111 protein-coding genes, 1 tRNA gene and 1 pseudogene (1 of these 113 running past the window's edge) are annotated in these 115,343 nt (G+C 46.8%); 43 read left to right on the plus strand and 70 right to left on the minus strand.

What is annotated here, in order from left to right:
- Positions 1 to 293 precede the first annotated feature (293 nt).
- Positions 294 to 2,963 carry a prolyl oligopeptidase family serine peptidase gene (locus M2137_RS00005; protein ID WP_280764754.1) on the minus strand — a complete coding sequence of 890 codons (2,670 nt, stop codon included), beginning with the start codon at positions 2,961 to 2,963 and terminating at the stop codon, positions 294 to 296.
- Positions 2,964 to 3,347: 384 nt separating this feature from the next.
- Between M2137_RS00005 and M2137_RS00010 the strand changes: the two genes are divergently transcribed.
- The 4 genes from M2137_RS00010 to dprA all read left to right on the plus strand — a co-directional run bounded on the left by M2137_RS00010 (position 3,348) and on the right by dprA (position 7,378).
- A complete protein-coding gene (locus M2137_RS00010; RefSeq protein ID WP_280764423.1) occupies positions 3,348 to 4,268 on the plus strand; it encodes a hypothetical protein in 921 nt (306 codons plus the stop codon).
- A 273-nt stretch (positions 4,269 to 4,541) separates the two neighbouring features.
- Positions 4,542 to 5,798, plus strand: coding sequence for a peptidase U32 family protein (locus M2137_RS00015; RefSeq protein WP_280764424.1), 1,257 nt, complete (start codon positions 4,542 to 4,544; stop codon positions 5,796 to 5,798).
- The gene (locus M2137_RS00020) at positions 5,795 to 6,202 is read left to right on the plus strand and encodes an acyl-CoA thioesterase (protein WP_280764425.1); all 408 of its coding nucleotides are present in this window, start codon (positions 5,795 to 5,797) and stop codon (positions 6,200 to 6,202) included. Before M2137_RS00015 ends, M2137_RS00020 begins: the two co-directional genes overlap by 4 nt.
- A gap of 63 nt (positions 6,203 to 6,265) precedes the next feature.
- Entirely contained in the window at positions 6,266 to 7,378 is a 1,113-nt protein-coding gene (gene dprA / locus M2137_RS00025) for a DNA-processing protein DprA (RefSeq protein ID WP_280764426.1), read from the plus strand.
- A 289-nt stretch (positions 7,379 to 7,667) separates the two neighbouring features.
- On the opposite strand, the gene M2137_RS00030 is transcribed toward dprA, so the two are convergent.
- Both M2137_RS00030 and M2137_RS00035 read right to left on the minus strand, forming a co-directional pair.
- Positions 7,668 to 8,051: a DUF3037 domain-containing protein gene (locus M2137_RS00030; protein WP_280764427.1), complete on the minus strand. Its 384-nt coding sequence runs from the start codon at positions 8,049 to 8,051 to the stop codon at positions 7,668 to 7,670.
- Positions 8,029 to 8,814, minus strand: coding sequence for a HipA family kinase (locus M2137_RS00035; RefSeq protein ID WP_280764428.1), 786 nt, complete (start codon positions 8,812 to 8,814; stop codon positions 8,029 to 8,031). Before M2137_RS00035 ends, M2137_RS00030 begins: the two co-directional genes overlap by 23 nt.
- 366 nt (positions 8,815 to 9,180) lie before the next feature.
- Between M2137_RS00035 and M2137_RS00040 the strand changes: the two genes are divergently transcribed.
- The 7 genes from M2137_RS00040 to M2137_RS00070 are packed head-to-tail and all read left to right on the plus strand — an operon-like array spanning position 9,181 to position 17,217.
- Positions 9,181 to 10,377, plus strand: coding sequence for a saccharopine dehydrogenase family protein (locus M2137_RS00040; RefSeq protein ID WP_280764429.1), 1,197 nt, complete (start codon positions 9,181 to 9,183; stop codon positions 10,375 to 10,377).
- Positions 10,378 to 10,416: 39 nt separating this feature from the next.
- Complete coding sequence (gene recA, locus M2137_RS00045; RefSeq protein ID WP_280764430.1) at positions 10,417 to 11,442, plus strand: recombinase RecA; 1,026 nt, start codon at positions 10,417 to 10,419, stop codon at positions 11,440 to 11,442.
- Positions 11,443 to 11,464: 22 nt separating this feature from the next.
- Positions 11,465 to 12,424, plus strand: a complete 960-nt coding sequence (locus M2137_RS00050) for a GNAT family N-acetyltransferase (RefSeq protein ID WP_280764431.1) — start codon at positions 11,465 to 11,467, stop codon at positions 12,422 to 12,424.
- Positions 12,421 to 13,722 (plus strand): polysaccharide deacetylase family protein, encoded by a 1,302-nt coding sequence (locus M2137_RS00055; protein ID WP_280764432.1) that lies wholly within the window; start codon positions 12,421 to 12,423, stop codon positions 13,720 to 13,722. The genes M2137_RS00050 and M2137_RS00055 overlap by 4 nt, the downstream gene beginning before the upstream one ends.
- Positions 13,719 to 14,810, plus strand: a complete 1,092-nt coding sequence (gene wecB / locus M2137_RS00060; RefSeq protein WP_280764433.1) for a UDP-N-acetylglucosamine 2-epimerase (non-hydrolyzing) — start codon at positions 13,719 to 13,721, stop codon at positions 14,808 to 14,810. The genes M2137_RS00055 and wecB overlap by 4 nt, the downstream gene beginning before the upstream one ends.
- A complete protein-coding gene (locus tag M2137_RS00065) occupies positions 14,807 to 16,072 on the plus strand; it encodes a glycosyltransferase (RefSeq protein ID WP_280764434.1) in 1,266 nt (421 codons plus the stop codon). The genes wecB and M2137_RS00065 overlap by 4 nt, the downstream gene beginning before the upstream one ends.
- Positions 16,073 to 16,092: 20 nt before the next feature.
- Positions 16,093 to 17,217, plus strand: coding sequence for a glycosyltransferase (locus tag M2137_RS00070; protein WP_280764435.1), 1,125 nt, complete (start codon positions 16,093 to 16,095; stop codon positions 17,215 to 17,217).
- On the opposite strand, the gene M2137_RS00075 is transcribed toward M2137_RS00070, so the two are convergent.
- Positions 17,166 to 17,585 (minus strand): 2-amino-4-hydroxy-6-hydroxymethyldihydropteridine diphosphokinase, encoded by a 420-nt coding sequence (locus tag M2137_RS00075; RefSeq protein WP_280764436.1) that lies wholly within the window; start codon positions 17,583 to 17,585, stop codon positions 17,166 to 17,168. The genes M2137_RS00070 and M2137_RS00075 overlap by 52 nt on opposite strands.
- 452 nt (positions 17,586 to 18,037) lie before the next feature.
- Between M2137_RS00075 and M2137_RS00080 the strand changes: the two genes are divergently transcribed.
- Positions 18,038 to 20,743, plus strand: coding sequence for a histidine kinase (locus M2137_RS00080; protein ID WP_280764437.1), 2,706 nt, complete (start codon positions 18,038 to 18,040; stop codon positions 20,741 to 20,743).
- Between the two features lie 9 nt (positions 20,744 to 20,752).
- Positions 20,753 to 21,508: a LytTR family DNA-binding domain-containing protein gene (locus M2137_RS00085; RefSeq protein WP_280764438.1), complete on the plus strand. Its 756-nt coding sequence runs from the start codon at positions 20,753 to 20,755 to the stop codon at positions 21,506 to 21,508.
- 42 nt (positions 21,509 to 21,550) lie between these two features.
- Here the strand turns inward: M2137_RS00085 and M2137_RS00090 are convergent, their stop codons facing one another.
- Together M2137_RS00090 and M2137_RS00095 are read right to left on the minus strand one after the other, a co-directional pair.
- Positions 21,551 to 22,042 carry a dihydrofolate reductase gene (locus M2137_RS00090; protein WP_280764439.1) on the minus strand — a complete coding sequence of 164 codons (492 nt, stop codon included), beginning with the start codon at positions 22,040 to 22,042 and terminating at the stop codon, positions 21,551 to 21,553.
- Between the two features lie 12 nt (positions 22,043 to 22,054).
- Positions 22,055 to 22,849, minus strand: a complete 795-nt coding sequence (locus M2137_RS00095; RefSeq protein ID WP_280764440.1) for a thymidylate synthase — start codon at positions 22,847 to 22,849, stop codon at positions 22,055 to 22,057.
- A gap of 133 nt (positions 22,850 to 22,982) precedes the next feature.
- Between M2137_RS00095 and M2137_RS00100 the strand changes: the two genes are divergently transcribed.
- Positions 22,983 to 24,110, plus strand: coding sequence for an aldose epimerase family protein (locus M2137_RS00100; protein WP_280764441.1), 1,128 nt, complete (start codon positions 22,983 to 22,985; stop codon positions 24,108 to 24,110).
- On the opposite strand, the gene M2137_RS00105 is transcribed toward M2137_RS00100, so the two are convergent.
- The 10 genes and pseudogenes from M2137_RS00105 to M2137_RS00150 form a co-directional block, all read right to left on the minus strand.
- Positions 24,111 to 24,926 carry an MBL fold metallo-hydrolase gene (locus M2137_RS00105; protein ID WP_280764442.1) on the minus strand — a complete coding sequence of 272 codons (816 nt, stop codon included), beginning with the start codon at positions 24,924 to 24,926 and terminating at the stop codon, positions 24,111 to 24,113.
- A gap of 69 nt (positions 24,927 to 24,995) precedes the next feature.
- A complete protein-coding gene (locus M2137_RS00110; RefSeq protein ID WP_280764443.1) occupies positions 24,996 to 26,138 on the minus strand; it encodes a hypothetical protein in 1,143 nt (380 codons plus the stop codon).
- A 4-nt stretch (positions 26,139 to 26,142) separates the two neighbouring features.
- A complete protein-coding gene (locus tag M2137_RS00115; RefSeq protein WP_280764444.1) occupies positions 26,143 to 26,724 on the minus strand; it encodes a TetR/AcrR family transcriptional regulator in 582 nt (193 codons plus the stop codon).
- Between the two features lie 9 nt (positions 26,725 to 26,733).
- Positions 26,734 to 27,489 (minus strand): outer membrane lipoprotein-sorting protein, encoded by a 756-nt coding sequence (locus tag M2137_RS00120; RefSeq protein ID WP_280764445.1) that lies wholly within the window; start codon positions 27,487 to 27,489, stop codon positions 26,734 to 26,736.
- Between the two features lie 18 nt (positions 27,490 to 27,507).
- Complete coding sequence (locus M2137_RS00125) at positions 27,508 to 27,897, minus strand: GxxExxY protein (RefSeq protein WP_280764446.1); 390 nt, start codon at positions 27,895 to 27,897, stop codon at positions 27,508 to 27,510.
- 120 nt (positions 27,898 to 28,017) lie between these two features.
- The gene (locus M2137_RS00130) at positions 28,018 to 29,292 is read right to left on the minus strand and encodes an FtsX-like permease family protein (RefSeq protein ID WP_280764447.1); all 1,275 of its coding nucleotides are present in this window, start codon (positions 29,290 to 29,292) and stop codon (positions 28,018 to 28,020) included.
- The gene (locus M2137_RS00135; RefSeq protein WP_280764448.1) at positions 29,289 to 30,458 is read right to left on the minus strand and encodes an FtsX-like permease family protein; all 1,170 of its coding nucleotides are present in this window, start codon (positions 30,456 to 30,458) and stop codon (positions 29,289 to 29,291) included. Before M2137_RS00135 ends, M2137_RS00130 begins: the two co-directional genes overlap by 4 nt.
- A 3-nt stretch (positions 30,459 to 30,461) precedes the next feature.
- Complete coding sequence (locus M2137_RS00140) at positions 30,462 to 31,163, minus strand: ABC transporter ATP-binding protein (RefSeq protein WP_280764449.1); 702 nt, start codon at positions 31,161 to 31,163, stop codon at positions 30,462 to 30,464.
- Between the two features lie 82 nt (positions 31,164 to 31,245).
- Positions 31,246 to 31,920 (minus strand): ABC transporter ATP-binding protein, encoded by a 675-nt coding sequence (locus M2137_RS00145; RefSeq protein ID WP_280764450.1) that lies wholly within the window; start codon positions 31,918 to 31,920, stop codon positions 31,246 to 31,248.
- A 263-nt stretch (positions 31,921 to 32,183) separates the two neighbouring features.
- Positions 32,184 to 32,447 (minus strand): annotated as a pseudogene (locus M2137_RS00150) (ORF6N domain-containing protein); the annotation flags it as partial.
- A 503-nt stretch (positions 32,448 to 32,950) separates the two neighbouring features.
- On the opposite strand from M2137_RS00150, the gene ftsZ reads away from it, so the two are divergent.
- The 6 genes from ftsZ (at position 32,951) to M2137_RS00180 (ending at position 36,841) form a co-directional block, all read left to right on the plus strand.
- Entirely contained in the window at positions 32,951 to 34,171 is a 1,221-nt protein-coding gene (gene ftsZ / locus M2137_RS00155) for a cell division protein FtsZ (protein ID WP_280764451.1), read from the plus strand.
- Positions 34,168 to 34,347, plus strand: coding sequence for a hypothetical protein (locus M2137_RS00160; RefSeq protein WP_280764452.1), 180 nt, complete (start codon positions 34,168 to 34,170; stop codon positions 34,345 to 34,347). The genes ftsZ and M2137_RS00160 overlap by 4 nt, the downstream gene beginning before the upstream one ends.
- A gap of 75 nt (positions 34,348 to 34,422) precedes the next feature.
- Positions 34,423 to 34,812 (plus strand): hypothetical protein, encoded by a 390-nt coding sequence (locus tag M2137_RS00165; RefSeq protein ID WP_280764453.1) that lies wholly within the window; start codon positions 34,423 to 34,425, stop codon positions 34,810 to 34,812.
- Positions 34,813 to 34,824: 12 nt separating this feature from the next.
- On the plus strand, positions 34,825 to 35,640 hold the full coding sequence (locus tag M2137_RS00170; RefSeq protein ID WP_280764454.1) for a hypothetical protein: 816 nt from the start codon (positions 34,825 to 34,827) through the stop codon (positions 35,638 to 35,640).
- 34 nt (positions 35,641 to 35,674) lie between these two features.
- Positions 35,675 to 36,361 carry a GH25 family lysozyme gene (locus M2137_RS00175; protein ID WP_280764455.1) on the plus strand — a complete coding sequence of 229 codons (687 nt, stop codon included), beginning with the start codon at positions 35,675 to 35,677 and terminating at the stop codon, positions 36,359 to 36,361.
- Between the two features lie 156 nt (positions 36,362 to 36,517).
- On the plus strand, positions 36,518 to 36,841 hold the full coding sequence (locus M2137_RS00180) for a hypothetical protein (RefSeq protein WP_280764456.1): 324 nt from the start codon (positions 36,518 to 36,520) through the stop codon (positions 36,839 to 36,841).
- Between the two features lie 96 nt (positions 36,842 to 36,937).
- Here the strand turns inward: M2137_RS00180 and M2137_RS00185 are convergent.
- The 3 genes from M2137_RS00185 to alaS all read right to left on the minus strand — a co-directional run bounded on the left by M2137_RS00185 (position 36,938) and on the right by alaS (position 40,741).
- A tRNA-Pro gene (locus M2137_RS00185) sits at positions 36,938 to 37,011 on the minus strand.
- A gap of 36 nt (positions 37,012 to 37,047) precedes the next feature.
- Positions 37,048 to 38,112 carry a 3-dehydroquinate synthase gene (gene aroB / locus M2137_RS00190; RefSeq protein WP_280764457.1) on the minus strand — a complete coding sequence of 355 codons (1,065 nt, stop codon included), beginning with the start codon at positions 38,110 to 38,112 and terminating at the stop codon, positions 37,048 to 37,050.
- 4 nt (positions 38,113 to 38,116) lie between these two features.
- Positions 38,117 to 40,741: an alanine--tRNA ligase gene (gene alaS, locus M2137_RS00195; protein ID WP_280764458.1), complete on the minus strand. Its 2,625-nt coding sequence runs from the start codon at positions 40,739 to 40,741 to the stop codon at positions 38,117 to 38,119.
- A gap of 96 nt (positions 40,742 to 40,837) precedes the next feature.
- Between alaS and M2137_RS00200 the strand changes: the two genes are divergently transcribed.
- On the plus strand, positions 40,838 to 41,821 hold the full coding sequence (locus tag M2137_RS00200; RefSeq protein WP_280764459.1) for a M23 family metallopeptidase: 984 nt from the start codon (positions 40,838 to 40,840) through the stop codon (positions 41,819 to 41,821).
- Positions 41,822 to 41,836: 15 nt separating this feature from the next.
- Positions 41,837 to 42,196 carry a MerR family transcriptional regulator gene (locus tag M2137_RS00205; RefSeq protein ID WP_280764460.1) on the plus strand — a complete coding sequence of 120 codons (360 nt, stop codon included), beginning with the start codon at positions 41,837 to 41,839 and terminating at the stop codon, positions 42,194 to 42,196.
- A gap of 85 nt (positions 42,197 to 42,281) precedes the next feature.
- Here M2137_RS00205 and M2137_RS00210 read toward each other — a convergent pair whose 3' ends face one another.
- From M2137_RS00210 to M2137_RS00220, 3 genes are all read right to left on the minus strand, one after another.
- Positions 42,282 to 43,877, minus strand: a complete 1,596-nt coding sequence (locus tag M2137_RS00210; protein WP_280764461.1) for an Ig-like domain-containing protein — start codon at positions 43,875 to 43,877, stop codon at positions 42,282 to 42,284.
- Between the two features lie 352 nt (positions 43,878 to 44,229).
- The gene (locus M2137_RS00215; RefSeq protein ID WP_280764462.1) at positions 44,230 to 46,674 is read right to left on the minus strand and encodes a sugar-binding domain-containing protein; all 2,445 of its coding nucleotides are present in this window, start codon (positions 46,672 to 46,674) and stop codon (positions 44,230 to 44,232) included.
- A gap of 5 nt (positions 46,675 to 46,679) precedes the next feature.
- Positions 46,680 to 47,801: a glycoside hydrolase family 43 protein gene (locus tag M2137_RS00220; protein ID WP_280764463.1), complete on the minus strand. Its 1,122-nt coding sequence runs from the start codon at positions 47,799 to 47,801 to the stop codon at positions 46,680 to 46,682.
- A gap of 507 nt (positions 47,802 to 48,308) precedes the next feature.
- On the opposite strand from M2137_RS00220, the gene M2137_RS00225 reads away from it, so the two are divergent.
- Together M2137_RS00225 and M2137_RS00230 are read left to right on the plus strand one after the other, a co-directional pair.
- Positions 48,309 to 48,701, plus strand: coding sequence for a DUF3127 domain-containing protein (locus M2137_RS00225; protein ID WP_280764464.1), 393 nt, complete (start codon positions 48,309 to 48,311; stop codon positions 48,699 to 48,701).
- 12 nt (positions 48,702 to 48,713) lie between these two features.
- The gene (locus M2137_RS00230; protein ID WP_280764465.1) at positions 48,714 to 49,676 is read left to right on the plus strand and encodes a calcium/sodium antiporter; all 963 of its coding nucleotides are present in this window, start codon (positions 48,714 to 48,716) and stop codon (positions 49,674 to 49,676) included.
- 109 nt (positions 49,677 to 49,785) lie between these two features.
- Here M2137_RS00230 and M2137_RS00235 read toward each other — a convergent pair whose 3' ends face one another.
- The 6 genes from M2137_RS00235 to M2137_RS00260 form a co-directional block, all read right to left on the minus strand.
- Positions 49,786 to 52,041: a RelA/SpoT family protein gene (locus M2137_RS00235; RefSeq protein ID WP_280764466.1), complete on the minus strand. Its 2,256-nt coding sequence runs from the start codon at positions 52,039 to 52,041 to the stop codon at positions 49,786 to 49,788.
- Positions 52,042 to 52,213: 172 nt separating this feature from the next.
- Entirely contained in the window at positions 52,214 to 53,026 is an 813-nt protein-coding gene (nagB, locus tag M2137_RS00240; protein ID WP_280764467.1) for a glucosamine-6-phosphate deaminase, read from the minus strand.
- Between the two features lie 90 nt (positions 53,027 to 53,116).
- The gene (locus tag M2137_RS00245; protein WP_280764468.1) at positions 53,117 to 54,304 is read right to left on the minus strand and encodes an FprA family A-type flavoprotein; all 1,188 of its coding nucleotides are present in this window, start codon (positions 54,302 to 54,304) and stop codon (positions 53,117 to 53,119) included.
- Positions 54,305 to 54,321: 17 nt separating this feature from the next.
- A complete protein-coding gene (lgt, locus tag M2137_RS00250) occupies positions 54,322 to 55,188 on the minus strand; it encodes a prolipoprotein diacylglyceryl transferase (RefSeq protein ID WP_280764755.1) in 867 nt (288 codons plus the stop codon).
- Positions 55,189 to 55,208: 20 nt separating this feature from the next.
- Entirely contained in the window at positions 55,209 to 56,099 is an 891-nt protein-coding gene (lgt, locus tag M2137_RS00255; RefSeq protein ID WP_280764469.1) for a prolipoprotein diacylglyceryl transferase, read from the minus strand.
- Positions 56,100 to 56,252: 153 nt separating this feature from the next.
- Positions 56,253 to 57,149, minus strand: a complete 897-nt coding sequence (locus tag M2137_RS00260) for a diaminopimelate dehydrogenase (protein ID WP_280764470.1) — start codon at positions 57,147 to 57,149, stop codon at positions 56,253 to 56,255.
- Positions 57,150 to 57,408: 259 nt separating this feature from the next.
- On the opposite strand from M2137_RS00260, the gene M2137_RS00265 reads away from it, so the two are divergent.
- From M2137_RS00265 to M2137_RS00300, 8 genes are all read left to right on the plus strand, one after another.
- Positions 57,409 to 58,299: a CPBP family intramembrane metalloprotease gene (locus M2137_RS00265; protein WP_280764471.1), complete on the plus strand. Its 891-nt coding sequence runs from the start codon at positions 57,409 to 57,411 to the stop codon at positions 58,297 to 58,299.
- Positions 58,300 to 58,366: 67 nt separating this feature from the next.
- The gene (locus tag M2137_RS00270; protein WP_280764472.1) at positions 58,367 to 60,130 is read left to right on the plus strand and encodes an AraC family transcriptional regulator; all 1,764 of its coding nucleotides are present in this window, start codon (positions 58,367 to 58,369) and stop codon (positions 60,128 to 60,130) included.
- A 116-nt stretch (positions 60,131 to 60,246) separates the two neighbouring features.
- On the plus strand, positions 60,247 to 63,360 hold the full coding sequence (locus M2137_RS00275) for a SusC/RagA family TonB-linked outer membrane protein (protein WP_280764473.1): 3,114 nt from the start codon (positions 60,247 to 60,249) through the stop codon (positions 63,358 to 63,360).
- Positions 63,361 to 63,378: 18 nt separating this feature from the next.
- Positions 63,379 to 64,815 carry a RagB/SusD family nutrient uptake outer membrane protein gene (locus M2137_RS00280; RefSeq protein WP_280764474.1) on the plus strand — a complete coding sequence of 479 codons (1,437 nt, stop codon included), beginning with the start codon at positions 63,379 to 63,381 and terminating at the stop codon, positions 64,813 to 64,815.
- Positions 64,816 to 64,837: 22 nt separating this feature from the next.
- Positions 64,838 to 65,542 carry a DUF4843 domain-containing protein gene (locus tag M2137_RS00285; protein WP_280764475.1) on the plus strand — a complete coding sequence of 235 codons (705 nt, stop codon included), beginning with the start codon at positions 64,838 to 64,840 and terminating at the stop codon, positions 65,540 to 65,542.
- Positions 65,543 to 65,575: 33 nt separating this feature from the next.
- Positions 65,576 to 67,162, plus strand: coding sequence for a PKD-like family lipoprotein (locus M2137_RS00290; RefSeq protein WP_280764476.1), 1,587 nt, complete (start codon positions 65,576 to 65,578; stop codon positions 67,160 to 67,162).
- Positions 67,163 to 67,170: 8 nt separating this feature from the next.
- A complete protein-coding gene (locus M2137_RS00295) occupies positions 67,171 to 68,349 on the plus strand; it encodes a TlpA disulfide reductase family protein (RefSeq protein ID WP_280764477.1) in 1,179 nt (392 codons plus the stop codon).
- 34 nt (positions 68,350 to 68,383) lie between these two features.
- Positions 68,384 to 70,339, plus strand: coding sequence for a cytochrome c biogenesis protein CcdA (locus tag M2137_RS00300; RefSeq protein ID WP_280764478.1), 1,956 nt, complete (start codon positions 68,384 to 68,386; stop codon positions 70,337 to 70,339).
- A 204-nt stretch (positions 70,340 to 70,543) separates the two neighbouring features.
- Here M2137_RS00300 and M2137_RS00305 read toward each other — a convergent pair whose 3' ends face one another.
- The 3 genes from M2137_RS00305 to M2137_RS00315 are packed head-to-tail and all read right to left on the minus strand — an operon-like array spanning position 70,544 to position 74,619.
- Complete coding sequence (locus M2137_RS00305) at positions 70,544 to 71,593, minus strand: endonuclease/exonuclease/phosphatase family protein (protein ID WP_280764479.1); 1,050 nt, start codon at positions 71,591 to 71,593, stop codon at positions 70,544 to 70,546.
- Between the two features lie 8 nt (positions 71,594 to 71,601).
- Positions 71,602 to 73,101, minus strand: a complete 1,500-nt coding sequence (locus M2137_RS00310) for a hypothetical protein (protein ID WP_280764480.1) — start codon at positions 73,099 to 73,101, stop codon at positions 71,602 to 71,604.
- A gap of 57 nt (positions 73,102 to 73,158) precedes the next feature.
- Complete coding sequence (locus M2137_RS00315) at positions 73,159 to 74,619, minus strand: aminoacyl-histidine dipeptidase (RefSeq protein ID WP_280764481.1); 1,461 nt, start codon at positions 74,617 to 74,619, stop codon at positions 73,159 to 73,161.
- A 222-nt stretch (positions 74,620 to 74,841) separates the two neighbouring features.
- Here M2137_RS00315 and M2137_RS00320 point away from each other — a divergent pair, with 222 nt between their 5' ends.
- Complete coding sequence (locus M2137_RS00320; RefSeq protein WP_280764756.1) at positions 74,842 to 75,057, plus strand: hypothetical protein; 216 nt, start codon at positions 74,842 to 74,844, stop codon at positions 75,055 to 75,057.
- Positions 75,058 to 75,087: 30 nt separating this feature from the next.
- Positions 75,088 to 75,696, plus strand: a complete 609-nt coding sequence (locus M2137_RS00325; protein WP_280764482.1) for an OmpH family outer membrane protein — start codon at positions 75,088 to 75,090, stop codon at positions 75,694 to 75,696.
- 87 nt (positions 75,697 to 75,783) lie between these two features.
- On the opposite strand, the gene M2137_RS00330 is transcribed toward M2137_RS00325, so the two are convergent.
- Together M2137_RS00330 and M2137_RS00335 are read right to left on the minus strand one after the other, a co-directional pair.
- Positions 75,784 to 76,119 (minus strand): hypothetical protein, encoded by a 336-nt coding sequence (locus tag M2137_RS00330; protein ID WP_280764483.1) that lies wholly within the window; start codon positions 76,117 to 76,119, stop codon positions 75,784 to 75,786.
- A complete protein-coding gene (locus tag M2137_RS00335) occupies positions 76,120 to 76,425 on the minus strand; it encodes a septum formation initiator family protein (RefSeq protein ID WP_280764484.1) in 306 nt (101 codons plus the stop codon).
- 100 nt (positions 76,426 to 76,525) lie between these two features.
- Here M2137_RS00335 and M2137_RS00340 point away from each other — a divergent pair, with 100 nt between their 5' ends.
- A complete protein-coding gene (locus M2137_RS00340) occupies positions 76,526 to 78,268 on the plus strand; it encodes a DNA polymerase III subunit gamma/tau (protein ID WP_280764485.1) in 1,743 nt (580 codons plus the stop codon).
- Here the strand turns inward: M2137_RS00340 and M2137_RS00345 are convergent.
- From M2137_RS00345 to M2137_RS00355, 3 genes are all read right to left on the minus strand, one after another.
- Positions 78,265 to 78,624, minus strand: a complete 360-nt coding sequence (locus tag M2137_RS00345) for a hypothetical protein (protein WP_280764486.1) — start codon at positions 78,622 to 78,624, stop codon at positions 78,265 to 78,267. The two genes, M2137_RS00340 and M2137_RS00345, sit on opposite strands and share 4 nt — an antisense overlap.
- Positions 78,625 to 78,811: 187 nt before the next feature.
- Positions 78,812 to 79,672: a hypothetical protein gene (locus M2137_RS00350; RefSeq protein ID WP_280764487.1), complete on the minus strand. Its 861-nt coding sequence runs from the start codon at positions 79,670 to 79,672 to the stop codon at positions 78,812 to 78,814.
- Between the two features lie 158 nt (positions 79,673 to 79,830).
- On the minus strand, positions 79,831 to 80,841 hold the full coding sequence (locus M2137_RS00355; RefSeq protein ID WP_280764488.1) for an aspartate-semialdehyde dehydrogenase: 1,011 nt from the start codon (positions 80,839 to 80,841) through the stop codon (positions 79,831 to 79,833).
- Positions 80,842 to 80,975: 134 nt separating this feature from the next.
- On the opposite strand from M2137_RS00355, the gene M2137_RS00360 reads away from it, so the two are divergent.
- Positions 80,976 to 83,225: a lamin tail domain-containing protein gene (locus tag M2137_RS00360; protein ID WP_280764489.1), complete on the plus strand. Its 2,250-nt coding sequence runs from the start codon at positions 80,976 to 80,978 to the stop codon at positions 83,223 to 83,225.
- Between the two features lie 93 nt (positions 83,226 to 83,318).
- Here the strand turns inward: M2137_RS00360 and M2137_RS00365 are convergent, their stop codons facing one another.
- Complete coding sequence (locus tag M2137_RS00365; RefSeq protein ID WP_280764490.1) at positions 83,319 to 83,891, minus strand: RNA polymerase sigma-70 factor; 573 nt, start codon at positions 83,889 to 83,891, stop codon at positions 83,319 to 83,321.
- Between the two features lie 360 nt (positions 83,892 to 84,251).
- Between M2137_RS00365 and M2137_RS00370 the strand changes: the two genes are divergently transcribed.
- From M2137_RS00370 to M2137_RS00385, 4 genes are all read left to right on the plus strand, one after another.
- A complete protein-coding gene (locus tag M2137_RS00370) occupies positions 84,252 to 85,244 on the plus strand; it encodes a FecR family protein (RefSeq protein ID WP_280764491.1) in 993 nt (330 codons plus the stop codon).
- A 152-nt stretch (positions 85,245 to 85,396) separates the two neighbouring features.
- A complete protein-coding gene (locus M2137_RS00375; protein ID WP_280764492.1) occupies positions 85,397 to 88,744 on the plus strand; it encodes a SusC/RagA family TonB-linked outer membrane protein in 3,348 nt (1,115 codons plus the stop codon).
- Positions 88,745 to 88,775: 31 nt separating this feature from the next.
- Positions 88,776 to 90,257, plus strand: coding sequence for a SusD/RagB family nutrient-binding outer membrane lipoprotein (locus M2137_RS00380; RefSeq protein WP_280764493.1), 1,482 nt, complete (start codon positions 88,776 to 88,778; stop codon positions 90,255 to 90,257).
- Positions 90,258 to 90,360: 103 nt separating this feature from the next.
- Positions 90,361 to 91,251, plus strand: a complete 891-nt coding sequence (locus tag M2137_RS00385; RefSeq protein WP_280764494.1) for a metallophosphoesterase — start codon at positions 90,361 to 90,363, stop codon at positions 91,249 to 91,251.
- A gap of 175 nt (positions 91,252 to 91,426) precedes the next feature.
- On the opposite strand, the gene rplQ is transcribed toward M2137_RS00385, so the two are convergent.
- From rplQ to rpsL, 33 genes are all read right to left on the minus strand, one after another.
- On the minus strand, positions 91,427 to 91,948 hold the full coding sequence (gene rplQ / locus M2137_RS00390) for a 50S ribosomal protein L17 (protein WP_280764495.1): 522 nt from the start codon (positions 91,946 to 91,948) through the stop codon (positions 91,427 to 91,429).
- Between the two features lie 7 nt (positions 91,949 to 91,955).
- On the minus strand, positions 91,956 to 92,948 hold the full coding sequence (locus M2137_RS00395; RefSeq protein ID WP_280764496.1) for a DNA-directed RNA polymerase subunit alpha: 993 nt from the start codon (positions 92,946 to 92,948) through the stop codon (positions 91,956 to 91,958).
- A 12-nt stretch (positions 92,949 to 92,960) separates the two neighbouring features.
- On the minus strand, positions 92,961 to 93,566 hold the full coding sequence (gene rpsD, locus M2137_RS00400) for a 30S ribosomal protein S4 (protein ID WP_280764497.1): 606 nt from the start codon (positions 93,564 to 93,566) through the stop codon (positions 92,961 to 92,963).
- Positions 93,567 to 93,687: 121 nt separating this feature from the next.
- The gene (gene rpsK / locus M2137_RS00405) at positions 93,688 to 94,077 is read right to left on the minus strand and encodes a 30S ribosomal protein S11 (protein ID WP_280750308.1); all 390 of its coding nucleotides are present in this window, start codon (positions 94,075 to 94,077) and stop codon (positions 93,688 to 93,690) included.
- 11 nt (positions 94,078 to 94,088) lie between these two features.
- Positions 94,089 to 94,469 (minus strand): 30S ribosomal protein S13, encoded by a 381-nt coding sequence (rpsM, locus tag M2137_RS00410; protein ID WP_280764498.1) that lies wholly within the window; start codon positions 94,467 to 94,469, stop codon positions 94,089 to 94,091.
- A gap of 30 nt (positions 94,470 to 94,499) precedes the next feature.
- Positions 94,500 to 94,616, minus strand: coding sequence for a type B 50S ribosomal protein L36 (ykgO, locus tag M2137_RS00415; protein WP_082206710.1), 117 nt, complete (start codon positions 94,614 to 94,616; stop codon positions 94,500 to 94,502).
- A gap of 12 nt (positions 94,617 to 94,628) precedes the next feature.
- Positions 94,629 to 94,847 (minus strand): translation initiation factor IF-1, encoded by a 219-nt coding sequence (infA, locus tag M2137_RS00420; RefSeq protein ID WP_280750306.1) that lies wholly within the window; start codon positions 94,845 to 94,847, stop codon positions 94,629 to 94,631.
- Between the two features lie 8 nt (positions 94,848 to 94,855).
- On the minus strand, positions 94,856 to 95,641 hold the full coding sequence (gene map / locus M2137_RS00425; RefSeq protein WP_280764499.1) for a type I methionyl aminopeptidase: 786 nt from the start codon (positions 95,639 to 95,641) through the stop codon (positions 94,856 to 94,858).
- Between the two features lie 5 nt (positions 95,642 to 95,646).
- Positions 95,647 to 96,987 carry a preprotein translocase subunit SecY gene (secY, locus tag M2137_RS00430; protein WP_280764500.1) on the minus strand — a complete coding sequence of 447 codons (1,341 nt, stop codon included), beginning with the start codon at positions 96,985 to 96,987 and terminating at the stop codon, positions 95,647 to 95,649.
- Positions 96,988 to 96,990: 3 nt separating this feature from the next.
- Positions 96,991 to 97,437, minus strand: a complete 447-nt coding sequence (rplO, locus tag M2137_RS00435; RefSeq protein WP_280764501.1) for a 50S ribosomal protein L15 — start codon at positions 97,435 to 97,437, stop codon at positions 96,991 to 96,993.
- Positions 97,438 to 97,459: 22 nt separating this feature from the next.
- Positions 97,460 to 97,636, minus strand: coding sequence for a 50S ribosomal protein L30 (rpmD, locus tag M2137_RS00440; RefSeq protein WP_280750302.1), 177 nt, complete (start codon positions 97,634 to 97,636; stop codon positions 97,460 to 97,462).
- Positions 97,637 to 97,650: 14 nt separating this feature from the next.
- Positions 97,651 to 98,166, minus strand: a complete 516-nt coding sequence (gene rpsE, locus M2137_RS00445) for a 30S ribosomal protein S5 (protein WP_280764502.1) — start codon at positions 98,164 to 98,166, stop codon at positions 97,651 to 97,653.
- Entirely contained in the window at positions 98,166 to 98,510 is a 345-nt protein-coding gene (rplR, locus tag M2137_RS00450; RefSeq protein ID WP_280764503.1) for a 50S ribosomal protein L18, read from the minus strand. The genes rpsE and rplR overlap by 1 nt, the downstream gene beginning before the upstream one ends.
- Positions 98,511 to 98,531: 21 nt before the next feature.
- Positions 98,532 to 99,083: a 50S ribosomal protein L6 gene (gene rplF / locus M2137_RS00455; RefSeq protein WP_280764504.1), complete on the minus strand. Its 552-nt coding sequence runs from the start codon at positions 99,081 to 99,083 to the stop codon at positions 98,532 to 98,534.
- A 15-nt stretch (positions 99,084 to 99,098) separates the two neighbouring features.
- Positions 99,099 to 99,494, minus strand: coding sequence for a 30S ribosomal protein S8 (gene rpsH / locus M2137_RS00460; RefSeq protein WP_280764505.1), 396 nt, complete (start codon positions 99,492 to 99,494; stop codon positions 99,099 to 99,101).
- Positions 99,495 to 99,583: 89 nt separating this feature from the next.
- Positions 99,584 to 99,853 carry a 30S ribosomal protein S14 gene (rpsN, locus tag M2137_RS00465; protein ID WP_280764506.1) on the minus strand — a complete coding sequence of 90 codons (270 nt, stop codon included), beginning with the start codon at positions 99,851 to 99,853 and terminating at the stop codon, positions 99,584 to 99,586.
- A gap of 6 nt (positions 99,854 to 99,859) precedes the next feature.
- Positions 99,860 to 100,417, minus strand: coding sequence for a 50S ribosomal protein L5 (gene rplE / locus M2137_RS00470; protein ID WP_280750296.1), 558 nt, complete (start codon positions 100,415 to 100,417; stop codon positions 99,860 to 99,862).
- Complete coding sequence (rplX, locus tag M2137_RS00475; protein ID WP_280750295.1) at positions 100,417 to 100,737, minus strand: 50S ribosomal protein L24; 321 nt, start codon at positions 100,735 to 100,737, stop codon at positions 100,417 to 100,419. The genes rplE and rplX overlap by 1 nt, the downstream gene beginning before the upstream one ends.
- An 18-nt stretch (positions 100,738 to 100,755) precedes the next feature.
- On the minus strand, positions 100,756 to 101,121 hold the full coding sequence (gene rplN, locus M2137_RS00480) for a 50S ribosomal protein L14 (protein ID WP_280764507.1): 366 nt from the start codon (positions 101,119 to 101,121) through the stop codon (positions 100,756 to 100,758).
- 2 nt (positions 101,122 to 101,123) lie between these two features.
- The gene (gene rpsQ / locus M2137_RS00485) at positions 101,124 to 101,381 is read right to left on the minus strand and encodes a 30S ribosomal protein S17 (protein WP_280750293.1); all 258 of its coding nucleotides are present in this window, start codon (positions 101,379 to 101,381) and stop codon (positions 101,124 to 101,126) included.
- 5 nt (positions 101,382 to 101,386) lie between these two features.
- Complete coding sequence (rpmC, locus tag M2137_RS00490) at positions 101,387 to 101,587, minus strand: 50S ribosomal protein L29 (RefSeq protein WP_280750292.1); 201 nt, start codon at positions 101,585 to 101,587, stop codon at positions 101,387 to 101,389.
- A gap of 5 nt (positions 101,588 to 101,592) precedes the next feature.
- A complete protein-coding gene (rplP, locus tag M2137_RS00495; protein ID WP_280764508.1) occupies positions 101,593 to 102,027 on the minus strand; it encodes a 50S ribosomal protein L16 in 435 nt (144 codons plus the stop codon).
- 19 nt (positions 102,028 to 102,046) lie between these two features.
- Positions 102,047 to 102,787, minus strand: coding sequence for a 30S ribosomal protein S3 (rpsC, locus tag M2137_RS00500; protein WP_280750290.1), 741 nt, complete (start codon positions 102,785 to 102,787; stop codon positions 102,047 to 102,049).
- A 6-nt stretch (positions 102,788 to 102,793) separates the two neighbouring features.
- Positions 102,794 to 103,204: a 50S ribosomal protein L22 gene (rplV, locus tag M2137_RS00505; protein WP_280750289.1), complete on the minus strand. Its 411-nt coding sequence runs from the start codon at positions 103,202 to 103,204 to the stop codon at positions 102,794 to 102,796.
- Positions 103,205 to 103,243: 39 nt separating this feature from the next.
- Positions 103,244 to 103,513, minus strand: a complete 270-nt coding sequence (rpsS, locus tag M2137_RS00510) for a 30S ribosomal protein S19 (protein ID WP_280764509.1) — start codon at positions 103,511 to 103,513, stop codon at positions 103,244 to 103,246.
- A gap of 20 nt (positions 103,514 to 103,533) precedes the next feature.
- Entirely contained in the window at positions 103,534 to 104,358 is an 825-nt protein-coding gene (gene rplB / locus M2137_RS00515) for a 50S ribosomal protein L2 (protein WP_280764510.1), read from the minus strand.
- Between the two features lie 8 nt (positions 104,359 to 104,366).
- Positions 104,367 to 104,660, minus strand: a complete 294-nt coding sequence (gene rplW / locus M2137_RS00520) for a 50S ribosomal protein L23 (RefSeq protein ID WP_280750286.1) — start codon at positions 104,658 to 104,660, stop codon at positions 104,367 to 104,369.
- Positions 104,661 to 104,673: 13 nt separating this feature from the next.
- Positions 104,674 to 105,303: a 50S ribosomal protein L4 gene (rplD, locus tag M2137_RS00525; RefSeq protein WP_280764511.1), complete on the minus strand. Its 630-nt coding sequence runs from the start codon at positions 105,301 to 105,303 to the stop codon at positions 104,674 to 104,676.
- Positions 105,303 to 105,920, minus strand: a complete 618-nt coding sequence (gene rplC, locus M2137_RS00530) for a 50S ribosomal protein L3 (protein WP_280764512.1) — start codon at positions 105,918 to 105,920, stop codon at positions 105,303 to 105,305. Before rplC ends, rplD begins: the two co-directional genes overlap by 1 nt.
- Positions 105,921 to 105,941: 21 nt before the next feature.
- Positions 105,942 to 106,247 (minus strand): 30S ribosomal protein S10, encoded by a 306-nt coding sequence (gene rpsJ / locus M2137_RS00535; protein WP_005634728.1) that lies wholly within the window; start codon positions 106,245 to 106,247, stop codon positions 105,942 to 105,944.
- A gap of 74 nt (positions 106,248 to 106,321) precedes the next feature.
- Positions 106,322 to 108,451 (minus strand): elongation factor G, encoded by a 2,130-nt coding sequence (gene fusA / locus M2137_RS00540; protein ID WP_280764513.1) that lies wholly within the window; start codon positions 108,449 to 108,451, stop codon positions 106,322 to 106,324.
- A 32-nt stretch (positions 108,452 to 108,483) separates the two neighbouring features.
- Positions 108,484 to 108,960: a 30S ribosomal protein S7 gene (gene rpsG, locus M2137_RS00545; protein WP_280750282.1), complete on the minus strand. Its 477-nt coding sequence runs from the start codon at positions 108,958 to 108,960 to the stop codon at positions 108,484 to 108,486.
- 143 nt (positions 108,961 to 109,103) lie between these two features.
- Positions 109,104 to 109,487 carry a 30S ribosomal protein S12 gene (gene rpsL, locus M2137_RS00550; RefSeq protein WP_280764514.1) on the minus strand — a complete coding sequence of 128 codons (384 nt, stop codon included), beginning with the start codon at positions 109,485 to 109,487 and terminating at the stop codon, positions 109,104 to 109,106.
- 488 nt (positions 109,488 to 109,975) lie between these two features.
- On the opposite strand from rpsL, the gene M2137_RS00555 reads away from it, so the two are divergent.
- The 3 genes from M2137_RS00555 to M2137_RS00565 form a co-directional block, all read left to right on the plus strand.
- Entirely contained in the window at positions 109,976 to 111,280 is a 1,305-nt protein-coding gene (locus tag M2137_RS00555; protein WP_280764515.1) for a BNR repeat-containing protein, read from the plus strand.
- A gap of 156 nt (positions 111,281 to 111,436) precedes the next feature.
- The gene (locus M2137_RS00560) at positions 111,437 to 112,978 is read left to right on the plus strand and encodes an alpha-L-arabinofuranosidase C-terminal domain-containing protein (RefSeq protein ID WP_280764516.1); all 1,542 of its coding nucleotides are present in this window, start codon (positions 111,437 to 111,439) and stop codon (positions 112,976 to 112,978) included.
- 26 nt (positions 112,979 to 113,004) lie between these two features.
- On the plus strand, positions 113,005 to 115,343 hold the 5' portion of the coding sequence (locus M2137_RS00565; protein ID WP_280764517.1) for an alpha-L-arabinofuranosidase C-terminal domain-containing protein. 268 nt of this gene lie beyond the right edge of the window; the window shows 2,339 of its 2,607 coding nt (coding positions 1-2,339); its start codon is at positions 113,005 to 113,007; its stop codon lies beyond the right edge, outside the window.

A 115,343-nucleotide genomic window follows, 5' to 3' on the forward strand; every position in this document is an offset into this window, starting at 1 on the left:
TTTTTGTTTAAATACCATATTTAAAAAATACCTCAAATAATCGTCTGGTCGTGGCCAATCGACTTTACTGGCTACGCGATTGCATTTCCCAACGGATGGAATCGCCCCCCCCCCCCCCCCCCCCTCGACGATAGAATTTCCCGCAGAACGCAGTCCTATCCTACCGCATTATGTCCTGACACAACGTAGCATGACCCGCCCCTTCCAACGCCGGAATACAGACGGTGTTTCTAATAAGGTTTTGAGAAATGAAATGGATGTTAGAGGAATCCGGCTAATACACACGAAATGGATTAATACCCCAACTCAAAATCCTGATCGACTGCAGGCAATCCCTCTTCCATCCATTTCGGCATAGGTTCGCCTTTCAGGTAGTGGTTGAAGAACTGAAGCATACGTTTCTGGAAGTCGATGCGGTTGGCCATCTTCATCGGCCAATGAATCTCGCCGGGATAATTGAGGAACCAAGCCGGTTTTTGCAGGCGTTTCAGCGCGACAAAATACTCGATTCCCTGATACCAGGGCACATGCCCGTCGTTGTCGTTGTGCATGATCAGGATAGGCGTTTCCACCTTATCCATGGTGAAGAGCGGCGAGTTTTCCATAAACTCACGCGGTGCGCTCCAGGGCGTTCCACCGATGCGGCTTTGGGTGTGTTCGTACTGGAACGACCGGGCCAGTCCCGATCCCCAACGAATACCGCCGTAGGCGCTGAACATATTGACCACGGGAGCTCCTGATTCGATAGCGGCAAAGAGGCGGGTGCGTGTAGCCAGGTAGGCAACCTGGTAAGCGCCCCAGCTATGTCCCTGCGCCCCTATGGCTTTCTCGTCCACAAAACCCTGTTCAATCAAGGCCATCACGCCGGGTATCACACAATTGTAGCAGCTTTCACCCGGATATCCGTCTTCGTAGACCACGTCGGGATTAAACACGAGGTAGTCCTGACTGTTGTACATATGGTAATCGATTGTCGACCGATGCGGCTCCGGCATATGGTAGCTGTAAAGGTTTTCGGAATTGCGCTCATAGAAATTAACAATCATCGGATATTTCTTAGTCGGATCAAAACCCGCCGGTTTGCATAATACCCCTTCGAGGCGTTTGCCATCCAGCGATGTCCACGATACCAATTCGGCTGTTCCCCATTTGAAATCTTTCTGCCGTTCACCTTCGCGAGTCAATTGGTGGCTTTTCTTGAAGCTAAGATCCGACAGATAGACCTCGGGGTATGTTTCGAATGTCTCCCGGGTATAAAGAACCGCCTTCTCCTCTTTCGCTTTTACCGGTGCTGTCAGGCGATAATTACCTGCCAACAGTGCCTTAGGCGCAGAAGGAGTAGCCAGTTTCTTTTCGTAATAGCCCGATCCTTTCGTCCGTTCGTTAAATCCGGTCAGCCACTGTGTCTCTTTCAGATTGATATCCCGTTTCTCCCGGTCGAAACGTATCAGGCGGTAATTGATCCGTTCCGCACGTCCGTTTACGGTAAGATTTACCGGTGTTTCAACCCCCCGCGGGTCAAATTTCCAAATATCATATCGGTCATAGATCAAGATATTGGCATCTTTCTCAGCCCATCCGGCTGCTCCATAGGCCGAAGGGTAGTCGGGCGTATCGTTTTGCTCGTCCCAGGCGGTGAAGGTTTGCGGGGTCGTCAACCGGTATTGCTTGTCGGTCGCGAATTCATAGGTGTACCATGAGCTATCCCTTCTCGCATACCAATAGGCGAATTGTCCGTTGGGTGAAAGGGTCGGATTGGCGTAATCGGCCTCCAGCATGCGGTGGCGTTCGCCGGTTGTCAGCGATACACTGTAGATATCCTTTCGCGTCTCATATTCCCACATGGAAGAGACAGAATAGGGGCGGCTGTTGGCCACAATAGCATATTCGCCTTTCCAAGGCAGGGAAACATCCGGTGTTTCCTCGGTTCCTATCTGCAGGAATTGTCCCCGCTGGATATGATAAACCGCCGTATAGGTCTTTTTCAGATCGCGTTCCCGGTTGTATTGCTGTACGGTGTATTGCACCGGTTCGTCCCACGACCACACCTGCACCTTCGGACGGTATTCGTCCAATTGGGTGGTGTCTTTCTGCCGGGGCTCCGGCATGGTGCCTAACACAATATAGTTATCGTCGTTGATGAAACGAACAGAGCCCTCTTCGCTGATGATCCACCCGTCGGGCAGAGCCGGGTCTGCCCGGTCGATCATCTTCCGTGCGGGACTGTTTCTGCCTGCCAGCCACAATTCCATGGCATGCGGGATGGAATCGTTGTCTTCTCTGTAGAGGAATGCCAGGTTACTTCCCGTTTCATCCCAGGTGATCTCTTCGAAGAAGCCATCGCCCTCTTTCACTAAAACGTTTTTTTCGTTTTCCATATCAAAAGAGTAGAGACCGGCTTTCGTTTCCAATGTATCTCCTTCGGTAATATAATAAAGCAGAGGCGCCTTTTCGGCAAAATCGAAATCGGTAACAGCCGGGAAGCGATGTTCCTTCTCTCCATTCAATGAACGAACAATCAACGTGGAATCTTTGCGCGCCCGCTGATAGGCCATCCAGTCCGCTTTGGCAGCTATACTATATAAACGTACGGAGTCGATTCGCTCTTCTCCGCCCGACAAACGGCGGATCACTAAGCGATTCATCGGCATATCATCTTTTTTTGTCTTTTTCAGTTTGAGGGAATCGGTCTCCTGTTTCGAGGGTGTTTCTTCAACCAGCCAATAGGTAGAACTGAATGAAAAATCGCTATCCCCTGCCGGCGTATAAGATCCCACCAACTCTTGTTTCTGGTTGGCATACAAATAAACAGTTGCGTCGCCTTCCCAAGGAGCAACTGTCACAGCCGACCATCGCCCATCGTCGGAAATCACTTTGTCAGTGATTCGTTGCCAGGCAGTCAGGTCTTCCACCGTCAAGCTCCGTTGAGCCTGTCCAGTGATAGATAATAAAAATAATAACATCAGAGAAATAAAGAAACGATCGTTTGGCATCATGGTATTTTAGTATTGAATTTCTGCCTGCAATAATACGAAAAAAAATCATAGAAACAGGTAGCCCTTTCATATGGAATGACTCATTTCAGCCTGTTGGAGGAAGATAAAAAAGAAGTTTTCGAATTTTTTTTATCCAAAACAAGCAGATTTCTCGCAAAAAAAGATAGAAACTTCACATAGGCATACGTGTCATTCCTATCGTTATGGAGGGTAAAATTATCAAAGGATGCAAATAGGTAGAAACACCGCTGAAAGTTGAAGTTTTCACCTATCTCCCCCTAACGGAACCCGCCATATCTTTGCATCAGAAAGTTTAGACAAAAAGAAATTACCGTTTTAAAAATTACCGTCATGAGATTCTTAAATGTATTATTAGCCGTTTCATTTTTATCAGTAGCATTCGTATCATGTTCAATGGAAGATGATATGCTTAATGTTGTTCCCGCATCTGAAACAGCTGTTGTTTCTGCAGACGATACTCAATTATATGTTTCTTTCAATGTAGCTGATTCAGACGTTGCAACCCGCACATCTGTTTCAAGCGCATCTGTTGTTGTTTTTGAAGGCAACAATGTATACTTCGCACAGGATAACGTAACCAGCTTCGAAGATGTGAAAGTTTTACTGAAGACTAACCGCGCATACGAAGTATATGTAGTAGCTAACACGTCTACTTCTTTCGAAGGTCTGGCAACAAGAGAAGCGGTTATGAACCAGCCTTTACACGCTAACGACCTGGCTAACCTGGTGAAAAGCGGTTCCAGCAACTTTACATTTGCTAAAGGACAAGGTTTCGAAACAATCGCTGAAGCTTCTAAAAACGTAGAAACAGTTAACATCCACCTGTATCAACTGACAGCTCAGGTTCAACTGAAACAATTCAATGTAAATGTAAAAGAAAACACTTATGGAACAGTAGTTTTGACAGGCGTTAAATTGATCAACAAGAACACTGCAAGAACTTTAAATGCAACTGGCGCTTCTTTCACTAACGAATCAGTTAACTCTTTAGAAGCAGCTTCTTTCGTAACTTACCCGAACAACGACAAAAACAACCTGACTGCTATGGAACTGACTTTCACAGTAGACGGAAAAGAAGATTCAAGAACATACACTATCAACCATAAAGATGGCAAATTCGTTGAAGCTGGTAACATCTACCAACTGCACGTAACTGTAAATGTTGTAGGTAGCAGCGTTGATTGCTCAGTAAAATGTCACGTATTGGATTGGCAGTACAACGAGTTCGAAACTGCAGTAGTTGAACTTTAATCAAGAAACAAAAGATATACAAAAATTGAGGATATTGAGGGATATCTGAAAAAGAGAGTAAAAAACAATCAGCTTTTAAATGGGCAAAAGTATAATAAACAGCGGTAAATAAGGGATAAAACAACCAGGCGAAAGCCAGTATACAAAGAACGAGGCACTACTATTTTTTCGACCCTGATTTCTACAAAGAAGTCAGGGTCACTTTTTTTTACGCAGATGGCGCATGTAGAAATTAACCCGTATATTTGTAGTCGCTAACAAATAGTTATAACATTGAACGCAACAGATTTTGAAATCATGTCGCCGGTCGGCTCGTATGAGTCATTGATGGCGGCCATACAAGGGGGAGCCGATTCTATCTATTTTGGGATAGAGGGCTTGAATATGCGCTCCCGTTCTTCTCATAATTTCACGATAGACGACCTGCATCAGATAGCGGCTATTTGCCGGGAGCATGGGATTAAAAGCTATCTGACGGTAAACACCATCATTTATGAAGATGATATGTCGCTGATGCGGCAAATCATCGACGCGGCCAAAGAGGCGAATATCTCGGCTATCATCGCGGCAGATGTGGCAGCCATGGATTATGCCAACCAGATCGGACAAGAGGTGCATCTTTCTACTCAGCTGAATATTACGAATGTGGAAGCATTGAAGTTCTACGCTCGCTTTGCAGATGTGGTGGTGCTGGCGCGTGAGTTGAACCTGGAACAGGTGAAACAGATCTACGACCAGATCCACGAGCAGCAGATCAAAGGCCCTCGTGGCGAGTTGATCCGTATCGAAATGTTCGCACATGGTGCTTTATGCATGGCCGTATCGGGCAAATGCTACCTGAGCCTGCACGAGATGAATATGTCGGCCAACCGCGGCGCCTGCACACAGATCTGCCGCCGGGGCTACACCGTGAAAGATAAAGATTCGGATATCGAACTGGATATAGAAAATCAATACATCATGTCGCCCAAAGACTTGAAGACCATCCATTTCATGAACAAAATGATGGACGCAGGCGTACGGGTGTTTAAAATCGAGGGACGTGCCCGTGGCCCGGAATATGTGCGCATCGTAACGGAGTGTTACAAACAGGCGGTATTGGCCTATTGCGAAGGTAGTTTCACCGAAGAGAAGATCGCCGGCTGGGACGAACGCCTTCGTTCGGTGTTCAACCGTGACTTTTGGGATGGCTACTACCTGGGGCAACGCCTGGGAGAATGGAGCAGCGTGTATGGATCAGGCGCTACGAAAAAGAAGGTTTACGTAGCCAAAGGCATTAAATATTTCAGTGGACTGGGCGTGGCCGAGTTCGAAATGGAGTCGGGATCGCTGCAGGTGGGCGATGAAATACTGATCACCGGCCCCACAACCGGCGCTCTGATGCAAACCGTAGAAGAGATTCACGTCGATATGCAGCCTGTTGCCGAAACGGTGAAAGGCGAGCGCTTCTCCATCAAGACAACAGAAAAGGTCAGGCCATCGGATCGATTGTATAAGATGGAGCCTGTAAACAGAAAAGAACTAAAATGAAAAAAGAATTTATCTTCTCATTGCCTTTCAAGGTGCGGGATTATGAATGCGACCTGCAGGGAGTGGTCAATAACTCCAATTACCAGCACTATATGGAACACACCCGGCATGAATTCCTGGAATCGCTGGGCGAAAACTTCGGTGTTATGCACGAGAAAGGGGTCGATGCCTTTGTGGCTCGTGTCGATATTCAGTTTAAAAACTCGTTGCGCAGCGGCGATCGTTTCCTCTCCTGCCTAAACATCTCGAAGGAGGGGCCTAAACTGGTGTTCGATCAATATATTTATCGCGAACCCGACGGGCTACTGGCAGCCAAAGGACGGGTAGAGACCGTCGTTGTCGACCAGGGGAGACTCACCCGGGGAGAGTATTTCGACGAACTATTGAAAAAGGCTTCCAAATAATAAAAGCCGGATAAAGGCCTGATCGGTCGCGTTTTTTTGTATCTTTATTTCAAAATCTTAGCTATGGAACATCATCTGATTTATCAAATCGGCCTGACCATGATCAATGGCATTGGCGATGTGCTTGCCCGTCATCTGTTGGAGGCAATGGGAAGTGCAGAGGCTGTGTTTACCGAAAAACAACGCCTATTGGAGAAAGTACCCGGCATAGGTGCGCGTCATATTGCCGAGATACGCCGCCCCGAAGTACTCCGGTTGGCCGAAAAAGAGGCTGAATTCGTAGCCAAAAACAAGATAAAGACCTTTTTTATGAGCGATGCCGACTATCCGGTTCGCCTGCGTGAGTGTCCGGATGCTCCGGTGCTCTTCTATTACAAAGGGCAGGCGGAATTGAATGTGCCCCGGGTAATCAGTATGGTCGGCACCCGCAAAGCAACCCATTACGGCAGGGAACTGACAGAGAAACTAATCCACGACCTGGCGGAGATCTTTCCCGATATGTTGATTGTCAGCGGGCTTGCCTATGGAATAGACATACAGGCACATCGCTCGGCGTTGAACAATAAACTGCCTACCGTGGCCGTCCTGGCACATGGACTGGATATGATCTATCCCTCGGCACACCGCAACATCGCCGTAGAGATGCTCGAAAACGGCGGATTGCTGACCGATTTCCCCAGCTGCACCCAGCCCGAACGTCAAAACTTCGTGAAACGTAACCGTATCGTTGCCGGATTATCCGACGCCACGGTTGTGGTTGAATCGGCAGAAAAGGGCGGTTCATTGATCACAGCCGATATCGCTTTTTCCTACGGACGCGATGTATTTTCTTTCCCCGGGCGGGTAAACGATGCCCATTCCAAAGGCTGCAACAACCTGATCCGACAGAACAAAGCGGGTCTGATCACCTCCGCGCAGGAACTGATTGCCGGCTTGTGTTGGGAAAACCCGACCGAACCACCTGTCATCCCTCAGCAACCCATGATCTCTTTTCCCGAAAACAGCGATTATGAAAAGATTGTCTCCGCCATTAGCGGCAAGAATGAAATACATATCAACACATTAGCTCTGGCAACCGATATGCCGGTCTACAAATTATCCTCTCTCTTGTTTGAACTGGAGATGGAAGGCGTAGTCAAAATCCTTCCCGGCGGTATGTATCGACTGGCGCAATAAAAAAAAGTAGCCCCTCCACCCCGGAGAAACTACCCTATCCTATATAAAAAATTAAAGGCTGTCTCACGACAACCCCTAACCAATTTTGTTAACCTTAAATCTAATACTATTATGAAAAAACCACGATACAAAGATACAGCCTTTTCTTTATCTGTCAAGCCTTTTATCAATAATAGATGTTAAGCGACAGGGGAGTTGTAGCCAAAAAATGTTTATGAATACAAAAGGATATTCAATTGATCTAAAAAACAACTAAAATTAACAGAATTCCAAGGCTTTTCCGAGCGCCTCAAAGGACAAATTCTTCAAAGAGTCTTTCCAATGTTTTTTGGGGATCGAATGTAAATCCGGTTCTTGCACGTGATGTTTGGAGAGAGGTGCTGCGAATAGCCGTAAGCCACCGGAAACGATCCGGAAGTTCCAGGGTGGCAATCAATCCTCCCTCCTCTTCTCCGGAACATATCTTATCAAAAGCATTCAGACTCTCTCGGAGTGAATCGATGTCGAGTTCGGAAGAAAAACATTGCAACTTCTCTTCATTCAACTGATAGATCGTTTTAATAAAGCGAGCCCGTTTTGAAAAAAGGATCACACCGATATTCATAAACTCCTCGCGTTCCACCCGTGGAAGAAAGCGAATGATGGCATATTCATATAAGTATTTCTCGGGCATGTTCAATCTCTTTTACAAACAGATCGGCATGTTGCAACCTGTTCATTAAAAACTGGAAATAGGTCATACGGATCTGCTCCGGCGAGTCAGCAATTCCCTCCCAATGGAGCCAATCCTCAGGGATGAGGTCGATAAGGGAACGGATTTTGTCTTCTGTCAACATCTGCCTACAATACAGATCGGTTTCCCCCATATCTTTATATACATAAGGCAAGAGTACATGATCCTTGATCAGCGGGAACGGACTCAGGGAACTCTTTTCCCAATTGCTCCATGTATAATGAAAATAAAGACAGGAGCCGTGATCGATCAGCCATAACTCCTTATGCCAGATAAGCATATTGGTATTTTTTATCGTCCGGTCGATATTGGTCAGAAAAGCATCCATCCATACCAGGCGGGAAGCGGTCTCTGCATCCACTTCATGCGCTACCGGATCGAACCCCAGCGCTCCCGAAAGGAAATGAAGCCCAATATTCAATCCCCGGCTGCCTCTTAATAGATCCTGAATCTCCTCATCGCCATGTACACGTCCAAAAGCTTCATCCAATTCCAGAAAAACAATTTCCGGCACACGAAAACCTAACAAACGGGCTATTTCGCCTCCGATCAGTTCCGCAATAATTGCTCTTGACCCATGTCCCGATCCCCGGAATTTCACGACATATTTGAATCCATCGTCGGCTTCTGCCAATGCCGGGAGCGAACCTCCTTCACGAAGAGGCATTATGTAGCGTGTCACATCCGCCGTACGTATATTCATAATGATTCGTCATTTTGTTTCCGACAAATGTAACATATTTAGATGAATCCGCCACCCTTCGAAATTATCATTTTGATAGCAAAAAGGCCATTTTGCCTTACAATATGATACGTTAAAAAATGTTTCTCCCGGGAGTTTGTCTCCAAAGTCCCGGGATTTCGAAAAAAAACTCCTGCGTTTTTGACAAAATGATATTTCGTCCGAACCGGAAAATAACGTTCAGACAATTTATCATTTTCCGCATTTGCTGTTCTGATAATTCAAAGAATACTGTTATATTTGTTCCTTGGTTTCAAGACTAAAGGGCAGGCTTTGTATGCCGGGTCCTTACTAAACAATAACAACAAGATTAATTCTATTGAGTACATGGGAAAAGTATTAGTGATCGGTGCGGGAGGTGTAAGCACGGTTGCCGTGAAAAAGATGGCGATGAACGCGGATGTGTTTACCGATATCATGATTGCTACACGCACGAAGAGTAAAGCCGATAAGATTGCCGCGGACATTAAAAATATGCAAGTGAAAACAGCGCAGGTAGATGCCGACAATGTGGAGGAACTGGTCGCGCTTTTCAAATCATACGAACCGGATCTGGTCGTGAATCTGGCTTTGCCTTATCAGGACCTGTCTATCATGGATGCCTGTCTGGCCTATGGCGTGAGCTACTTAGACACGGCCAACTACGAACCGCTGGATGAGGCGAAATACGAATACAGCTGGCAATGGGCCTACAAAGAACGCTTCGAGCAGGCGGGACTGACAGCCATACTGGGTTGCGGTTTCGACCCGGGCGTGACCAGCATATTTACGGCACATGCCGCCAAACATCACTTCGACGAAATCCAGTATCTTGATATCGTCGATTGCAACGCGGGTAATCACCACAAAGCCTTTGCGACCAATTTCAATCCGGAGATCAACATCCGGGAGATCACCCAGAAAGGAAAGTATTGGGAGAATGGAGAATGGCATGAAACAGAACCGCTGTCGGTTCACCAGCCATTGGATTACCCCAACGTTGGTCCACGCGAATCCTACCTGATGTATCACGAAGAGCTGGAAAGTCTGGTAAAAAACTTCCCGACCATCAAACGGGCACGTTTCTGGATGACCTTCGGACAGGAATACCTCACCCACCTGCGTGTGATACAGAATATCGGCATGGACAGCATCAAGCCGATCCTCTACAACGGCGTAGAGATCGTGCCTATCCAGTTCCTCAAAGCGGTATTACCCGACCCGGGATCGCTGGGAGAGAACTACGAAGGAGAGACGTCGATCGGTTGCCGCATCCGTGGTATCTCGAAAGATAAGAAGGCGTTGACCTATTATATCTACAACAATGCCAGCCATAAAGCCGCTTATGAAGAGACTGGCGCGCAGGCGGTAAGTTATACGACCGGTGTGCCGGCGATGATCGGAGCAAAACTGTTCCTGCAAGGACTCTGGAAGAAGCCGGGTGTATGGAATACCGAAGAGTTCGATCCGGATCCGTTTATGGTGGAATTAAACGAACAGGGACTGCCCTGGCATGAACTGTTCAATGTAGATCTGGAACTATAAATCTTAACGAAGTAATCATTTTCAAACAAAGACAACAGAATGGCGAAAGAAGACATGAAAGCCGGGGCGGAAGCGACCGGAAATGCGGACAAACTGAAAGCGCTCCGCGCAGCGATGGATAAGATAGAAAAGACCTACGGGAAAGGTTCTATCATGAAAATGGGCGACAATGTCGTAGAACAGGTCGAGGTGATACCCAGCGGTAGCCTCGGGTTAGACCTGGCATTGGGCGTTGGCGGCTATCCACGTGGGCGTGTCATTGAGATATACGGACCGGAATCATCGGGTAAAACCACCCTGGCCATCCATGCGATCGCCGAGGCACAGCGTGCCGGAGGTATTGCCGCCTTTATCGATGCGGAGCATGCCTTCGATCGTTTCTATGCAGCGAAACTGGGTGTCGACATCGACAACCTTTGGATCTCACAACCCGACAATGGAGAGCAGGCATTGGAGATTGCGGAACAACTGATCCGTTCTTCCGCTGTCGACATTGTCGTGATCGACTCCGTAGCCGCTCTGACACCGAAAGCGGAGTTGGAAGGCGAAATGGGCGAGAACAAAGTGGGACTCCAGGCTCGTTTGATGTCGCAGGCGCTGCGTAAACTGACCGCGGCTATCAGCAAAACAAATACCACCTGTATCTTCATCAACCAGTTGCGCGAAAAGATTGGTGTGATGTTTGGTAATCCGGAAACGACAACCGGGGGGAACGCGTTGAAGTTCTATGCCTCTGTGCGTTTGGATATCCGCCGTTCGACTGCCATCAAAGATGGAGAAGAGGTGAAAGGGTATCTCACACGCGTGAAGGTAGTCAAGAACAAAGTGGCTCCCCCATTCCGCAAAGCGGAGTTCGATATCATGTTCGGCGAAGGCATCTCACGCGCCGGCGAGATTGTCGATATGGCGACCGACCTGGGTATCGTAAAGAAAAGCGGATCCTGGTATAGCTATAACGACAGCAAACTGGGACAGGGTCGCGACGCGGTGAAGCAACTGATCAACGACAATCCCGAACTGGCCGACGAACTGGCCGAACAGATCACAGCTTCTTTGAAGAAATAATTAAACCGGTATAATAGAGTGCATGCCTATGTTCAATAAAGAGGCCTACCGCCAGCTCTGCCTGACAGAGAAAACCATTCCGCTTTTCTCGCGGGATTGGTGGCTGGATGCGGCTTGCAGCGAAGGCATGTGGGATATTATCTGGATAGAACAGGGAGGACAGGTACGGGCTACCTGTCCTCTTTTCATTCCGCACAAGGGCATCGTATCCATGCCTCCTTTTACGCAGACCATGGGTCCCTGGTTGGCACCGACGTCGGAAGATACCAAATACACCTCACGCCTCAGCCAACGGCAGGAGTTATGTAAACAAATCATTGCCGAAATCGGCAACTATCCGCATTTTTTGCAGAATTTCTCGTATGAGATTACCGACTGGTTGCCCTTCTACTGGCAGGGGTTCAGTCAGACCACACGGTACACCTATATCCTGCCGGATCTGAAAGACAAAGAGAGGCTATGGGAAAACATGAGCCTGCAGACGCGACGTCATATCACCAAAGCGCGCGATAAACAGGCGATCCGGGTCGTAAGAGGGGTAGATGCGGCAGCATTACTGGCGGTATATACCAAAACATTCCAACGCCAGGGAAAACGATCGGCACCGCACCGGGACATATTGCACCGACTGATCGATACCTGTCGCGAGCGCAACCAGGGAGATATATGGGCAGGCTACGACGAAAAAGGGAACCTTCACGCGGCGGTCTTTATTGCCTGGCAGGAGAGTTCGGCCTATTATATCGCCGGAGGAGGCGATCCGGCTTACCGCGATTCGGGAGCACACAGCTTAGTGATGTGGGAAGCCATTCAGGCAATGAGCGAAAAGAGCGAGAAATTCGATTTTGAAGGCTCCATGTTGCCCGGAGTCGAGCGTTTTTTCCGCGAGTTTGGCGCCCAACAAATACCCTACTTCACAATATCCAAAGGAAAACTTAGTTTACTACATAGAGCCTGGTTGAAACTAAAAAGCTTTGTATGAACACACAAACGTTGGACTATATCAAGACCTTCCTGTTAGGCGATGATGTTTCTCCCAATCTGATCCAAACCATTGGGTACACCGACGATAGGAATGAATTCTACCGCTATAACGTAGTGATCGTGCCTTCCGGTTTCTTTTCGGAAGGGGTATATGGCACACCCGAGTCGATTCCCTCCCTGCCTTTGCAGGAGATCGACCATATTCCGTTGCTTTTCGGCACACCCAAGACGCGAGTTATTGGCGATACGCTGGTTGTTTATGCCGATATTATTGCCTCCACCTACTTCCTGATCACCCGATACGAAGAGATGGTGCGCCGAAATGTGCGCGATGAGCATGGACGTTTCCCCGGAAAAGAGTCGCTTCCCTACCGCGCCGGCTTTATTCTGTATCCGATTGTGGATGAATACCGCCGTTTGTTGCGCCACTGGCTGCGTCAATCCGGATTGGAACTACCAGACATCCGGAAAGGAATCCGTAAGGTCTGGCTGACACACGATGTGGATGCCCCCACGCTTTACCGCTCCTGGAAGGGATTGGTACGCTCGATTCGCGACAAAAGGGGCTTGATACGATCGTTCAAAGGGAAGTTCGGTGCCTTGGAAAAGGATCCCTATTATACCTTTCCACGGCTTTTCGAGCTGGATAAAGAACTGATCCGGCTACGCAAAAGGGAACGGTGCGAAGCGGTCTACTTCATACGTTCAGGCGGAAAAGCGCCGCAAGACAAGCCACATTACAAGCTCAATCAGAAAGATATCGCGCGACTTATCGACTCCATCGAACGGGAAGAGGCCACCATCGGCTTGCATGCCAGCTACCTGGCCTCCGAACAGCCGGATAGTATCGCGAAGGAAAAGGCTGCGTTGGAACAATATACGGTGAAAGAGATCAAATGGAACCGCCATCATTTCCTGGCGGCCCGCGAACCGGAATCACTTGATAGCTTAGAAGCCGCCGGCATAACCGACGATTTCACGATGGGCTATGCCGATATGGTCGGGTTTCGTCTGGGCACCTGTCGCCCGGTCAGGTGGATCAATCCGGTGAACCGACGCCTCTCCTCCCTCCTACTCCATCCGCTTATCATGATGGATAACACAATGGAAGCGAAGAAATATATGGGACTCAGTCTGGATGAAGCCCAAATGACCGGGGGAGCACTGATCGATCATGTGGAAGATCACGGTGGGGAATTGGTACTTCTCTGGCATAATACCTCCCTCTATGAAGACGGGAAGAGCTATCTTCCCGCCCTTTATCCTTATTTACTGGAACAAATAGCGAATCGATGAAAGTCATAACAATAGTGGGTGCGCGCCCTCAGTTTGTCAAAGCCGCCATGGTCAGTCGGGCTATCCTGGCGCATAATCGACACAATCCCGATCATCCCATCCAAGAGATGTTATTGCATACCGGACAGCATTGGGATCCGGAGATGAGCGATATCTTCTTTCGTGAGATGCAGATCCCGCAGCCTGCCTGGCAATTAGAGGAACATTACGCTCATCATGGCGAGATGACCGGGCATATATTGATCGCTATTGAAAAGATTTTACTGGAGAACCGGCCCGATTATGTGCTGGTCTATGGCGATACCAACTCGACACTGGCTGGAGCCCTGGCCGCCTCCAAATTGCATATCCCGGTGGTTCATGTAGAAGCCGGCCTGCGTAGCTTCAACAAAGCCATGCCGGAAGAGATCAACCGCATCCTGACCGACCATGTCTCGTCGCTACTTTGTTGCCCCACCTTGGCCGCCATCCGTCATTTAGAAAACGAAGGCATCCGGGAAGGGGTACACCATGTGGGCGATGTGATGTACGACGCAGCCCTTCTGTTTGGCCAGTTGGCCGACGAATCATCTGATATCCTTACCCGGGAACGCCTCACCAATAAATCTTTCTATCTGTCTACCGTACATCGGGCAGAGAATACCGACGATCCGGCGCGGCTGCGGCAGATTATCGAGGCCCTGACAACGATCGGCACCCCCGCCTCACCGGTGGTGTTGCCGCTCCATCCCCGTACCCGGCAGGCATTGAACAAGCAGGATCTCCTATCCCTATTGGAAAAACATCCGGGTATCCGCCTTGTGGCGCCCCTCTCGTTTCTGGATATGGTGATGCTGGAAAAGCAGGCCACCCTCATCCTGACCGACTCGGGAGGCGTGCAGAAAGAGGCCTATTTCCACCATACCCCATGTGTGACCCTGCGTGAAGAGACGGAATGGACTGAGACGGTCGATGCCGGATGGAACCAAGTGGCAGGCTACCGCGCGGAGGATATTCTGCGTTGCGTAGCGAACCTGCCTCAGCAACGGGAAGAGATATTGGATTATGGCAGCGGAAAAGCCGCGGAGATGATTATTCGACTTTTATGAAAAGGGTATTGATTATATGCGATCTCTTCCCACCGGCTTTTGGACCTCGGATGGGTTACCTCTGCAAATATGTGCGTAGCGAGGGCTGGGAACCCGTTATACTGACAGAAGCGGTCGACGATGAGCAGGCTTTCTCATTCCTTTCCGGAGAGACCGAAACGCATCGCGTCTCCTATTATACCGCGTCGACTCCGGGTGGACGCCGTCGTCAGTGGCTTTTCACCTTCCTGGGCGATCTGTTGTTTGCCTATAAAGACAGGAAGATCCTGCGCGAGGCGAATAAACTATTGGGAAACGGAGACTTCGATATCATCCTTTGCAGCAGTTTCCGCACCTTCCCATTGACAGCCGCGCGAAAGGCTGCCCGCCGATACCGCCTTCCATTGGTAGTCGATCTGCGCGATATCATCGAACAATACACCGGCGAAGAGTATATCACCCACCGCCCGCCCGTCCTGTTTGGATTGGGTAAGCTATTGGTGAAGCTCCATACCCGCATAGGCATGCGCCGTCGCAACCGGGCGTTGAGGCAGGCATCCGTTGCCACGACCGTCTCTCCCTGGCATGTGGAGCAGTTGAAACAGTATAATCCGCATACCGAACTGATCTATAACGGCTATGATCCGGAACTATTCTATCCGGTCCATACGCCGACCTCTCATTTTGTGATCACCTACACCGGTCGCCTATTGAGCACAGCCATGCGCGATCCCGCCCTGTTTTTCGAAGCCTTCTCGATCCTGATCCGCGAGAAAACCATGCAGGCCTCCGACTGCCGGGTCGACTGGTATGTGGATGAAGCCTCCCGAAAAGTGATTGCCGCAGAGGCAGAGAGGTATCATCTCCTCCCCTATATGCATTTCAAAGGCTATGTTCCGGCGACCGATATACCGAAGGTCTTGAATGAAAGCTCCATCCTTTTGCTCCTGACCAACCGCTCTGCCGCGGATGGCCCGAAAGGGGTAATGACCACCAAGTTCTTTGAATCCTTAGCGGTTGAGAAGCCTATCTTATGCGTCCGAAGCGATGAAAGCTACCTGGCCGAAGCCATCCGCGCCACCCGTGCCGGACTGGCTGCCACAAATGTCGACGAGGTGTGCGCCTTTCTGAAACAAGAGTACGAGGCATGGAAGCAGCAGGGCTATACCGCTTCGTCGGTCGACAGAGAGGCGCTCCAACAATATGCCCGTCCTTACCAGGCACATCAGTTTGCGAACATTTTCAACGACTTAACTGTTATGGAAAGAAAGAATAACCCCTGATAGTATCAATTTCCCACAGTATGAAAAAACATTTGCATATTATTGCGTTCAACATTCCCTATCCGGCCAACTACGGAGGAGTCATCGATGTGTTTTATAAACTGAAAGCCCTGCATGCCGCCGGGGTCGGTATTATTCTCCACTGCTTTGAGTATGGCAGGGAGCATGCCGATGTGTTGGAAACGTATTGCGAAAAGGTCTATTATTATAAACGGAAGACCGGCTGGTTGTCGAACCTTAGTCTGTTGCCCTATAATGTGTATAGCCGGCGTGACCCGCTGTTGCTCGAAAGATTGCTGGAAGATGAGTATCCGATCCTTTTCGAAGGACTTCACACCTGTTATTACTTAAAGGAACCACGCCTGCGCGACCGGATAAAGATTTATCGTGAAAGCAATATAGAACATGATTATTATCGCATGCTAGCCAAGTCGACCCGCAAAGGATTGGAAAAACTTTTCTTGTGGATAGAGAGCTTTCGCTTTCGTCGTTATGAAAAGGTATTACGTTATGCCGACCTGATGCTTGTAGTTTCAACGGCCGACACACTACAGCTGCGTGAGCGCTTTCCAAAAGCACGGGTAGTGCATATGCCCAGCTTCCATCCGAACGAACAGCTGACCGTGCGCCCGGGGAAATCGGATTTTATCCTTTATCATGGAAATCTATCGGTTTCCGAAAACGAACTGGCGGCGCTTTTCCTGATCGATCGTGTGTTCAGCCGGATGCAAAGACGTTGTATTATTGCCGGTATGAACCCCTCTCCGCGCCTGATCCTGGCCGCTTCCCGCTACTCCAATGTGGAGATCAAAGCGAACCCTACGGTCGATGAAATGGATGATTTGGTGGGAAATGCCCAAGTGCAATTACTGATAACCTTCCAGGATACGGGATTGAAACTGAAGCTGCTTAATAGTCTCTTCCAAGGCCGATTTGTGGTGGTCAATAAACTGATGCTTTCCGGTAGCGGACTCGACAACCTCTGTGTCGTGGCCAACAAGCCGGAGGAGATGGTCAGCGCCTGCGAACGCCTGATGAATATCGCAATGACGGAAGAGGTGATCGAAAACCGCCGCAAAGTACTTTTCCCCGCCTATTCAAACAAATTCCTGGCAGAGAGATTGGTGCAACTGATTTTTGCCTGAAGTGAGGGCAAACACAATCTGACATATTCCTGTTGCATATCTTTCGGGCGTAATACCTCCTCGTTCCAGATCAACAGATCGAGGTCGATTGGTACACGCCCCGACCCCTTATCATCGAGCCGCCGCCCCAACCCTCTTTCAATCTCTTTCAGTCTTTCCTGAAGGGTTTCCCGGTCGAGCCGGGTAAAACCTGCTGCCACCTGGTTGATATAAGGCGGTGCCTCTCGAATCTTTCCAACAGCCTCCGTCTCTATAGGGTCGGAAAAATAAACTTCTTCAAACAATTCCTCCAACCGGCCGGCAGCCAGTAGCCTATTCCGTTCCCTGTCAGCATTGGTGCCTATGGAAATAAACGCGCTGTTCAACATTTCACTATTTTTCGTTTTAAAGATGCAAGGTAACGATAATCCGGAACGCAAAGCACGTATTGGCTGATTTTTAAAACAAATGCAAAATAGCAAACCGTAAACAAATGTTAATTTGCCCGTTTTCGTCAGAATCCCCAATTTACGATTTGTAATTTCGGAAGGACTTTACGCGCAAAAAAGCGGGACTTCGGAGACAAACTCCCGGGAGAAACACTTTTTAACGTATGGATTTGTAAGTAAAACGGCTGTTTTGCTTACAATCGATATTTTAACATTTTCAAAAAAGAGACCTCTCCCCTTGCGGGGTTGACCCAAAGAGAGATCGTCTTTGTAGGCCGTTGTTTTCCAAATACTCATTCCCTTTTGTCAAATACTCATTGAACCGGCAGAAAATATCCTTTGTCATTAGTTTTGTGATGTGATTCTAAACAAAACAATTTAAATTTACGGCAATGGGAAAGAAAATCATTTTATTCAGTTTGTTTTTACTCTTCGGCCTGGTTGGGTATGCAGAAGAGTATAAAAACATTGATTCGTTGGAACCCGGCGACTGGCTATTGATCGAGTCGGTCGAGTATTATCCCTACGTGGCGCCAGGCGTAGAAGAGGAGGTGCCCTGGCGGAATGAGAATGTGCGACGAACGGTCTTGAAGGCCATCGTGACCGAAGTCGATACCAAACAGATCTCTTTTGACTTCCAGGTGGACTACCTATATGATGTGAAGAATATCGAAGGAGGAGAGGCTTTTTGGTATTACGATAGCCGTTATAAGTCTGATTTCCCGACAGGAGAAAGAGATATTTGGATGACGTTGAAAGAGGGCGAATGGGCTTTTCCCGACAGGGAAGAGATCGTTGCTTCTGCCTCATACGATCGCGCGAGCGGTATCATGACCGCCCTGGAATGTCCATACGATAATCTATATTATATCTATGCCGCCAACCGGGTTGATTATGGCTTGAAAAACGAACAAACAAATGCCCTTCCAAAGCACTTACAACTTAATAGGGGAATCATTGATCTTCAGCCTGTCATCGAATATGAAATGGAGCGCTTATTTGCGCAGAAAGAAAAGCCGATCACCACGGCTATCCGGCGAGCCATTAAGCCAACTGAGGCTCGAAAAGAGCGCATGCAAAAGGTCGGAGACATTCCTGCCAACGAAGCCGGCCTGACAGAAACGCGCGAGACAAGGGTTGTCGACGCCTCTTTTTCTTTGCCTCCCAATGTATCGATTCATTTGGAAACCCCGGAAATGACTACGATATTCTACGAAGCATTTTATCTCTCTCATCCCACCTTATATTTCCATATTGATAGAGAACATATCAATCAATACATACATATGTATCTCTCTCCGGGTGATTCAGTCCGGGTGAAGCGGTTTGAGAATGGCGAAGTAGAGTATAAAGGAAACAGAAGTAGGGAAGAGTATGAGTTGATTTGGGAAATTCAACGGGTGGATCAATATGTTTTTTCAAGTAGAAGTCCCGAGGATTATCTGCAACACCAAAAAAAGAGATTTGATCAATTGATAGAAAAATGCGATACCATCCTGGACAGTTATTGGAAAAGAGTACTTGAGTTGAGTAGAGATTATATGTTGGCAAGCTCTAATCTCACTTTTAAATTGTATGGTGAAAATACAGGACAGATGATTGGGGATTCAGCTTCTATTCGGTCGATAGCCCCTTTGTATGATTATCAGTATAATCCGTCCGGTTATGAAAACTTTCTAATAACCTATGTCGACTATAAAAGAAGAGACATGGCTACGGAAACGATCAGCAACAGGAATCATCCTTCAAATCATAGTTTTGAGCAGAAATATTATTTTGCCGATCAACTATTGGCCGGTTATCCGAAGTATCGTGTGTCTCACCGCTATCTCTTGCAGAAGATGTATGCCGATAATCTGTCGGAAAGCCAGGCAGAGTATGAACATTTTATGCAAACCTGCCCCGACATCGCATTGCGGAATCTGATTCGGAAAATCTATGAGCAATTGTTGCCGCTGGAAAAAGGCAATAAAATTCAGGATACGGATATCACGCTTGCCAAAAAGGCGGTATCCACCTGGGGAAACGACCGGGAATATGTGGTAATGGAGATATCTCCTTATATCCCTTCCGGTAATAATAGTTACTCTGATATTGATCGCCTGAACAAATTACTGCAAACCAAGGGGATAACAGATAAGATCCAATGTTATTTTTATGCTTTGGAACCCCGGGATGCTAATCAGGAAAAATTCGATCAGTATTTGTACATACCGGATACTACCCTTGTTGCTTCCCTTGCTTCGTTCGATCCTTATATAGGTGTTTTTCTTGTTATGCGAAAAGATGGTACTATCCTTTATCGTTGTACGAATCGGTTTTGGAGCCCGGACAAAGTGGCAAATCTGATCGCTCAAGACCTCAACCGCGCATCCTCTCCCTTCTGGTTAGGTTTTTGGAGAGGCTTTGGTTTTACATTTCTTTTTGCAGTATTGGCGGTGGGCATTATTCGTTACCGGCTGAATCTCAAACGTAAGAAAGAAGAGCAGCAACGAAAGATCAAGGAATTGGAACTGAAAGCGATCCGGTCGCAGATGAATCCGCATTTCGTATTTAACGCGCTCGGTTCGATTCAGAACCTGATCAACCGGGGCGATAATGCGAAGGCGAATGAATACTTAGTGCAATTCTCACGCATGGTGCGCATGGTATTGAATCACTCGGAAAAGAAAATGGTGGCGCTTTCGGAAGAAATCGAACAGCTTTATCTATATTTGAATCTGGAACAGTTGCGATTCCCGTTTGTATATGCGGTGACCGTCGACGAAACGATCGAAACCGATCTGGTAGAAATACCGGGTATGTTGATACAACCTTTTGTGGAGAATGCCGTGAAACACGGCATTGCTCCACGAGGAGAGGGGAATATCCTAATCGATATCAGGCAGCGGGGCAAGGTGTTGCAAATTGATATAACCGACGACGGGCCGGGTCTAAATGGCCAGCCGTCGGAAGGTTTCGGTGTGAAAGCGGTGCAGGAAGAGTTTCAGATTCTGAAAGAATTGTATGAAACAGAGCCGACCATCACCATTTGCGACCGAAAAGAAACAGAACAGGTGTCGGGATGCCGGGTGACATTGGCCATTCCTATTAATTGAAAAACAAAGATGGAGGAAAAGATATACGCACTACTGGTAGACGATGAGGCGGGGAATCGGGAGAACCTGCGCCGTATGCTGGAGGTTCATTGTCCGCAGGTTGTCCTGTTGGGTGAGTGTGCCACAGTGGCAGAGGCGCGGCAGGCGGTAGAGCAAAAGCGTCCTGATCTGTTGTTTCTGGATATATGCCTGACCGATGGCACGGGGTTTCACCTATTAGAAAGCCTGGAGGCCATCTCTTTGGAGGTGATCTTTATCACTGCTTTCGACCAGTATGCCATTCAGGCTATCCGCTTTAGCGCCCTCGATTATCTATTGAAACCCATCGACACAAAAGAGCTTACACAGGCAGTAGAGAAAGCCGCCCGGACTATTCGGCTGAAAGAAGAGAACCGGCGTATGAGTAACCTGCTCCGTAATAGCCACCAACCGGATAAAAATAAAAAAATCGCCTTGTCGGTAGCGGATAAGATCGAGTTTGTGGCGATCAATCAAATTGTCCGTTGCGAATCGGAAAGCAACTACACCACCTTTTATTTGCGTGATGCCACGAAATTGATCGTATCCAAGACCCTGAAAGAATTTGATGAACTATTGACCCCTTATCAGTTCCTGCGTGTCCATCAGTCGCACCTGATCAACCTGGATGCCATCCAAAGCTTTATCAAAGGCGATGGGGGATACATCAAGATGAACGATGGATCGTCGGTTCCCATCTCCCGTCAGCGCCGTAACCTGGTGATAGAAAAACTGAATAATCTATAAAGAAGTGTTTTGTATCGCAAGCCGAACGAGGCAAGCCATCATTTATTTCCGCTGATAAGTAGCGAAGGTATAGGGATAGATATGCTTTTCATCGACCGGATGGCTCTCGCGGAAGATCTCTTCCCATTCGGAGAAGTCGATCCCCGGAAAGAAGGTATCGGCATCCTCGAAGGCGTGATGTACCCAGGTGATATACAATTTGTCGGCCTGAGGCAACAGGGCATTGTAGATCTGCCCGCCTCCTATCACAAACAGTTCTTCGTCTTCGCCGGCGTTAAGTACCTCGTCGATCGACCGAGCCATCGTGCAATCAGCATAAGTCAAGCCTTCCTGTGAGGAGATTACCACATTCACCCGGTTGGGCAAAGCGCCTTTGGGTAGCGATTCGAAGGTTTTACGTCCCATAATCACGGTATGTCCGGAGGTGAGATTCCGGAAATATTTCATATCATTGGGGAGACGCCAAAGCAAATCTCCCTCTTTCCCTATGGCATAATTGTCGGCAACGGCGGCGACCAGCGAAATAGTACTCATGGTCAGAATGGATTAAACGGCTACCTCCCCTTTGATATGCGGATGGGGATCGTAGCCTGTCAGGTTGAAATCTTCGTATGCAAAATCGAATATACTTTTCACGTCCGGATTGATCTCCATACGCGGCAACGGACGGAAGTCGCGGGATAATTGCAATTCTACCTGTTCGATATGGTTACTGTACACATGAGCATCGCCCAATGTATGCACAAAATCGCCCGCTTTAAGCCCGGTTACCTGCGCCATCATCTGAAGCAATAACGCATAAGAGGCGATATTAAACGGAACGCCCAGGAAAATATCGGCGCTGCGCTGATAAAGCTGCAGGCTCAAACGCCCGTTGGCTACATAAAACTGAAAGAACGCATGGCAGGGAGGCAGGTTCATATTCTCCAGATCGGCCACATTCCAGGAGCTGACAATGATACGACGTGAGTCGGGATTGTTTTTGATCGTATTCACCACTTCGGAGATCTGGTCGATATGCCCTCCTTTGTAGTCGGGCCAGGAGCGCCATTGATAGCCGTAGATATGTCCCAAGTCACCCTGTTCATCGGCCCATTCATTCCATATGCGCACGCCGTGTTCCTGCAGGTAGCGGGCGTTGGTGTCGCCTTTCAGAAACCAGAGAAGCTCGTAAATGATCGACTTGAGATGAAGCTTTTTGGTGGTCAACAGCGGAAAGCCCTCTTCCATATTGAAGCGCATCTGATGGCCGAAAACACTGATCGTGCCGGTGCCCGTGCGATCGGTCTTTGTAGTCCCTTCGGAGAGCACGCGTTTGAGTAGTTCGTGATATTGTTTCATGCGATTGGAATCTATTTTCGTGTCACAAATGTACAAAACCCATTCGGATAAAGCAACCATCGGTCAAACGAACGGAATTTTACTTATATTTGCTTCCAAATTATGAACTTATTAATTATTAACGTAAAGTCAAATGAAAAAGATTTGGATGTCATTGTTAGCCGTGTGTGTATTGGCGTCATGCGGTGAAAAAGAAGAAAAAGCCACCTTATCGGGGCTTTTGAAATCGGATTTTGTATCTACCGTAGAGGGGAAAGAGACCCAGCTCTATGTGTTAACAAACAAGAATGGTGCGGAAGCATGTATCACCAACTTCGGCGGTTGCTTAGTGTCATTGATGGTTCCTGATCGTGACGGAACTATGACAGATGTGGTACTCGGACGGAGCAGTGTGCAGGATTATGTAAACACAAACGGTAATTTCGGAGCGACTATCGGTCGTTACGGCAACCGTATCAAGAACGCTTCGTTTGTTCTCGACGAGCAGACGTATGAACTGCCTAAGAGCGACAAAACCAATACGCTTCACGGCGGTCCGAAAGGATATCACCGGGTGGTATGGGATGCCAAACAGGTAGACAACCAGACATTGGAACTGACCTATCTTTCGGTTGACGGCGAGATGGGCTTCCCGGGCAATCTGCAGGTGAAGGTGGTGTACACATTGACCGATGATAACGCTATCGATCTGGCTTACACGGCAACGACCGACAAACCGACCGTTGTGAACCTGACCAACCACTCTTACTTCAATCTTTCCGGCAAGCTGGACACCAAGATTTTAGACCAATCATTGATGATCAACGCAGATCGTTATACTCCCGTTGACGGCATCCTGATCCCGACCGGCGAATTGGCACCGGTGGAAGGCACTCCGATGGACTTCCGCGTGATGCAACCGATCGGCGACCGTATCGGACAGGATTTCGAACAATTGATCTTAGGTAATGGCTACGACCACAACTGGGTATTGAACACCGGTGGCGACATCAAACAGGTGGCTTGTAAAGCCTATTCTGCTGCAAGCGGTATTACGTTGGAAGTGTATACAAACGAACCGGGCGTACAATTCTATGCCGGTAACTTCATGACAGGTAAAGAAAAAGGAAAACATGGCGTGACCTATCCGCACCGTGGTGCCTTCTGCCTGGAAACACAACACTATCCCGACAGCCCCAACCAGCCGGAGTTCCCATCAACCGTGCTTCGCCCGGGTGAAACCTACACCAGCCATTGTATCTATAAGTTTGGCGTGGAATAATTAACCATTACATTTGGTATAAAACTTCCCGGCCTTTTTCACCTGGCTCATAGGTGTATAGGCATCGTGGCAAAAGATAATAGTCTGCCTTTCTCGGACGGCCTCGTCCAGAAGGCGGACTTTTTCGTAATACGAAGTCAGTGGATGGGTGTCGTAAGCCGATATCCATTTGGGTGAAAGGCTGGCGGCAATCGGGATCACATCGCCGGCAAACACCAATACCTCCTCACCAGTCTGTATATAAGGAACAATCTGTCCCGGCGTATGTCCGTCGTATAGTTTCAAAAGAACTGAGGGGCATACCTCCGTTTCTTCGTCAATCAATCGAAGCAAGCCGGCATCGGCTACCGGTTGTATGTTCTCCGTGAAATAAGAATCTTCCTCTAAGGGATTAGGGTGAAGGCAATTGTTCCACTGTTTCCGGCTCACCCAGTGGGTGGCGTTGGGAAAGGTCGGTTGCAAGGATTCCTCCACCCGCCGGGTTGTGTATCCGCAATGGTCGAAATGCAGGTGGGTCAGTATGACATCGGTAATAGCCTCGGGGCGAACACCTCGTTTCAGCAGTTCCTCTTCCAAATCTACACAATCGAAAAAACAGTAATGGCGCAAAGCGTCGGGCTGCTTTGTGCCCGCCCCATTGTCGACCAATAGAATATGCCCGTCGTCGGTCTCAACCAATAGGCTCCGGGTCGCCAATACGCATATATTACTCTTACTCGACGGATAGCGCCTCCGCCAGGCGGTTTTGGGAATAGCTCCAAACATAGCTCCGCCATCGGCATAAAAATATCCGGTATCAATGATCGTATATTTCATAAGGTTTTTTGTTGCCAAACTTAGGTAAAATATGCGAAAATTCTCATGCGGGTAAGAACAAAGATACTTTCAATGATTCCAAACCACCATCAACTGCATCCCCTTGCCCATAAAGCGATTATCGGCAGAGGTCATACCGGGAATGCTGAAACGCGCTGGGTTCCAATAGGCCATCAGGTAGAAGGTGAGCGAATTATACTGGCGTTGCCAGTTCAGGAAGTTATAGGCTTCGTGGTTTGCCCAATCAACATAGACCATGCCTTGCAGGTTATCAAAAATACCGATCGGATACGAGAGTGACAAACCGGAGAAAGTAGCGGTATTATCGAATGAGAAAGCCTGGCGGCTGCCATCGAAAACAACCTGTTCAAGGGTAGCAGTCAGGCCGTTCCCCCAGGGAAAGGTGTAATCGGTTCCGAGGGTGATCAATGTCTGATTGGTCATTATGCCTGCGTCTTTTGCCAGATGCGTCCAGGAGGCTTCGAGCCAAAGGCCTACAGTCAGGTTGAGTTTCGTGTCGAACCCGATGCGATGTTCCGCCACCGAGCGGTCGGAAAGAAGAGAACTATACGCGGAGCTGGCTCCAAAGTCGACCGGCCGGAAATGATACGATACAGCCATCTCGCCTTGTGATACCGGCCATTGGAAACGCCCCCCGGCCTCGGGCTGTTTCCTGTTCGTTGGAACAGACTCCCATCCCTTGATATCTTTATTGCCCATCAAGACCCAGAACCAAAGGTTGGCATTATTCAAAAAATAATAACGCAACAGACCCGCCCACATCCCGTCGGTCAGTTGCAGCGGATCGCGCGGATCCATCTTATCGAACCACATCAACGGGCGAAACATCATGGCAGAGCCGAAATTGATCTTCTGCAAACCGGCACGGATCTCTAATTGGGAAGTGGAATAGCGTGCCCAGGCACGATAGGGTTTGATATCGCCCGTCATTCGATCTTCATCGAAGCGCAACGACATATCACCAAACAGATTGGCTGAGATTTCCACATCGAACAGCCGGTTTTCATCCAGGCGATACTGCCCGTTAAACTGGGGCAGATAACGTCCCCCTAACCACACATCCGAAGCATAATCGGGGGCATACAGTCCCCAACCGGAGAGTTGCCCGCTGTAACGAAACGAACTCTTCTGTGCCGACAGGATAGATATCGACAGCATCCATCCAAGGAGAAATAAATACCCGCGTTTCATGACTCTATTCATAATTGGAAACACCATACACAAAGAAGCGTGAAATATCCTCTATCATCGCACGCATACTGGGGTAAGCATTCAACAAACGTTCATCGGAGATCATCATTTTCAACGCATCGAAAATAACAACCAACAATATAGGATTGATATCCGGGCGCATTTCGCCCCGTTCCTGGGCAGCTGTAAGTTCTTCCACACCCCGCTGGATGGCATCGGCATAAAACGCCTGCATGAATGTCCGCATCTCTTCGTTGTCCGACTGATAGATATCGCGCACAAAGTCGGCGCTGATCTCCTTGGTTTTATCTAATTTCATATAGACCGTTCGCTCCATCTTCTGGTTGAAAGGGATATCCATCGCCATAATCTCGCGGAAATCCCGCAGGTTTTCGTCCGCGTAGAACCAGAGCATATTTTTGATCAGCTCCATTTTGTTCTCAAAATATTTGTAGAAGGTCATTTTGGAACTCCCGGCCTCCTTGCAGATATCCTCCACCGTTACGCGCCGGATGCCATACTTCTGCATCATCCGCCACCCGGCGCGGATAAGATCCTCCCGTTTATGTATTCGTTTTCCAGCCATAATCGTTCTTTACTGTTTTAATCCCGCCTTGCTGAAAATATAGGCAGGGATCGGTTTATTAAATTCTATTTTGGTAATAATATAATCGGTGCCATCCCCCTCTTTCAAGACATCTTTATAGTTCATCTGCATGGGGAACCAACGTCCGTCGATCTGCCGCACATCGCTCAGGAGGATTCGTTTGAGCATCTGCCCGCTCTTGGCATACAGCTCCTGCCGGAGAGGCACCAGGCGCTCCCGGTCGATCCATATCTTCTGGGCGTCGTAGGCCACATCGTCGACCTTCGCCTTCAATGACAACACCCAGCAGGGTCGTCCGTCGACCTCTTCCTCGCCGGATAGTTCCGCGTTGTATGTCTCGGTCAGCTTGCGGTCGTCCATCACATCCTCATACGAGAGGTCGGAGCCCATCACCGATTGGCGCAACATGTGCCCGGATATCAGGATCGTACGATCGGTCGAAGGCGAATAAAGCCAAAGCTCCTTCTCGAGTTTCAACATCTTTGTGCCCTTATCCCGCGCCGGCGACAGGTATTCGGAGAACGACTTCGCTGTCCCTTCCGTATAACTTTTGGAAGTCATCGTACGGTTATTACGCTTCCCATGCACCACCATCGTCGACTCCACTATACGCGAATCCGCCGATAGGTTCTTATCTACAGCATCCAGGAGCTGGGTGGGGGACTGGGAGAATGCCTGAACTGTGATTACGCTGAATACAAGACAGACTATGATTTGATTTGTTTTGATTTTTATGATACGCATGATTTATTCTATTTTATGTTACTTCAAATACTTATTAACGACTCTTTTAAACTGAAGAGAGTTTGAACCAAAGTTAATTAGCAGTCCTATCTTCATATTGTATGCCTCCAGGTAGTTGATAGCTTGTGCAAGATGGGCATCTGTAAGCTCACTGATCGCTTTCAGTTCAACCATTACATTTTCTTCCACAAAAAAGTCAACCCTTCTAGTTCCTATATCATTCCCTTTATATTTCAACGGCATCTCTTTTTCTCTTTCATATTGAATCTCTCTTATATGAAACTCTATAGCTAATGCCCGTTGATAAACAGCTTCTTGAAATCCATTTCCAAGAATTCGATGCACTTCCATTGCTGCCCCAATAATATTTCCTGTCAATTCCGACAATTGATACTTCTCATTAATCATTTCATTTTAGTTTTAAAGGTTTATGGATTTATTTATATATAAGTATGTTTTTCAATCACTTTAATCTCTTAATCCAAGTAATCAAATCATAGTCTATCTTGTATTCAGCGTAATCACAGTTCACGACAGCTCCCTAAACAACTCCGCCGTCTTGCGCCGATAGACGGCCATGCCGGCCAGGGCAGTGCCGATCAATATGGAGATAACACCGGGGATAAAGCCGACCCAGAACATACGGGGCGTGATCTCAGCACGGATAACGGGATCGATCAGCATGGAAATATTATCCATCATCGACCCGTAATCGAGGCCATATTTGCGAAGATAGAGAGCTAACAGCAAGCCCAAGATCGTCCCCATCACGGAGCCGGCAGCACCAATCATCAGCGACTCCAATAGCATCGTGCGGTAGATATGCCCCTGCGGCTCGCCCATTGCCAGGCGGATGCCAAATTCATTGTAACGACGGATACCTCCCAGTATGCCTGTGTTCCATAATACAATGGAAAGGGCAAAAACAAGCATGACAACCATAATAAACGTGATGGATTTCATATAGGCAAGCATATCGCCCATGCCACTCTGATCGGCGAGTTGCAGCATATAGGGGGCATACTCGTCTTCCTCCCATGCCGGGAAGCGGGTATTGAAATCACGCTTGATGGCTTCCGCCTCTTCCTGCTTATAGAGATCATCGGGGAGAAAGCCAAATATTTCCGTCGTGGCATTCTCCATATCTAAGAACTGACGCGCATAAGAAATATCGACAATAATAGCTCCCCGGTCGAGGGCGGCATTGCCGAAACGGACAATACCGACCACCGTCAGGTTGGTAAACGACATGGAGCCATACATCGTACTTCCGAAAAAGGTAAGCGTATCGCCCGGAGACACCTCGAAACGCTCGGCGAAATCAACACTGACAAGCGCCTCTTTCCCGCTGCCGATAAGCCGTCCGGTGACAAGAGAATTCGCCAGATGAAGACGCTCGGACTCCACCTGGTTTGTCAACAGATCATACGCTGTTCCCGCCACAGGGCCTTGCGCCAGGGTTTCCCCATCGGCATCGGGTATATCCAGTAACCCGCCAAAATAGATACGCGGGCTCCAGGACACCTGCGGATAATGAGTCCTGAGCTGATCGAATAGAGCATCTGCCTCCAAGATGGCCAGATCGTTATTCTTTTCCATATCGTTTTCTTCGAATGCCTTCGTGACCACTTTCAGATGTCCGGCATCAAAGCGGGCGGTCATATCGATCATATTCGAGAGCATCCCTCCCATAAAGCCATCCAGAAAGACCACTACAAACACCCCGATCGTCACCACAATAAAGGGCATAATCGAACGGCCGCGGTCGCGCACGACCCCTTTCCATAAAAAACCGGTAATCATAGTATTTTCCCTTTAAGTGATAAGACAATGTTCTGCTTCGTAATCTTCCGGGCCGGCCAGTAGCTGATCAATGCCGACGAAAATACAATCACCAGGATGGTCCATAAGATGGCTGTGAATGTATAGATCGGATAGATCACATTCCCGATGGCAATGCCTGTCTCCTCTATCAGGTCCGGCATAGGCATACCCACTTTTGCCTGCCATAAAAGGACAGGAGTGCCCCAGATCGCTCCGACCACAATAGCCAGGAGGCTATAGGCCGTGCCTTCGAGCGTGAAAAGGGTTGCCACCCGCTTTTGCGTCATGCCCAGGGCCACATAGGTGCCGATCTCTTTCTGCCGACGGAAGATCGACAGGGTCTGCGTGTCGAACACTGCCAACAGAGCCACCGACAATAGAATAATAAACAGTATCACCATCTCTATCCGGTTGGCTGCCAGCATCTCATCCAGGTCGGCTGTCAGATAGGCCAGGCTTTTAAACACCCAGCCCGAGTCGACAGGCACCTCTGTTCCCACCGAAAGGATAAGATAAGTCGCTTCCCCGTCCATGCCGGTCATTTGCTGTAAATCTTCTATATCAAGCCAGAGTTGCCCGGTATCGACGGCCGGCACTTTCGAATCGAACACCCCCGCTATACGGATCTGCCGGGCATCAAACGCACCCCAGCGGTCGCGCCAGCGCACCATCACATAATCGCCCTCCTGCAATCCGGCCGAGCGAGCCATGCGTTTGCCCACCAAAGCGCTGATCTCTTCCCTGTCGGCCAATCCCTGCGTGGGGAGCTTCACAGCGGTCTGCCCGGCGGGTATTCCTTTTAACTGAATATTCATCACACGCCCTCCACCGGGATAAACCGTGCCCTGCACGACAAGTACCGGCATCAGGTCGCCTTTCGCCATGCCTTCACGATACCCATTCGGAATGGGAGCATGCGCATCCGGCAGGGTAAACACATCATACCGGTCGTATTCCGGCATCCAAAATTGTCCGTCGCCGGTCTCCCAGGCAATCGTCTCCTGTCGGGACTCCTGTACCCAGCCATCGGTGATGCCGTTAAACCAGACAATTATCACAAAGGTAAAGGAGAGGACTGCCACATTGAGCCACGTTCGCATGCCGCCACCCAGGATATTCTTAAAAGCTGTTTTCAGTAGTAACATGGCTCACCCCTCCCCGATCGTTTCGTCTCTTACGATAGCGCCGTCCTGCAAATGGATGATGCGTCTGAGGTATTGCATCACCTTTTCATCGTGCGTGGCAAAAATAAAGGTGGTTTTCAGCTGTTCATTCAGCTTCACCATGGTCTGAAGGATATGGTGCGAGTTGGCAGCGTCCAGATTGGCCGACGGTTCATCGGCCAATACGATCGCCGGCTTCTTCACCATAGCGCGGGCAATGGCCACGCGCTGGCTTTCACCTCCTGATAGTTGCGAAGGTTTTGATTTCTCCTTATCGGTAAGACCGACCCATTCCAATGCCTCCATCACCATCGTCCGGCGTTTGGCCGTAGGTATGCCCTGTAACAATAAGGCAAACTCTACATTCTCGAACACCGTATACACGGGCAAAAGATTATAACTCTGGAAGATGAATCCGATATGATTATTCCGCAACTCCGCCGCCTCACGGGCGGTCAGCGTAGAAACGGATTTGCCCAACACATGAGCTTCCCCCTGTGTTGGGCAATCCAACGAACCGATAATATTCAATAAAGTTGTCTTACCCGAGCCGCTCGGGCCTACTAAACCGGTAAACTCGCCGACGTCGATCGTCAGATTCACCCTGTTTAATGCGGTAAACTCGCCGTTCCCGACAGGAAACGTCTTTACCAGATCCGTTAAAGAGATAATAGATTGAGGTGCCATGGTGGTGATTATTTCAAAGATTACAATGACCAATAATCACCAAATATACGAATTAAGTCGAAATATCCAAATATCGTAAACGTTAAATGACTGCTTCGGCTACGACTTGTCCGTCAAACAGGTTGATTACCCGTCCGGCATACCCCGCATCATGCTGGCTATGGGTCACCATCACAATGGTCGTTCCCTCCTTATTCAACTCGGAAAGCAGATTCATCACCTCTTGTCCGTTCTTGCTGTCTAAGTTACCTGTCGGCTCATCGGCAAGAATCAACTTGGGGTTCGCCACAACGGCGCGTGCAATGGCCACACGTTGTTGCTGACCGCCCGAGAGTTGTTGCGGAAAATGTTTTTCACGGTGCGAAATAGCCATCCGTTCCATCGCCGCCTTCACCTTTATTTTTCGCTCTGAAGCCGGTATACCCATGTAAAGTAGTGGCAACTCAATATTCTCATACACATTGAGCTCGTCTATCAGATTGAAACTCTGAAACACAAAGCCTATCACTCCTTTGCGCAGTTTGGTTCGCTGAGATTCGGCAAAGCCGGAAACCTCCGTCCCGTTCAGGAAATATTGCCCGGAGGTCGGGTTGTCCAATAATCCCAGAATATTCAACAAAGTGGATTTGCCACAACCCGAAGGTCCCATAATGGCCACAAATTCACCTTCTTTCACGTGAATACTCACCTTATTCAGCGCCCATGTTTCCACCTCTTCTGTGCGGAAAATCTTTTCTAAATCGACTGTCTTAATCATTTTCTCCTGTTTTTAAATCTATAAACACATAATACTTACTTCTGATAATCAGATAACAAAATATGTGCCGATAATATAAACAACTGAATATCAACAACAAACATTTAAAGCAAGTTTAAAACATTGTGCGAATATACACATAAAACGTTCGGAAGCGCACGCAAACGAGAAGCCTTATCCTTTCGGCTTCACAAATCCGATCGGATTTCGGGGCTTCGTAGAGAGCGACTTCTTGGCCTGCAATTCTGCCAATGTTTCATTAATTCGGTAAAAGCAAATACACTGCTACCCCCAATATTATACTCTTTAGGTATCACATTTCTTGATACCCCTGTCTGTATCAGCAAGTTTGCTTCATCCGAAGATAGCCTGAACAGGAAATCATCAGGAAATCTATCGATATTACGCCTAACCGCCTGCTTGAGGATTCTTGTCTCCGTTCCATACATCTCTGCCAAATCAAAATCGAGCATCACCCGCTGACCTCTAATTTCATATATCCGATTTTGTATTACTGCTGTTTCCATACGTTAAGTTCTGATTATACACAAATATAGATAATATCTTTATACATATCTTGGTTGTGTCCCGCTTTTGCATCATCCAGTAGGCTGGGTTCACCCCAGAGGGTCAAAAAAGAAATGCTAACTAATGTTAATTCGTTGTTTTTTCACCATCTCGTCAATTATCATTTTGTCAAAAACGCAGGAGTATTTTTCCGAAATGGCAGGAGTATTTTTACAAACTCCCGGGAGAAACATTTTTTAACGTATCATATTGTAAAGCAAAATGGCGCTTTTGCTTACATTTTGCTTTTTAACATTTTCTCTTTATTTTGCCAGGGGGTAGGTGAAATAAACTACCTTTTTCTATATATACATTTGAAGAATCAGGCTTTTTCAAGTAGCTTTGCCAATAGTATCAAAAAATCACGCATTGTTTCATAAATTTATCACCCAAAAGCCGGCAGAAAAAAGGGGATAACAAAGAGAAATACATGTATAACAAAAAGAAATAAAACGGAACAACTATGCTAATGGAAGATATGATGGAATTCAACCTCCCCAAAAACCGCATGAGTAATATCATTAAAGTGGTTGGTGTGGGAGGCGGCGGGGGAAACGCTGTGGAAAATATGTATAAACAAGGGATCTACGATGTCTCGTTTGCCATCTGCAATACCGACAGCCAGTCGCTATCCAAATCTTCCGTACCGGAACGCATTCAACTCGGCGATTCCGGATTAGGTGTCGGCAACAAACCGGACAAAGGGCGTGAGGCAGCTGAAGAGAGCATCGAAGAGATCAAGACACTGTTTACCGATGGCACCAAGATGGTTTTCATAACCGCAGGGATGGGCGGAGGCACGGGAACGGGGTCTGCTCCTGTTGTGGCTGGTGTCGCCAAAAATATGGGCATACTGACCATCGGCATTGTGACCATTCCATTTCTTTTCGAGAAAAAAGCTAAAATCAGACAAGCCATAAAGGGGGTGAGCGAAATGCGCAAACAGGTGGATGCGCTACTCGTCATCAACAACGAGCGCCTATTGGATCTTTACGGAGGAGGAGATATGCCCGCCAAAGTAGCCTTCAAAAAAGCGGATGATATACTGACTGTTGCCGCCAAAAGCATTGCAGAGATTATTACCATACACGGTGATATCAACCGTGACTTCCGCGACATAGAGACTGTTATGCGCAACGGGGGCGGTGCCATTATGACGGTAGGCAAAGCTAATGGAAAGCACCGGTTACGGCACGCTATCATGGACAGCCTCCAGTCACCACTATTGAACGGCAAAGACATCGAAAAAGCCAAACGCATCCTTTTTGTGATCTATTCGAACGAAAACCATCCGGTTACGGTGAATGAGCTAACCGAATTGGATCATTTCATGGATGAACTCGACCCGAATATCGAAGTGATATGGGGATTGTATGACGATAATGAGCTGGATGACGAAATTAAATTTACACTTATCGCCACCGGATTTGAAACAGAAGAGGAATCGGTTTCCGTCAAAGTAAGTGAAGAAGATCAGTGCGACGCACTTATTGCCAAGTATTATCCTCCCAAAGAGACACTTAACCCAACTTCAAAGATAGAGCAGCAGCCTATCCAAGAGATAGAACCAAAGCAAGGTGACACGCCCCTCTTCACAAACGAAAATATCCCCCAGGAGAAAAAACCCCTTATCGAACGTTTAAGTGATATATTGAACAAACTGATGGATGATAATAATCTATGAAAACAAAAGTTCTATTATGCACATTGGCAATTCTAAGCCTCGGACTTATCTTCCTCTCTTTTAAAGGCAAAAAAGAGAATACCGGATATCAGGGGATTGATGTGTCAAGATATCAAAAGGAGATCGATTGGAAAGAGGTAGCAAAAGATAAAAACATTCCTATGGTCCTTTGCTAGTTGCATTAGTGCTTTGGTACTTATTTTAATTATATTTGTGTGATGGAAAACTCGTTTTAAATAAAGATATTAACGATGACTACAAACACAAGAACTACGGAGAAAAGTATAGAACATTTGCAGCCTAATGAAATATTTGTTTTTGGAAGCAATCTTGAAGGCATGCATGCTGGTGGCGCCGCTTATTTAGCAAAGGAACGTTGGGGAGCTGTTTGGGGACAAGGAATAGGTCTGCAAGGTCAAACATACGCTATCCCTACTATGCAGGGAGGTGTTGAGACAATAAAGCCCTATGTTGATGATTTCATTCAATTTGCAAAAGACAATCCGGATAAAGTATTCCTTGTAACTGAAATAGGCTGTGGAATAGCAGGCTTTCAACCGGAAGATATAGCCCCACTATTTAAGGAGGCCATAAAGGTATCTAATATTTATTTGCCGGAACGGTTTTGGGGGATTCTATAAAAAAACAAACACATGACTACCCTATTAACAATCCTCGGAATAATAGCTATTATAGCTTTTATCCAGTACGAAAAAGAAGTATCCTTTAAACAGCAGGGCATAAGAGTTATAAAGATTTTTATAGTTCAATATTTAGTTGTTTTGCTGTTGATAGGTTGTGTTTTAGGAGTAATTCTTTTGCTGGGTGACCAGGAGGGTTCTCGCCTCGCCACGCAAATTGCTCGCATTAAATCTGGTGCTGAATTAGATTACCTATGGTTGGCACCATTTCATATGGTGAAGTCGTTTGTTACAGCTCTCTGTTTCTTTCACACATCGATTATGCTTGCCGGTTTTTTAGGTTTGTTTGCTATGATTTACCTCATTCGAAGATTATATCGGAAATGGCATCCTTTAAAGTCAAATCAAAAGGCATTGTTATATTTGATATCCCCTTTGACTTTGACATTCTTGCCATTCGGAGTTTTTTCAGGTATATGTTTTAAAGAATCCTATTCTATAACTCATCAATACACAAACAGAAAGGATATAGCCTCTATGATTGGAATAGATTTCCCAAAATATATAGAAACGGATAGAGCTTTGGAAGGAAATAGTATTAGTTTTAACGGTGACTATTCTGTATCTGTCAGAATGAAGTTCACAAAAGACAATGATCTGGATAAATTCTATCGGGAGTTTGAGAGCATTAAGATCGATAGCCCTTTCTATAACCACTCATCCTCTGATAATAAATGCAGTTTTAGCAGAATGGATGACTATACTTTTGTTGATTTAACAATCAACAAATCAGATAGTATAATATCTTTGCGTTATGGGCGCATTTAGGGATCCACAAGATAAAAACAAAACAACCAAGGATATGAGAGTTCTACTATACATATTTGTGGTTCTAAGCTTCGGAGCCATCTTCCTCTCTTTTACCGGTGAGAAAATGGATGCTGGGTATCATGGCATTGATGTTTCAAGACATCAAAGGAATATAGATTGGGAACAGGTGTCAAAAGATAAAAACATTCAATTTGTCTATATCAAAGCGACAGAAGGGAAAACATACATAGATCCTAAATATAAATACAATATCAAAGAAGCACGTAAAAACAAGTTTAAAGTGGGTGCTTATCATTATTTCCGAACCACCAGTTCGGCACATGGGCAATTTGAGAACTTCAAGAAAACAGCCCGGAAAGCGGATCAGGACTTAATCCCCATAGTAGACGTAGAAGAGAGGAAGAACTGGACACGTTCGCAGTTTCAGGACAGCTTGAAAGTCTTTATTCGTTTGGTGAAAGAGCATTACGGAAAAGCTCCTATGATCTATTCTGTCAACTCGTTTTACAACGCCAATTGCGCACCGGAATTCAACAACTACCATGCGATGATAGGAAGATACAATGATGATCCCACGAAACATCCTACGGTTAAAGGCAAAGGAACCTATACCATCTGGCAATTCTCCGAAAAAGGGAAAATCAAAGGAATAAAAGAACCGGTTGACCTGAACCGGTTTAATCCGAAGTACACGATAGATGATTTATTGTTGAAATGAAGTAAAATAAACTATTTCATAAAATTCAAAACAGCTTCTAAACAATTATATTATATTTGTGGGATACAGGGCACCTCTTTATTTGATTTAAAGCACACGTTAGCTCTTTATTTGGCTCATACATTTTTTTGAACTAAATTATAAATAGTTATTATTATGGAAGAATACAATGTAAATCAGCCGGCACAGCCAGCACAACCAATCACACAACAGACTCAGTATGCCCCTTACCAACAAGCGGCTCCCACTCAAGCTAATTCTGTCATTAGCATAGGAGAATGGATACTCACAATTTTTCTTCTTGCTATCCCGCTTATTAATCTGATCATGCTTTTTGTATGGGGATTTGGCGGAGGAGCACATCCGACTAAAGCCAACTTTGCAAAAGCGGCTCTTTTATGGATGGTGATTGGATTCGTATTAAGCTTGATGTTCCTATCTTCTATACTAACCTTTTTCTCCACATTCAACAGATTCTAAAAAGAAAAGTAAGAACATAAAATCCGTCACGAATCCGTCACACACAAATAAAAAAGAGGTTTACTATAAAAAGTAAACCTCTCTGTTTTCAATCCGTCGGGATGACAGGATTTGAACCTGCGACCACACGCCCCCCAGACGCGTACTCTACCGGGCTGAGCTACATCCCGTTTTTATTTTCGGGGACAAATGTAGGGATTTTTCGTTTATATGCCAAAACTTTCCCTGTAAAAATCGAGCGATTCGAGGATAGTGTCTTTGGAGACTTCCTGATTAATTCGCACGTCACCGATATCGGCCAGTAACGTAAAGTTGATGATGCCGCCTTCGTTCTTTTTGTCGTGTGTCATGAATTCATAAAGAGTCTCATAATCAATACAATCATAAAAGAAAGGAGGATAATAGGTTTTGATATAGTTGACCACCTGCCGTAGTGTATTGATAGGGAAACCGCTGCGTTTATACGAGAGATAAAGTTCACAGACTATTCCAGCAGCCACTGCATGGCCATGCAATAAAGGTTGGTTTCTTCTGAAAGAAAGACTCTCAAAGGCGTGACCAACCGTATGCCCCAGGTTAAGGGCTTTGCGGATACTTTTTTCTTTGGGATCCTGTGCGACAATCTCCTCTTTCACCGCCACCGACGCTGCCGTCATGCAGTTGAAAAGGGGATAATCCATAGGGGCATCCAGGTCGTATTGCATAATCGCATGATAGATATCCGCAGAACTTATCAAACCGTGCTTGATCATCTCTGCATAACCCGAAAGGAGGTTGTCGCGATCCAATGTGCGCAGGAAATGATTGTCGATAAATACGCATAAAGGCGGATAGAAAGAGCCGATCTCATTCTTCAATCCGTTGAAATTAATGCCTGTCTTACCACCTACCGCTGCATCGACAGAAGCCATCAGTGTGGTCGGAATATTGATAGTTCGGATACCCCGTTTGAAGGTAGCACCGGCAAAGCCACCCATATCGGTCACCATGCCACCGCCCAGGTTGATCAGGATAGAGTCGCGCGAAGCACCGTTTTCAGAGAGAAACCGCCAGATGGAGGCCAACTGCTCCAGTTCTTTATGTGTATCACCGGCATCGACCGTAAAAAACAAAGCCTCCTTTACTGCCGGAATATCCAGCAATAAAGGAAGGCAATGCGTTTTCGTATTCGTATCGGTCAATACGAAAAGTCTGTTGTATGTCAGAGAGGATAAAAAAGCAGTCAGTTCAGCTTGCAGATCCTCTGTAATAACCACTCGTTGCTCGGACATACATTTAGTATTTCAGTCCGGCATCTACCAGAATCTTATCAACCGCATCGGCCAAGCCTTCAGGCTTTTTACCTCCGGCAGTCGCAAAGTGAGGTTGACCACCTCCGCCACCCTGAATCAAGCCGGCTGCTCCTTTGACTAAAGTAGCCGCATTGAATCCTTTTTCAATCAGGCTATCGCTCAGCATCACCATCAGCGAACACTTCGATTCTTCATGCGTTCCAGCCACTAAGATAAAGGGCACATTGATCTCTCCACGAATCTGGAAAGCAATGTTCTTCAATACCTCCGCAGGAGCGTTTCCAATGAAGCGAACCAGCTTCACACCGTCATGATCGATCGCTCTCCGCATCAATTCCTCTTTCATCATGATGGCTTTTTCCTGCATAAAGTCTTCCATCTGCTTGCGCAATCCGGAGTTCTCTTCGATCGCCTTGCGTATCGCCGGAAGGATATTGGGGATATTATTAAACATCGCCCGCACCTCACGCACCATATCTTGTTGCGCATAATATTGATTATCGGCCGCTTCCGCCGTAATAGCCTCAATGCGTCGAATACCCGCCGCGATAGAGCTTTCACTCACGATTCGCATACATCCGATCATACCGGTCGAAGGAATATGCGTTCCACCGCAAAGCTCCACCGAGTTTCCGAAACGTACTACGCGCACCTCATCGCCATATTTCTCACCAAACAAAGCCATTGCCCCCAGCTCCATCGCCTCTTTAATGGGCACACAGCGGTTTTCGTCCAACGGAATATTCTCACGGATCTTCTTATTGACGCGTTTCTCCACCTCCCTGATCTCCTCGTCGGTCACTTTCTGAAAGTGTGAAAAGTCGAAACGCAATGATTCGGGAGAAACATACGAGCCTTTCTGTTCCACATGCGATCCGAGCACGTCACGCAACGCTTCGTGCAAGAGGTGAGTAGCCGTATGGTTACATTCCGACTGAATGCGTCTCTCTTTATTGACGACAGCCCGGAAGGTAGTCGTTACATCTTTAGGCAATTGAGACACCAAATGAACGGAGAGATTATTCTCGCTCTTAGTATCCAATATCGCAATCTTCTCCTCATCAGCAATCAGCCAACCCGAGTCGCCTACCTGTCCCCCCTTTTCGGCATAGAACGGGGTTTGATCAAGTACGATCTGATAGAGCTCTTTATTCTTTTGCTTTATCTTCCGGTAACGTTGTATTTCCGCTTCCGCCTCAAAAAGATCATAACCGACGAAACGGCTTTCGCCTTCTTTCAACACCACCCAGTCGCCGGTTTCGATAGCCGCCGCGTTACGGGCACGTTCTTTCTGCTTTTGCATTTCGGCGTCAAACTCGACAGTAGCCACAGTCATCCCTTCCTCGCGGGCAATCAATTCTGTTAAATCAAGAGGGAAACCAAAGGTGTCATATAGTTCAAACGCGACAGTTCCGGAGATGACAGAAGAGTTTTCTGATTGTGCTTTCTTTATAGCATTCTTCAGAAGTCGTATCCCTATCTCCAAGGTACGCAGGAAAGATTCCTCCTCCTCCTTTATCACCTTTTCGATCAGCGTTTTCTGGGCGATCAATTCCGGATAAGCATCGCCCATCGTATCGATCAGCGAAGGAATCAACGTATACATAAAAGCCTCTTTGCAGCCGAGGAATGTATACCCATAGCGCACAGCGCGGCGCAGAATACGACGGATCACATACCCCGCTTTCGCATTCGACGGCAACTGTCCGTCGGTTATCGAGAAAGCAATCGTACGGATATGGTCAGCAATCACACGCATGGCGATATCCTGTTGCTTGTCATCACCGTATTTCAACCCTGTCTTGGCAGCGATTGCCTGGATAATCGGTTGGAAGACATCTGTATCATAGTTGGATATCTTACCCTGGATAGCCATACACAAGCGTTCAAATCCCATACCGGTATCGATCACCTTAGCGGGCAGGCCTTCCAGCGAACCGTCACTCAGGCGATTGTATTGCATAAACACCAGGTTCCAGATCTCGATCACCTGCGGATGGTCTTTGTTGACCAACTCGGCACCGGAGATAGCTTTCCGTTCCTCTTCCGGGCGCAGGTCGATATGCACCTCCGAACAGGGACCACAAGGACCGGTATCACCCATTTCCCAGAAATTATCTTTTTTGTTCCCATTCAGGATGTGATCCAACGGCAGGTATTCTTCCCAATAACCGGCCGCTTCGTCGTCGCGCTCCAAGCCATCGGCCGGGCTTCCTTCAAAAACAGTCGCATACAGCCGTTGCGGATCCAACTTCAACACATCCACCAGGTACTCCCAGGCCCAACCGATCGCCTCTTTCTTGAAGTAATCGCCAAACGACCAGTTACCCAGCATCTCGAACATCGTATGGTGATAGGTGTCATGCCCTACCTCCTCGAGGTCATTATGCTTCCCGCTGACGCGCAGACATTTCTGAGAGTCAGCGATTCGGGGATATTTGATGGGTACGTTCCCAAGAATAATATCTTTGAACTGATTCATCCCTGCATTGGTAAACATCAATGTAGGGTCTCCCTTGATTACCATAGGGGCAGAAGGGACTATGCGATGCCCTTTTGACGCAAAAAAGGCTTTAAATGATTCGCGGGTTTCTTTAGCTGATAACATAACTCTTTCTTGTAGTTCTCGTTAATATTCCCAAAAAGGATTTGCAAAAGTACTTCATTTTATTAATTTTGCAGTTCTCTATCAACAAAATATTCCATGAAGCTATTCAAAAACCGTAAAGTTTACTATCATTTTAACCCTAACACGTTGAGTTATGAGCGGGTTTACCCGACTCGTAAAGACCGTTTATTCACTATTCTCAGGCATTTAAGTTCAGGTGTTGTTTTTGGCGCCATCGCTCTTTATCTCGTATTAAACTTCATCGATTCACCCGTCGAATCGGAATTACGCAAAGAAAATAAACTGTTGCAAACCCAATTCGAGGTGCTCTCCTTACGTTTGGACGGCGCCATGGGTGTGTTAGAGGATCTGCAACAACGCGACGAAAAGTTATACCGGGCCATTTTCCAGGCCGAACCCATTCCCGAATCGGTACGCAAATCCGGTTTTGGGGGCACCGACCGCTATCAGCACCTGATGGCGCTGTCGAACCCGGAACTGGTTGTTGCCACGACACGTCGTATGGATATGTTGCGCAAACAATTGTATGTGCAATCCAACTCCTTAGAAGAAATAATTGACTTAGGGAAAACGCAGGAAGAACGCAGCAAATGTATTCCGGCCATCCAGCCGATCTCCAACAAAGACCTGGCGCGTACGGCTTCGGGTTACGGTATGCGTATCGACCCGATCTACCGCGTTCCGCGCTTTCATGCGGGTATGGACTTCTCAGCTAAGATCGGAACAGAGATCTATTCGACCGGCGACGGGGTGATCACATACGCCGGTTGGAAGCAAGGCTATGGCAACTGTATTGTGATCAATCATGGATACGGCTATGAAACGCTCTACGGACACATGAATAAATTCGGTGTGCGGGTAGGACAAAAGGTGGTACGCGGACAAATCATCGGTGAAGTGGGCAACACAGGTAAATCCACCGGCCCCCACCTGCATTATGAAGTGATCGTCCGGGGGAAACATGATAATCCCGCCAAGTATTACTTTATGGACCTGACGCCCGAAGAATACGACCGCATGATCCAGATTGCTGACAACCACGGTCAGGTGATGGATTAACACAAAGCTACCGGTATGGCCCTGAAGAAAGAAAAGACGCAGAAATTATACTACTCCATTGGCGAAGTAGCTCAGATGTTTGGCGTCAATGAGTCTACCTTGCGCTTCTGGGAGAAGGAGTTTGATTCGATCCGTCCGCGAAAGAACGCGAAGGGCACCCGTTTCTACAAACAGGAAGATATCGATGCCGTACGCCTTATATTCCATCTGGTGAAAGAGCGAGGCATGACCCTTGCCGGTGCCCGCCAGAAACTAAAAGACAACAAAGAAACGACTATCCGCCAGGAAGAGATCGTCAACCGCCTAAAGCAAATCAAAGAAGAACTGCTCGCCATGAAAGAGGCCTTCTCCTCCATCGGGCCTAAAGAAGAATAATCGCTTAGCGAAAAGAGAGAGGGTGTATCAAAAAGTTTTGAGCTTTTCGATACACCCTTTTTTATATTCCTTCGGATGGATGTTTTTACTTAAAGGTAACGGTTGCGTTTCCACTAACCGTAATATTTCCATCAGCTGCCGAGGTGAGGCGTTTGCCACCTACGGAAACATTTGTAAAAACGATATTTTTGATTGGCTCGATCGTTGCATTGATCCGGCCGCCTTCTGGATTGAGGATATCAACCGTGACATTTTCAAATGTCCAGTTAGATATTCTGTGACTGCCCGAATTGATATTGACAAACATTTGTTTCGCGTAGCTACTTACCCTCGGAGCATCCGCTATTCGGATATTTCTGAATGTCATGTTTTCCAATGCCGTTGTTCTGTCGGATGCGTTCACCAGAAAGAGTTCAACACCACTTTCTTTGCCGATCATTTCTACATTTTCCATAACAAGTCCTTTGACATCTCCATAAGCTCCTCCCCAGTAAAGGCGTCCCCAAGGGCCTCCCCAGCACACGATATTTTTTATCTTCGCGCCATTGAGGTTATGAGACATGAAAATATCATCGTTATTGAAAATAAAACAGTCTTCCACTGTAATGTTCTTCCCGTTTACCCAGATTCCATCTGTATTTCCATTCCAGCAAACGATGTTCAAATTGCGGAACTCATTGTTTTCGTTGATACCATGGTCATTGTTCAGTGCGATGGTGTAACCACAGCTATTCGTGATCGTAATGCCTTCGATTTTCGCACTCTTCGTTCCCGCGCTGTAGATAGACGCTACTGTTCTCAAGTATAGGTAGTCCGTAGTGGTATGCGGCCATTCGCCCATTGACAGGACGCCACGTCCCTGTATTTTTACATTCCCCGCTCCCCTATTGATAAGGAAAGAGCCTTCCACAACAGCACCTCCCGCGATATAGACAGATTCGTTGGAGTTAAGTTGTTTCTGCTTTCCGATGTTGTGAATACCCGATCCGTAATAATAGGTAGCTTCGGCATTGGGCTCTTCCGGTTTGTCGGTAAAGAGGAAAAGCGGATGCAGCCGATCGTTTACCTCAACGGATATCTTCTGTTGTGTCTTCATGCGGAACGTGATCTGATCCCCATCAACAGTTGGCTCGATGTGGTAGTTTAATGGATGGATTTTTACGCTATTAACCGGAATCTGACTGGTGATTCGTACTTCAACTTCCGTATCTTCGAAGGAGAAATGGCTAAACGAAGCATGTGTCTGTTTGCGAGGCTCCCCTTTGAAGTAAGTGTCTACCCAATAGTTATCGGTCATATACACAAAGCTTTCGATGAATTTCGAGCTATTGGCCCGACGGACTTCCAATTTGAATTTATCCGATTGGGAAAGGTGTTCGACACCTTTCAGATCACCCGGACTGTCATAGACAACCAAGTTGCCGTTTGCCGGATCTCCAACCGTGACCTCACAAGTAGCTGTTTTGCCGCCATCAAGCGCAGTAGTCGTAATGGTTGCCGAACCCATAGCGATGGCTTTCACCTCGCCCGACTCATCCACCGTCGCAACGGCTTCGTCGCTTGATGTCCAGGATACGCTATTGTTAGTGGCATCTTCGGGTGTTATTGTCGCTTTGAGTATGTGCGATTCCCCTATCAGCATCGACAGAGTTGTATAATCCAGGCTTACACCTGAGACCAAAACTGTTTTTTCATCATCACATGAAGCAGTAGAAGCGATTGTGCAACAAGCGGCTACCGCCAAAGTGCATAATTTTCCAAAAATTGATTTCAACTTTAACATAAGAGTTAGATTTAAAAATCACTACTATGAAAAGACAATTGCAAAAGTAGATTCTGCCTAAGGTTATGATCGCACAAATATAAGCATTCGTCTGTTTTACATTGTTGAGTTTGTTTTTGCATTACAAATGCTATATAGTTAAATTGAAATATCCAAACAATTATTCCAAAATGAATTGTGATGAAAAAGAAAAGGCTGCCTCAACATGTATTGAGGCAGCCTTTTTATGCCATAATAAAAAAAATATTTACTAACGAACAACCACTTCCGCCGGTTTCAGCCAGGGAGAGGTGAAGCGCACTTTGATTGTTCCAGCTTCGCCGGTAGGTTGGATGTAAGCCAATAGGCGTCCCTGGTAAACACGGTGCGCGTGATCGGTATAATCGGTCATATCGCTGTTATTACCTGCTTCCAGTCCCAGCAACTTCGCCGGACCTTCAATGCGGCAGGTCACCTCATTGTCGGATAACACCACGGGAATACCCTTCTCATCGACCACCTGCAGGATCACCTGTGCCACGCCATTCTCACATTCGCTCTTCAATACGGTCTCTACGGTGAGGGCGTATGGTTGTTCAGACGATTGAATAGCATAACGGGAAACCTCCTGATCGCCCGCATCCAGTCCGATTACTTCTAATTTTCCTTTTTCATACGGAAGATCCCAATAGATAATGCCTGTATTATCATCATACTCTTTCGGCGTACCGATTTTCTTTCCATTCAATATGAGCTGTGCCTTGGCCGCATTGGTATAACAAACAACACGAACCGACTGTCCATCTTCATAATTCCAGACAGACGGAGCATCCATGGAAGGTGGTCTCTCCCGCCGTTGATTGGCTGGGGCACCGGGACGAATAGGCATCGGCATATTCAGGGAGGTGCCCAGGTAAGCCATCGGTTTATCCGACCAGAGCGACTGACGGAAATAACCTCTGGGTTTGATAAATCCGGCAAAGTTCACCATACCGGTATTCAACCCGCGGGAAGGCCAACGACCGGCTTCGCCCAGGTAGTCGAGCCCTGTCCAAAGGAATTGCCCAAAGATGTATTCATTGTCTCTCACGGCCTTCCAGGCGGCAAAGCCCTGTCCGTTCTCACTACCATAGATAACCCGCTTCGGATAGGTTTTATGATCTTCCGCATATTTGCTTTCCGTATAGTTGTATCCGGCAATATCTAAGGCACCGGGATATTCCGTCTGGTTCGACATGGCTACACCGGCCAGTCCGGCTGTCGTAACACGGGAGGGATCAAACTTTTTCACAACGGCCACTAAGCGTTTGGCAATAGCTCCCAGGCGCATCGCATCCGGCGCATCGGGATTGTATCCGCCATACGAGGCCTGCGTGAAGCCGGCCCGGTCGCCGCCCAGTACAGGATGTGAATAAGGATCGTTGGGATAATCCACCTCATTGCCGATACTCCAGGCAAAAACAGAGACATGATTGCGATCGCGGCGCACCATATCCTCCAGGTCTTTCTCGCCCCATTCTTCAAAGAAGTCATAGGCGCCCTGGAATCCCGGCGTGCCCACGTTCCAGCCTTCGAGCCATTTACGCTTAGGAAACTCCCACTCATCGTAGGCTTCATTCAATACGAGCAGCCCTAACTCATCGCATAGATCATAGAGTTCAGGAGCTTGTGGATTATGACTGGTGCGTATGGCGTTACATCCGATCTCTTTCAGGATAAGTAGACGACGCTTCCACACATCGAGCGGAACGGCCGCGCCCAAGACACCGGCATCATGATGAATGCAAACACCCTTCATCTTCATCCACTCGCCATTCAGGGCAAAGCCTTTGTCGGGATCAAACGTAAAAGTACGGAAACCGGTACGGGTAGAGGTTTCGTCAATCACTTTTCCGTCGGCCAATACAGTAGTCTTCAAGGTATAAAGTACCGGATTATCCAAATCCCACAAAGCGGGACGGTTTACCTTGATGGCGGTCGTTATTTTCGACTGACCGGCTGTCGCATGTAGTTTCTTTATGTTCTTTCCCACACTCTTTCCTGCGGGAGAGAGGAGTTCGTTTATAACTGTCAGGTTGGCGTTCGCCGATGTGCCGTTACTGATCTCCACCTCGATATGAAGCGTTCCTTGATTTTTCTTTACCTCCGGATAAGCGAATACGCCCCATTGTGAGATATGTACCGGATTGGCATAGACCAGCCACACATGGCGGTAGATGCCCGAACCGGTATACCAGCGTGAATCGGCCGACTGGCTATGATCCACCCGTACGTCGATCACATTCTCTTTTCCATATTCAACATAAGGAGTCGCATCATACATAAAGGAGATATACCCATTCGGACGTTTCCCCAATGAATGGCCATTCAGAAACACCTCGCTGCGGTTATAGACCCCTTCAAAATAGAGATACACCTTCTCTCCCTGTTTGTCCTGAGGGATCGTAAGCGATTTGTGGTACCAGCCAATGCCGCCGGGCAGATAGCCTGTACAGCTCGACAAGGTAGGGCTCAATTGCCCTTTGACACTCCAGTCATGCGGAAGATCAACTTTTTGCCAGCGTTGGCGGTCGGCTTTCGTAAAATCGTCCAAGTCTCCTAATTGAAACAGCCAGCCTTCGTTGATCAACTCCGGTTGCCCGAAAGAAACCTGAGCGAATGACGGCTGGGTAAAGATGCTCAACAAAGCGATGGTTAACAGTTTGAATACACGCATACTATTTATTTATTAAGTGAGTCGAAAATAGTCAGATCCCATTCGTCGTACCATTTTAGAAACGGCAATCCGTTCTCGAACTGAATCGGCAGCCAGATATAGGTCGCTTCCGAAGGGCGGCGCGGCGTCCATCGGTCGCCCATAAAGATAAAGGCATCCTTCTTGCCGGCCACCGGCAGTATGTAGGTGCTTTGCGAATGGAAAGTCAATTCGGCATCGTCTCCCCGACAGGGATTGTCATGTTGCGTCCAGGGACCCCAGATCGAAGGAGCGGAAAACATACGGGCGGCATTGGGCGCCCAGCCGGTACAACCGGAGGTGATCATAAAATAGGTATTGTCTTTCTTGAAGATCGCCGGCGCTTCATTGTGCCCGCAAGGGAAGATACGGATATATTTACCCGTATGCCAGAGGTAATCGTCCGACAATTCGGCAATATTCAGCGTGAGGTTGTCTTCGGCAGCATAGATATGATAGGCCTTCCCGTCATCGTCGACATACAACGTCATATCCCGCGACATCTGCCCGCCCTGAAAATGATCGCGTACAAAAAGACCCTGACCGACCGCCTCCAGCCATTCGGGCGTCCAGCCTTTCAATTCTTTGGCCGTAATGGTTCGTGTTTTATCCTCTTCCGGCATATTCTCCGGCCAGTAGCCGGCATTCGGACGGCAGGAATAGAGATAACGATAAGGACCGGTCGGGCTGTCGCTCACGGCAACAGCTGCACGTGCCGCCCAGTAACCCTTCCCTTTCAGTTCCAGGTGGAACCACATCACATACTTTCCGGTCTTTTCATTGTAGATCACCTTGGGACGTTCCAATACGCACCCTCTCTCAATATCATGAAAAGAGCTATCGGGCATCACACTGAGGGCAACCCCTTCGTTTTTCCAATTCACCAGATCGCGGGAAGAATAGCAGGTAACACCCACCAACGCGGCACTTGTATTTTCCGCCTTATGTTCTCCAAACCAATAATAGGTTCCATCCTGATACAGAATACCCCCACCATGGGCATTCACATGAACCCCCGTGTTGTCTTTCCAAAAGGTGCCGGGAACAATTTTTTGCGCTTGCACCGGCAGGCACAAGGCGAGTAAAAGTACATAATAACTACATTTCATAATCGTAATAATTCGTTTAATAAAAAGGAAGTAATTTTTCTGCAAATATATGATTATTAATCCATACACTGAAAAGGGAGTGCTTTTATACACCTGATAACTTTTTTCGCCCCCCAACCTTCTAAAATGTTAAAATATTGATTGTAAGCAAAACGGTCGTTTTACTTACAAATCCATACGTTAAAAAGTGTTTCTCCCGGGAGTTTGTCAAAAAAGTCCCGCCTTTTTGCGCGCAAACTCCTGCCGAAATTACAAATCGTAAATCGGGGCTTTTCCCGAAAATGAACATTTTAACATTTGCTTACACTTTCATAAAATGACTGAATTGTTTCATAATAGGGAGATTTCCTTTTTGTAAGAATTGATGATTTCCCAATTTATCATTTTGTCAAAGTGATATCACAAATAGAAAAAAAAGAGCAAAAACAAAGAATCCTCCTCTTCGTATTAGCAAGTTTTCAGGGAAAAGCTTACCTTCGTAGCACTAAAAAAACAGAGTATATACAAATGGAAATTACCGGAAAGATAATCGCTGTACTCCCGGAGGTCGGAGGTATCAGCAAAACAGGCAACGAGTGGAAAAAACAAGAATACGTACTGGAAACGCAGGAGCAGTATCCTAAGAAGGTATGTTTTCAGATCTTTGGTGCCGATCGCATCGCGCAGGCCAATATCCAGGCAGGCGAAACTGTCATTGTCTCTTTCGATATCGATAGCCGCGAGTATCAGGGACGTTGGTTTACAAACATCAATGCATGGAAGGTAGACCGTCCGGTTGCCGGCGCGTCGGCCGACCCACAAATGGTGACTCCTCCCGACTTCGTACCCGGCGGAGCGCCTGTCGCACCTTCTCCTGCAGCTTCTCCGATGGATAATCCGGTCGACGATCTGCCCTTTTAAATCGTTTTCCATATGAATATTCTATACCTGATTGGAGGATTGGTTCTTATATTGATAGGAGCCAATGCGCTGACCGATGGCGCCTCTTCGATTGCCAAGCGGTTTCATATATCTAATCTGGTGATTGGGCTTACGATCGTAGCCTTCGGCACATCGGCTCCCGAGCTGACCGTGAGTGTCGTCTCCGCCCTGAAAGGCAGCGGCGACCTGGCAGTGGGGAATGTTATCGGTAGTAATATATTCAATTCGCTGATGATCATAGGCTGTACGGCAGCCATTATCCCCATCAGTATTACCAAAAGCACCCTCACACGCGAGATACCTCTCTGCCTGTTGGCGTCCGTAGCCCTTTTCCTTTGCGCGAGCGATATATGGATAAACAAAGAGGCAGCCAATATGATCGACCGCACTGAAGGTATGTTATTGCTTTGTTTCTTCCTGATTTTCCTGGGATACACCTTTGCTATTGCCCGCAAAAAGCCGGAAGGGGAAGAGCGGGTAGAAGAAGCAACGATCAAAGATATGCCCGTTTGGCGATCCGCCCTCTATGTGATTGGCGGCTTAGTCGGGCTTGTTTACGGCGGTCAGTTCTTTGTCGACGGAGCATCGGGCATCGCACGCGGACTGGGCGTAAGCGAATCGATCATCGGTCTTACCTTAGTAGCGGGCGGAACCTCCCTGCCGGAACTGGCTACTTCGGTCGTAGCCGCCTTGAAAAAGAATCCTGAAATGGCCATTGGTAATGTGGTCGGATCCAACCTGTTCAATATCTTTTTTGTCCTGGGGTGCAGCGCTTCCATTACACCGCTATCCATTCAGGGGATCGATAACGTAGACTTTTCCGTACTGATCGGCTCAGCCCTTTTGATGTATCTCTTCGGGTTATTCATCAAAAAAAGAACCATTACCCGCCTCGAAGGCGTGGTGATGATCCTTTGTTATGTGGCCTACACGAGCTATCTTATAATGAAATGATGAATCGAAGATCGGCCTTAGCCAATTATGAATGATGAATTATGAATTGTAGCTCATAATTCATCATTCATAATTGGCTAAGGCCGATCTTCGATTCATCATTTCTTTCTCACTCCGCTACTCTTCCTACGGATTTCACATTCTTATGTTTGGAGAGAGAGACGCACATGCGTTGAATATCTTCCACATCATGTACCTTCATTTTGATGCGTCCCTCGAACATACCGTCTTTGGCTTCGATCAGGATGCGCTGGATGTTCACGCTATATTCCGCAATGGTTTTGGAGATATCCGTCAGGACACCAACGGCATCAATTCCCTTGATTTCCAATGTGGCATCGAAGGATGCCGTCTCGTGGCTGCTCCATTGCGTATTGAGAATACGCTCACCGAAGCTGCTCTTCAGACGCATGGCTATCGGGCACGAGCGTTTATGCACAATCACATTGCCGTCGTCGTTGATAAAGCCCAAGGCATCGTCGCCCGGAATAGGTTTGCAGCAGTCGGCAATCACGTAGTTGCGCACAAACCCCTCCTCCCGCAGAATGTAAGGTTTAGACTTATCATACCGCGGCTTATCGGCAACCGGTTCCGGTTCTTCCTTCGCCTGCTCTTTCTTTGCATTCTTATTTCCGCCTCCAAAGGCCTGCTTCACATACTTGAACAGGAGGTTGTCGCTCTTCTCTTTCAATAGCTTCCGGATATTTTCCGGCAGCACCACATCCTCTTTCTCTACCGCATAGAAAAACTCCTCCTTACGCGGAAAACCAAAATACATGGACAGTTTATCCATATTCGAGGTGTTCGCCTCCATCTCTGCGTGTTTAAAAGCCGCCAATACCTTGCGCTCTCCCTGCCGGGCCGCCTCTTTACGTACTTTCTTCAATACGGCATCGATCCGCGCCCGTGCCCTGGCTGTCGTCACAAAATTCAGCCATTCCGGCTGCGGCTCCTGCGAACGGGAAGTCAATATCTCTACCTGATCCCCGCTTTTGAGCGGATGGCTAAGCGGCACTAAGCGATGATTCACCTTGGCACCTATGCAGTTGTTTCCGATATCGGTATGCAGGGCATAGGCGAAATCGAGGGCGGTTGCCCCCTGGGGTAGGGTTTTCATGTCGCCCTTCGGCGTGAAGACAAATATTTCGGAAGAATAGAGATTCAGTTTGATCGTGTCGAGAAAATCCAGGGCATCCGGATTCGGGCTTTCCAGGATCTCGGTAATCGTCTGCAGCCATTTGTCCAATTCCGTGTCTTCCTCCACCGTGCTTTCTTTGTATTTCCAATGGGCGGCAAATCCTTTTTCGGCAATCTCATCCATACGGCGGCTGCGGATCTGTATCTCCACCCACTCACCATCGGGTCCCATCACGGTTAGGTGGAGTGCCTGGTAACCATTGGCTTTCGAGCGGCTCACCCAGTCGCGGATCCGATCCGGCCGGATGCGGTAGATATCCGTAATGGCCGAGTAGATATCCCAGCATTGGTTCTTCTCATCGATGCCGGGAAGCGGATCGAAAATAATGCGGACAGCGTAGATGTCGTAGATATCATCGAAGCTCACCCCTTTGTTTTGCATCTTATTCCAGATGGAATAGACCGATTTCACCCGGGCTTTCATATCATAATCCAAGCCCATCGCCTTCAGACGGGTATCGACCGGGGCACGAAAATGGTTGAACAGCGTATTACGCGCCTCTTCGGTTGCTTTCAGCTTGTCGCTGATAAATTGATATTCCTGCGGGTGTTCGTATTTGAAGCTGAGGTCTTCCAGTTCGGTTTTGATAGAAAAAAGCCCCAGGCGGTGCGCCAGAGGGGCATAGAGGTAAAGGGTTTCGCCGGCGATCTTGAATTGTTTGTCGGGACGCATCGCACCCAGGGTACGCATATTGTGCAAGCGGTCGGCGATCTTAATCAGGATCACCCGGATATCATCGCTCATGGTCAATAGCAGTTTGCGGAAATTCTCCGCCTGCGCCGAGGCCTGCTCCCCGAAAATTCCTCCGGATATTTTCGTTAATCCATCGACAATCTGTGCGATCTTCGGGCCAAACATATTGGTGATATCGTCAACCGTATACTCGGTATCCTCCACCACATCGTGCAACAGGGCAGAACAAATCGAGGTAGAGCCCAGCCCCATCTCACCGCAGACAATGCGAGCCACCGCCAGCGGGTGCATAATATAGGGCTCACCCGAACGCCGCTTGGCTCCCTGGTGCGCCTGGTTGGCAAAATTAAAAGCCTTGGTGATACGTTCTATCTTCCGCCGATGGTTCGATTGCAGATATTCTTCCAGCAGCTTATCAAACTCAGACTGTACCATCTGCTCATCGGTCATTTTCGCATCTTTTATATCGCTCATAAACAGTTCTCTTGGATTATAACATGCATGATTGCAAATATAGATAAATATTTACGAACGCTTGATACGACCGAACACCTTATTGCTTCCGTTTACGAGGCATGGAGGATAGAATATAAAAAAGGCTGACTATTTCGATATAGTCAGCCCCCTGTTCTGGTATTCCGGTACCTTACACCAACAAGGTGTCGGGATTGAGGTTGTTCTTTTCGATGTCCTTGAAGTAGTTGTAGGTACCGACTTTTATTTCGGCACAGGCTATTTCATCGGCTACGATGATTCCTTTCGGGTGGAGTTGCAGGGCGGTGATGGTCCACATCTGATTGACAGCACCTTCTACGGCTTGCTGCAACGCGCGCGCTTTGTTGTGTCCGTTTACCATGATAAGCACCTCTTTGGCATCCAATACGGTGCCGACTCCAACAGTCAGGGCTGTCTTCGGTACTTTATTCACATCGTTATCGAAGAAACGTGAGTTGGCAATGATTGTATCGGTCGTCAGTGTCTTCACGCGTGTGCGTGAGCTTAGGGAGGATCCCGGTTCGTTGAAAGCGATATGCCCGTCGGGACCAATACCGCCTAAGAACAAGTCTATTCCACCTACTGCTTTCATTTTGGCTTCGTAGGCCGTGCATTCTGCTTCCAGGTCGGCCGCGTTTCCATTCAGGATATGCACATTCTCAGCCGGAATATCGATGTGGCTGAAGAAGTTGTTCCACATAAAAGAATGATAACTCTGCGCATGCTCCTTCGGTAGTCCGATATACTCATCCATATTGAAGGTGATCACATGTTGAAAGGAAACCACTCCCTGTTTGTTCAGTTCAATCAGGTGTTTGTATGCACCCAACGGAGAAGATCCGGTAGGCAAGCCCAGTACGAAAGGTTTTTCTGCGGTCGGATTGGCTTTCTTGATCTTTGAAGCCACATAATTGGCTGCCCAGCGTGACAGCTCGTCGTAATTCGGTTCGATAATTAGTCTCATAGTACTTTTTTAATTATGAATTATGAATTACGAATTATGAATTGACTGGGAAAGCAACCAACTCATAATTCATCATTCATAATTCATCATTCATATTTTTTTCATTCTCATCGCCATTTCTTTCCCTAAGGCCACGCATTTGGCCTGGTCGTCGGGTGACATGCCTTGTTTTTGTTCAACCGGTTCGCCTACGACCTCCCATTTCATCTGCTCGGCAAAGGCGGTCAGACGTTTGACGGCGGCGCCGGCCCAGGAGAACGATCCGAAGTAGCCAAACAGGCGGTTCTTCACTTCGCGCACCTGTATTTTGCTTAATACGGCTTCTACCTCCGGAAAGAGCTGGTTGGAGTAGGTGGGGCTGCCGATCATCACTCCTTTGTATTTGAATACATCTCTTAGTATATAGGAGGCATGGCTTTTGCTTACATCGTGAATCACAATATTCTTCACGCCGCTTTCCGCCAGGGAATGGGCTACTGTTTCCGCCATTTGCTCGGTGTGACCATACATACTGCCGAAGATGATCACTACACCCTCCTCACCTTCATAACGGCTTAATTGATCGTAGATCGCAATGGCTTTGTCTTTGTGTTCGCGCCATACCGGACCATGCAAGGAGCAGATGGTCTGAACGTCAAGACCGGATAGTTTTTGTAATGCTTTCTGTACCGGACTGCCGTATTTCCCCACGATATTGGCATAATAACGTTTCATCTCCTCCCAGTAGTGGTCGGTGTTCATATCCGCGTCGATCACGGCTCCGTCGAGCGTACCGAAGGTGCCGAAGGCATCTGCCGAGAATAATACCTTATCGGTCTGATCGTATGTCATCATCACCTCCGGCCAATGCACCATCGGAGCCATATAGAACGACAAAGTATGCCGTCCCAACGCTAAGGTATCGCCCTCTTTTACTTCGTGTAATCCGTCCGTGATGCCGTGATACCCCGCCAGCATACCGAAGGTTTTACTGTTGCCCACGATCTGTACATCCGGGTATTGGCGGCGCAATAGGCGGATACTCCCCGCATGGTCGGGTTCCATGTGGTTCAATACCAGGTAGTCGAGTGGGCGTCCGTTAAGCGCTTCCTCTATTTTGTGGAAGAAAAGATCGGCATAACACACATCGACCGTATCCATCAACACCGTTTTCTCGTCGACAATCAGATACGAATTATAGGAAACCCCATACGGCAAAGGCCATAAGTTTTCAAATCTGTGTTTTTGCCGGTCGTTTACACCGAGGTAGAAGATGTCTTCCGTTATTTTCTTTAGCATAACAAATTTTTAGTTTTTTAAGTTTTAACGTTATCCTTTTTCTTGTTTTCTGCTCGCCATACGAAATAGATCCCCGCCAGTACAAAGGGGATGCTCAGCAATTGTCCCATATTGAAAAACATACCCTCTTCGAAAGCCTCCTGATTGTTCTTGAGAAATTCGATCAGGATACGCGCTCCAAAGATACAAATAAGAAAGATCCCGAAGATAAAACCCTCCTTCTTCCAGGCCTCTTTCCGGAAGTATAACCACATACAGAGCGCAAAGGTTGCCAGGTAGCAAAGCGCTTCATACAGTTGTGTCGGATGGCTTGGCAGGGTGAATATCGGCTCCGCGCCCTGTTGCCAGTAAGGAATATTCCGAATAAAGCGAAAGCCCCAGGGCAGATCGGTCGGATGGCCGTAGATCTCATGGTTCATCAGGTTGCCTAAACGAATCAAAGCGGCAACCAGTCCGGTCGGAACGACTAATTTATCGAAGGCCCAGAGCATACTTCTATGACTCACCTTGCGCGAATAGAAATAGATGGCAAGAATAATACCCAATGTCCCTCCATGGCTGGCTAATCCCTTAAAGCCAACCAGCTTCCAGACCCCGTCTGTTATTTCGAAAGGCAATATGATTTCTAACGGATGAGCCAGGAAATAAGCCGGCTCGTAAAAAAGGCAATGGCCTAAGCGCGCACCAACTAAGGTGGCAATCATCGTATAAATCAACAGGGAGTCAATCCAGGGACGTGGAAGATCTTCCTTTTTCCACATACGGTCGACAATCATATAACCTGCTGCAAAGCCGATCAGGAAGGCCAGTGTATACCAGCGTAAACTGTACGATCCGATAGTGAGTGCGACGGGATCTGCTGTCCAGGTTATAGCGTTGATCAGTAGAGGTTTCATAAAGAATGTTACTTTTTAGTTTTCACTTCTGTCTCTTTCCCTTTTTTTAAGGCGCGCCACACAAAGAAGATACCCATCAGGACAAACGGAATACTCAACCATTGTCCCATGTTTAGTGTCATATTTTCTTCGAAGGCCTCCTGGTTGTTTTTCAGGAATTCGATAAAGAAGCGGGAAACAAATATGCAGATCATAAATAAGCCGAAGATCAACCCTTCCTTGTGCCAGGCCTTTTTCCGGAAATAGAGCCACATACAAAGGGCGAACGTCAACAGGTAACAGAGCGCCTCGTATAGTTGCGTCGGATGGCTGGGCGCGGTGAAGATCGGCTCTGCCCCCTGCATCCAGGCCGGCAGGTTGTCGATAAACCGGAATCCCCAGGGCAGATCGGTCGGATGGCCGTAGATCTCATGGTTCATCAGGTTACCTAAACGGATCATAGCAGCGACCAGGCCGGTCGGAACGACTAATTTATCGAAGGCCCAGAGCATGCTTTTGTGCGACACCCTCCGGGAATAGAAATAGATTGCGATGATAATACCCAACACCCCGCCATGGCTGGCCAGTCCGCCCTCCCATACCTTTAGGATCTCGATCGGGTTGGCTAAGTAATAGCCCGGCGCATAAAACAAACAATGACCCAGGCGTGAGCCGACAATCGTCCCCACCACCGTATAGATAAGCAAGGAATCGATCCAGGGTTGAGGTAGTTTCTCATTTTTCCACATCCGGGCCACAATCATATACCCTACGGCAAAACCGATGGCGAAAGCCAACCCATACCAGCGAATACCACGCGAGCCAATCGAGAATATTTCAGGACTGGCCGTCCAAGTGATAAAGGACGTTGTCCAATTGATAATGGATAAAGGAGAATTGATAAGGAAAGACTCTATCATACTCTGTTTATTTTATGGTAAATTATACTATATCGTTTTACTTATTAACCTTGTTGAACTCCCTTACGGGGTTATGACTCATCATCGCTTTATGCTCTGCTATGTAACGCTGCTTATCCATCATCAATTGTCAATTATCAATTTAAAAAATGGCTATACCAATTTTTTTATCAGCTCTTCTCTGTCACCGTAAAGCATATCGATCACAGGCAGTTCGATCATCGTATAGGCACCCGGCTGTTGGCGCATGCTGGCGCGCGCTACGGCGATCAGTATCTGAGCGGTCAATGCCGGATTGTTGATCTTCATATCGAATTCGATCAACTGATTTTGTGTCTTGCCCGAAACGCCTTTGCGTGTCAGGTTTACGCCATGTCCCATATCCAACAGATTGTCGACGCAAGGCACCTCGATCACATGGGTCTCATCATGTACGAAATAATCATCCGCTTTGATGGCTGCCGCTACGGCGTCGAAGGCATATCCTTCTTTTACTTCGATATACACCATGCGACGGTGGATGCCTGTTCCGGTCGGGATGGTCATACTCAGCGCCGCCTTTACGCCTTCGATGGCTTTGGTGGCTACCGTATGCCCCATGCTCATGCCCGGGCCGAAGTTGGTATAGGTCACTCCTTTGGGCACCATGGCTTCCAACAGGGCGCGCACCACTGAGTCGCTTCCCGGATCCCATCCGGCGGAGACGACGGCTACGGTGTTGTTTGCTTTCGCTACAGCGTCTAATGAACGGCGCAGGTCAACAATGCCACCATGTATATCATAACTGTCTACAGTATTAATGCCTTTGGCAAGTATCTCTTTCGCAAATGCTTCGACGCTGCGGGTCGGGGTCGCCAATACGGCCACGTCAACCTCTTTCAGATTATCAATATTGTCGGTTACGGTATATTTCTCTAACTCGGCCGGAATATCTGCCGGATTACGACGGATCACACCTGCTACTTCAAAATCGGGAGCCGCTTCAATCGCCTCCAATACATACTTTCCGATGTTGCCATACCCTACGATGGCTGCTCTTACTTTCTTCATCTTAATGATTTTAGTTTGTCTATCAATCGCAAAGGTACAAAAAAAATGGCTCTCCCTTTTTCTTTCTTTTTCGTTTTGACATTTTGATAGCAAAAACGCCATTTTGCTTTACAATATGATACGTTAAAAAATGTTTCTCCCGGGAGTTTTTTTAAATACTCCTACTATTTCGAAAAAAAACTCCTGCGTTTTTGACAAAATGTCAAATCGCTTCCCCTATCTTTGGGGCATTAGGAATGTAAAATAGCTAACTGTATCTATGCCGGTAAAACTACTCAAAGAGGATTCGCTGGGTCAGGCGCATCCGTTTACGCAATTGCTTGTTTTTCTATTTATCACGGTGGTATGTGCATTTGTTTTCTCCCTTTTGGGAACTATTCCGCTCCATATCATAGAAGGATGGGATGCCGACATGACGGATTCGCCCGATATACTTCGTTGGGCGCAACTCATCTCTTCCATCGGACTTTTCTTAGTGCCGGCGTTGCTGTATGCCTGGTTGTCGGGCGACGATGTCAGGGATTTTCTTTTCATCCGGAAATGGCCGAAGATACAGGTCTTTTTCTGGGCCTTAGTTGGCTTGCTCCTGTTGGCTCCGACCATCGGAGTGGCCGAACATTTCAACCGGCAGATGCATCTCCCGGACATACTGGCGCCGGTAGAAGAATGGATGCGCGCGCAGGAGGACGAGGCGCAGCAGCTGACATTGTTGTTACTGGAAGAGAAAGGGCTGGTTTCACTTTTGTTTAATCTCTTAGTCATTGCCGTGGGCGCCGGCATAACGGAAGAATTCTATTTCCGAGGGGCTCTTCAGCGGATCGTTGCGCGATGGGCAAAGAATCCGCATGCGGTGGTTTGGATCACAGCCATCGTTTTCAGCGCGTTTCATCTGCAATTCTACGGCTTTCTGCCGCGTCTGATATTAGGAGCCTATTTCGGTTATCTGTTACTTTGGACAGGAAGCCTCTGGGTACCCGTCTTCGTGCATTTCGCCAACAATGCCATCTCAGTGATCGGCCTATCCAACCAGTCGATCAGCGAAAATCCCTATTTCGCCGCTGATTTACCCACTTTAGCCCTCTTTTTCTACATCCCCGCCGCCCTTCTCGGGCTCTTTCTTTTGTGGAAAATAAGTAAAAAACAATTTTAATTCCTTAACTTTGTCTAAGGGGAATTCCCGCCATTGTTCGATTATTCACTTGAAAGGCGCTGTTTTTATGCGATACTACTACCTGTTTTTTGCACTGTTCTTATGGTGTGCCTTCCCGGCGCATGCGCAGCAAGAGATGCAGGAAATCGCGCAGCAAAAAGCGCTTCTCGAACAAGACCCGGAGAATGTAGAGGTATTAAAAAAGATCTGTTTCCTCTACCTCCACAAGGCCGACTATGACCAGGCTATCTATTATGGGGAGAAGCTGTTTGACATCGGTTATGAACGGCAAGATTATGATAATGCCATTCTCTACGCGCATATCTGTTTGGGGCAGGCCAACCTGATGAAGGGCGATCGTAATGCCTTCAACCACCTGGGACAGGCGCAATCCATTGGAATATCCGCCAAGAATGATTCGGCGCTTTGCTCCATCTACAACGGGCTGGGATTGTATGCCTCCAATATCGATAAGGATTATTATTCCGCTATACATTATTTCTTCCAAGGCATAGAGGCAGCCAAGCGATGTGGATACGAGCGGCTTCATTCGCTCCTGTTGGTGAACCTCTCGGGCATCTATTACCTGAAGAGGGATCCCGCCGGATTGAAATATTCGTTGGAAGCCTACGAACTGGGACATGCGAAGAACGATGTCTATACCATCTATTGCAGCAGCATCGATGCCGCCTATTTGTATTTCCTGATGGAAAACTATGAAAAGGCGCTGCAATACATCAAAGAGGCGGAGTTTATCATGCTGCGCAACGAGTTCTACAACCAGGCAAAGGTCTACGCGCTCTACGGGCAGATACTTACCGCGCAAGGTGATCCTGCTCAGGCGCTTGAATACTTTGAAATGGGTCTGGTCGAAAAAGAGAAAAACCAGATCTCTTCGGTGGTGATCAATCTCAATGGCTATGCACAGGCGTTGAGGTTATTGAACAGAACCTCCGAAGCGATCGATCTGCTTAAGGAAGCGATCGATTTGTCGCGTACCAACCATATGCCCATCTACCGCGACGAGTTATTAAAAGAGTTGTCAGCCTGTTATGAATCCATGGGTATGTATGCCGAAGCATTGGACTACCAGCGCCAGTATCATGTGGAGAGTGATAGCCTGTTCAGTGCCGACAAGGAGCGAATCATCAGCGATCTGCGTGTCAAATATGATATGGAGCGTCATGAAAACCTCGTCCAACAGCAGAAAATGGAATTGCTTCAGCAGGCTAAGCAGGAGCAGTTATTGATCTTTATCCTGATTGTTATTCTGACGGTGGCGCTCTTTTTCTATTACCTCTACCTGCGTAAGAATCGTTTCTATCGCGCCATCGTGGAGCAAAACAAAGAGGCTATCCGGCGGGAGCGCAACCTGGAATCGCAGATACAGGAATTGGAGCAACAGGCCATCGCCGGAGAGAGTGAAAAGAACGGTGAAATGGAGAAATATGCACAATCGTCGCTGACCGAAGAGAAAAAGAACTCCCTCTTTCTGCGCTTAGAGAAACTGATGCAATCCGAGCAGATCTACCGCGACAACTTACTCACCAAAGAAAAGGTGGCCGAGCGATTAGACACCAACCGCACCTATCTGTCGCAGGCTATTAACGAACAAACCAACCAGACCTTTACACAATATATAAACAGGTACCGTATTAATGAGGCGGTGCGCCTGTTGAGTGATCCGGCCAACGACACGCCACTCAAAGCCATCTCGGCCGATCTGGGATTCAACTCCATGACCACCTTCTACAAACTCTTCCAGAACACCGTGGGCATGACCCCGGCGCAATACAAGAACAAGATTCAGGAGATCAGTCGCTGCGACTGATAACTACTATTTTTTTCATATAAGGCAATTGCCGTTTTTGGAAGCCCTTCCCATGCGGCTTTTCGTTATTTATTCCTTTTATTTGGACTCGTTAAATCAATACAAATTTTGAAAATATGATTAGAAATGCTATTTACTATTCAGGCCACAAGGTACGATGCCGTTGGTTTTTGATTGTCTTAGCACTGTTCACCCTGGGTAACCTCGTAACCTATGCGCAGAACACAAGAACAATCAGTGGTATTGTGACCGACGAAAGCGGCGAACCGCTGCCTGGTGCGCATGTGATGCAGAAAAAAGTCAACGCGTCGGAGAGTTTGTTTGCCGTATCGACAGATGCGAACGGGCATTTTCATTTAGTGTTGCCCACTACAGCCAAAGAGATCGAAGTCTCTTTCTTAGGGTTTACTACCCAGGTGGTGACATTGACAGCCAAGAACGAGTATCAAATCCGCCTGTCGGACGCTTCCGAAGTGTTGGATGAGGTGGTCGTAACGGGTGCTTTTACGCGTAAAGCAAACACCTATACGGGGGCTGTTTCTACGGTCAAAAGCGAAGAACTATTGAAGATCGGGAACCAGAACCTGCTTTCCAGCCTGGCGAACCTGGATCCTTCTTTCGTGCAGATCGACAACCTGAGTGCCGGGTCTAACCCCAATGCCATGCCTGACTTCCAGATGCGTGGGCAAACAGGACTGAATGACCTCAAAGGGGAGTATGTTTCCAACCCGAACCAACCGCTATTCATTTTGGATGGCTTTGAAACCAACCTGACAAAGATCATGGACCTCGACATGAATATGGTCGAAAGCATCACCTTGCTCAAGGATGCGACCGCGAAAGCTATCTACGGTTCGAAGGCAGCCAACGGGGTAATCGTGGTGGAAACCAAACGTCCGGAAGCGGGACGCATGAAGGTGACCTACAACGGAAGCCTGAACCTGGAACTGCCCGACCTGAGCAGTTACGACCTCTGTAATGCGGCGGAGAAACTGGAGTTGGAACGCATGGCGGGATTGTATTACAGTGACAACGCGGTGACGCAGATCGCCTATCAGAAAGAATATGAAACCAAACTGCGGGAGGTATTGGCCGGTGTCAATACCGACTGGAAAGCACAACCGGTGCGTACCGGCGTAGGCCAGAAGCATGCACTCTACCTCGAAGGGGGCGACCAGTATATGCTCTATGGTGTTGACCTTTCCTATAACAACATACAGGGGGTAATGAAAGGATCAGACCGTTCGACCTTCGCGGGAGGCGTGACCCTTTCCTACCGGGTGAAGAACTTCCAGTTCCGCAATAAATTATCGATCACCTACAACGAAGCCAACGACTCGCCCTGGGGCAGCTTCTATACCTATACGACGATGAATCCCTACAGCCGTCTGTACGACGAAAAAGGACAGTTGATGCAGAGCTACAGCTATGTGCCCGGCGGAACAAAGACGGCCAATCCGATGTGGAATTCCACGATCAATACCGCCAACCTCTCGAAATACACCGATATCACCAATAATTTCTACGCAGAATGGAACGTCTTGACCAATCTGAAGCTGACGGGACGCCTGGGACTGACGAAGAAAACCACTTCGCAGGACAACTTCAGACCGGCCTCGCATACCGACTTCATCAACTACAGCGCGGAAGATATGTACAAAAAAGGGCGCTATTATAAAGAGAATGGCGACCACTTCAATATGAATGGCGACCTGGGCGTAAGCTATTCCATACAGATGGACAAACATCTTTTGTTCTTCAACGGACAGGTGAACTTCTCCAATTACACCTACAACGCCTCGGCCATGCAGGCGGAAGGTTTCCCAAATGAGAACATGGACCATATCATCTTCGGCGTGCAATACGATACGAAGACGACCAAACCGACCGGATACGAAGGTATTTCGCGTAGCGTGGGTGGTATTGCTTCGGTGAACTACTCCTACGACGACCGCTATCTCTTCGACGGAAACTACCGCCTGACGGGTTCTTCCGAGTTTGGTGCCAACAACCGTTGGGGTTCTTTCTGGTCGTTAGGTGCCGGGTGGAACATCCACAAAGAAAAATTCCTGGAGGACAGCGAATGGCTTAGCCAGTTGAAACTGCGCCTCTCCACCGGATATACCGGTTCGCAGGGCTTCAGTACCTACGAGGCATTGGCTACGGTGAAATACTATGGCAACTACTCCTACAACGGAATGATCGGTTCCTACCTGGTAGGCTTGGCAAATCCTGATCTGCAATGGCAGAAGAAATACGATAACAGTGTGGGTGTCGACTTCGGCTTCCTGAAAGGACGACTCACCGGACGCTTCGACTACTACACGGCAACGACCAAAAGTATGTTGACAGACATCACCGTTCCCCAATCGACCGGATTCAGTACCTATCGCGAGAACATGGGCGAAACGGAAAACAAAGGTTTTGAAGGCTACCTGAATGCCCGCCTTTGGGAAGATAAAAAGACACGCAGCTATGTTAATGTGTTCTCTTCCATCTCACGCAACCGGAACAAAATCACCAAGATATCGAACAGCTTGCGTAAATTCAACGAAGACCAGGACGCCAATAAAGGCAAAGAAGAAAACGATGACAACAAGAGCAATATCACCGCTCCCTCCGTGCGTTATGAAGAGGGTGAGTCGTTGAGTGCTATCTGGGCCGTACGTTCACTGGGAATCGACCCGCAGAACGGGAAAGAGATCTACCTGAAAAAGGACGGAACCGTCACCTACGAATGGGACGCGGACGACCAGGTAGTTTGCGGCGACGCGCAACCGGAGTTCAATGGCAACTTCGGATTCAATGCCGAAATAAACGGATTCGGTTTCGGAGCCACCTTCAATTACCGCTTAGGCGGACAGATTTATAACTCTACCTTGGTGAACAAAGTAGAGAATGCCAGTCCTTACTACAATGTCGACCGCCGGGTATTCACCGACCGCTGGCAGAAAGAGGGCGACGTGGCGCTTTATAAAGCGATCACCGATAAATCGTACACCCGTCCGACCTCCCGCTTTGTGGAAGACTATAACACATTGAACCTCTCCTCTGTCAATGTCTATTATGACTTCCGGAACTGCGCTTTTGTGAAGAATTCTTTCCTGGAACGCCTGAAGGTGACGGCTTATCTGAACGATTTGTTTATCATCTCTTCTGTGAAAACAGAGCGTGGTACTACCTATCCGTTTGCCCGTAGCTTCTCGTTTGCGGTGCAGGCTACATTCTAACCATTAATACGAAACAATATGAAACGAAATATATTATTTATAGGAATCTCGCTCTTTATCGGCGGTCAGCTATTGACCTCTTGCGACGACTGGTTGGATGTGCGTCCTAAGTCGGAGATCCCGACCGACCTGCACTTCGAGCGCGAAAACGGTTTCAAAGACCAGCTCACCGGTGTCTATACCGCCATGAGCCAAACCACCATGTACGGACGTGATATGTCGTTCGGATTGGTATCTGTTTTGTCACAGGATTACGACCTGAAACCCAACAGTATGTATCGCTATGCCGGCGAATACAACTACGAAGAGACAAGCACCAAGGGCTATATCGATATGATGTGGACACGCACGTATAACCAGATTGCCAACCTGAATGTGCTGCTTCAGTACATCGACGAAGTGGATCCGAATATATTCAGCGACGACAACCACGACCTCTACAAAGGGGAAGCCTTGGGATTGCGCGCCTTCCTGCACCTCGATATGCTGCGTCTCTATTCGCCTTCGCCAGCCAGCAACGGCCAGGCCAGCGGAGTGCCATACGTCGATAGCTACGGAAAAGGTATTACCGGGCAGAAAACCGTCACGGAAACCCTCGATCTGATCATTGCCGATCTGTTGAAAGCGGCCGATTTGTTACAGGTAGACCCTTTTCTGTTGGATGAAGACTACAAGGTACGTTATGCCCGCCGGGTCTATTTCAACTATTATGCCGTGATCGGCACGCTGGCACGCGCCTATCTCTACAAAGGCGACCTGGCCAAAGCATTGGAATATGCCAATATCATCATTGAAGAGGGCGAAGAGGATAATAGCAATTTCGGTTGGACACACTATTCTTCGATTGAAGTATCCCAAGAGGAACAATGCAACCGTATATTCAGAGACGAAACGCTTTTCTATCTCAACATCAAAGATCTGGATAACATTGTGAAATATTATTTCACCTCATCGTCGGGCAACAACACGCTGACCCCTTCCGACGACAAAGCCGATCAGATCTTTGAGAAGTCAAGTAAAGGCTATGGTAACGACTACCGCATGCTGAAAGGTTTCTCTTACGATGGCGACGGCAAATACTTTTGGAAATACCACCAGTATGTAGGCGGCGCGTATAACGATGTGATGCCTGTGATCCGTAAGTCGGAATCCTACTACATCGCTGCGGAAGCCTTGAAAGAAAGCAACCCTGCGCGTGCTATCGAGTTATTGAATATCGTGCGTAGCTACCGCAATCTGAAGGACTTTGCCCTCGAAAGCAATCTGACACCCCAGCAGATCCAGGAGGAAATTGGCAAGGAATACCGGAAAGAATTCCTGGGCGAAGCACAGATGTTCTATTATTACAAACGATTGAATGCCCCGCGTATCGAAGGAGCTGCGGTCAATACCAGCGACAATGTATATGTATTGCCGATGCCGGACAATGAGATCGAATTCGGAAATCGCAAATAACCATTTAAAAGAATGTAAGACAATGAAAATAACGAAAATAATCTTCTTATCGTCCCTGTTCGCCTTGTTGTGGACATCCTGCCAGAACGATGGCTTTTATTATCAGGACGAAGCGCGTGTGCGCCTGGAAGGCCCGAAGGAATGGGCGCTCGAAACCGATTCGTTGGCCTTCTCCTTTGCCGCTTATCCCTCCGAGATAACCCGGCAAGAGATGAATATGAGCCTGTTTGTCATGGGATACAACTCGCCCGTTGAGCGGAAAGTAAAACTGCGTGTTGTCTCTGAAAAGAGCACCGCCAAGAGCTCTCAATACGAGATGCCCGCCGAGGTGACCATTCCGGCCAATGCGTATAGCGCTAATTTCACAATTACCCTGTTACGTACCCAGGAGTTGTTGCAGGAAACGGTTCGCCTCTATGTCGAGATAGAACCCTCGGGTGACTTCACCTCCGGCGTGATTGAGCAGGATCATTTCCTGTTGAAATGGAACGATGTGTTGAGCAAACCGCAAAACTGGGATACCGAATTGAAAGAGTTCTTCGGCGCATATAGCCAGACCAAACATCGTTTTATCATCGATACCCTGGCGATTGGCGAATTCAAAGGCATGAGCTGGGCGGAACTAAACAACTATAAGATCCGCATGAAGAACGCGTTGACCGCTTACAACCAGGCCAATCCGGGCAATCCGCTGACCGACGAGAACGGACAGTTGGTGACCTTCTAAATCATCTATTATATCATTCTAAACAGATCAATCATGAAGAGAATAATAAAAAACATACTTATCGCCCTTCTTCTGACGGCAGGACTCTATAGCTGCTATCAGGACGACGGCAATTATATCTACCTCAGCGAGAGCGAGGTGGGTGTGATAGAGATCGATACCGTGGGCGTAGAAAACCGCACCGCCTTTACCTACAACTACTATCCGGGTGACACCATCCGCATGAGTCCGCGTGTCAACTATCCCTATCCGGAGAATCTGACCTATGCCTGGATCGCGCATCCCTATCCTTACAAAGAGATACAAGTGGGCAACAGCATGGTTTTCCCCGCGCCCGATACCCTTTGTCGCACGTTGGATATTGACTGGAAGGTGAATCTGGCGCCGGGCATGTGGGCCTCCTACTTAGTGGTGGAAGACACCGTGCGTGGCCTCCGAAGCACCATGAAGATGCAGGAAATGTATTTCCAAATATTAAAAGCGGGAGCCAAAAACGGTGCTTATATACTTTCGGAATATAACGGGCAGACCGATATCGACTTTTACACCAGCGCTCTTTGCCTGATCTACGGGGGCGATGCCTTTATTCCCCATTACTATAGCAGCTTGAGCGGAGAGACGCTTTCCGGCAAGCCCTCCTTTATCAGCTTCGGGAAAGACTACTACTACGCCTTCACCGAAGAGAATGGTTATCGCCTCAACTTCTCCGGCCTGGAATTGATGGAGACATTCGACAATATGTTCTACTCCCTGCCGACCTATGCGCCGCAGACCATGAAGTATATGAACGAATGTGAGTTCCTGATCAACGATGGCAAACTGCATGTGCTCTATACCGGCAAGGCCAACGACCGCAAATTCTCCGCACCCATCGGGGGCAACTACCGGGCAGCTACTTACCTAAGCGACGAGACACGTGTGAGCTGGGGTGCCGTCACCGGCGCCATCAATGCCGACCAGGTGATATTCGACACTAAGAGCCAGGGCTTCCGTCCCTACTTCCCAACAGCGACAGAGGTCAGCGAGTTTAAAACCACCTCGGCCGATGCCATTATCGACGCCAAACGCCTGCCGGCAGAACCGCTGTTTATCAGTGCCGGAGAAGCCGGAAAGACCTACGCGCTTATCGAAAAGGAAGGGAAGATATACCTTTACATCCTTAAGTTCAGCAACGTGATCGACAATGGCGACCTGAGTGGAAACGGTGCCGGATCGATCATCGACCTGAGCGACTGCCAGGATATCCGGAACGCGAAGTATTTCACTGCTAACTACCACGGCTCCGCCTTCTATTACGCGACCGAAAAGGGTGTCTATTCCTTCTCGCCCAGCTCCGGACAGACCACGGCTACCACCATTTACGAATGCGAAGGAACGGATGAAGTGACCTGCCTGCATGTCTTTTTCGGACAGGGTGGCGGCGGCTTCCCGTCGGCAGGTAATGTGTTGTGGATCGGTGTGTGGAACGAAAACAGCCAGAAGGGTACCCTTGTGGAGTTTGAAGTAGATCCCTATAGCGGCGCGCCCCGTTGGCAGTGGGGAGGTATGTTTGCTCCCGACCATGTCAACCCGTGGATCACCACCGGATTTGGAAAGATAAAATCAATTACAGCTAAATAAACAAAAACATGAATCTAAAAACAATTCTAAGTACAACTCTTTGCAGTCTATTTCTCTTAATAGGCTGCAGCCCGAAGACGGCGACCTCGTACACCATCAGCGGCGAGATTGAAGGACTGCCCGCGGAGGCTGTGATACAATTCACTCCCATAAGTCATGATCTCGAAACGCCTATAGCCGAAGCAGTAGCGGTCAACGGTAAATTCACCCTCAAGGGACAGATGGAAGAGCCTCTGGCAGTAAGACTGAGTGTAAAAGATACCTACGGCTCCCAAATGATGATGTTGGAGAATGCCTCCATAAATATCAACGGGAAGCTAACAGAGAGCAAAGCCTATGATGGCACTGCACAGTATGATTTCTCTGGGTTGAATGTGACAGGATCTCCTCTCACCAAGAAGTATATGGAGCTATACAGCATACGCGGCAAAATGGATGATATTTACAATGCGCATCACGAAACCTATGCGGAGGTGCACGCCAAGCTATCAGCCCTACGTCAGGAGAAAAACGAGGCTGCGTTGGAAGAATTTACAAAAACCGAGGAATACAAGGCGATGGCCGAATCGGAATCAAACTTCTTCCAGACCGTCAGCTCCTCTTATGAGCAGCTTGTGATGGACAATAAAGATACGTTCTGGGGTCCTTTGATGATGATCACCCTCACCTCGTATCTGGGTGAAGAACAAAAGTCTTGGTATGAAGCTTTCTCCGAGGAGGCAAAGCAGTCGTACTACGGACAAAAGGTAAAAGAAGAACTCTATCCCGCCGGACAGGTAGGGTCTGAAGTCGAGGCGTTCACGATTGAGGATGCCACCGGTAAAAAGGTTAGCTTAGACGAACTCTGTCAGGGTAAGAAGTATATCCTCCTGGACTTTTGGGCCTCCTGGTGTAACCCCTGCCGCAAAGAGATTCCGAACCTGAAGAAGTTGTATGCGCAATATGCCGACAAAGGTTTCGAGATTATCAGCATCTCGATCGACAAAAAAGCAGAAGACTGGGAAAAAGCGCTCGAAGAGGAACAGCTGCCATGGCCTAATTTCTTAGACAAAGGCGAGATCGCCGCGCTCTATAAGATAAAATTCGTGCCTACCATGTATCTGATCGATGCCGAAAAGGTCATGGTCGGCGAGAACCTTCGGGGCGAAGAGCTGGCTAACAAACTGGAGAGCCTGTTTCAACCCTAAAATTCCTTCCCTCTCTTAACAACGCGAATTCACTATGAACACAAAACTAATACAACTCTTTTTATTTATTCTCTGGGGGAGTGTCTCCGCTTTTGCTCAAATACAGGATCCTGTTGTTTTCAGCACCAAGTGGAACACCCTCGCCCCCGGGGAGGCGGAAATTGTTTTCACCGGAGAGATCGAACCGGGCTGGCATGTCTATTCAACTGCCCTACCCGACGACGGCCCCACCTCGGCTACGTTTCATATCGAGCAGATCGTAGGTGCCGAACTGGTGGGAGAACTGACTCCCGTCGGCGACGAGCAGGAAATGTATGATAAGATTTTCGAAATGCAACTGCGCTACTTCGAACAAAAAGCCACCTTTGTACAAAAAGTGCGCCTGACCGAAGCGGACTATTACCTGCGAGGCTATATGGAGTATGGCGCCTGCGACGATGAGCGCTGCCTGCCGCCTACCAGCGTTGAGTTTTCCTTTGGCAAAGAGCCCGGCACCGTTTCGGTAGCGATCGCTCCCGAAGGAGGGCGGACACCGGCTCTTGGCAATGCCGACTACTGGAAACCGGTGATCACCGAACTGAACAGTTTCGGCGATCAGACGGCGGAAGCCTCCGATCGTTCCTGGCTCTATATCTTTTTGACCGGACTGGTCGGTGGCCTGTTGGCCTTGTTCACCCCCTGCGTATGGCCGATCATTCCTATGACGGTCAGCTTCTTCCTCAAACGCACGAAGGATAAGAAAAAAGGGATACGCGACGCCTGGACCTATGGCGCCTCTATCGTCGTGATCTACCTGACGTTGGGCATCGCTATCACCCTGATCTTCGGGGCAAGCGCGCTCAATGCGCTCTCGACCAACGCGGTGTTTAATATCCTTTTCTGCCTGATGCTGGTGGTGTTTGCCGCCTCCTTTTTTGGCGCCTTTGAAATCACGCTTCCCGCGAAGTGGACAACGGCTGTCGATAGCAAAGCGGAACAGACCACCGGATTGCTTAGCATCTTCCTGATGGCTTTCACGCTCGCATTAGTCTCCTTCTCCTGCACCGGGCCAATTATTGGTTTTCTCTTAGTAGAGGTCTCTTCCACCGGAAGCATCATCGCACCCGCCATCGGCATGTTGGGATTCGCCATTGCCCTGGCGCTTCCTTTCACCCTGTTTGCCCTCTTCCCCTCCTGGCTCAAATCGATGCCCAAATCGGGCGGATGGATGAATGTGGTGAAGGTCACCTTGGGCTTTCTGGAATTGGCATTCGCCTTGAAGTTCCTGTCGGTAGCCGACCTGGCCTACGGCTGGCGCATCCTCGACCGGGAGGTGTTCTTGGCGCTCTGGATCGTGCTCTTCTTCTTGTTGGGTGCCTATCTGTTGGGGAAGATCAAATTTCCGCACGACGACGACAACACAAAGGTGAGCGTTCCGCGCTTTTTCCTCGCCCTGGCCTCCCTGGCTTTTGCCGTCTATATGATACCGGGTTTGTGGGGAGCACCATTGAAGGCAGTCAGCGCTTTCTCGCCACCGATGAAGACGCAGGATTTCAATCTCTACACCCGCGAGGTGCATGCGCAGTTCGACGACTTTGACGCCGGCATGATGTATGCGCGCAAGCAGGGCAAACCTGTTATGCTCGACTTCACCGGCTATGGCTGTGTGAACTGCCGGAAAATGGAACTGGCGGTGTGGACCGACACCCAGGTAAGCGGATTGATCAACGAAGACTATGTATTGATCACCCTCTTTGTCGACGACAAAACGCCCCTCACGGCACCCCTCACGGTGGAGGAATACGGGAAGCAGCGAACATTGCGTACGATCGGCGATAAATGGAGCTATCTGCAGCGTGCGAAGTTCGGCGCCAATGCCCAACCCTTCTATGTGTTGATCGACAACGATGGCATGCCATTAAACAGCCCCTATGCCTACGATGAAGAGGTATCGCGCTATGTGGAATTCCTGCAAACCGGTTTGAAAAATTACACGAGTTTGAAGGAGTGAAGGAGATGCCTCTTTTTTCAAAATGTTAAAATCGCGTTTGTAAGCAAAACGCCCATTTTGCTTACAATTCCATACGTTAAAAAGTGTTTCTCCCGGGAGTTTGTCTCCAAACTCCCGCTTTTTTGCGCGCAAAGTCCCTCCGAAATTACAAATCGTAAATTCGATGTTTTTGTAAAAACGGACAATTTAATATTTGTTAACTTTTTATTCGGAGATGAATTTCAGATCCAGAAGCAGCGGAAGGTGATCGCTGAAGCCGGCTTCGTATTGGTAGCCATAGAAGCTTCGGAGGGGGCGAACTCCCCGGTGGGTCTGGTCTTCTGTAAAAAGGAAAGAGGGGGCGAAAAGACAGATACTGCCGGGAATAACAGATATTTTATTGCCTGGAGAGAGTAGGTTGCTGCTGACGATGATATGATCCAGCTGGTTCCATTCGCCTTGATACTTGTGGCTTCCGGGATAGCTTAGCCGTTTGGGATCGGCGAAAAGATTATAAAGCGAGAGCGACTCTTCGGAAGGGGAAGAGGTTTTGTCCGGATCGTATGGCATCGCCCGTAACCCTTCGCGCATGCTTTTGTCGGCTGGCGTATCGTTGAAATCACCCATCAGGATGATATGGGCGGAGGATCGCACGCGATATAAGGAGTCGCAAAGGAGTCGCATCTGACGGGTGGCATCCATGCGGTAGCCTTCTGTCTCCTTTCCGCCTCCGGAGCGCGAAGGGAGATGGCAGGCGATGATATCGAGGGTGTCACCGGTGATGACTCTTCCCCAGAGATGCAGAATGTCGCGTGTCGGCTTCTCCCGTCCTTCCCGGTAGGCCACGGGGATGGAACGGTGGCCGATGTGGGCGAATTTGTCGCGTTGATAGAGGAGGGCAACGTTGATTCCGCGAGGGTCGGAGCCGGAGGTTATGACATATTGATAGGCCTGATTGCGCAAGGGGGTACGGGAGAGAAGATGGGTGATGACCGTATCGTTCTCTACTTCGCCTAATCCGATAATTGCCGGTGTGCTCCACTGCCCGGCGGCATGAATCACCCGGGCGATCTGTTGCAGTTTATGATTGTAGCGTTTCGGCGTCCAGCGGCGGTCGCCATCGGGCAGAAACTCATTGTCGTTGGTCAAGGGATCGTCCGTGCTGTCGAACAGGTTTTCCACATTATACCACATGATCCGGAAATCATCGGGTACCTGCGAATAGGCAAGGAATGGTAAAAGTCCTACAAAAATAAGAAGGACAATTCTTTTCATGTGGGGGCTTATTCTGTTTCTTCTTCCTCCAGATGGATATATTCATAGGCTCCAATAGTCGGAGCGAAGGCACCTTCCGTCCGGCTTACGCCATACCGGTCGATGGGGTAACGGGCGGCTACTTCCGGGTCGGCATTTCCGACAGCCGGCACATCGTTCTTTGCGATGCGGAAGTCATACCCGTATTCATTCTCTTTGCCACCGATCTTGAAAAACAATTTGTAGGAAGAGCCGGTTGAGGCGGGGATGGTCAATACATTGGTATAGTTGGGATTCTCTTCCACCGCGGTCTTGATCAGGCAATGGTTGAAATGATACGCGAATGTTTCGTTTTCGTTTATGTCGAAAAAGATTTCGCCTCCCATTTCCGTAAATGTCTTTCCGGCATTGCGATTGCCGTCGATCAGACAGTTGTCGAAGCGGACAGCCAGCGGGGCGGTTTGCTCTTTCGAGAGGTTATTCGACAGGTATAGGGTGAAGGTGGTATCGCGCCGCCCGGCTACCGACATATAGTTAGCCAGGGTGCAATGGATAAAGTCAGCCTTTCCGCCCCGGATGGTCACGAGCGTGTCGCGGGCATTGCTGAGTTCGGTGTTGATCACTTCGATATCGCAGTTGAGCGCTTTCAACAGATTGCCCCCCATGTTGGAGATGCGGGAGTTGGTGATGCTGATTTTCCGTTCATCAGGCGTGGCGGGCAGGCAATCAAGGCCGCTGTTGCCGTTGCGTATGTAGACATAATCGAAGCTGTTGCCGAAGCTCTCCGGCATAAACCGGATGCCACCCCATTGCGCAGGCGAATGGTCGTAGGGCAGGCTGGGGATGATATAGTCGGTTCGATCGCCGCGGATGGTGATCGGAAGCTCCTCGGATCCTTCCGCCAACAGGGTGCCGTGTACGGTGATATTGGCTTTGTCGTGCATATAGAGGGTAGCTCCCTCTTCGATGCGAAGCGTTGCGCCGGGCGCAACGACCAGATCGCCGTAGATCAGGAAGGGGCGGGTGGCGGTGAAGGTGGTATCGGTTGTGATCTCGCCGCCGTTTTTGTAGAGGTAGACATCCTGCCCGTAGGCATGGAGGAGTACGAACTCGTTGTTGCCATTATAACTGAAAAGGACGGAGTCTTGCATGACAAACGGTTGATCCTGGTCGTGCGGACGGATGGTTACCTCCACGAATACATACAGGCTGTCGCCGGCCGGGATATCTATATGTTCGAATTCACTGCCCTTACGGCCATCCACATTGATGCGGAAGCCGCTTCTTTCGGCTCCGGCGAGGCGGATTTGTTCGATGTTAAGCGCTTCTTTGTTGCGGTTATAGATCATGAATTGCCGGGTGGTCGATCCCGTTTCGGTAAAAACGGTATCGAAGGCAAGCGTGTCTACGGAAAAACGGAGCTTCAGGTTGGGGTTGGTAGAATAGTTCTCGTCGAACTCTTCGCAGGCTGGCAGAGCCACCATCAGGAGGAACAATGCCAAAAGACTATAAATCGGAAGTTTCTGCATACTAAAAGAAGCCCCTTTTTGAGGAGGGGCTTCTTTAATAACGTATATGGCAATGATTTATTTTGCGGGAATGCTCTTTAATGTTTCGAGCAGGTGTTGCCACCAGAGTTCAACCGTCGGTATCAGGATTTTCTCAGCCGGAGAATGCACATCCTGCAAGGTCGGGCCGAAAGAGATCATATCGAGGTAAGGATATTTCTCTAAGAAAAGACCGCACTCCAGACCGGCATGGATAGCCATGATCTTGGCCTTTTTGCCGAATAGGCGTTCGTAAGAGGCCTCGGCCACTTTCAGGATTTGTGAGTTCGGGTTAGGTGTCCATCCCGGATAGCCGTCGCCCTGGGTCACATCGGCTCCAGCCATTTCAAAACAAGCCTTCACGGTGTTGGCGATAGCCAGCTTGCTGGAGTTGATCGAGCTGCGTTGGCTGGTGCCTATTACGATGGTGTTTCCCTCTTTCATCTTCACAGAGGCCAGGTTGGTGGATGTTTCAACCAGTCCTTCAATATCATGGCTCATAGCAATAACGCCATGCGGACATGCATGCATGGAGAGAACTACCTTCAGGGTGGTTTCGGCATCGATCACGGTAGCCGGCTGGTCGGCAGACTCCATGGTCAGTTTCACGTTGGGATCGGCATGTTTCAATTCGTTTTCTACATCGGCCGCAAAGGTATTCAACAACACACGCGCCTTCTCTTTGTCGGAAGGCAGGAGTCCGATAACTGCGTTTGCTTCGCGGGCGATGGCATTGCGCAGGTTACCGCCGTCGATCGTTGCCAACGCGAAAGGCATATCTTCGTCCATCAACAGGTAGAGGTAGCGAACCAATAGTTTGTTGGCATTGCCCAGTCCTTTGTGGATATCGCCGCCGGAGTGTCCACCGTTCAATCCGCTAACAGTTATTTTGAAATACTGCATCTCCTCGGGAGCCGCCACCGGTTCGTAGGTGAAGGAGGCTTGTGTGTCTTTGCCACCGGCGCAACCGATAAAGAGTTCGCCTTCGTCTTCGCTGTCTAAGTTCAACAAGATCTCGCCATCCATAAAGCCTTTTTCCAGGGCTTTGGCTCCGGTCAGGCCGGTCTCTTCATCTACTGTAAACAGGCATTCGATCGGGCCATGCTCGATGTCGTCGGAAGCCAGGATAGCCAGTTCGGCCGCCATACCGATGCCGTTGTCGGCACCAAGGGTAGTTCCGTTGGCACGCAGCCAGTCACCGTCGACAACCGTCTCGATCGGGTCGTTATCGAAATCGAAGTCCTTGTCACTGTTCTTTTCACAAACCATATCCATATGCGATTGAAGGATCACGGTCGGCAGCTTTTCGTAGCCGGGCGTGGCCGGTTTGAACATCAGGATATTGCCGGCATCATCTTTTTTAATCAGAATATTATACTGTTCAGCAAATCCTTCCAGGTATTGGATGATTTTCTCTTCTTTCTTTGAAGGACGTGGTACTTGTGTTACTTCGTGGAAAAATTTCCACACGATTTCGGGCTTTAAGTCTGTAATTTTCATGTTATAATTGTGTTAATCTGCACAAAAGCGTGCATACTATTGTTAATAATGTTCGCCTATAAGGTCATGACAACCAAAAAAACTACAATAAATTGTCAAAAAGATACTTTCCAATCAGTTAAACTCTTATATTTGCGTCCACAAATAGAGTGGGAGCCGAGTGCAGAGTCAAACAAAATGAAACTATGCTATGCGCATCTTACCTATGCAAATATACGGAAAATGCTTACAACCTTATTGTTTACGGTTTTAATAATTGTTATTTGTGTGGCACTATTAGCTGTCAAAGTGATAGTAAAAAAGGGGGGCGAGTTCCCCAATACACACATTGAAGGTAACAAAGCGTTAGGGGAAAAGGGAATTTACTGCGCCAAGACGCAGCATCGTCAGGCGATGAATCCGCGCAACCTCGAAGAACGTATGAAAGGAATGAAATAATAAATGAATAAGTAATATAAATTAAACTCTATGAAGAACGTTAACTATATTATTAACGGTGTGTTGGCGGTAGCCGTAGTTATCTTGTTTATCCTGCATTTTTCAGGGAAGAATGGTGTGGCAGAATCTGGTGTTCAGTCGGATGCTTCCGAAGGATCCCCTATCAGTGACATGCCGATAGCCTATGTCAATGTAGATTCTTTGTTGCTTAACTATGATTACGCAAAAGATCTGACCGAATTGCAGATGAAAAGTCATGAGAATGCGCGGCTGAATCTTAACACCAAAGGACGCGAATTGGAGAAAGAGGCTGCTGAGTTCCAGCGCAAATTAAACAACAATGCGTTCCTTACCCAAGAGCGCGCTGAGCAAGAATACCAGCGTATTCAAAAGAAGAATCAGGATTTGCAGGAGCAAGAGCAACGTGCTGCCATGGAATTGGAAAGCGAACGTATTCGTATGAGCGAAACCTTGCGCGACACATTGGTGGCTCAACTGAAGATATTCAACCAGGACAAAGGCTACAAAGTGATTCTGAGCAACACAGGAGGCGACAACATTCTCCTGGCGGATGACGTATACGACATTACTTCCGAACTTATTAAGCAGATGAATAAGAATTATTCTCCGGGAAAATAAGAAGAGTCGTAAGACAACAGCATATAGAAAAGGCAATCATCAGAGAAGATGATTGCCTTTTTTGTGCTTCTATATAGTTCCTTTTGTTTATTCCTCTTTCTTTTCTTCTTTCCAAACAAAAGCCACATATCCCTGTAATATAGCGGCGATCAGTAGAAGTATTACCCACTCTTTGCGCTGGGAGAACATAAGTCCCGATGCTACGATCATGAGTAATCCGGCAATCATATTGAAGTTATGCAGACGTTTGTGGCGAAAATCCATGCCTTTGGGCGACACCGTCAGGTAAGATACCGTCAGGCCGGCAGCGCCGAATGCGAACAGGTAGGGGGCAAATGCCCACTGGGTGAAGTGTAATACCGCTCCGGCTAAAAGCAACAGAGCCGCCAGCATATAGATTATGTTGCGGATAGATGATTTCATTTATTTTTCTTTGATGATAAACAGGTCTTCGTTTGCCTTTTTCATGAAGTATTCTTCGCGGGCGAAACGCTCCAGACCCTCTCTGTCGGTCTGCAGCGCATTGAGCTTTTCCCGGTTTTCCTTTATCTCTTCCTGGTATCCCTTTATCTCTTTTTCCAGGCTACGGATCTTTTCATCGTACTGATAGCGCATATAAAGACTACTATCCCCGGCCGTAAGGGTCAGCGCCAGGAAAACGATCGTGATCAACCAATAGGCATTGATCCACGAGAAATACTTCTTATAAAACTCTTTGATGCGGCTCATCTGTTTTTTGTTACAAAGATAATGCGTGTAGCCGATTTAGCATCACTCCCTTAAATAAATTTATTTTCACTATCTTTGCCTATTCTATAAATAGCGCTATATGGACAACTATATTGTTTCGGCAAGAAAATACCGCCCTTCTACCTTCCAGAGCGTAGTCGGACAGAAAACACTTACAGTCACTCTTAAGAATGCCATCCAGAATAACAAACTGGCTCATGCCTATCTTTTCTGTGGCCCGCGTGGAGTAGGGAAGACCTCCTGTGCCCGTATCTTTGCCAAAACGATCAATTGCCTCAGCCCCACGTCCGACGGTGAATCCTGTAATACCTGCGAATCCTGCCAGGCGTTCAACGAACAGCGCTCTTATAATATTCATGAGCTCGACGCGGCATCCAATAACTCGGTCGACGATATCCGTTCATTGATTGAGCAGGTGCGTATCCCGCCGGCGATCGGACGCTATAAAGTGTTTATTATCGACGAGGTGCATATGTTGAGTTCCGCCGCTTTCAATGCTTTCTTAAAGACATTGGAAGAACCGCCTCACCATGCGTTGTTTATATTGGCTACGACCGAAAAGCATAAGGTGTTGCCAACTATCCTTTCCCGCTGTCAGGTATATGATTTCTCCCGTATCACGATTGCTGATATTGTGGAGCATCTGCAGTATGTAACCACCAGCGAAGGGGCAACAGCTGAGCCGGAAGCCCTGAATGTGATTGCCCAGAAAGCCGATGGCGGACTGCGTGATGCGCTCTCGATCTTCGACCAGGTATTGAGCTTTACCAATGGCAATATTACTTACCAAGCGGTGATCGACAACCTGAACGTGCTTGATTATGAGTATTATTTCCGCCTGACCGACTACATTCTGACAGCCAATGTGCGTGGCGCCATCCTTTTATTGAATGAGATTTTAGGGAAAGGCTTCGAAGGACAAAACATCATCAGCGGGATGGCCAACCATTTCCGCGACCTGTTGGTGTGTAAAGATGAGGCAACCCTGGTGTTGTTTGAGGTAGGCGCCTCTATCCGTCAGCGCTATATCGAGATGGCTCGTCGATGCCCGGACTCACTCCTTTTCAAGGCGATCGAACTATCCAACCAATGCGACCTAAACTATCGGACAAGCCGCAACAAACGGCTTTTGTTGGAACTCACGCTTATTCAACTTTGTCAGTTGACTACTCCTGCCGGATCAGACACGGAGGATAAAAAAAAAACACTGATCCAACCCATTGAGGTAGAAGCAGCGCCAGCTGCCCAGTCAACACCCGAACCGACTCGTCAGCCCGAAACAAAAACCGTCACCACGCAGGTACCGGTAGATACCGCTCCGGTCATTTCCGCTCCACCGACCACAGGCACTCCTGCCGCAGCCGGGAAATCATCGCGTCCGGTTAGCACCTCATTCAAGAACCTGACCGGAGAGAAACCAGAGGAGAAGCAACAACAGGCGGAAGCTGTTGTTGAGGAAATAAATCCATTCAACGAAGAGGATCTATTGAAATATTGGTTGGATTATGCCGAGCAGCTGCAGGAGAAGGTCTACCTGAAGAATGCGATGATCAATTGCAAGCCTGTATTGGGGGAAAACGATCAGTTTGAAGTAAAAGTACATAACCAGGGACAGCAGGACGAATTATTGAATGCCGCCGTCCCCATCCTTTCCTACCTACGGCAGATGCTTCGGAATACGCATATCCAGATGCGTGTTGCTATCAGCGAAACAAACGAAAAAAAGCTGGCATACACCTCAACGGAGAAATACCAGCATTTATTAGAAGTAAACCCGCTTTTAGGCAAGCTAAAAGACGAGTTTAATCTGACGATTGATTAGTTGCGGCGTGGCCCGCGAGGTTCTTTAGCCAGGATTTCCTGGTACTTCTTGAATTCCTCTGCAGTAAGAAGCTTTTTAATAGCTGCGTCGCGATCTTCGTTCAACTTTGTCATCTTAGCCATCATCGCTTCGCGATCCATATTGCCACCATCACGCATAGCTTCCATTTCTGTCCGCATCTTTGTCATGGACTCATTCTGGATTGCTTTGAACTTCTCTGCCTTCTCACCTTCCAGTTTCAACTCTTTCACGTAGTTTTCAACTCTTTCTTTCATGCGCGCCTGCATGTCTTGTTGTGCTACCATGCCTACGGTACCCATGACCATCAGCAAACAAACTAATAAAATCTTTTTCATGTGTTTCTTTTTTTAATTAGACAATATAATTTTTCCCACATTGAAATACATGGACAAACCTATCTTCATTTGGTTTAATATGAAGATAAAGAATTAACAATTCGAACTTCAGAAAACTTGACTATTTCGGTAACATTCCCCCTTCCCTGCGGAAAGTGTAAGAGGGAGGCATTATCTTAAAAGCGCTTTAGAAGCAGCGGATATAGCCCACCGAGAGTGTGTCGTAGAGTTTATCCCGGAATCCTTTATCGTAACGAAGCGATAGAATGTTTTTCTTGTATTCAAAGCGCAAGTTGTTGCGCCATTGCATCGGACTGTCACCATTCTCTTTATAACCGTCGAAACCAACCAGTTCGGTCGACAGGGTCACCGGACGATATTTGGCTGTCAACCCGCCCCCATAAGCGATCGCATCGTTCTGACGATGCACCAGGTCATTGGTCATCCAGCAATAAAAACCAAAAAGTGCCTGTATGCGCAACGAAAATCCCCCGGGTGTCGCTTTGACGAGGTCTTTCCCCAGGTTTACATCAAACCAATAGGCGGCTGCATCCGTATAACGTGCGTCGCAAAGGCGTCCCCCGCTGGCGGATTTCAGGTTAATTGTTACCATGGCATCCAGCCATTTCTCACTGGTCAATACCTGGAAAAAGGAGCTGATAATCACATCACCGTGACAGGTGATCGGACTTTTGGTGCCTACGGCAAAACGCTCGTCGCGCGTTTCCGGCGTCATTTCATATTCCTCAAAAAAGCGCAAGCTCACCTCCACACCGGCACGCCCTTTCACAAAAGGCAATAGAGCGCGGGCATAGCCATTTGTTGTCTTATCGCCTGAATAATAATGGTATTCGCCTCGTACCTCCACCTCATAACGCGTAGGGACTTTCCCCGAGCGCATCTCCGGCAGCGGAAAAGCATTGGGACCAAAATAGCGGGGAGAATAGATCAGCAATTCTGTTTTGTCACGCCAGCTACCTTCTCCTTTTGCAGCAAAAACAGTTAGGGCAAACAAACCGATAATGAATAGATATTTCTTGAAATGCACGCTCGTCTTTTTTTTCTTGTAAAGGGCAAAGATAATTATTTCCGCCCGAATCCACCCTCATAGCGCCTTTCAATTGACAGGAATCAATGGATTAGAAAAACAAACCGCCCCATTTCTGCAAGCAGGAATGGGGCGGTCGATAAAAGATCGTTGATTTCTTACTTGATATTACCTACCTTGATCAGGTATTCGGCAATCTGAACGGCATTGAGGGCAGCCCCTTTCTTGATCTGGTCGCTAACGGTCCAGAAGGTTAATCCGTTCGGGTTCGCCAGGTCTTTGCGGATACGGCCTACATAAACAGGGTCTTTTCCTGTGATATCCAACGGCATCGGATAGTCTTTGTTGGCCGGATCGTCCTGAAGGATGATGCCTTCGAAGTTAGCAAACGCATTCTTTGCCTCTTCTACGCTGATCGGACGTTCGGTTTCCAGCCAGGTAGCTTCGCTATGGGCACGCATCACCGGAACACGTACACAGGTCGCACTCACTTCGATATCGGAATGCATGATCTTACGTGTTTCGTTATACATCTTCATCTCTTCCTTCGTATATCCGTTGTCGGTAAACACATCAACCTGTGGAATCAGGTTGTAAGCCAACTGATAGGCAAACTTCTCGATGGTCGGCTCTTCGCCTTTCAACAGTTGTTCGTATTGTTTCACCAATTCGGCCATCGCCGTTGCTCCGGCACCACTGGCAGCCTGATAGGTCGATACATGTACACGACGGATATGCGACAGCTGTTCGATTGCTTTCAGGGCAACCACCATCTGAATCGTCGTACAGTTCGGGTTGGCAATAATACCACGGGGACGATCGAGGGCATCTTCCGGATTTACTTCGGGCACCACCAAAGGCACATTATTATCCATACGGAATGCACTCGAGTTATCGATCATCACCGCACCGTGCTTCGTAATCGTTTCGGCGAATTCAACAGAGGTGCCTCCGCCAGCCGATGTAAAAGCAATATCCACTCCCTTGAAGTCGTCGTTATGTTTCAGTTCCTTGACGGTGTACTGTTTATCACCAAAGGTATAAACACATCCGGCACTGCGAGATGAGCCAAAAAGCACCAGCTCATCCATCGGGAAGTTTCTTTCGTCGAGCACACGCAGGAATTCCTGCCCTACGGCTCCACTTACTCCAACAATTGCTACTTTCATTTTGAGCACGATTAATTTGATTAATAAATATAAAATGATATCTTTGTCTTACCCAGATATCTTTGTTTCTTCCTCTGACATAGAGTCTTAATTGGGGTGCAAAGATAATCAATTTAACTTAAACCGCTACGACTATGAAACATTTTTATCTTTTTTGGGCGCTTTTGCTTCCATTTTGTTTATCCGCACAGTTAACCGAATCATTCGACGGGGAGAAGATCGATTCCCGGAATCCCTGGCAGGGTGATACCAGCCATTTCAGAATCACCCCGGAGAAAGAATTGCGGTTACATACCAACGCGACAAAAAGCGAAAAAATGCTTTATATCCGCTCGGTCTCCCTCCTTGGCAACACTTGGGAGGGGAAAGTAAGAAACGGAAGTGTCGGAAGCTATAATAACTGCTTTCATTTCTATTTATGGTGTGAGAATGCAAATCCGGCACAAAGCGGTTACGCCCTCCTATTGCGAATGGGAAATAGCAAAAACATAGACTTACGTTGGAAAAGAGGGAATATTAGTGAGAATACACTGATAACGGGACGGACTCTTTTCGAAAAAGCAAACCAGGATGTTTACTTCCGAGTAACGACCGATCAGGATAGCCTCTGCACTCTTTACAGCAAAACCGAAGGCGACACAGACTATGTAGAAGAAGGAAAGGTGACCCTGGACTCAGGAAATGCCTCCGGATACTATATGATCGTAGTTAAGTATTCAGGTGACCATGCCAAAAATAAATACATCGACGATCTCTTTATTGAATCGTACACCCCTTACAAAGAAGAACCTCCCACGCCAACCGATCCTCCCCGGCTGACATGGCTGGAACAAGATGGAGACACCGCCGTTATACTGACGTTCGACCAGCCGGTCTATGCCAATGAAGGCATTTTTGTGATGAGCGAATTAGGCAGAACCGATATCATCTACCAAACCGACGACGGGCTACTGGTGCGTCCGGTATGGCCGCAAGGCTTTACGGATCAAAAAACCTACACCCTCTCCTACTCCAACCTGTATGATGCAAACCGATCCAGCGCATTCCGGGGTGAATGTAGTTTCACAGCCGTATGTAAATCGTTTGCCAAAGGCAGTCTCTTGTTTAATGAAATTATGGCCGATCCCAACCTGCTGACGGCATTGCCGCAGACGGAATATGTAGAACTGCTGAATCTCTCCGGCGAAGCCATCGAAATGGAGGGATGGACTTTTGTTTACGACAGCCGGGAGGTGACACTGAAGCAGTCAACCCTCCTCCCCGATCATTACCTGATCTTATACCGCGAAGGGCAAACGATCGCAACAGGGGACAAAGGAAAAGGAATGCCTTTGCTGAACTTTCCCGCGCAACTGGCAAACGAGGGCAAACGACTTCAATTAAAAGATCCGTGGGGTAAATTGATCGATGAGGTCACCTACGGAAAAGCGATACCCGGAAAATCTTGGGAAAGAGGCACTGACGGCTGGTATATCTCCACAGATCCGAAAGGAGGAACACCCGGAAGCAGCAACTCCGACCCCTATTACATACCGGAAGAGCCCGAGCCGGAGCAGCCGCCGGTAGCACCTTTTACCCTTGTGTTCAATGAATTATTACCCAATCCATATACCAATGAAGAGGAGTATATCGAATTATACAACCGCTCCGGTGAAGAGATCGCGCTGACAGGACTGGCCATTGCCACCCGAAAAAGCGACGGAAGCCTGAATACATCCTATCATCTGACACCCCTCCCTCCGATACAAGCGGGAGCGTATCTCTTACTTAGCAAATCGGCCGCCAGTGTCGCCCGGCGATACACGATCCTCTATCCGGAACATATCCATGAGGTGAAACTGCCTATTCTCAACAACGAAGGATCGAACCTTGTGCTTTTCCGGACGGCCGACGGCGTGGTGATCGACGAAGTCTCCTATTCGCCCCAATGGCACGACAGCTCGATAAAAGAAAATAAAGGAGTTGCCCTTGAGCGGATCGATCCAGACAAGCCGACCCAAGACGAAACGAATTGGACATCAGCCGCGGCCACGGCCGGCCACGGCACACCCGGCTACCGCAACTCCCAATACCTTCAGCCGAAAGACGATGATCCGTCGGGCATAGAGAAACCCTTGTATTCAAAAGAAACCGAATCGTACTCCATCCAATACGACTTGGAACAGGCGGGGTATAAATGTCGAGGCTCTATCTATGACCTATCCGGCAGGATCGTATCAGAGATAAATAACAACGAGCTATTGGGCAGCTCCGGCAGCCTGACCTGGAACGGCAAAGGAAAGAACGGTGAAAAGCTACCACCGGGACCCTACATCCTTTACATCGAACTCTACCATGACAACGGCGACACAAAACGATTCAAAGAGGTCTTCTTAGTCTATTAAAATGAAAGGATCAAACGGCAGATCCTCTACCATGAAAATCAGACAATTATAATGGCTGCAAATATCGTCTTTTATCAATCTTAAGAAGATAAATCAAAACAAAAGAGAAAGAAAACCGGATTGCCTTAGGTACTCGTATAAACCTCTCAAAGCTCTGCGAATATGATCTTCGACGGTTTTAATACTTATATTCAGTGTCTGAGCTATTTCTCTGTTTTTCAGATTTTCCTCCCGGCTCAACCGGAATACTTTCCGGCACTGGTCAGGCAACGTTTCCACATAGGAATTTATGGCACCCGATATTTCTTTCAACAATAAGGAATCCTGTTGATTATAAGAGACTATTTCCTTATGTAATAGCAGGTCTACCGAGCATTTATCCACTTCCACCTTATGAGGAAGGGATGTCAAATAAGTAATAGATCGATTATACACGGCTTTATAAAGATAAGGTTTGATTGATTCGCTAAAGTCCAACACATCTTTTTTCATCCATAAAGAAAGAAATACATCCTGAACCACATCCTCAGCAGCCTGCTTGTCATTCACTTTTTTAAAAGCATAAGCCAAAAGTAAATCATAGGAATCATGAAACAATTCTTCAAAGAAGAGCAGTTTGCTTTCATTCGCATTCTTTGTATTTGTAGACCTCCCTTTGGATTTCATTGCCTTATTTTCTCTCTCTACATACGTGTTGCTTTTACAAATATACATATAATTATCTCTTAGTCCGTTTATCTTCCAACACCTTCCCCCTTTTGTCAGTTCGCACTATTTGTTTTCAACCTCCAAAATGTTAAAATATCGATTGTAAGCAAAACGACTGTTTTGCTTACAAATCCATACGTTAAAAAGTGTTTCTCCCGGGAGTTTATGAAAAAAGTCCCGCCTTTTTGCACGCAAAGTCCCGCAAAAATTACAAATCGTAAATGGGGGGTTTTATCGAAAAGATGCAAATTAACTTTTTTTACCATATTAAAATACAGGGTAAGTGCCTATTTTCCGGTGATAGGATAAAACAACAACATGGATAGCATTATTATTAAATATTTGAGCGGCGAGGCTTCCGAAGAAGAAAAACAGACATTATATGCTTGGATAAAGGAAAAAGAAGAAAACAATCACTATTTTTCCAACGTCCGCGATCTTTGGATAACATCCAATACCCTTTTGTCGAGCAAGAAAGAGGGCGATAGCAAATTTCCGGCATTTAGGGAGAAAGTATTAAAAATGGATCATTCCCGGAGACAGAAAAACACCCGCCTGGCCATGATACGATGGTCGGCGGCAGCCGTCATTTTATTGATCTGCTCCCTCAGCACCTATTTCTGGGGAAAGAAAGAGGTCAATGAACCCAACCACATCATGGAGCAAGCAGTCACCATGAATCAAACGGTTATCGGCAATACCAAGAAGGCGATCAATCTGCCCGACGGATCGGTGGTTTGGTTGAATGCCAATAGTAGACTCAGCTTTCCGGAAACTTTTTCTTCTGAAGAGAGGCGGGTGAAATTAGAAGGGGAGGGGTATTTTGAAGTGACACATAACCAAGAAGCTCCTTTCTTTGTCGAAACAGACCATATGGTTATTAAAGTATTAGGAACCACATTCGATGTACACAGTTATACCAACCGTTCAATTTCTGAAACAGTTCTTCTGTCAGGGAAAGTGGAGGTACACCTATCCACAGGCAAACCGATAACACTCTTTCCCAACCAAAAAATATCCTACCATAAAGAAACGGAAGACTACACACTCGAAGAGGTCGATGCGTCGGAATATGCTATCTGGACAAATGAAAAACTGATCATGGCCAGTGAAGAATTAGGAACAATCTTCCGTAAACTGGAAAGATGGTATGATATCCGGATACTATATGATGAAACCATACCTGTTCATGCCAAGTATTCTCTTACAATAAGAGATGAATCCAAGGAAGAGATGTTGCGTTCGCTGTCTATTATTGCTCCTATCAGTTACCAGATAAACAAAGATACGATTACCATGACAAGAAAATAGATAAGTCGTCTAACTTAAAAAATCTAATGCCTATGAAATAAGAGAATCCGTTTCTAAAAAGAAATTAGGCAAGTGGGTCGAGCACCTGCCTAATAAAAGCTTAATTCAGTCCTCGTATGAGGACAGTATGTTAAATTAAACAATACAAATGTATGAAAAAAATAATAAGAAAGATGAAGTTGGTCGTTTTCTTTGCCGCCTTTTTCATATGCCAGGTTTCTGCTATTGAAAGTAAAGCCCAGCATACAACGGTAGATCTTCATATGGAAAATGCCACCTTATTAAGTGTGATTCAAAGTATAGAGAGCCAAACAGATTATGTATTCTTTTACAGCAATGAAGAAATCGATCTGAATAAAACGGTAAATATCCATATTCAAAAAGGAAAAATCAATGAGATCCTGGATAATATCCTCTCTCCTTATGCCTATACAATCGAAGAAAAAAGGATTCACATCATTCCACATATCCTTCAAAACAAACGACAAATCACTGGTACTGTGACTGACCAGAAGGGACAGCCTATCATTGGAGCTACCGTTATGGAAAAGGGGACAACGTATGGAGTCGTTACAGATATAAACGGTATCTATACCATTCAGGTCGACAATAACGCGACTCTCCTTTTCAGATATATAGGAATGCGGCAGGAAGAGGTCGCTGTTCGAGGGAGATCTTCCATTGACATCGTTTTGAAAGAATTAGTTTCCGAACTAAGTGAAGTAACGGTCACCGCACTGGGGATCAAGAAAGAAAGACGCTCTCTGGGATATGCCACACAAGAACTTACCGGAAGTGCCGTACAGGTGTCGCATGAAAACAATCTTGTGAATGCTTTATCCGGAAAACTGGCCGGTGTCCAGATCACAAACACATCCGGTGGCGTTGCTTCTTCCGCACGTATCGTCATACGCGGAGCCAAGTCACTATCGGGAAACAACCAGCCGCTTTTCGTTGTCGACGGCGTGCCGGTGCATAACTCCAACTCCTCCACATTCCTGTATGGCGGTGTAGACTACGGTAATGAAATCAGCGATATTGACCCGAACAACATCGAATCGGTCAATGTATTGAAAGGGGCTAACGCAGCAGCGCTTTATGGTTCGCGTGCAGCAAACGGAGTAATCCTGATCACGACCAAGTCTGCAGAAAAAGCCGATAAGGGTGTCGGTGTTACTTTCACGAGTAATATCGGGCTGAACAATGTAAAATACATCCCCAAGCTGCAAAATAAGTATGGCCGAGGTCTGAATGGTGAATATAACTATGTGGACGGTGTAGGCGGTGGATTAAATGATAGCAATAGCGAAAGCTGGGGGCCTCCTTTAGACGGACGCTTGGTAGACCAATGGTTCGGAAAACAACAGCCTTGGGTGGCCAGGCCTAATAATGTGAAAGACTTCTTCCAGATGGGCACAGTATTTACGAACGATATCTCCATCACACAGAAATCAGATAAAGTCAATACGCGTATAAGCTTCGGCGATTACCGGGAAAAAGGCACCCTGCCCAATACGGATCAGGTAAAAAATACCATCAATATCAACAACTCTATCAATATCGTAAAAGGACTTGATTTCGATATGAGCGCCAGCTATATCAACCTGACCAATGACAACCTGTCGCAGGGAGGATATACCGGTGGTAATTTTATGAATACAGTGATTTGGGGAGGTCGTGAGATGGATTGGAGCAGACAAAAAGATTATATCAATAAAGACGGCAGTCAGAAAAATATGTATAGCCCTTTTGACGATAATCCTTATTTTCTTTATAACAAAAATACAAACTCACGCAAAAGACAGCGTTTGTTTGGTAACATAAGCCTGAAATGGCAGATCACCGATTGGTTGAATGTAATGGGACGTGTCGGACTGGATACTTATGCTGAGCACCGGAAAAGTGTGACTGATGCTTTCACTGCATCTGTTGAACAAGCCGGACATGGCGGTAAGTTCTCTATGTCTGAACAGAATTATCAGGAGCTGAACTTCGATTTTATTGCATCCTTCAATAAAAGCTTCCTGGAGAAATGGGATCTCTCAGCCGATGTGGGCGCCAATCTGCGGAAGAACAACGCACGCTATGTCTCGCTTGGTGCCAATGAATTAGTTATTGACAATTTGTTTAACATCAGCAACGTAAAAGGAAATCCGACACGGAGCAACAGCACTACGGAATATGAAAACCAGGGAGTATTCGGACAGGTAAATATCGGATATGGTAAATTTATCTATCTCAACGCAACAGCGCGCAACGACTGGTCGTCTACATTGCCAAAAGAAAACTGGTCATACTTTTATCCTTCGGCCGGTTTGAGCTTGCTGCTGAATGATTTATTTAAAATAGAATCTAAGATACTCTCCTATTCTAAAATCAGATACAACTGGGCGCAGGTAGGTAATGCTACATCACCTTATGCGCTGACCGGCATATACAGCTCTGCTGATGCATGGGAGAAATATCCGGTTTACAGCGCGCCTACCGAATTGCCTCCAATCAATCTGAAGCCCGAAATTACGACATCAAGTGAAGTAGGCTTGGATTTGGTATTTTTTATGAACCGATTAACGCTGGATGCAACTTGGTATTCCGGTTCTTCTAAGAATCAGATCCTATCGATCACCACTTCTGCAGCCTCCGGAAATCTGCGGCAAAAGGTAAATGCCGGCGAGATAAAGAACTCCGGCATCGAGGTCAAACTGGGAGGGACTCCTGTTCTAACAAAAGACTTCCGTTGGGATCTGACACTCAACTGGTCGAAGAATAAGAGCGAGATCGTAGATCTCTATCCGGGTATCGACAGCTATACCATAGGAGGCATCTGGGGATGTAACGTCCTGGCCAAACCGGGAGGTACTTACGGAGACATCTACCACCGCCCTTTTGCAAGAGACGAAGCGGGAAATGTTATTATAGGAGCGAACGGCGTTCCGCAAGCAGCCGTAAATGTGGATAAATTAGGGACGATCAACCCCGACTGGTTGGCTGGATTAATGAGCTCATTTACGTACAAAAATCTTACATTGAACGTGTTGTTCGATATGCGTAAAGGGTCGGATATATTCTTATTGAGCTACCGCTACGGCTGTATGACCGGCGTCATGGACGAAACTGCCCGGGGAGATATCCGGGAGACAGGTTTTGTTTTTCCGGGAGTAAAAGAAAATGGTTCGGTGAATGATATTGTTGTGAGTCCGCAGGTCTACTACAAAACGGTAAGCTCCTTCGAACCGTATATCTTCGACGCCAGCTTCCTGAAGCTACGTGAATTAAGTCTGTCATATAGTATTCCGCAAAAATATTTAGCGTGGACAAAAGCTGTAAAAAGAGCCAACGTATCCTTTGTCGGACGTAATCTGTGGTTATTGCATTCTAATCTGCCGAAAGGTTATGATCCCGAAGTTTCATTAGGGGGGACTGATGCCGGCCAAGGTGTTGAATATGGCTATATACCGACCAATGCAAGCTATAACTTCTCGCTTCAACTGGTCTTTTAATCATACGTTATAAACAAAAAAAGATACGGACATGAAAAATATAAAAACCTATTTACTCTTTAGTTTGATCGTACTCCTGTCTGGAGGTTGTACAAGTGCCTTTGAGGAAATGAATGTGAATCCGAATGGGCCTGACGATGTTTCGGCATCGACGCTTCTTCCCAGAACGATTATTGAAACGGCAAAGATACAGGATCTGCGGCCGGCCGGTTTTTTCGTTCAATTCTTTGCTCAGAATAATTATATTGTGGAAGACAGATACCGGTTCCCCGATAATGATATGTTGTCATTATGGGAAGGCTGTTATATCCGCGTACTTAAAAATGCAAAGATCATTCACGAAAAATCGGTTTACTTAGAAAATCGGAATATGGAAGCCGTAGCGGAGATTATATCCGTTAATGCCTACCATACGCTCACCGATGTCTACGGCGACATTCCCTACTCGGAAGCTTTGCTTTCCAACCAGGGCATTACTAATCCGAAATATGATAAGCAATCGGATATCTACCCGGATCTTCTCCGACGGCTGGAAAGCGCTAATGATCTGTTGAGTAGCGGGAACGGAAAGATAGACGGAGACATCCTGTTCGATGGTGATGTGCAGAAATGGAAAATATACGCCAACTCCTTATCGCTGCGCATTGCCATGCGCATGTCGAATGTAGAGCCGCAAAAAGCGCGGGAAATAATCGAACGTATCCTTCAAAATACCAGTAAATACCCCGTCATCTCTTCCAATAGTGAGGATGTTCGCCTGAAATGGCTGGGAGTAGCACCCTACCGGGAACCCTGGGCACAGGAGTATATTAGTGGGATCGACGGAAGCAATCACGCGGTATCCCAGGCAATGATGACCTATCTGTTGTCTTATGAAGATCCGCGCCTGACCACTTATGCCAGGCCAACAAAGGCCGACGGGTCTTATGTGGGAGCCATAAACGGCCCGGTAGTTGGAGAAGAACAAAACCGTGACCAGGTATCACGTATCGGCAATTTCTATACCGACGATGAAGCCGGCTATACCAAACTGATCACCTATTCGGAGATCTGTTTCATAAAAGCTGAAGCAGCGGAACGAGGATGGAATAGCGGTAGTACGGCTCAGGAAGCCTATCGGGAAGGGATACGCTCATCCCTCCAGTACAATAAGATCGAAACAGAAGCAGCAAACAGGTTTCTTACCTCTGAAAAAGTAGCGTATAAAGAAAACAACTCCGCTGCCAATCTCTATAATATAGCGTTGCAAAAGTGGGTATCTCTTTATCTTCAGGGATTTCAAGGATGGGCGGAATGTCGGCGCACGGATGTTCCTCTGTTAGCACCGTCACCAGGAACCCTCTTCCCGGGCAAACATAACCGCATCCCTTTCCGAGCGGTATGGCCTAATACGGAAGATATGTACAACAACACGAACTTCAACAAAGCAAAGGAAGAAGCTGCTATCAGCGAGGAATCCGATCGCCTGTGGGGTAAACAACTCTGGTGGGATACCCGGCAGGGAGTATACTAACTTAATGATGAATGATGAATTGAAGATCGGTCGTAGCGAGATGACATGCGTAATCAGTGCTTCATAATTCATCATTCATAATTCATAATTTCAAAAAACGCTTATGTCAAGAATATCAAATTGCCTGATCTGTATAGCCTTTCTATTGACGGGATTGTTTACATCCTGCTCCGACAGCGTCACATTTATCGTTGTTTCCGATCCTCACTTCAAAGGCGACGATACGACACGTATGGTTAATCATATGATGGTCGAAGATATGAACAGCCTGAAAGGAACAATAGCTCCTTGGAATAATAAGGCCTTGAAACCGGCTTTCGTCTGGATGCTTGGCGATATGACCGATAATGGAGAACAGGAACAATGGGATGATTATGAAAACACATACGGTCTGAACGGAGAAAAACTGCTGCAGTACCCCGTTATGGAATGTTTTGGTAACCATGACGGAAATGTGGACGGCCTTGTCCGGGCAGCATTAAAAGAGAGAAACAAAAACAGAAAAACAAAGATAACTACCGATAGCCTGGGGCTGCATTACTCATGGGATCAGGGCAATATTCATTTTGTGAATCTGAACTTATATCCTGGTGACGACTGGGATCCTGCGTGTGCATGGTGTCACTATTTCAAAGAGTCATTTCGCGAGCCTCAACACAGTCTGGCTTTCCTAAAAAAAGACTTAAAAGAAAAAGTCGGCCGGTCGGGACGCCCCGTTGTTTTAGGCTTTCATATCGGATTCGACGACTTCAGCCAGCTATGGTGGACCGATGCCGACCGCGAAAAACTGTATGAAGTCATCAAAGAGTATAATATCATAGCTATTTTCCAGGGACATAATCACGCAGCTGCTCCCTACACTTGGAAAGGAATAGATATATGGGCAGTCGGAAGTCCCCGTCATGATGATAAAACAGGTGAGTATATGGTCGTGGAGATTGATGCAAAAGGAAACTACTGCATTCACGAAAGGCATTATGGGGAATGGGAATAAGGCAAATATACTCTAAACATGAATACTCAAAGATTCTTCCTATAGATGGCATTCAGATTCAGGTGGGCATGAATACGTTCAGGAATGGGCTTTGAGCATCAAATTAATAAACATGTACGGCAACAAAAAAGGGATCCCAATCGGAATCCCTTTTTTTATTATTTGCCAAACGTACTTACTCTGCTGCTTTTTCTTCTGTTGCTTCAACAGGGGCTTCTACCGGAGCTTCAGCTACCGGAGCCGCTTCTACCTGAGCTTCCGCTGCAGGGGCAGTAGCTTTCTTGCTACGAGAACGTCTTGTTTTTGCTTTCTTGGCTGAGGTATCTTTCAACATGTTTTCGTTGTAGTCTACCAATTCAATGAAGCACATGGCTGCGTTATCACCCAAACGATGTCCTGTTTTGATGATACGGGTATAACCGCCCGGACGATCGCCGATCTTTTGTGCTACTTCCTGGAAGAGTTCAGTTACAGCATGTTTATTTTGCAGCATACTGAATACAATGCGTCTTGAGTGCGTTGTATCTTCCTTAGACTTGGTGATGATAGGTTCTACAAACTTACGTAAAGCTTTTGCTTTAGCGGTTGTCGTGAAGATTCGTTTATGCTGAATCAAAGAACAGGCCATATTGGAAAGCATCGCTTGACGGTGAGTACTTGTACGACCTAAATGGTTGAATTTTTTATTATGTCTCATCGTTTACTTACTCTTTATCTAATTTATATTTCGTGATATCCATACCGAATGACAGGTTCAGGCTTTCCAGCAATTCATCCAATTCGGTGAGTGATTTCTTACCGAAGTTACGGAATTTCAACAAGTCATTCTTGTTGAACTTAACCAGTTCACCCAGCGTTTCAACATCGGCTGCTTTCAAACAGTTCAAAGCACGTACGGAGAGATCCATATCTGCCAATTTGCTCTTCAGCAACTGGCGCATGTGCAGTACTTCTTCATCGAATTCTTCATTGCCGTCGGTATCAACTGTTTCGATCGCGATCTTTTCATCTGAGAACAGCATGAAGTGATGGATCAGGATCTTGGCAGCTTCTTTCAATGCCTCTTTCGGGTGAATAGAACCATCTGTTTCTATCTCAATGATCAGTTTCTCATAGTCGGTCTTCTGTTCAACACGGAAGTTTTCTACAAGATATTTTACATTACGGATCGGTGTATAGATAGAGTCGATAGCTATTACCCGGGGATCAGAGATCATTTCCCGGTTTTCATCAGCAGGGACATAACCACGTCCTTTGTTGATGGTTAATTCGATTTGAAAGCTTACTTTCGGATCTAAACGGCAAATCACCAATTCCGGATTCAATACTTGGAAACCGGTCAGTTGTTTGCCTATTTCTCCGGCCTTGAACACTTCGGAACCCGAAACCGTAATACTTACTTTTTCATTCTCAATGTCGTCCACAATGTGTTTAAAGCGTACTTGCTTCAAATTGAGGATAATGTTAGTTACATCTTCAATCACGCCGGGGATGGCACCAAATTCATGCTCCACGCCTTCGATCTTGATGGATGTAATAGCAAAACCTTCCAGTGAGGACAAGAGAATACGGCGCAACGCATTACCAATGGTAATACCATAACCGGGTTCTAACGGACGGAATTCAAATTTTCCGTAAAACTCGTCCGCTTCCAACATTAATACTTTATCGGGTTTTTGAAATGCTAATATCGCCATGGAAATCAATTATTATTTAGAATACAATTCTACGATCAACTGCTCTTTTATATTTTCAGGAATGTCGGCTCTCTCGGGCACGTGCAGTAATTTCCCGCTCATAGAAGCCTGATCCCATTCGATCCATGGATATTTGCTGTGGTTGAAGCCGGCAAGGGCATCAGCAATAACTTCCAGGGATTTTGACTTTTCTCTTACACCAATCACTTGTCCTGGTTTCAGGGCATAAGATGGGATGTTTACCACCTTACCATCAACCGTAATATGACGGTGAGAAACCAACTGACGAGCAGCAGCACGTGTAGGAGCAATACCTAAACGATACACTACGTTGTCTAAGCGACCTTCCAGCAATTGCAGAAGTACTTCACCGGTAATACCTTTTGAGCGAGAAGCTTTTTCAAACAAATTGCGGAATTGTTTTTCCAATACACCGTAGGTATATTTTGCTTTTTGCTTTTCTTTCAATTGGATACCGTATTCCGATGTCTTTCTTTTACGGGAATTACCGTGTTGTCCGGGAGGATAGTTCTTCTTGGAAAGAACTTTGTCCGGTCCGAAGATCGGTTCACCAAACTTACGGGCAATTCTTGTTTTTGGTCCAGTATATCTTGCCATTTTTTAATTGTTTTAATGTTTCGGTAGAATCCCAAACCGTGCAGCCGCGATTACAGAGAGGATAAGGTCAATATGCAATCTATTCACAACTCTGGATTCCTTTTCGTGAAACTATTGTTAATTATACTCTTCTCTTTTTAGGAGGACGACATCCATTATGTGGCAGTGGAGTAACGTCGACAATTTCTGTCACTTCAATTCCAGCCCCATGAATAGTACGGATGGCAGACTCACGTCCGTTACCGGGTCCTTTCACGTATACTTTCACTTTTCTCAAGCCCAGATCATACGCTACTTTAGCACAATCCTGAGCGGCCATCTGAGCGGCATAAGGCGTGTTCTTCTTAGAACTACGGAATCCCATTTTACCGGCAGAAGACCAGCTGATTACCTGTCCTTCGCTATTGGCAAGCGTTACAATAATGTTATTGAAAGAAGAATGAATATGTGCCTGACCCATTGCGTCAACCTTCACATTTCTCTTCTTTGCTGCGACTGTTTTTTTTGCCATATTACCTCTTATTATTTAGTAGCTTTTTTCTTATTTGCAACTGTTTTCTTCTTACCCTTACGTGTACGGGCATTATTCTTTGTACTTTGACCTCTTAAAGGCAGTCCAATACGATGACGAACTCCGCGGTAGCAACCGATATCCATCAAGCGTTTGATGTTCAATTGTACTTCCGAGCGAAGATCCCCTTCTACTTTATACTCTGCGCCAATTACTTCACGTACTTTGGCAGCCTGATCGTCTGTCCAGTCTTTCACTTTGATATCGCGATCAACACCAGCTTTTTCCAAGATAGAAGTTGCTGAACTACGGCCAATACCATAGATGTATGTCAAAGCAATTTCTCCTCTTTTATTTTGTGGTAAGTCTACACCAACAATTCTTATAGCCATATACTTTAATTAATTTGCAAAATTAATAAATTATCCCTGACGTTGTTTAAACTTCGGGTTTTTCTTGTTAATCACGTATAAGCGGCCTTTTCTTCTGACAATCTTACAATCATCAGTCCGCTTCTTTAAAGATGCTCTTACTTTCATATCTTGTTATTTTTATTTGTATCTAAAAGCAATTCTACCTTTCGATAGATCATAAGGAGACATTTCCACTCTTACTTTGTCACCAGGAAGGATCTTAATGTAGTGCATACGCATCTTTCCTGAAATGTGAGCCGTAATTTCATGTCCATTCTCCAATTCAACACGAAACATAGCATTCGACAATGCTTCAATGATTACTCCGTCTTGTTCAATAGCTGCTTGTTTAGCCATACAAAAAATTAAATTGCGTTAGTTCCTAATACTGCTTCTAAAAATTCAAATGAAGATAATATTTGCGGACCTTCCGGCCGGATAGCAATACAATGTTCGAAATGAGCAGAATATTGTCTATCGCGTGTGCGGATAGTCCATCCGTCTTTTTCCATCACCACGTTCTTGCGTCCCTGGTTGATCATCGGTTCAATGCAGATACACATGCCATTTCTCAAAAGTGTCCCATAGCCGCGACGGCCATAATTGGGCACTTCTGGTTCTTCATGCATATTCTTTCCTATTCCGTGTCCAACAAGTTCTCTGACAACAGAGTACCCTTTTGCTTCGCAATAAGACTGAACGGCATTGCCTATATCACCAATACGGTTTCCTTCAACCGCCTGTTCGATCCCTTTGTAAAGCGACTCTTTGGTTGTTTTCAACAACTGCTTCACTTCCGTGGATACTTCACCAACACAAAAGGTATAGGCCGAATCGCCGGTAAACCCGTTCAATGTAGTCCCTATATCTACCGAGACAATATCTCCTTCATGCAAAATCACTTTTTCTGAAGGCATCCCGTGTACTACCTGATCATTGACCGAAGTACATATAGAGAAAGGATATCCATTGTAACCTAAAAAGGCCGGAACTGCTCCGTGATCACGAATAAACTCATCCGCTATTTTATCTAATTGAAGCGTAGAGACACCGGGGGCAATGTGTTTGGCTAATTCGCCATGTGTTTTGCCAACCAGTTGATTTGCCTCACGCATCAACTCGATTTCTTCATCTGTCTTTAAATAGATCATTTCAATCAATAAGCAGCAGCAGAACCTGCACGGCCTTTAATTCTACCTGACTTCAACAACCCGTCATAATGACGCATCAACAAATGGCTCTCCACCTGTTGTAATGTATCCAATACAACCCCTACAAGGATCAACAGAGAAGTTCCTCCAAAGAACTGAGAGAACTCCAAGCTTACCCCGATCAAACGCGCAAAGGCTGGCATAATAGCCACCAACGCCAGGAAGAATGCTCCCGGCAGGGTGATACGATCCATAATAGCATCCAGATAGTCTTTGGTTGCTTTACCAGGTTTAACGCCCGGAATGAAACCGTTATTACGCTTCAGGTCATCCGCCATCTGAGTCGGATTAATCGTAATCGCTGTATAGAAGTAGGTGAACAAGATAATCAGTAAGGCAAATACAAAATTGTACCAGAAGCCTGTATTATCCATAAAGACAGACCAGAAACGGCTGACTTCACCTGTTTTGGAAAATCCTATAATAGAAATAGGAATAAACATAATAGCCTGTGCAAAGATGATAGGCATTACGTTTGCTGCATTCACCTTCAAGGGGATGTATTGACGTGCTCCACCATATTGTTTATTACCGACGATTCTTTTCGCATACTGAACAGGCACTTTACGTGTTCCCTGTACCAGCATGATAGCTCCGGCAATAACCAACAATAAGAACAGCATTTCAAACAGGAACATCACCAAACCACCTGTGCTCTCGCTCTGACGGGAAATAAATTCCTGAAACAGAGAGTGAGGCAGACGGGCAATGATACCCACAAGAATGATAAATGAAATCCCATTACCGATCCCTTTATCCGTGATTCTTTCACCTAACCACAGTACAAACATACTACCGGCCGCCAGAATAATCGTAGCATAAATGCTGAAGAATATACCGGTAGGCAGGGCTGCACCTACTTGACGCAGCTGTACGCTCAGGTTGACCAAATAGGTCGGTCCTTGTAACAAAAGGATGGCAATAGTAAGGAGACGTGTATATTGGTTTATCTTTCTCCGGCCGCTTTCTCCTTCACGCTGCATCTTCTGCATGGCAGGAACTGCGATAGCCAACAACTGCATCACAATGGAAGCAGAGATGTAAGGCATAATCCCTAATGCAAAAATGGACGCGTTGGCAAACGCACCTCCGGAAAACATATCCAACAAGGCTAACAAACCACCCCTTGTCTGATCTTGCAGAGCAGTCAACGATTGCGGATCAACACCTGGTATAACCACGTATGTTCCGAATCGATAGATCCCTACAAGCAAAAGAGTGGTGAGGATCCGATTTCTCAGATCCTCTATCTTCCAAATATTTTTTATTGTTTCAACTGCTCTCATGACTTAGAGTTTAACTGCTGTTCCACCTACGGCCTGGATAGCAGCTTCTGCGCTTTTAGAGAAAGCATGTGCTTCAACTTCAAGTTTAGCAGTAAGGCTGCCTTTGCCAAGAATTTTAACTAACTGAGACGTAGAAATAAAACCTGCTTCAATCAAATCGTTTAATCCGATTTTCGTCAGTTGCTTCGCATCAGCCATTTCCTGCAAAGTAGAAAGATTGATTGCTTTATATTCTACATGGTTAATATTCTTGAAACCAAACTTCGGCAAACGTCTTTGAATAGGCATCTGTCCACCTTCAAAACCAATTTTTTTGGAATATCCGGAGCGTGACTTTTGTCCTTTATGACCTCTTGTTGAAGTTCCGCCTAAGCCAGAACCCGGACCGCGTCCGATTCTTTTTCTGGTTTTAACAGATCCTTCCGCCGGTTTTAAATTTGATAAATTCATCTCTATCTTGTTTTATCAATTATTACTCTACTACAGAAACTAAATGTTTCACTTTGTTTACCATTCCCAGAATAGCAGGAGACGCTTCATGTTCTACAACCTGATTCATCTTTTTCAAACCCAGTGCATCTAAAGTTCTTTTCTGATCTTTAGGGCAATTGATTCGACTTTTAGTCTGTTTCACTTTTATAGTTGCCATAATTTTTCTCCTTCTTAACCTTTAAACACTTTTTCTACGGAAACACCTCTGTTCTGTGCAACCATCAACGGACTTCTCATCTCTCCCAGGGCAGTAATCGTTGCTTTCACTAAGTTGTGCGGATTGGATGAACCTTTTGATTTAGCCAAAACATCATGAACGCCAACACTCTCAAGCACCGCGCGCATAGCACCACCAGCTTTCACTCCGGTACCCGCAGTAGCCGGTTTCAAAAATACGGAGGCACCGCCAAATTTAGCTACCTGCTCATGAGGAATAGTTCCTTTATGGATAGGCACCTTAATCAGGTTTTTCTTGGCAGCTTCCACACCTTTAGCGATGGCTGTTGTTACTTCACCGGCTTTGCCTAAGCCCCAGCCAATGATGCCATCTTCATTTCCTACTACGACAATAGCAGCGAAACTGAATGTACGTCCCCCTTTTGTTACCTTAGTAACACGGTTGATAGCCACCAATCTGTCCTTCAACTCTATGTCGTTGGTTGATTTAACTCTATTTACCATCTTCATTAAAATTTAAGGCCACCTTTACGTGCTGCGTCTGCTAATTCTTTAATTCTCCCATGATACAAGTAGCCGTTACGGTCGAATACCACTGCCTGTATGCCAGCTTCCTGTGCATTCTTGGCTACTAATTCGCCCACTTTAGCTGCTACCTCTTTTTTAGAACCTTTTTCTTCCATTTTCAAAGAAGAAGCAGCGGCCAGGGTCTTACCTGTTGTATCATCAATCACCTGTGCATAGATTTGCTTGTTGCTTCTAAACACAGTCAGGCGTGGACGTTCCGTTGTACCGGATATTTTTCCACGTATGCCTTTTTTTATCTTAAGTCTTCTTAATTCTTTCGTTGTCATGATAATTCCAGTTTACGTAAATTACTTACCAGCTGATTTACCAGACTTTCTGCGAATCACTTCACCCACAAACTTGATACCTTTTCCTTTGTAAGGTTCCGGTTTACGGAATGAACGGATCTTAGCGCAAACTTGTCCGATTAGTTGTTTGTCAGCCGATTCAAGGATAATAAGCGGAGCTTTGTTTCTTTCCATCTTGGTTTCCACCTTGATTTCCGGAGGCAACATCATGTAGATATTATGTGTAAAGCCTAAAGAGAAATCCAATAGTTGTCCCTGGTTTGAAACACGGTAACCTACCCCGATCAACTCTAACTCTTTCTTATATCCTTCGCTCACACCAATAATCATGTTGTTGATCAACGAACGATACAATCCGTGCAACGCACGATGCTCGCGTTCATCATCCGGACGGGATACTGTAATCACACCGTCTTCCAGCGACACAGTGATATCCGGATTAACATCCTGAGAAAGTTCGCCTTTCGGACCTTTCACGGTTACTTTATTATCCTTAATTGTTACGGTTACGCCTGCCGGCACCTGTATGGGTAATTTTCCTATTCTTGACATTCTTCTTCCTCCTCATTAATAAACGTAACACAATACTTCACCGCCAATCTTCAATTCGCGGGCTTCTTTGTCGGTCATCACACCTTTGGAAGTAGAAACAACAGCAATACCCAAGCCGTTCAATACGCGCGGCATGTCTTTATAACCTGTATACTTACGCAAACCGGGCTTAGAAACTCGTTCCAGTTTCTTAATAGCACTTACTTTGTTTACCAAGTCATACTTCAAGGCAATCTTGATTGTGCCTTGAGGACCGTCCTCTACAAACTTGAAATTCAAGATGTAGCCCTTGTCGAAGAGGATCTTGGTGATCTCTTTCTTTACATTTGACGCAGGGATCTCCACCACTCGGTGGTTCGCTTTGATTGCGTTACGCAACCGCGTCAAATAATCTGCAATAGGATCTGTCATGTTTATTTAAAATTAAATTGATCCCGTCTCCCGGGACAATATTTAACAAATGATTGATTTCTTCATCAACCGTTACTTTATACGTTGGATTACCAGCTTGCCTTCTTTACACCCGGGATCAAACCGTTAGAAGCCATTTCACGGAATTGTATACGTGAAATACCAAACTGGCGGATATAACCTTTCGGACGACCGGTCAGTTTGCAACGATTGTGCATACGAACCGGAGAAGCATTCTTAGGTAAAGCCTGCAAAGCTTCATAATTGCCTTCTGCTTTCAACTGAGCTCTTTTCTCTGCATATTTGGCAACCATTTTTGCTCTTTTCACCTCGCGGGCTTTCATTGATTCTTTAGCCATACTTCTTTAGTCTTTTTTAATATTCTTAAAAGGCAAACCAAATTCTCTCAAAAGTGCATACCCTTCTTCATCTGTTTTTGCAGAGGTCACAAAGGTAATATTCATTCCCAATATTTTAGTAATATTATCTATATTAATTTCCGGGAAGATAATCTGTTCCTGAACACCGAGGGTATAGTTTCCACGTCCATCCAGTTTGCTTTCGATTCCTTTAAAGTCACGGATACGAGGCAAAGCAACGCGTACGAGTCTTTCCAGGAATTCATACATTTGCTCACGACGCAATGTTACCATCACACCGATAGGCATCTTCTTACGCAATTTGAAGTTTGAGATATCTTTCTTTGAAACTGTTGCAACAGCTTTCTGACCTGTGATAGCACTCAATTCAGTGATCGCGATATCAATGATCTTTTTGTCGGCAGTTGCCATACCCAGACCTTGATTAACCACGATTTTCTTCAACACAGGAACCTGCATAACAGACTTATATCCAAACTCTTTCGTCAAAGCAGGAACAATTCTGTCCTGATATTCTTTCTTAAGACTGGCCGTATTGCTCATTACTTAATTTCCTCCCCTGATTTTTTAGCATAACGTACTAACTTACCCTTACTGTCCAATTTACGACCTACGCGTGATGGTTTTCCTGATTTAGGATCGATCACGTTCAGGTTAGAAATATGAACGGGAGCTTCTTTCTTCTCTACGCCTCCTTGCGGATTTTTTGCGTTCGGCTTGGTATGCTTTGATACCATATTAACACCTTCGACAATAGCGCGGCTATCTTTTACAAATACTTGTAAAACGCGGCCGGTCTTTCCTTTGTCTTCTCCGGTATTAACAAATACTATATCGCCTTTTTTGATATGTAATTTACTCATTACTCTACGATTTACTAATTAAAGCACTTCAGGTGCAAGTGAAACAATTTTCATGTTCGTAGCACGAAGTTCACGCGCAACCGGACCAAAGATACGGCTACCGCGGATATCGCCAGACGCATTCAGCAGTACACAGGCGTTATCATCGAAACGGATATAAGAACCATCCTGACGACGGATCTCTTTCTTTGTGCGAACGATAATGGCTCTTGAAACCGCACCTTTTTTAACATCACTCGATGGGATCGTACTCTTAACCGCTACAACGATCACATCACCTACGGTGGCATATCTCTTACGGGTACCACCCAATACACGGATACACAAAGCTTCTTTGGCTCCGCTGTTGTCAGCAACAACTAATCTGGATTCTTGTTGTATCATTTTTACTTAGCCCTTTCGATTATTTCTACTAATCTCCATCTCTTGGTCTTGCTCAATGGGCGGGTTTCCATAATTTTTACGGTATCGCCAATATTGCATTCGTTCTTTTCATCATGAGCGTGATATTTCTTCGTCTTATTCACGAACTTACCATAAATGGGATGTTTTTCTTTCCATTTGATAGCCACCGTGATGCTTTTATCCATCTTGTTGCTGGTAACTACGCCCATTCTTTCTTTTCTTAAATTTCTAGTTTCCATCAGGCTCATTTTTTGTTGTTAAGTTCTCTCTGACGCAACTCAGTCTTGAGGCGTGCAATCGTCCTGCGTTGTTGTTTAATCTGTGCAGGGTTATCCATAGGAGAAATGCTATGGTTGATCACTTTCAGATCGTAGGCAGCGGTTTCCGCGTCAACTCTCTCCAGTAATTCTTTTGTACTTAATTCTCTAATTTCTGCAATCTTCATAACACTTACGCATTTTGATTATTCATATCATAATCACGTCTCACAACAAATTTAGTTGTCACAGGAAGCTTTTGAGCCGCTAAGCGCAATGCTTCTTTGGCAACATCATACGGAACACCTTCTATTTCGAAAAGGATACGTCCCGGAGTAACAGGCGCAACGAATCCTTCCGGATTACCTTTCCCTTTACCCATACGTACCTCAGCAGGCTTCTTTGTGATCGGTTTATCCGGGAAGATACGCACCCATACTTGTCCCTGACGTTGCATATAACGTGTCACGGCAATACGGGCAGCTTCAATCTGACGACCGGTAATCCATTTATTCTCTAACGATTTTATACCAAATGACCCGAATGCGATCTGGCTGCCACGCTGAGCTTCGCCCTTCATGCGGCCCTTTTGCATTCTTCTGAATCTGGTTTTCTTAGGTTGTAACATCTTTCTTAAATTCTAATGTTTAACGATTCGCTCTCTTCTTCTTGAAGTTTCTGTCTCCTCTGTCGCGACCACCACCGGTGTTTTCTCTGCGTCCGGATTCTTTCTGCTGCGTAAAGTTCGGGGCAAGATCTCTCTTTCCATACACTTCACCACGGCAGATCCACACCTTCACACCCAACAGGCCTACTTTTGTCAATGCTTCAGCCAGGGCATAGTCAATATCTGCTCTGAATGTGTGCAACGGAGTACGTCCTTCTTTATACATTTCCGAACGAGCCATTTCAGCTCCATTCAGACGCCCAGAGATTTGAATTTTAATACCTTCCGCTCCCATTCTCATGGTAGAGGCAATCGCCATCTTGATGGCGCGACGGTATGCAATTTTACCTTCCAGTTGACGAGCAATATTATTTGCTACAATCACCGCATCGAGTTCAGGACGTTTCACCTCAAAGATGTTAATCTGAACCTCTTTGTCGGTGATCTTCTTCAACTCTTCTTTCAACTTATCAACTTCCTGTCCACCTTTTCCGATGATAATACCCGGACGAGAGGTGCAAACAGTGATGGTAATCAACTTCAGCGTACGTTCAATAATGATACGAGATACACTTGCTTTGGCCAGACGAGCATTCAGATATTTACGGATCTTACTGTCTTCCAACAAAGTGTCTCCGTAATTCTTGCCACCGTACCAATTGGAATCCCAACCACGGATGATTCCTAAACGATTACTAATTGGATTTACTTTTTGTCCCATCTACAATTAATTTTGACTATCGTTGCTACTTAGTGTATCTACAAACAATGTTACGTGATTCGAACGTTTACGAATACGGTAACCTCTTCCTTGCGGAGCCGGACGCATTCTCTTCAGAGTGGTAGCGCAATCTACGCTGATCTCTGAGATATACAATTCACCGGCTTCTGCTTTACGTTCGTTCTTCTGTTCCCAGTTGGAAATAGCCGAACGGAGCAATTTTTCTACTCTTGCTGCAGCTTCCTTATTAGAAAACTTTAAAACTCCCAGCGCACGGAATACTTCCATGCCACGTACCATATCTACGACCAAACGCATCTTGCGCGGAGAAGTAGGTACATTCCGCAACTTCGCGAAATATTGAGTTTTGCGGGCTTCTTTTCTTGCTTCAGCTGATATTCTTTTTCTAGCACCCATTTTATTGATTCTTTTTATTATCAGATTCCTGAGTTCCTGTTATCTTTTCTTGTTACCGGCATGGCCACGGAACGTACGTGTCGGAGAAAATTCACCCAACTTGTGTCCCACCATATTTTCGGTGACAAAAACAGGAATAAATTTATTACCATTGTGAACTGCAACTGTATGCCCTACAAAGTCTGGCGAAATCATTGAAGCTCTTGCCCATGTCTTAATAACGCTCTTCTTGCCTGACTCATTCATCGCCAGGATTTTCTTTTCAAGCTTAACATTAATATACGGGCCTTTTTTTAGTGAACGACTCATAGTTTACTTAATTAATCAGATTATTTCTTTCTTCTTTCAATGATATACTTGGAAGAATGCTTCTTAGGAGCTCTTGTTTTCAAGCCCTTAGCATATAAGCCTTTGCGTGAACGAGGATGTCCCCCTGATGCACGTCCTTCACCACCACCCATGGGGTGATCTACCGGGTTCATAACAACCCCACGAACGCGAGGACGACGACCCAGCCAGCGAGTACGACCGGCTTTACCTGATTTTTCAAGACCATGGTCTGAGTTTCCAACACTACCAATGGTAGCTTTACAAGCAGCAAGAATCTTTCTTGTTTCACCAGAAGGCATTCTGATAATCGCATACGCGCCTTCTTTAGAAGTCAGCTGAGCAAATGCACCGGCCGAACGTACCATTTTGGCACCCTGTCCCGGACGAAGCTCAATGTTGTGAATAATAGTACCGACAGGTATGTTTGCCATCGGCAAACAGTTACCTACCTCAGGAGCAGCATCGCTACCTGAAATCACTGTCTGGCCTACTTCCAGTCCGTTCGGAGCAACGATATAGCTCTTCGCTCCGTCGGCATAATACAACAGGGCAATGCGTGAAGTACGATTTGGGTCATACTCGATGCTTTTTACAGTTGCTGGAATGCCATCTTTATTTCTCTTGAAGTCGATAAAACGATACCGTTTTTTGTGGCCACCACCGATATAACGCATTGTCATTTTACCAGTGTTGTTACGACCACCTGAACGGTCTTTACCTGTTACAAGAGACTTCTCTGGTGTACTTGCAGTGATCTTATCAAATGCACCAATAACTTTGTGTCTCTGCCCCGGTGTTGTGGGCTTTAATTTACGTATTCCCATTTCTTTTTTTAGATATTACTAAAGAAATCAATTGTTTCTCCTTCTTTCAAGGTAATAATAGCCTTCTTGAATGATGCGGACTTGCCGGTGATCACACCTGATTTGGTGTAACGGCTTTTACGCTTTCCGTCGTAGTTCATGGTGTTCACGTCTACCACAGTCACGTTGTACATATCTTCAATAGCTTTCTTAATCTCTAACTTATTGGCATCCGGAGAAACTCGAAATCCGTAGCGAGTAGGACATTTCTCTGTAATCGCTGTTTGTTTCTCTGTTACGATAGGTTTAATAATTATTCCCATTTCTCTTTACTCCTTATGCTTTAAAAAGTTCGTCAATCACAGCCAGTGAGCTTTCTGTGAATACTACATTGTTTGCATTCAGGATGCTGTAGGTATTCAGGTCGCTGGCAGTCATCACGTTTGTTCTCTCCAGGTTACGGGCCGACAAACGGATGGTTGTGTTAGTTTCCGGCAGAACCATCAGCAGTTTTTTGCCTGCTACGTTCAACCCTTTTGTGATAGCTACAAATTCTTTTGTCTTGGGTGCTTCCATGGTGAAGTCTTCCACAATAACAATTGAATTTTCACGGGCTTTATAAGAAAGAGCTGATTTACGAGCCAGTCTCTTTACCTTCTTGTTCAATTTGAAACTGTAATCCCGTGGTTTCGGACCAAATACACGGCCACCACCCACCAATACCGGTGATTTGATGTCGCCGCGACGAGCGCCGCCTCCACCTTTCTGGCGGATCAATTTGCGTGTACTACCTGCGATTTCGCTACGTTCTTTCGATTTGTGCGTACCCTGACGTTTGTTAGCCAGATACTGTTTCACATCTAAATAAATAGCATGGTCATTCGGTTCAATGCCAAAAACCGCATCGTTCAATGTAACCTTTCTTCCGGTATCTTCACCTTTAATATTCAATATACTCAGTTCCATTACTTTTCAATTAATAAGATTGAACCTTTTGCTCCCGGAACAGAACCTTTTACCAATAAAAGATTATGTTCTGGAATCACCTTAATCACTTCGAGGTTCTGAACAGTTACCCGTTCGTTACCCATTTGTCCGGCCATACGTGTTCCTTTGAATACTTTCGCCGGATAAGAACAGGCACCGATAGCACCGGGAGCACGCAAACGATTGTGCTGACCGTGGGTAGTTTGTCCTACCCCGCCGAAACCATGACGCTTAACAACGCCCTGGAATCCTTTACCTTTTGATGTTCCTACCACATCAACGAAACCTGCATCTTCCAGATAATCTACGGTGATCACATCACCCAGATTATACGCAGTTTCAAAATTCTTGAACTCGGCCAAGTGTCTCTTGGGGGTTACGCCCGCTTTCTTGAAGTGACCCATCTCAGGCTGTGTGGTGTGTTTCTCTTTTTTGTCTTCGAAACCCAACTGAACAGCTGTATAGCCATCTTTCTCAAGCGTTTTGATCTGCGTAACAACACAAGGACCTACTTCGATAACAGTGCATGGAAGATTTTTTCCCTCGGCACTGAAAACGGATGTCATTCCGATTTTTTTTCCTAACAATCCTGGCATTTCACTTAATTTTTAATTATCTCACACTTTAATTTCAACCTCAACACCGCTGGGCAATTCCAGCTTCATCAATGCATCAACAGTTTTCGCTGTTGAGCTGTAAATATCAATCAATCTCTTATAAGAAGAGAGTTCGAACTGCTCGCGTGATTTTTTGTTCACGAAAGTAGAACGGTTGACAGTAAAGATACGTTTGTGTGTAGGCAGAGGTATCGGACCGCTTACCACCGCACCGGTAGCTTTTACCGTCTTTACGATCTTCTCAGCCGACTTGTCAACCAAGGAGTAATCGTAAGATTTTAATTTAATTCTAATTTTTTGGCTCATTTCTTAATTCTCAATTATCAATTATCAATTATCAATTGGGGAAAGAGCCATTTCCTCCCCCAATTGCTTTTGTTTTATTTTATCAGATCTACGCGTCCCTGAACTTCCGTCAGTACCTGTTTAGCGATAGCCGAAGATACCGGTGAATAGTGAGAGAAATGCATAGACGAGGTAGCGCGTCCAGAAGTGATCGTACGCAGAGCAGTTACATACCCGAAGGTTTCTGCCAAAGGTACTTTCGCCTTTACGATACGGGCACCGGTACGGCTTGATTCCATACCTTCTACCTGACCACGACGTTTGTTCAAGTCACCAATCACATCCCCCATGCTCTCTTCCGGAGTAACCACTTCAATTTTCATGATCGGTTCCAACAGGATCGGAGCGGCCTTAGCCGATGCTTCTTTGAATGCCTGGATAGCAGCGATCTCGAAAGACAACTGGTCGGAGTCGACCGCGTGGAACGAACCATCGATCAATGTCACCTTCAATTGATCCAGCGGATAACCTGCTAATACACCATTCTTCATCGCCTTTTCGAAACCTTTCTGTACAGAAGGGATAAATTCTTTCGGAATATTACCACCCTTCACCTGGTCGATGAATTGCAGTGTACCTTCAAAGTCTTCGTCAGCCGGTTCAACGCGTACGATGATATCAGCAAACTTACCACGACCCCCGGATTGTTTCTTATATACCTCGCGCAACTCAACAGCTTGTGAGATGGCTTCTTTATAAGTAACCTGCGGACGTCCCTGGTTACATTCTACCTTGAATTCACGACGCAGACGGTCGATAATGATATCCAGGTGAAGCTCACCCATACCACTGATCACGGTCTGACCCGTATCTTCGTTGGTCTGTACGCGGAACGTAGGATCCTCTTCGGCCAGTTTACCAAGACCCATACCCAGACGATCCAAGTCTTTCTGTGTCTTAGGCTCTACGGCGATACCGATAACCGGTTCCGGGAACTCCATAGACTCCAGCGTGATCGGGTGATTTTCATCACACAATGTGTCACCTGTACGGATATCTTTGAAACCTACTCCTGCGCCGATGTCACCACAACCAATCATTTCCATTGGGTTCTGCTTGTTGGAGTGCATCTGGAACAGACGAGAGATACGTTCTTTTTTGCCTGTACGGCTGTTGTAGATATAAGAACCTGCATCCAGCTTACCGGCATATACACGGAAGAAACACAAACGGCCTACATAGGGGTCGGTTGCAATCTTAAATGCCAAAGCGGTCAATGGTTCTTCGTAGATCGGCTTGCGCGTGATCACCTTTTCAGAATCGTTCGGATCCGTACCTTCGATCACATCCACGTCTGCCGGGCTCGGCAGGTAAGCACAAACAGCGTCCAACAGCGGCTGAACACCTTTGTTCTTAAAGGATGAACCACAAATCATCGGATTGATCTGCATAGCCAATGTTCCTTTACGGATCGCTACGCGGATCTCATCTTCTGTGATAGTAGAAGGATCATCGAAATATTTTTCCATCAACGTGTCGTCGCATTCAGCCAGTACTTCCAGCATCTTGTCACGCCATTCGTCAGCTTCTCCAACCAGGTCAGCCGGGATCTCTTCAACAGAGTATTCAGCTCCCATGGTTTCGTCATGCCAGAAAAGCGCTTTCATCGTCACCAGGTCGATACAGCCACGGAACTTTTCTTCCGCGCCGATAGGGATCTGGATCGGACAAGGATTCGCACCTAAAACATCTTTCACCTGACGCACTACCTCGAAGTAGTTGGCGCCTGAACGGTCCATTTTATTTACATAGCCGATTCTGGGTACCATGTATTTGTCAGCCTGACGCCATACGGTTTCCGATTGGGGTTCTACACCACCAACGGCACAAAACGTAGCAACAGCACCATCCAACACACGCAATGAACGCTCTACCTCAACGGTAAAGTCAACGTGTCCCGGAGTATCAATCAGGTTGATCTTAAATTTATCGTCTTCGTAGTTCCAGAAAGTAGTGGTGGCCGCAGAAGTGATCGTGATCCCACGTTCCTGCTCCTGTGCCATCCAGTCCATGGTAGCTGTCCCGTCGTGCGTTTCACCGATCTTATGAGTCAAACCGGTATAGAAAAGAATACGCTCTGAAGTCGTTGTCTTTCCCGCATCAATGTGGGCCATAATCCCCAAGTTTCTGGTATACTTTAATTGTTCGTCAGCTTTGCTTGCCATTTTTTACTATTTTCCTATTAATTGCCTATAAATTAAAATCTGAAATGTGCGAAAGCACGGTTAGCTTCCGCCATACGGTGCATATCTTCTTTACGTTTGAACGCACCACCCTGGTTGTTGAATGCATCGACAATCTCTGCAGCCAATTTATCAGCCATGGTCTTTCCTCCACGCTTACGAGCGTACAGGATCATATTTTTCATTGAAACGGACTCTTTACGATCAGGACGGATCTCTGTAGGAACCTGGAAAGTGGCACCACCTACACGGCGTGACTTTACTTCGACTTGAGGAGTGATATTGTCGAGAGCGGCTTTCCAAATCTCAAGGGGAGATTTTTCTTCATTAGGCAATTTAGCCTTCACAGTTTCCAAAGCGGAATAAAAGATGGTGAAAGAAATACTTTTCTTTCCATCATACATCAAATGGTTGACGAATCTCGTCACCTTTACATCACCGAAGACCGGATCCGGGAGGATCTGTCTTTTCTTTGGTTTTGTTTTTCTCATTTTTTTCTCAAAAATTTTGTTCTTGTCTTTGGTTGTTCAGTCTTCAACAAGTTCCTCCGAACCGTTTACTCAACCTCATATATCCAAATACTCAAACTGCTTTAATTACTAAATTTCTAAATCTCAGTTTGAAGGGGGATGAATTACTTCTTAGCAGCTTTCGGACGTTTAGCACCGTATTTGGAACGACGTTGCGTACGACCGTTAACTCCTGCTGTATCCAACGTACCACGAACGATGTGATAACGTACCCCCGGAAGGTCTTTTACACGACCACCACGCACCAATACGATGGAGTGTTCCTGCAAGTTGTGTCCTTCACCCGGAATGTAAGCATTCACCTCCTTGGTGTTTGTCAAACGTACCCTGGCTACTTTACGCATCGCAGAGTTCGGCTTTTTCGGAGTTGTCGTGTAAACACGTACGCAAACACCACGTCTCTGAGGACATGCATCCAGCGCAGGCGATTTACCCTTTTCTACCAAAGATTCCCTTCCTTTTCTAACTAATTGTTGAATTGTAGGCATTTCTTTCTTCTTTTAAACTTTAAATATTTGATCTCTAAATAAATTCTTTCCTGTTTTTCAGGGCTGCAAAGATACACATTATTCCCGTATAACCAATGAGTTATGCCTAATAAATGCGATATTTTTAGCGCTAAAACGGGGCAAAGGTAGTTATTTTCAGCATTATATATAAGATAGAGGTTATCTTTGTTTAATATTATTAGCATTATTTAACACAGCCGACCTACACATCAATCGTGAACAAATGTTAATTCATCCGATTTCGACCAAACCCCAAACTTACGATTTGTAATTTTCGCAGGAGTTTGCGCGCAAAAAGGCGGGAGTATTTTTGCAAACTCCCGGGAGAAACACTTTTTAACGTATGGATTTGTAAGTAAAACGGCCTTTTTGCTTACAATCGCCATTTTAACATTTTATCCATTGGAGTATCCGATTCTGTTTTATTTTTCGGATTTTTGCAGCATCAATTCAAATTCAACGGCATCATGAATATAAAAGAGATGATCCTATCCGCGTTCCTTTGTTTGGTTCCCGCCTGCCTGGAGGCACAAAACATGATTCCGGTGGCGGAAGGCTGGGCAAACAACTCTGTCAACACGGCGGTTTTCCGCAAAAATTCCCTCGCCTCTTTTCAGGATACCCAGTTTATTGCCTTCTACAATCAGGAGGGATATATGGTATTAGGCAAACGCCAACTGGGCGAAAAAGAGTGGAAACTGCAACAGTCGCCCTATAAAGGAAATGTTAGTGACGCGCATAATGTGATATCGATCATGGTCGACGGTGATGGTTTCTTGCATGTTTCCTGGGATCATCATGGCAACGAATTGCGCTATGCCAAAGGAGTTGCCCCCTACTCGATCGCCCTGGGAGAAAAACAACCGATGACCGGCGAGACCGAAGAGAACGTCACCTATCCGGAGTTTTTCCGTATGCCCGACGGTGGGTTATTCTTTATGTACCGCGACGGTAGCTCGGGACGCGGTAACCTGGTGATGAACCGCTACTCGACGGAAACAAAAAAATGGACGCGCGTGCAAAATAACCTTATCGATGGGGAGAACAAACGAAACGCCTACTGGCAGGCCTGCGTCGATCCGAAAGGGGTGATACATGTTTCCTGGGTATGGCGTGAGTCCTGGCTGGTAGAGACCAACCACGACCTTTGTTATGCCAAATCGACCGACGGAGGGAAAACATGGCTTACCTCGCAAAACGAACCCTATACCCTTCCTATCCGGCAAGAGAATGCGGAAGTTGTCTGTCCTATTCCGCAGGAGAGCGAATTGATCAACCAGACCTCGATGACCACCGATGAAAACGGATATCCCTATATCGCCACCTACTGGCGTGAGCAAAACAGTGCTGTTCCGCAATACCATGTCGTGTATCAATATGAAGGGAAATGGCAGGCATTAAACCTCGGATTTCGCACTACGCCTTTCACTCTCAAGGGAGGAGGCACCAAAAAGATACCTATCTCGCGTCCCCAATTGATCGTAGGCAAAGGGGAGCGGGCGTCGCTCTACCTGATCTTCCGCGACGAGGAGCGCGCCTCGAAGGTGTCGCTCGCCACCTGTCGGCAGATCGAAAAGAACGAGTGGCAACTGACTGATCTTTCTGCCTTCTCCGTTGATTCATGGGAACCCAGTTTTGATACCACCCTGTGGCAGGAAGAGGGGAAATGCCATCTGTTTGTTCAAAACAGCATGCAGATAGATGGAGAAGGAAAAGCAAATATAGACCCACAAATGATTTATGTATTCGAACTGGATTCGCTTGTAAAATAGCACTTTGGAAGCCACTCTTCCTCCACCGAAAACCTGATTTGACATAATCGTCCACCCTATTTGATTGATTTGTCTCCCAAAAATGATTGTGTTTTTTACACTTATCACAAAATAAATATATATTTTAGCCACCGAAAAACAAATTGTATAAGTATCATGAAAAAGAAATTGGTTAGCCTGGCAACTTTCCTTTTAGTTGCATTAGGTGTTACAGCACAACAAAAGGATGTACAAATCAGAATTTACCCGGAAAAGGGTGAGCGCGTTATCAGCAAACACATTTACGGACAATTTGCCGAGCATTTGGGCAATTGTATCTACGGTGGATTATGGGTCGGAGAAGATTCTCCCATTCCCAACACAAATGGATATCGCAATGATGTATTGCAGGCATTAAAGGAACTGAATATTCCAAATCTGCGCTGGCCGGGAGGATGCTTTGCCGATGAATACCACTGGATGGACGGTATCGGTCCGCGTGAGAACCGCCCTAAGATGGTGAACAACAACTGGGGTGGCGTTGTAGAAGATAATAGTTTTGGTACACATGAATTCCTGAACCTGTGTGAATTGCTCGAATGTGAGCCTTACATCAGCGGCAACGTAGGTAGCGGCAGCGTGGAAGAGTTGGCTAAGTGGGTGGAATATATGACCTCCGACGGCGACAGCCCGATGGCAAACCTGCGCCGCCAGAACGGACGCGACAAAGCCTGGAAAGTAAAATACATCGGTATCGGCAATGAAAGCTGGGGATGTGGTGGCGATATGCTTCCCGAATACTATGCCGACCTCTACAGACGTTATGCGGTGTATTGCCGCAATTTCGATGGTAACCGCCTGTTTAAGATCGGTAGTGGTGCCAGCGATTACGATTATAACTGGACAGATGTATTGATGAATAAAGTGGGCACCAAAATGCACGGTCTTTCTTTACATTATTATACCGTGACCGGCTGGAGCGGAAGCAAAGGCTCGGCAACGAAGTTTACACCGGATGATTATTACTGGATCATCGGTAAGAGCCTCGAGATCGAAGAGGTGATCCTGAAACACATGGAGATCATGGATAAATATGATAAAGAGAAACGGGTAGGTCTGATGGTCGACGAATGGGGTACCTGGTTTGATGTAGAACCCGGCACTAACCCCGGATTCCTTTTCCAACAGAGTACGATGCGCGACGCCTTTGTGGCTGCTTTGACATTCGGCGTATTCCATAAATATACCGACCGCATCCAGATGGCCAACATTGCGCAAATCGTCAACGTATTGCAATCGATGATCCTGACGAAAGATGACAAAATGGTGTTGACCCCCTCCTATCATGTATTCGACATGTATAAAGTACACCAGGAAGCTACCTACCTGCCATTGGATATCATCACATCTACGAAAGAAATTCGGGGCAGAGAGGTGAAAGTGGTCGATGCTACCGCCTCCCAGAAGAACGGAGTAACCAATATCTCGCTGACCAATATCGATCTGGACAAGAGCTATGATGTAACCATCGATGTGTCGGGCATGAATCTGAAAAACGTAAATGCACGTATTCTTACTTCTGCTAAGGTAAACGATCACAACACGTTTGAAAAACCTGATCTGATCAAACCGCAAGCCTTCACAGGCGCGAAGATCAAGGACGGCAAACTGGTGATGAAGGTGCCGGCTATGTCGATCATTCAGTTAGAGGTAAAATAAGGTAACCACTTGTAAGATATAACGACATGAGATTCAAAAAAACTTTTTCCAGACTATTACTTGTTATTGGAATCATTAGTTACACCTCCACGCAATTTACGATCCGTGCCAACGAACCGGACTCGGCTTATATCTTTGCCTACACAAGCGAAGCGATGAAAGGTGGCGGCGGATTGTTTTTTGCCTGGAGCATCGATCAGGCATCCTGGCATCAGATAGGACCGGAACATAGTTTTGTCAAAAGCGATTACAGTGCCTGGGGTTCGGAAAAACGGATGTATGCGCCTGTATTGTTCCAAGCACCGGATGGTTCCTGGCAGTGTGTATGGGAGCTGAACGACCGGGATGCTGCCTTCGCGCATGCCTCCTCACCGGATTTGGTTTACTGGGGACCTCAGTCCTACCCGATTATTATGCCCGAAGGGAATTGCCTGAAACCCGATATCACCTACGATGCAGGCTTAAAGGAATATGTTGTAACCTGGGAGAGCAACAAACCGGGGAAGAGCGGTGTCTACCGTAGCACGACAAAGGACTTCAAGGCATACAGCCCGATTCAGAAAATCAATTCACGCCAAAGTAATAAGATCGAATTGCTTATTGATGGCGCGAAGGAGACAGGTACACTCCACCGGGTGGCCTGGTCGGTGATCGATAAGTTGCAGAAGGCACAACAACTGGCAGCATACGCCGGTATACTCCGAAACGAACGCGTAGCGATGGATCCGGCGGTGATGCGCACGCCGGTAACAGCTACGATCTCGCTCCAACCGGAAAAGAAGAAGCCGATCAGTGACCTGTTGATGGGTATCTTTTTTGAAGATATCAACTATGCGGCCGATGGCGGCTTGTATGCCGAACTGATTCAAAACCGTGATTTCGAATACCAGCCGGAAGAGAATAGAAGAGATCCGGAATGGGACAGTAAAAAGGCCTGGTCGGTGAAAGCAGGAGAGATCGATTTCAATATTGAGACCTCTTCGCCAATCCATGAGAACAACAGCCATTACGCGGCATTGACTATCAAACAAGCCGGAGCGGCGTTGGTAAACGAAGGATTCGACGGGATAGCCCTGAAGGCAGGAGATAAATATGACTTCTCGCTGTTCGTCCGTAGCCAGGAAGCCAAAAGAGGGAAATTGCTTATTCGCCTGACCGGCAAAAACGGCGAAGTCTACGCTGAAGCCTCGACCTCTACTGTCCCGAAGGAATGGAAAAAGCTGCAGGTGGTGATCACAGCCAAACAAACCACCAGCGATGCTCGCCTGGAAGTCATTCCACAACAAACAGGACGCGTTGACCTGGATATGATCTCTCTCTTCCCGCAAAAGACATTCAAGGGAAGAAAGAACGGACTTCGTGCAGACCTGGCACAGGTGATCGCGGATATGAAACCACGTTTTGTGCGTTTCCCCGGAGGATGTGTGGCGCATGGTAACGGCATAGAGAACATCTATCGTTGGGAAAATACGATCGGTAACCTGGAAGAGCGCAAGCCACAGTCGAACCTATGGGGCTATCACCAGAGCGCCGGATTGGGTTACTTCGAGTATTTTCAGTTCTGTGAAGACTTAGGAGCCGAACCGCTACCGGTGGTTGCCGCTGGTGTGCCCTGCCAGAACTCCGCTAAGCATAATCACCCGATCGGCGGGCAACAGGGAGGTATCCCTATGTGCGAAATGGATGAGTATGTACAGAGCATCCTGAACCTGATTGAATATGCTAACGGCGATGCTAAATCGGAATGGGGACGCAAACGCGCGGCTGCCGGACATCCGAAACCGTTCAATCTGAAATACCTCGGTGTCGGCAATGAAGACCTGATTACCGATGTGTTCGAAGAGCGATTCAGGATGATCAACGATGCCATCAAAGCGAAATACCCGGAGATCATTGTGATCGGTACAGTTGGTCCCTTCTTTGAAGGAACCGACTACGTGGAAGGATGGGAGCTGGCTTCCAAGATAGACCTGCCCATGGTCGACGAGCATTACTACCAGTCACCGGGATGGTTTATCAACAACCAGGATTACTACGACCGCTATGACCGCAGTAAACCACAGGTGTACCTGGGTGAATACGCCGCGCATGTGCCCAGCCGTTATAATAACCTGGAGGCAGCTCTTTGCGAAGCCCTGCACCTGATCAACGTGGAACGCAACGCCGACATTGTGGCGATGACCTCCTACGCTCCGCTGTTGGGGAAAGAGGGACATACGCAGTGGAATCCGGATCTGATCTATTTCACCAATACGGAGATTAAACCGACGGTAGGCTATTTCGTGCAGAAACTGTTTGGCGAACATAGCGGGAATGAGTACCTGACAAGCCAGGTAAAGATGTCTAACAACCGCCCGGATATCCG

It is taken from the genome of Parabacteroides sp. PFB2-10, from assembly GCF_029893085.1.
Taxonomy (GTDB): Bacteria; Bacteroidota; Bacteroidia; order Bacteroidales; family Tannerellaceae; genus QVMG01.

Bases quoted from the DNA above. Each gene is read 5' to 3' on its own strand.
- M2137_RS00005 (WP_280764754.1), bottom strand. From the start codon at position 2,963: ATGTTATTATTTTTATTATCTATCACTGGACAGGCTCAACGGAGCTTG.
- M2137_RS00010 (WP_280764423.1), top strand. From the start codon at position 3,348: ATGAGATTCTTAAATGTATTATTAGCCGTTTCATTTTTATCAGTAGCA.
- M2137_RS00020 (WP_280764425.1), top strand. From the start codon at position 5,795: ATGAAAAAAGAATTTATCTTCTCATTGCCTTTCAAGGTGCGGGATTAT.
- dprA (WP_280764426.1), top strand. From the start codon at position 6,266: ATGGAACATCATCTGATTTATCAAATCGGCCTGACCATGATCAATGGC.
- M2137_RS00030 (WP_280764427.1), bottom strand. From the start codon at position 8,051: ATGCCCGAGAAATACTTATATGAATATGCCATCATTCGCTTTCTTCCA.
- M2137_RS00035 (WP_280764428.1), bottom strand. From the start codon at position 8,814: ATGAATATACGTACGGCGGATGTGACACGCTACATAATGCCTCTTCGT.
- M2137_RS00040 (WP_280764429.1), top strand. From the start codon at position 9,181: ATGGGAAAAGTATTAGTGATCGGTGCGGGAGGTGTAAGCACGGTTGCC.
- recA (WP_280764430.1), top strand. From the start codon at position 10,417: ATGGCGAAAGAAGACATGAAAGCCGGGGCGGAAGCGACCGGAAATGCG.
- M2137_RS00050 (WP_280764431.1), top strand. From the start codon at position 11,465: ATGCCTATGTTCAATAAAGAGGCCTACCGCCAGCTCTGCCTGACAGAG.
- M2137_RS00055 (WP_280764432.1), top strand. From the start codon at position 12,421: ATGAACACACAAACGTTGGACTATATCAAGACCTTCCTGTTAGGCGAT.
- wecB (WP_280764433.1), top strand. From the start codon at position 13,719: ATGAAAGTCATAACAATAGTGGGTGCGCGCCCTCAGTTTGTCAAAGCC.
- M2137_RS00065 (WP_280764434.1), top strand. From the start codon at position 14,807: ATGAAAAGGGTATTGATTATATGCGATCTCTTCCCACCGGCTTTTGGA.
- M2137_RS00070 (WP_280764435.1), top strand. From the start codon at position 16,093: ATGAAAAAACATTTGCATATTATTGCGTTCAACATTCCCTATCCGGCC.
- M2137_RS00075 (WP_280764436.1), bottom strand. From the start codon at position 17,585: ATGTTGAACAGCGCGTTTATTTCCATAGGCACCAATGCTGACAGGGAA.
- M2137_RS00080 (WP_280764437.1), top strand. From the start codon at position 18,038: ATGGGAAAGAAAATCATTTTATTCAGTTTGTTTTTACTCTTCGGCCTG.
- M2137_RS00085 (WP_280764438.1), top strand. From the start codon at position 20,753: ATGGAGGAAAAGATATACGCACTACTGGTAGACGATGAGGCGGGGAAT.
- M2137_RS00090 (WP_280764439.1), bottom strand. From the start codon at position 22,042: ATGAGTACTATTTCGCTGGTCGCCGCCGTTGCCGACAATTATGCCATA.
- M2137_RS00095 (WP_280764440.1), bottom strand. From the start codon at position 22,849: ATGAAACAATATCACGAACTACTCAAACGCGTGCTCTCCGAAGGGACT.
- M2137_RS00100 (WP_280764441.1), top strand. From the start codon at position 22,983: ATGAAAAAGATTTGGATGTCATTGTTAGCCGTGTGTGTATTGGCGTCA.
- M2137_RS00105 (WP_280764442.1), bottom strand. From the start codon at position 24,926: ATGAAATATACGATCATTGATACCGGATATTTTTATGCCGATGGCGGA.
- M2137_RS00110 (WP_280764443.1), bottom strand. From the start codon at position 26,138: ATGAAACGCGGGTATTTATTTCTCCTTGGATGGATGCTGTCGATATCT.
- M2137_RS00115 (WP_280764444.1), bottom strand. From the start codon at position 26,724: ATGGCTGGAAAACGAATACATAAACGGGAGGATCTTATCCGCGCCGGG.
- M2137_RS00120 (WP_280764445.1), bottom strand. From the start codon at position 27,489: ATGCGTATCATAAAAATCAAAACAAATCAAATCATAGTCTGTCTTGTA.
- M2137_RS00125 (WP_280764446.1), bottom strand. From the start codon at position 27,897: ATGATTAATGAGAAGTATCAATTGTCGGAATTGACAGGAAATATTATT.
- M2137_RS00130 (WP_280764447.1), bottom strand. From the start codon at position 29,292: ATGATTACCGGTTTTTTATGGAAAGGGGTCGTGCGCGACCGCGGCCGT.
- M2137_RS00135 (WP_280764448.1), bottom strand. From the start codon at position 30,458: ATGTTACTACTGAAAACAGCTTTTAAGAATATCCTGGGTGGCGGCATG.
- M2137_RS00140 (WP_280764449.1), bottom strand. From the start codon at position 31,163: ATGGCACCTCAATCTATTATCTCTTTAACGGATCTGGTAAAGACGTTT.
- M2137_RS00145 (WP_280764450.1), bottom strand. From the start codon at position 31,920: ATGATTAAGACAGTCGATTTAGAAAAGATTTTCCGCACAGAAGAGGTG.
- ftsZ (WP_280764451.1), top strand. From the start codon at position 32,951: ATGCTAATGGAAGATATGATGGAATTCAACCTCCCCAAAAACCGCATG.
- M2137_RS00160 (WP_280764452.1), top strand. From the start codon at position 34,168: ATGAAAACAAAAGTTCTATTATGCACATTGGCAATTCTAAGCCTCGGA.
- M2137_RS00165 (WP_280764453.1), top strand. From the start codon at position 34,423: ATGACTACAAACACAAGAACTACGGAGAAAAGTATAGAACATTTGCAG.
- M2137_RS00170 (WP_280764454.1), top strand. From the start codon at position 34,825: ATGACTACCCTATTAACAATCCTCGGAATAATAGCTATTATAGCTTTT.
- M2137_RS00175 (WP_280764455.1), top strand. From the start codon at position 35,675: ATGAGAGTTCTACTATACATATTTGTGGTTCTAAGCTTCGGAGCCATC.
- M2137_RS00180 (WP_280764456.1), top strand. From the start codon at position 36,518: ATGGAAGAATACAATGTAAATCAGCCGGCACAGCCAGCACAACCAATC.
- aroB (WP_280764457.1), bottom strand. From the start codon at position 38,112: ATGTCCGAGCAACGAGTGGTTATTACAGAGGATCTGCAAGCTGAACTG.
- alaS (WP_280764458.1), bottom strand. From the start codon at position 40,741: ATGTTATCAGCTAAAGAAACCCGCGAATCATTTAAAGCCTTTTTTGCG.
- M2137_RS00200 (WP_280764459.1), top strand. From the start codon at position 40,838: ATGAAGCTATTCAAAAACCGTAAAGTTTACTATCATTTTAACCCTAAC.
- M2137_RS00205 (WP_280764460.1), top strand. From the start codon at position 41,837: ATGGCCCTGAAGAAAGAAAAGACGCAGAAATTATACTACTCCATTGGC.
- M2137_RS00215 (WP_280764462.1), bottom strand. From the start codon at position 46,674: ATGCGTGTATTCAAACTGTTAACCATCGCTTTGTTGAGCATCTTTACC.
- M2137_RS00220 (WP_280764463.1), bottom strand. From the start codon at position 47,801: ATGAAATGTAGTTATTATGTACTTTTACTCGCCTTGTGCCTGCCGGTG.
- M2137_RS00225 (WP_280764464.1), top strand. From the start codon at position 48,309: ATGGAAATTACCGGAAAGATAATCGCTGTACTCCCGGAGGTCGGAGGT.
- M2137_RS00230 (WP_280764465.1), top strand. From the start codon at position 48,714: ATGAATATTCTATACCTGATTGGAGGATTGGTTCTTATATTGATAGGA.
- M2137_RS00235 (WP_280764466.1), bottom strand. From the start codon at position 52,041: ATGAGCGATATAAAAGATGCGAAAATGACCGATGAGCAGATGGTACAG.
- nagB (WP_280764467.1), bottom strand. From the start codon at position 53,026: ATGAGACTAATTATCGAACCGAATTACGACGAGCTGTCACGCTGGGCA.
- M2137_RS00245 (WP_280764468.1), bottom strand. From the start codon at position 54,304: ATGCTAAAGAAAATAACGGAAGACATCTTCTACCTCGGTGTAAACGAC.
- lgt (WP_280764469.1), bottom strand. From the start codon at position 56,099: ATGATAGAGTCTTTCCTTATCAATTCTCCTTTATCCATTATCAATTGG.
- M2137_RS00260 (WP_280764470.1), bottom strand. From the start codon at position 57,149: ATGAAGAAAGTAAGAGCAGCCATCGTAGGGTATGGCAACATCGGAAAG.
- M2137_RS00265 (WP_280764471.1), top strand. From the start codon at position 57,409: ATGCCGGTAAAACTACTCAAAGAGGATTCGCTGGGTCAGGCGCATCCG.
- M2137_RS00270 (WP_280764472.1), top strand. From the start codon at position 58,367: ATGCGATACTACTACCTGTTTTTTGCACTGTTCTTATGGTGTGCCTTC.
- M2137_RS00275 (WP_280764473.1), top strand. From the start codon at position 60,247: ATGATTAGAAATGCTATTTACTATTCAGGCCACAAGGTACGATGCCGT.
- M2137_RS00280 (WP_280764474.1), top strand. From the start codon at position 63,379: ATGAAACGAAATATATTATTTATAGGAATCTCGCTCTTTATCGGCGGT.
- M2137_RS00285 (WP_280764475.1), top strand. From the start codon at position 64,838: ATGAAAATAACGAAAATAATCTTCTTATCGTCCCTGTTCGCCTTGTTG.
- M2137_RS00290 (WP_280764476.1), top strand. From the start codon at position 65,576: ATGAAGAGAATAATAAAAAACATACTTATCGCCCTTCTTCTGACGGCA.
- M2137_RS00295 (WP_280764477.1), top strand. From the start codon at position 67,171: ATGAATCTAAAAACAATTCTAAGTACAACTCTTTGCAGTCTATTTCTC.
- M2137_RS00300 (WP_280764478.1), top strand. From the start codon at position 68,384: ATGAACACAAAACTAATACAACTCTTTTTATTTATTCTCTGGGGGAGT.
- M2137_RS00305 (WP_280764479.1), bottom strand. From the start codon at position 71,593: ATGAAAAGAATTGTCCTTCTTATTTTTGTAGGACTTTTACCATTCCTT.
- M2137_RS00310 (WP_280764480.1), bottom strand. From the start codon at position 73,101: ATGCAGAAACTTCCGATTTATAGTCTTTTGGCATTGTTCCTCCTGATG.
- M2137_RS00315 (WP_280764481.1), bottom strand. From the start codon at position 74,619: ATGAAAATTACAGACTTAAAGCCCGAAATCGTGTGGAAATTTTTCCAC.
- M2137_RS00320 (WP_280764756.1), top strand. From the start codon at position 74,842: ATGCTTACAACCTTATTGTTTACGGTTTTAATAATTGTTATTTGTGTG.
- M2137_RS00325 (WP_280764482.1), top strand. From the start codon at position 75,088: ATGAAGAACGTTAACTATATTATTAACGGTGTGTTGGCGGTAGCCGTA.
- M2137_RS00330 (WP_280764483.1), bottom strand. From the start codon at position 76,119: ATGAAATCATCTATCCGCAACATAATCTATATGCTGGCGGCTCTGTTG.
- M2137_RS00335 (WP_280764484.1), bottom strand. From the start codon at position 76,425: ATGAGCCGCATCAAAGAGTTTTATAAGAAGTATTTCTCGTGGATCAAT.
- M2137_RS00340 (WP_280764485.1), top strand. From the start codon at position 76,526: ATGGACAACTATATTGTTTCGGCAAGAAAATACCGCCCTTCTACCTTC.
- M2137_RS00345 (WP_280764486.1), bottom strand. From the start codon at position 78,624: ATGAAAAAGATTTTATTAGTTTGTTTGCTGATGGTCATGGGTACCGTA.
- M2137_RS00355 (WP_280764488.1), bottom strand. From the start codon at position 80,841: ATGAAAGTAGCAATTGTTGGAGTAAGTGGAGCCGTAGGGCAGGAATTC.
- M2137_RS00360 (WP_280764489.1), top strand. From the start codon at position 80,976: ATGAAACATTTTTATCTTTTTTGGGCGCTTTTGCTTCCATTTTGTTTA.
- M2137_RS00365 (WP_280764490.1), bottom strand. From the start codon at position 83,891: ATGAAATCCAAAGGGAGGTCTACAAATACAAAGAATGCGAATGAAAGC.
- M2137_RS00370 (WP_280764491.1), top strand. From the start codon at position 84,252: ATGGATAGCATTATTATTAAATATTTGAGCGGCGAGGCTTCCGAAGAA.
- M2137_RS00375 (WP_280764492.1), top strand. From the start codon at position 85,397: ATGAAAAAAATAATAAGAAAGATGAAGTTGGTCGTTTTCTTTGCCGCC.
- M2137_RS00380 (WP_280764493.1), top strand. From the start codon at position 88,776: ATGAAAAATATAAAAACCTATTTACTCTTTAGTTTGATCGTACTCCTG.
- M2137_RS00385 (WP_280764494.1), top strand. From the start codon at position 90,361: ATGTCAAGAATATCAAATTGCCTGATCTGTATAGCCTTTCTATTGACG.
- rplQ (WP_280764495.1), bottom strand. From the start codon at position 91,948: ATGAGACATAATAAAAAATTCAACCATTTAGGTCGTACAAGTACTCAC.
- M2137_RS00395 (WP_280764496.1), bottom strand. From the start codon at position 92,948: ATGGCGATATTAGCATTTCAAAAACCCGATAAAGTATTAATGTTGGAA.
- rpsD (WP_280764497.1), bottom strand. From the start codon at position 93,566: ATGGCAAGATATACTGGACCAAAAACAAGAATTGCCCGTAAGTTTGGT.
- rpsK (WP_280750308.1), bottom strand. From the start codon at position 94,077: ATGGCAAAAAAAACAGTCGCAGCAAAGAAGAGAAATGTGAAGGTTGAC.
- rpsM (WP_280764498.1), bottom strand. From the start codon at position 94,469: ATGGCTATAAGAATTGTTGGTGTAGACTTACCACAAAATAAAAGAGGA.
- ykgO (WP_082206710.1), bottom strand. From the start codon at position 94,616: ATGAAAGTAAGAGCATCTTTAAAGAAGCGGACTGATGATTGTAAGATT.
- infA (WP_280750306.1), bottom strand. From the start codon at position 94,847: ATGGCTAAACAAGCAGCTATTGAACAAGACGGAGTAATCATTGAAGCA.
- map (WP_280764499.1), bottom strand. From the start codon at position 95,641: ATGATCTATTTAAAGACAGATGAAGAAATCGAGTTGATGCGTGAGGCA.
- secY (WP_280764500.1), bottom strand. From the start codon at position 96,987: ATGAGAGCAGTTGAAACAATAAAAAATATTTGGAAGATAGAGGATCTG.
- rplO (WP_280764501.1), bottom strand. From the start codon at position 97,437: ATGAATTTATCAAATTTAAAACCGGCGGAAGGATCTGTTAAAACCAGA.
- rpmD (WP_280750302.1), bottom strand. From the start codon at position 97,636: ATGGCAACTATAAAAGTGAAACAGACTAAAAGTCGAATCAATTGCCCT.
- rpsE (WP_280764502.1), bottom strand. From the start codon at position 98,166: ATGAAGATGGTAAATAGAGTTAAATCAACCAACGACATAGAGTTGAAG.
- rplR (WP_280764503.1), bottom strand. From the start codon at position 98,510: ATGACAACGAAAGAATTAAGAAGACTTAAGATAAAAAAAGGCATACGT.
- rplF (WP_280764504.1), bottom strand. From the start codon at position 99,083: ATGTCAAGAATAGGAAAATTACCCATACAGGTGCCGGCAGGCGTAACC.
- rpsH (WP_280764505.1), bottom strand. From the start codon at position 99,494: ATGACAGATCCTATTGCAGATTATTTGACGCGGTTGCGTAACGCAATC.
- rpsN (WP_280764506.1), bottom strand. From the start codon at position 99,853: ATGGCTAAAGAATCAATGAAAGCCCGCGAGGTGAAAAGAGCAAAAATG.
- rplE (WP_280750296.1), bottom strand. From the start codon at position 100,417: ATGAGCAATACGGCCAGTCTTAAGAAAGAATATCAGGACAGAATTGTT.
- rplX (WP_280750295.1), bottom strand. From the start codon at position 100,737: ATGAGTAAATTACATATCAAAAAAGGCGATATAGTATTTGTTAATACC.
- rplN (WP_280764507.1), bottom strand. From the start codon at position 101,121: ATGATACAACAAGAATCCAGATTAGTTGTTGCTGACAACAGCGGAGCC.
- rpsQ (WP_280750293.1), bottom strand. From the start codon at position 101,381: ATGGAAACTAGAAATTTAAGAAAAGAAAGAATGGGCGTAGTTACCAGC.
- rpmC (WP_280750292.1), bottom strand. From the start codon at position 101,587: ATGAAGATTGCAGAAATTAGAGAATTAAGTACAAAAGAATTACTGGAG.
- rplP (WP_280764508.1), bottom strand. From the start codon at position 102,027: ATGTTACAACCTAAGAAAACCAGATTCAGAAGAATGCAAAAGGGCCGC.
- rpsC (WP_280750290.1), bottom strand. From the start codon at position 102,787: ATGGGACAAAAAGTAAATCCAATTAGTAATCGTTTAGGAATCATCCGT.
- rplV (WP_280750289.1), bottom strand. From the start codon at position 103,204: ATGGGTGCTAGAAAAAGAATATCAGCTGAAGCAAGAAAAGAAGCCCGC.
- rpsS (WP_280764509.1), bottom strand. From the start codon at position 103,513: ATGAGTCGTTCACTAAAAAAAGGCCCGTATATTAATGTTAAGCTTGAA.
- rplB (WP_280764510.1), bottom strand. From the start codon at position 104,358: ATGGGAATACGTAAATTAAAGCCCACAACACCGGGGCAGAGACACAAA.
- rplW (WP_280750286.1), bottom strand. From the start codon at position 104,660: ATGGGAATAATTATTAAACCTATCGTAACAGAGAAACAAACAGCGATT.
- rplD (WP_280764511.1), bottom strand. From the start codon at position 105,303: ATGGAACTGAGTATATTGAATATTAAAGGTGAAGATACCGGAAGAAAG.
- rplC (WP_280764512.1), bottom strand. From the start codon at position 105,920: ATGCCAGGATTGTTAGGAAAAAAAATCGGAATGACATCCGTTTTCAGT.
- rpsJ (WP_005634728.1), bottom strand. From the start codon at position 106,247: ATGAGCCAAAAAATTAGAATTAAATTAAAATCTTACGATTACTCCTTG.
- fusA (WP_280764513.1), bottom strand. From the start codon at position 108,451: ATGGCAAGCAAAGCTGACGAACAATTAAAGTATACCAGAAACTTGGGG.
- rpsG (WP_280750282.1), bottom strand. From the start codon at position 108,960: ATGAGAAAAACAAAACCAAAGAAAAGACAGATCCTCCCGGATCCGGTC.
- rpsL (WP_280764514.1), bottom strand. From the start codon at position 109,487: ATGCCTACAATTCAACAATTAGTTAGAAAAGGAAGGGAATCTTTGGTA.
- M2137_RS00555 (WP_280764515.1), top strand. From the start codon at position 109,976: ATGAATATAAAAGAGATGATCCTATCCGCGTTCCTTTGTTTGGTTCCC.
- M2137_RS00560 (WP_280764516.1), top strand. From the start codon at position 111,437: ATGAAAAAGAAATTGGTTAGCCTGGCAACTTTCCTTTTAGTTGCATTA.